Annotated in this window: 104 protein-coding genes (1 of these 104 running past the window's edge); 63 read left to right on the top strand and 41 right to left on the bottom strand. The window is 35.0% G+C overall.

From position 1 onward, the window contains the following. From AB9K26_RS03695 to AB9K26_RS03585, 23 genes are all read left to right on the top strand, one after another. On the top strand, window positions 1–205 hold the 3' end of the coding sequence (locus AB9K26_RS03695) for a GDP-L-fucose synthase family protein (protein WP_369971190.1). Its footprint begins 842 nt before the window's first position; the window shows 205 of its 1047 coding nt (coding positions 843–1047); its start codon lies off the left edge, out of view; the stop codon is at window positions 203–205. A gap of 36 nt (window positions 206–241) precedes the next feature. Further along, window positions 242–1690, top strand: a complete 1449-nt coding sequence (locus AB9K26_RS03690; protein ID WP_369971189.1) for an MBOAT family protein — start codon at window positions 242–244, stop codon at window positions 1688–1690. 6 nt (window positions 1691–1696) lie between these two features. Next, entirely contained in the window at window positions 1697–2554 is an 858-nt protein-coding gene (locus tag AB9K26_RS03685; RefSeq protein WP_369971188.1) for a hypothetical protein, read from the top strand. A gap of 64 nt (window positions 2555–2618) precedes the next feature. Next, window positions 2619–3974 carry a lipopolysaccharide biosynthesis protein gene (locus tag AB9K26_RS03680; RefSeq protein ID WP_369971187.1) on the top strand — a complete coding sequence of 452 codons (1356 nt, stop codon included), beginning with the start codon at window positions 2619–2621 and terminating at the stop codon, window positions 3972–3974. Further along, window positions 3962–4699: a sulfotransferase family 2 domain-containing protein gene (locus tag AB9K26_RS03675; protein WP_369971186.1), complete on the top strand. Its 738-nt coding sequence runs from the start codon at window positions 3962–3964 to the stop codon at window positions 4697–4699. The genes AB9K26_RS03680 and AB9K26_RS03675 overlap by 13 nt, the downstream gene beginning before the upstream one ends. A gap of 26 nt (window positions 4700–4725) precedes the next feature. Then, complete coding sequence (locus AB9K26_RS03670; RefSeq protein WP_369971185.1) at window positions 4726–5973, top strand: glycosyltransferase family 4 protein; 1248 nt, start codon at window positions 4726–4728, stop codon at window positions 5971–5973. 1 nt (window position 5974) lies between these two features. Beyond that, on the top strand, window positions 5975–6568 hold the full coding sequence (locus tag AB9K26_RS03665) for an acyltransferase (RefSeq protein ID WP_369971184.1): 594 nt from the start codon (window positions 5975–5977) through the stop codon (window positions 6566–6568). A gap of 4 nt (window positions 6569–6572) precedes the next feature. Beyond that, window positions 6573–7319, top strand: coding sequence for a glycosyltransferase family 2 protein (locus AB9K26_RS03660; protein WP_369971183.1), 747 nt, complete (start codon window positions 6573–6575; stop codon window positions 7317–7319). Continuing rightward, complete coding sequence (locus tag AB9K26_RS03655; protein ID WP_369971182.1) at window positions 7312–7890, top strand: hypothetical protein; 579 nt, start codon at window positions 7312–7314, stop codon at window positions 7888–7890. The genes AB9K26_RS03660 and AB9K26_RS03655 overlap by 8 nt, the downstream gene beginning before the upstream one ends. A gap of 1 nt (window position 7891) precedes the next feature. Then, window positions 7892–8908 (top strand): glycosyltransferase family 4 protein, encoded by a 1017-nt coding sequence (locus AB9K26_RS03650; RefSeq protein ID WP_369971181.1) that lies wholly within the window; start codon window positions 7892–7894, stop codon window positions 8906–8908. Next, entirely contained in the window at window positions 8898–10604 is a 1707-nt protein-coding gene (locus AB9K26_RS03645) for an asparagine synthase-related protein (protein WP_369971180.1), read from the top strand. The genes AB9K26_RS03650 and AB9K26_RS03645 overlap by 11 nt, the downstream gene beginning before the upstream one ends. 53 nt (window positions 10605–10657) lie before the next feature. After that, window positions 10658–11725 (top strand): glycosyltransferase family 4 protein, encoded by a 1068-nt coding sequence (locus tag AB9K26_RS03640; protein WP_369971179.1) that lies wholly within the window; start codon window positions 10658–10660, stop codon window positions 11723–11725. Continuing rightward, a complete protein-coding gene (locus tag AB9K26_RS03635; RefSeq protein ID WP_369971178.1) occupies window positions 11715–12881 on the top strand; it encodes a glycosyltransferase family 4 protein in 1167 nt (388 codons plus the stop codon). The genes AB9K26_RS03640 and AB9K26_RS03635 overlap by 11 nt, the downstream gene beginning before the upstream one ends. After that, on the top strand, window positions 12878–13336 hold the full coding sequence (locus AB9K26_RS03630) for a DapH/DapD/GlmU-related protein (RefSeq protein WP_369971177.1): 459 nt from the start codon (window positions 12878–12880) through the stop codon (window positions 13334–13336). The genes AB9K26_RS03635 and AB9K26_RS03630 overlap by 4 nt, the downstream gene beginning before the upstream one ends. After that, window positions 13333–14604, top strand: a complete 1272-nt coding sequence (locus AB9K26_RS03625; RefSeq protein WP_369971176.1) for a hypothetical protein — start codon at window positions 13333–13335, stop codon at window positions 14602–14604. The genes AB9K26_RS03630 and AB9K26_RS03625 overlap by 4 nt, the downstream gene beginning before the upstream one ends. A gap of 50 nt (window positions 14605–14654) precedes the next feature. After that, entirely contained in the window at window positions 14655–15611 is a 957-nt protein-coding gene (locus AB9K26_RS03620; protein ID WP_369971175.1) for an acyltransferase family protein, read from the top strand. Window positions 15612–15624: 13 nt separating this feature from the next. Then, complete coding sequence (locus AB9K26_RS03615; protein WP_369971174.1) at window positions 15625–17763, top strand: Gfo/Idh/MocA family oxidoreductase; 2139 nt, start codon at window positions 15625–15627, stop codon at window positions 17761–17763. Then, entirely contained in the window at window positions 17753–18958 is a 1206-nt protein-coding gene (locus AB9K26_RS03610) for a delta-aminolevulinic acid dehydratase (RefSeq protein WP_369971173.1), read from the top strand. The genes AB9K26_RS03615 and AB9K26_RS03610 overlap by 11 nt, the downstream gene beginning before the upstream one ends. After that, entirely contained in the window at window positions 18948–19646 is a 699-nt protein-coding gene (locus AB9K26_RS03605; protein ID WP_369971172.1) for a WecB/TagA/CpsF family glycosyltransferase, read from the top strand. Before AB9K26_RS03610 ends, AB9K26_RS03605 begins: the two co-directional genes overlap by 11 nt. Before the next feature lie 20 nt (window positions 19647–19666). Then, complete coding sequence (gene wecB, locus AB9K26_RS03600) at window positions 19667–20767, top strand: non-hydrolyzing UDP-N-acetylglucosamine 2-epimerase (RefSeq protein WP_369971171.1); 1101 nt, start codon at window positions 19667–19669, stop codon at window positions 20765–20767. A gap of 128 nt (window positions 20768–20895) precedes the next feature. Further along, on the top strand, window positions 20896–22008 hold the full coding sequence (locus AB9K26_RS03595; RefSeq protein WP_369971170.1) for an MraY family glycosyltransferase: 1113 nt from the start codon (window positions 20896–20898) through the stop codon (window positions 22006–22008). 75 nt (window positions 22009–22083) lie between these two features. Then, on the top strand, window positions 22084–22845 hold the full coding sequence (locus AB9K26_RS03590) for a polysaccharide biosynthesis/export family protein (RefSeq protein ID WP_369971169.1): 762 nt from the start codon (window positions 22084–22086) through the stop codon (window positions 22843–22845). A 2-nt stretch (window positions 22846–22847) separates the two neighbouring features. Next, window positions 22848–25202: a GumC family protein gene (locus tag AB9K26_RS03585; protein ID WP_369971168.1), complete on the top strand. Its 2355-nt coding sequence runs from the start codon at window positions 22848–22850 to the stop codon at window positions 25200–25202. 15 nt (window positions 25203–25217) lie between these two features. Here the strand turns inward: AB9K26_RS03585 and rpe are convergent, their stop codons facing one another. The 7 genes from rpe to rpsO form a co-directional block, all read right to left on the bottom strand. Further along, window positions 25218–25880 carry a ribulose-phosphate 3-epimerase gene (gene rpe, locus AB9K26_RS03580; protein ID WP_369971167.1) on the bottom strand — a complete coding sequence of 221 codons (663 nt, stop codon included), beginning with the start codon at window positions 25878–25880 and terminating at the stop codon, window positions 25218–25220. A 155-nt stretch (window positions 25881–26035) separates the two neighbouring features. Next, on the bottom strand, window positions 26036–26899 hold the full coding sequence (locus AB9K26_RS03575; protein WP_040247666.1) for an RNA polymerase sigma factor RpoD/SigA: 864 nt from the start codon (window positions 26897–26899) through the stop codon (window positions 26036–26038). An 89-nt stretch (window positions 26900–26988) separates the two neighbouring features. Further along, complete coding sequence (locus AB9K26_RS03570) at window positions 26989–27363, bottom strand: hypothetical protein (RefSeq protein ID WP_369971166.1); 375 nt, start codon at window positions 27361–27363, stop codon at window positions 26989–26991. Window positions 27364–27459: 96 nt separating this feature from the next. After that, on the bottom strand, window positions 27460–28893 hold the full coding sequence (locus tag AB9K26_RS03565; RefSeq protein ID WP_369971165.1) for a glycosyltransferase family 2 protein: 1434 nt from the start codon (window positions 28891–28893) through the stop codon (window positions 27460–27462). Between the two features lie 198 nt (window positions 28894–29091). Next, the gene (locus tag AB9K26_RS03560) at window positions 29092–30171 is read right to left on the bottom strand and encodes a hypothetical protein (RefSeq protein WP_369971164.1); all 1080 of its coding nucleotides are present in this window, start codon (window positions 30169–30171) and stop codon (window positions 29092–29094) included. Between the two features lie 149 nt (window positions 30172–30320). Then, window positions 30321–32564 carry a polyribonucleotide nucleotidyltransferase gene (locus AB9K26_RS03555; protein ID WP_369971163.1) on the bottom strand — a complete coding sequence of 748 codons (2244 nt, stop codon included), beginning with the start codon at window positions 32562–32564 and terminating at the stop codon, window positions 30321–30323. A 221-nt stretch (window positions 32565–32785) separates the two neighbouring features. Further along, window positions 32786–33055 carry a 30S ribosomal protein S15 gene (gene rpsO, locus AB9K26_RS03550; RefSeq protein ID WP_369971162.1) on the bottom strand — a complete coding sequence of 90 codons (270 nt, stop codon included), beginning with the start codon at window positions 33053–33055 and terminating at the stop codon, window positions 32786–32788. Window positions 33056–33226: 171 nt separating this feature from the next. Here rpsO and AB9K26_RS03545 point away from each other — a divergent pair, with 171 nt between their 5' ends. Beyond that, window positions 33227–34072 carry a hypothetical protein gene (locus tag AB9K26_RS03545; RefSeq protein ID WP_369971161.1) on the top strand — a complete coding sequence of 282 codons (846 nt, stop codon included), beginning with the start codon at window positions 33227–33229 and terminating at the stop codon, window positions 34070–34072. Window positions 34073–34139: 67 nt separating this feature from the next. Here AB9K26_RS03545 and AB9K26_RS03540 read toward each other — a convergent pair whose 3' ends face one another. The 4 genes from AB9K26_RS03540 to AB9K26_RS03525 all read right to left on the bottom strand — a co-directional run bounded on the left by AB9K26_RS03540 (window position 34140) and on the right by AB9K26_RS03525 (window position 39795). After that, a complete protein-coding gene (locus AB9K26_RS03540; RefSeq protein ID WP_369971160.1) occupies window positions 34140–35168 on the bottom strand; it encodes a T9SS type A sorting domain-containing protein in 1029 nt (342 codons plus the stop codon). Window positions 35169–35253: 85 nt separating this feature from the next. Beyond that, window positions 35254–36111 carry an acetyl-CoA carboxylase, carboxyltransferase subunit beta gene (gene accD / locus AB9K26_RS03535; RefSeq protein WP_369971159.1) on the bottom strand — a complete coding sequence of 286 codons (858 nt, stop codon included), beginning with the start codon at window positions 36109–36111 and terminating at the stop codon, window positions 35254–35256. Between the two features lie 36 nt (window positions 36112–36147). Continuing rightward, on the bottom strand, window positions 36148–37215 hold the full coding sequence (gene fbaA, locus AB9K26_RS03530; RefSeq protein WP_369971158.1) for a class II fructose-bisphosphate aldolase: 1068 nt from the start codon (window positions 37213–37215) through the stop codon (window positions 36148–36150). 117 nt (window positions 37216–37332) lie between these two features. Then, complete coding sequence (locus tag AB9K26_RS03525; RefSeq protein WP_369971157.1) at window positions 37333–39795, bottom strand: BamA/TamA family outer membrane protein; 2463 nt, start codon at window positions 39793–39795, stop codon at window positions 37333–37335. A gap of 234 nt (window positions 39796–40029) precedes the next feature. On the opposite strand from AB9K26_RS03525, the gene AB9K26_RS03520 reads away from it, so the two are divergent. Both AB9K26_RS03520 and AB9K26_RS03515 read left to right on the top strand, forming a co-directional pair. Further along, window positions 40030–40707, top strand: a complete 678-nt coding sequence (locus AB9K26_RS03520) for an RNA methyltransferase (protein ID WP_369971156.1) — start codon at window positions 40030–40032, stop codon at window positions 40705–40707. Window positions 40708–40775: 68 nt separating this feature from the next. Then, window positions 40776–42029 (top strand): DUF5103 domain-containing protein, encoded by a 1254-nt coding sequence (locus AB9K26_RS03515; protein WP_369971155.1) that lies wholly within the window; start codon window positions 40776–40778, stop codon window positions 42027–42029. Here AB9K26_RS03515 and AB9K26_RS03510 read toward each other — a convergent pair. After that, window positions 42026–42565, bottom strand: coding sequence for a cysteine dioxygenase family protein (locus AB9K26_RS03510; protein ID WP_369971154.1), 540 nt, complete (start codon window positions 42563–42565; stop codon window positions 42026–42028). The genes AB9K26_RS03515 and AB9K26_RS03510 overlap by 4 nt on opposite strands. A gap of 87 nt (window positions 42566–42652) precedes the next feature. Here AB9K26_RS03510 and AB9K26_RS03505 point away from each other — a divergent pair, with 87 nt between their 5' ends. Together AB9K26_RS03505 and apaG are read left to right on the top strand one after the other, a co-directional pair. After that, window positions 42653–44014, top strand: a complete 1362-nt coding sequence (locus AB9K26_RS03505) for an aspartate aminotransferase family protein (RefSeq protein ID WP_369971153.1) — start codon at window positions 42653–42655, stop codon at window positions 44012–44014. Between the two features lie 107 nt (window positions 44015–44121). Continuing rightward, on the top strand, window positions 44122–44508 hold the full coding sequence (apaG, locus tag AB9K26_RS03500) for a Co2+/Mg2+ efflux protein ApaG (RefSeq protein ID WP_369971152.1): 387 nt from the start codon (window positions 44122–44124) through the stop codon (window positions 44506–44508). On the opposite strand, the gene AB9K26_RS03495 is transcribed toward apaG, so the two are convergent. Continuing rightward, complete coding sequence (locus tag AB9K26_RS03495) at window positions 44505–45506, bottom strand: DUF6695 family protein (protein WP_369971151.1); 1002 nt, start codon at window positions 45504–45506, stop codon at window positions 44505–44507. The two genes, apaG and AB9K26_RS03495, sit on opposite strands and share 4 nt — an antisense overlap. A gap of 140 nt (window positions 45507–45646) precedes the next feature. Between AB9K26_RS03495 and pruA the strand changes: the two genes are divergently transcribed. Next, complete coding sequence (gene pruA, locus AB9K26_RS03490; RefSeq protein WP_369971150.1) at window positions 45647–47272, top strand: L-glutamate gamma-semialdehyde dehydrogenase; 1626 nt, start codon at window positions 45647–45649, stop codon at window positions 47270–47272. A 55-nt stretch (window positions 47273–47327) separates the two neighbouring features. Here pruA and AB9K26_RS03485 read toward each other — a convergent pair whose 3' ends face one another. Continuing rightward, window positions 47328–48629, bottom strand: coding sequence for an Omp28-related outer membrane protein (locus AB9K26_RS03485; protein WP_369971149.1), 1302 nt, complete (start codon window positions 48627–48629; stop codon window positions 47328–47330). Between the two features lie 180 nt (window positions 48630–48809). Here AB9K26_RS03485 and AB9K26_RS03480 point away from each other — a divergent pair, with 180 nt between their 5' ends. From AB9K26_RS03480 to AB9K26_RS03470, 3 genes are all read left to right on the top strand, one after another. Continuing rightward, window positions 48810–49295 (top strand): TlpA family protein disulfide reductase, encoded by a 486-nt coding sequence (locus AB9K26_RS03480; protein ID WP_369971148.1) that lies wholly within the window; start codon window positions 48810–48812, stop codon window positions 49293–49295. Between the two features lie 35 nt (window positions 49296–49330). After that, a complete protein-coding gene (locus tag AB9K26_RS03475) occupies window positions 49331–51007 on the top strand; it encodes a DUF6029 family protein (RefSeq protein WP_369971147.1) in 1677 nt (558 codons plus the stop codon). 101 nt (window positions 51008–51108) lie between these two features. After that, entirely contained in the window at window positions 51109–53472 is a 2364-nt protein-coding gene (locus AB9K26_RS03470; RefSeq protein ID WP_369971146.1) for a T9SS type A sorting domain-containing protein, read from the top strand. A gap of 10 nt (window positions 53473–53482) precedes the next feature. Here the strand turns inward: AB9K26_RS03470 and rsmG are convergent, their stop codons facing one another. Next, on the bottom strand, window positions 53483–54112 hold the full coding sequence (rsmG, locus tag AB9K26_RS03465; protein WP_369971145.1) for a 16S rRNA (guanine(527)-N(7))-methyltransferase RsmG: 630 nt from the start codon (window positions 54110–54112) through the stop codon (window positions 53483–53485). Window positions 54113–54249: 137 nt separating this feature from the next. Here rsmG and AB9K26_RS03460 point away from each other — a divergent pair, with 137 nt between their 5' ends. Together AB9K26_RS03460 and AB9K26_RS03455 are read left to right on the top strand one after the other, a co-directional pair. Then, entirely contained in the window at window positions 54250–55350 is a 1101-nt protein-coding gene (locus AB9K26_RS03460; RefSeq protein WP_369971144.1) for a fatty acid desaturase, read from the top strand. A gap of 13 nt (window positions 55351–55363) precedes the next feature. Next, window positions 55364–56548: a pyridoxal phosphate-dependent aminotransferase gene (locus AB9K26_RS03455; RefSeq protein ID WP_369971143.1), complete on the top strand. Its 1185-nt coding sequence runs from the start codon at window positions 55364–55366 to the stop codon at window positions 56546–56548. Here AB9K26_RS03455 and AB9K26_RS03450 read toward each other — a convergent pair. The 4 genes from AB9K26_RS03450 to trkA form a co-directional block, all read right to left on the bottom strand. Beyond that, window positions 56529–56819, bottom strand: coding sequence for a hypothetical protein (locus AB9K26_RS03450; RefSeq protein WP_369971142.1), 291 nt, complete (start codon window positions 56817–56819; stop codon window positions 56529–56531). The two genes, AB9K26_RS03455 and AB9K26_RS03450, sit on opposite strands and share 20 nt — an antisense overlap. Window positions 56820–56985: 166 nt before the next feature. Beyond that, entirely contained in the window at window positions 56986–57237 is a 252-nt protein-coding gene (locus AB9K26_RS03445) for a hypothetical protein (RefSeq protein ID WP_369971141.1), read from the bottom strand. A gap of 162 nt (window positions 57238–57399) precedes the next feature. Next, window positions 57400–58893, bottom strand: coding sequence for a TrkH family potassium uptake protein (locus AB9K26_RS03440; protein ID WP_369971140.1), 1494 nt, complete (start codon window positions 58891–58893; stop codon window positions 57400–57402). Window positions 58894–58922: 29 nt separating this feature from the next. Beyond that, the gene (gene trkA, locus AB9K26_RS03435; protein WP_369971139.1) at window positions 58923–60275 is read right to left on the bottom strand and encodes a Trk system potassium transporter TrkA; all 1353 of its coding nucleotides are present in this window, start codon (window positions 60273–60275) and stop codon (window positions 58923–58925) included. 137 nt (window positions 60276–60412) lie between these two features. On the opposite strand from trkA, the gene ubiE reads away from it, so the two are divergent. The 8 genes from ubiE (at window position 60413) to nqrF (ending at window position 68133) form a co-directional block, all read left to right on the top strand. Beyond that, window positions 60413–61141, top strand: a complete 729-nt coding sequence (gene ubiE, locus AB9K26_RS03430; protein WP_369971138.1) for a bifunctional demethylmenaquinone methyltransferase/2-methoxy-6-polyprenyl-1,4-benzoquinol methylase UbiE — start codon at window positions 60413–60415, stop codon at window positions 61139–61141. A gap of 33 nt (window positions 61142–61174) precedes the next feature. Next, the gene (locus AB9K26_RS03425) at window positions 61175–61888 is read left to right on the top strand and encodes a porin family protein (protein WP_369971137.1); all 714 of its coding nucleotides are present in this window, start codon (window positions 61175–61177) and stop codon (window positions 61886–61888) included. 146 nt (window positions 61889–62034) lie between these two features. After that, on the top strand, window positions 62035–63384 hold the full coding sequence (locus AB9K26_RS03420; RefSeq protein WP_369971136.1) for a Na(+)-translocating NADH-quinone reductase subunit A: 1350 nt from the start codon (window positions 62035–62037) through the stop codon (window positions 63382–63384). Further along, window positions 63384–64607 carry an NADH:ubiquinone reductase (Na(+)-transporting) subunit B gene (locus AB9K26_RS03415; RefSeq protein WP_369971135.1) on the top strand — a complete coding sequence of 408 codons (1224 nt, stop codon included), beginning with the start codon at window positions 63384–63386 and terminating at the stop codon, window positions 64605–64607. The genes AB9K26_RS03420 and AB9K26_RS03415 overlap by 1 nt, the downstream gene beginning before the upstream one ends. A 2-nt stretch (window positions 64608–64609) precedes the next feature. Next, entirely contained in the window at window positions 64610–65404 is a 795-nt protein-coding gene (locus tag AB9K26_RS03410) for a Na(+)-translocating NADH-quinone reductase subunit C (protein ID WP_369971134.1), read from the top strand. A gap of 6 nt (window positions 65405–65410) precedes the next feature. Then, window positions 65411–66055, top strand: a complete 645-nt coding sequence (locus tag AB9K26_RS03405) for an NADH:ubiquinone reductase (Na(+)-transporting) subunit D (RefSeq protein WP_369971133.1) — start codon at window positions 65411–65413, stop codon at window positions 66053–66055. Between the two features lie 52 nt (window positions 66056–66107). Then, on the top strand, window positions 66108–66821 hold the full coding sequence (gene nqrE, locus AB9K26_RS03400; protein ID WP_369971132.1) for an NADH:ubiquinone reductase (Na(+)-transporting) subunit E: 714 nt from the start codon (window positions 66108–66110) through the stop codon (window positions 66819–66821). Window position 66822: 1 nt separating this feature from the next. Next, entirely contained in the window at window positions 66823–68133 is a 1311-nt protein-coding gene (gene nqrF / locus AB9K26_RS03395) for an NADH:ubiquinone reductase (Na(+)-transporting) subunit F (RefSeq protein ID WP_369971131.1), read from the top strand. Between the two features lie 86 nt (window positions 68134–68219). On the opposite strand, the gene AB9K26_RS03390 is transcribed toward nqrF, so the two are convergent. Continuing rightward, entirely contained in the window at window positions 68220–68672 is a 453-nt protein-coding gene (locus AB9K26_RS03390) for a Na(+)-translocating NADH-quinone reductase subunit F (RefSeq protein WP_369971130.1), read from the bottom strand. 74 nt (window positions 68673–68746) lie between these two features. Between AB9K26_RS03390 and AB9K26_RS03385 the strand changes: the two genes are divergently transcribed. From AB9K26_RS03385 to AB9K26_RS03370, 4 genes are read left to right on the top strand one after another with little or no spacing between them, the layout of a single operon-like run. After that, window positions 68747–69616, top strand: coding sequence for a DUF4846 domain-containing protein (locus AB9K26_RS03385; protein ID WP_369971129.1), 870 nt, complete (start codon window positions 68747–68749; stop codon window positions 69614–69616). Window positions 69617–69636: 20 nt separating this feature from the next. After that, window positions 69637–70014: a Na(+)-translocating NADH-quinone reductase subunit F gene (locus tag AB9K26_RS03380; protein WP_369971128.1), complete on the top strand. Its 378-nt coding sequence runs from the start codon at window positions 69637–69639 to the stop codon at window positions 70012–70014. A 42-nt stretch (window positions 70015–70056) separates the two neighbouring features. Further along, on the top strand, window positions 70057–71055 hold the full coding sequence (locus AB9K26_RS03375; protein WP_369971127.1) for an FAD:protein FMN transferase: 999 nt from the start codon (window positions 70057–70059) through the stop codon (window positions 71053–71055). 39 nt (window positions 71056–71094) lie between these two features. Next, a complete protein-coding gene (locus AB9K26_RS03370; RefSeq protein WP_369971126.1) occupies window positions 71095–72609 on the top strand; it encodes a T9SS type A sorting domain-containing protein in 1515 nt (504 codons plus the stop codon). Here AB9K26_RS03370 and AB9K26_RS03365 read toward each other — a convergent pair whose 3' ends face one another. Beyond that, window positions 72610–73383 (bottom strand): class I SAM-dependent methyltransferase, encoded by a 774-nt coding sequence (locus tag AB9K26_RS03365; protein WP_369971125.1) that lies wholly within the window; start codon window positions 73381–73383, stop codon window positions 72610–72612. A 1-nt stretch (window position 73384) separates the two neighbouring features. Beyond that, window positions 73385–74203: a type I methionyl aminopeptidase gene (map, locus tag AB9K26_RS03360; RefSeq protein WP_369971124.1), complete on the bottom strand. Its 819-nt coding sequence runs from the start codon at window positions 74201–74203 to the stop codon at window positions 73385–73387. 122 nt (window positions 74204–74325) lie between these two features. Between map and AB9K26_RS03355 the strand changes: the two genes are divergently transcribed. Beyond that, complete coding sequence (locus AB9K26_RS03355; RefSeq protein ID WP_369971123.1) at window positions 74326–75591, top strand: acetyl-CoA hydrolase/transferase family protein; 1266 nt, start codon at window positions 74326–74328, stop codon at window positions 75589–75591. Here the strand turns inward: AB9K26_RS03355 and AB9K26_RS03350 are convergent, their stop codons facing one another. Then, window positions 75592–76017: a BT0820 family HAD-type phosphatase gene (locus AB9K26_RS03350; RefSeq protein ID WP_369971122.1), complete on the bottom strand. Its 426-nt coding sequence runs from the start codon at window positions 76015–76017 to the stop codon at window positions 75592–75594. A 31-nt stretch (window positions 76018–76048) separates the two neighbouring features. After that, a complete protein-coding gene (gpmI, locus tag AB9K26_RS03345; RefSeq protein ID WP_369971121.1) occupies window positions 76049–77572 on the bottom strand; it encodes a 2,3-bisphosphoglycerate-independent phosphoglycerate mutase in 1524 nt (507 codons plus the stop codon). Window positions 77573–77833: 261 nt separating this feature from the next. On the opposite strand from gpmI, the gene AB9K26_RS03340 reads away from it, so the two are divergent. Continuing rightward, window positions 77834–78223: an ankyrin repeat domain-containing protein gene (locus AB9K26_RS03340; RefSeq protein ID WP_369971120.1), complete on the top strand. Its 390-nt coding sequence runs from the start codon at window positions 77834–77836 to the stop codon at window positions 78221–78223. Between the two features lie 61 nt (window positions 78224–78284). Here AB9K26_RS03340 and AB9K26_RS03335 read toward each other — a convergent pair whose 3' ends face one another. The 3 genes from AB9K26_RS03335 to pepE all read right to left on the bottom strand — a co-directional run bounded on the left by AB9K26_RS03335 (window position 78285) and on the right by pepE (window position 80602). Next, entirely contained in the window at window positions 78285–79055 is a 771-nt protein-coding gene (locus tag AB9K26_RS03335) for a M48 family metalloprotease (protein ID WP_369971119.1), read from the bottom strand. Between the two features lie 27 nt (window positions 79056–79082). Beyond that, the gene (locus AB9K26_RS03330) at window positions 79083–79817 is read right to left on the bottom strand and encodes a M15 family metallopeptidase (RefSeq protein WP_369971118.1); all 735 of its coding nucleotides are present in this window, start codon (window positions 79815–79817) and stop codon (window positions 79083–79085) included. 77 nt (window positions 79818–79894) lie between these two features. Further along, window positions 79895–80602: a dipeptidase PepE gene (gene pepE / locus AB9K26_RS03325; RefSeq protein ID WP_369971117.1), complete on the bottom strand. Its 708-nt coding sequence runs from the start codon at window positions 80600–80602 to the stop codon at window positions 79895–79897. 136 nt (window positions 80603–80738) lie between these two features. On the opposite strand from pepE, the gene AB9K26_RS03320 reads away from it, so the two are divergent. From AB9K26_RS03320 to AB9K26_RS03305, 4 genes are all read left to right on the top strand, one after another. Further along, window positions 80739–81551 carry a carboxypeptidase-like regulatory domain-containing protein gene (locus AB9K26_RS03320; protein WP_369971116.1) on the top strand — a complete coding sequence of 271 codons (813 nt, stop codon included), beginning with the start codon at window positions 80739–80741 and terminating at the stop codon, window positions 81549–81551. Beyond that, complete coding sequence (locus tag AB9K26_RS03315; RefSeq protein WP_369971115.1) at window positions 81538–82308, top strand: carboxypeptidase-like regulatory domain-containing protein; 771 nt, start codon at window positions 81538–81540, stop codon at window positions 82306–82308. The genes AB9K26_RS03320 and AB9K26_RS03315 overlap by 14 nt, the downstream gene beginning before the upstream one ends. Then, on the top strand, window positions 82295–83092 hold the full coding sequence (locus tag AB9K26_RS03310) for a carboxypeptidase-like regulatory domain-containing protein (protein ID WP_369971114.1): 798 nt from the start codon (window positions 82295–82297) through the stop codon (window positions 83090–83092). Before AB9K26_RS03315 ends, AB9K26_RS03310 begins: the two co-directional genes overlap by 14 nt. Window positions 83093–83159: 67 nt before the next feature. Further along, window positions 83160–83450 (top strand): twin-arginine translocase TatA/TatE family subunit, encoded by a 291-nt coding sequence (locus tag AB9K26_RS03305; protein ID WP_369971113.1) that lies wholly within the window; start codon window positions 83160–83162, stop codon window positions 83448–83450. Window positions 83451–83472: 22 nt separating this feature from the next. Here AB9K26_RS03305 and AB9K26_RS03300 read toward each other — a convergent pair whose 3' ends face one another. Then, complete coding sequence (locus tag AB9K26_RS03300) at window positions 83473–84117, bottom strand: O-methyltransferase (RefSeq protein WP_369971196.1); 645 nt, start codon at window positions 84115–84117, stop codon at window positions 83473–83475. Window positions 84118–84233: 116 nt separating this feature from the next. On the opposite strand from AB9K26_RS03300, the gene AB9K26_RS03295 reads away from it, so the two are divergent. The 3 genes from AB9K26_RS03295 (at window position 84234) to AB9K26_RS03285 (ending at window position 87314) form a co-directional block, all read left to right on the top strand. Beyond that, entirely contained in the window at window positions 84234–85112 is an 879-nt protein-coding gene (locus AB9K26_RS03295; protein WP_369971112.1) for an alpha/beta hydrolase, read from the top strand. After that, window positions 85072–85896, top strand: a complete 825-nt coding sequence (locus AB9K26_RS03290; RefSeq protein ID WP_369971111.1) for an alpha/beta hydrolase — start codon at window positions 85072–85074, stop codon at window positions 85894–85896. Before AB9K26_RS03295 ends, AB9K26_RS03290 begins: the two co-directional genes overlap by 41 nt. Window positions 85897–86006: 110 nt before the next feature. After that, window positions 86007–87314: a hypothetical protein gene (locus AB9K26_RS03285; protein WP_369971110.1), complete on the top strand. Its 1308-nt coding sequence runs from the start codon at window positions 86007–86009 to the stop codon at window positions 87312–87314. Window positions 87315–87393: 79 nt separating this feature from the next. On the opposite strand, the gene AB9K26_RS03280 is transcribed toward AB9K26_RS03285, so the two are convergent. The 8 genes from AB9K26_RS03280 to AB9K26_RS03245 all read right to left on the bottom strand — a co-directional run bounded on the left by AB9K26_RS03280 (window position 87394) and on the right by AB9K26_RS03245 (window position 98208). Next, window positions 87394–89892, bottom strand: a complete 2499-nt coding sequence (locus AB9K26_RS03280; protein ID WP_369971195.1) for a zinc-dependent metalloprotease — start codon at window positions 89890–89892, stop codon at window positions 87394–87396. Between the two features lie 132 nt (window positions 89893–90024). Then, a complete protein-coding gene (locus tag AB9K26_RS03275) occupies window positions 90025–91557 on the bottom strand; it encodes a fibronectin type III domain-containing protein (RefSeq protein WP_369971109.1) in 1533 nt (510 codons plus the stop codon). A gap of 205 nt (window positions 91558–91762) precedes the next feature. Further along, a complete protein-coding gene (locus AB9K26_RS03270; RefSeq protein ID WP_369971108.1) occupies window positions 91763–92995 on the bottom strand; it encodes a hypothetical protein in 1233 nt (410 codons plus the stop codon). A gap of 5 nt (window positions 92996–93000) precedes the next feature. Continuing rightward, window positions 93001–93822 (bottom strand): toxin-antitoxin system YwqK family antitoxin, encoded by an 822-nt coding sequence (locus AB9K26_RS03265; RefSeq protein WP_369971107.1) that lies wholly within the window; start codon window positions 93820–93822, stop codon window positions 93001–93003. Between the two features lie 97 nt (window positions 93823–93919). Then, on the bottom strand, window positions 93920–95611 hold the full coding sequence (gene lysS / locus AB9K26_RS03260; protein ID WP_369971106.1) for a lysine--tRNA ligase: 1692 nt from the start codon (window positions 95609–95611) through the stop codon (window positions 93920–93922). A 92-nt stretch (window positions 95612–95703) separates the two neighbouring features. After that, window positions 95704–96600 carry a tetratricopeptide repeat protein gene (locus AB9K26_RS03255; RefSeq protein WP_369971105.1) on the bottom strand — a complete coding sequence of 299 codons (897 nt, stop codon included), beginning with the start codon at window positions 96598–96600 and terminating at the stop codon, window positions 95704–95706. Between the two features lie 3 nt (window positions 96601–96603). After that, window positions 96604–97041 (bottom strand): DUF1573 domain-containing protein, encoded by a 438-nt coding sequence (locus tag AB9K26_RS03250; protein ID WP_369971104.1) that lies wholly within the window; start codon window positions 97039–97041, stop codon window positions 96604–96606. A gap of 108 nt (window positions 97042–97149) precedes the next feature. After that, complete coding sequence (locus AB9K26_RS03245; RefSeq protein ID WP_369971103.1) at window positions 97150–98208, bottom strand: LuxR C-terminal-related transcriptional regulator; 1059 nt, start codon at window positions 98206–98208, stop codon at window positions 97150–97152. Between the two features lie 119 nt (window positions 98209–98327). Here AB9K26_RS03245 and AB9K26_RS03240 point away from each other — a divergent pair, with 119 nt between their 5' ends. From AB9K26_RS03240 to lipB, 3 genes are read left to right on the top strand one after another with little or no spacing between them, the layout of a single operon-like run. Continuing rightward, entirely contained in the window at window positions 98328–98486 is a 159-nt protein-coding gene (locus AB9K26_RS03240) for a YqaE/Pmp3 family membrane protein (RefSeq protein ID WP_369971102.1), read from the top strand. 36 nt (window positions 98487–98522) lie between these two features. Continuing rightward, on the top strand, window positions 98523–99308 hold the full coding sequence (locus AB9K26_RS03235) for a lipoprotein (protein ID WP_369971101.1): 786 nt from the start codon (window positions 98523–98525) through the stop codon (window positions 99306–99308). 4 nt (window positions 99309–99312) lie between these two features. Continuing rightward, window positions 99313–100008, top strand: coding sequence for a lipoyl(octanoyl) transferase LipB (lipB, locus tag AB9K26_RS03230; RefSeq protein WP_369971100.1), 696 nt, complete (start codon window positions 99313–99315; stop codon window positions 100006–100008). A 37-nt stretch (window positions 100009–100045) separates the two neighbouring features. On the opposite strand, the gene AB9K26_RS03225 is transcribed toward lipB, so the two are convergent. The 5 genes from AB9K26_RS03225 to AB9K26_RS03205 form a co-directional block, all read right to left on the bottom strand. Next, the gene (locus tag AB9K26_RS03225; RefSeq protein ID WP_369971099.1) at window positions 100046–100549 is read right to left on the bottom strand and encodes a hypothetical protein; all 504 of its coding nucleotides are present in this window, start codon (window positions 100547–100549) and stop codon (window positions 100046–100048) included. Between the two features lie 9 nt (window positions 100550–100558). Then, on the bottom strand, window positions 100559–101608 hold the full coding sequence (locus tag AB9K26_RS03220) for a nucleoid-associated protein (RefSeq protein ID WP_369971098.1): 1050 nt from the start codon (window positions 101606–101608) through the stop codon (window positions 100559–100561). Window positions 101609–101717: 109 nt separating this feature from the next. Then, the gene (locus AB9K26_RS03215) at window positions 101718–103268 is read right to left on the bottom strand and encodes an OmpA family protein (RefSeq protein ID WP_369971097.1); all 1551 of its coding nucleotides are present in this window, start codon (window positions 103266–103268) and stop codon (window positions 101718–101720) included. 107 nt (window positions 103269–103375) lie between these two features. Beyond that, a complete protein-coding gene (locus tag AB9K26_RS03210) occupies window positions 103376–105808 on the bottom strand; it encodes a ribonuclease HII (protein WP_369971096.1) in 2433 nt (810 codons plus the stop codon). A gap of 29 nt (window positions 105809–105837) precedes the next feature. Next, window positions 105838–106440, bottom strand: coding sequence for a ribonuclease HII (locus AB9K26_RS03205; RefSeq protein ID WP_369971095.1), 603 nt, complete (start codon window positions 106438–106440; stop codon window positions 105838–105840). A gap of 203 nt (window positions 106441–106643) precedes the next feature. On the opposite strand from AB9K26_RS03205, the gene AB9K26_RS03200 reads away from it, so the two are divergent. From AB9K26_RS03200 to AB9K26_RS03180, 5 genes are all read left to right on the top strand, one after another. Beyond that, window positions 106644–109691, top strand: a complete 3048-nt coding sequence (locus tag AB9K26_RS03200; RefSeq protein ID WP_369971094.1) for a SusC/RagA family TonB-linked outer membrane protein — start codon at window positions 106644–106646, stop codon at window positions 109689–109691. A 14-nt stretch (window positions 109692–109705) separates the two neighbouring features. Next, window positions 109706–111115, top strand: a complete 1410-nt coding sequence (locus AB9K26_RS03195) for a RagB/SusD family nutrient uptake outer membrane protein (protein WP_369971093.1) — start codon at window positions 109706–109708, stop codon at window positions 111113–111115. A 19-nt stretch (window positions 111116–111134) separates the two neighbouring features. Next, entirely contained in the window at window positions 111135–111899 is a 765-nt protein-coding gene (locus AB9K26_RS03190; RefSeq protein ID WP_369971092.1) for a hypothetical protein, read from the top strand. Window positions 111900–111934: 35 nt separating this feature from the next. Then, complete coding sequence (locus tag AB9K26_RS03185) at window positions 111935–112813, top strand: hypothetical protein (protein WP_369971091.1); 879 nt, start codon at window positions 111935–111937, stop codon at window positions 112811–112813. Between the two features lie 125 nt (window positions 112814–112938). Continuing rightward, a complete protein-coding gene (locus tag AB9K26_RS03180) occupies window positions 112939–114900 on the top strand; it encodes a putative porin (protein ID WP_369971090.1) in 1962 nt (653 codons plus the stop codon). The last annotated feature ends 443 nt before the right edge of the window (window positions 114901–115343 follow it).

The following is a 115343-nucleotide window of genomic DNA, read 5'->3' as shown; positions in this document are numbered from 1 at the left end:
TGAGGATATCTCAATATCTGAATTGGCAGAAACCATCAAGTCCATTATCGGATTTAAAGGAGAATTCGTTTACAATTCTGACAAACCAGATGGCACCTTTAGAAAGTTGACCGATGTTTCAAAGCTTCATGACTTGGGCTGGAAACATAGTATGAGTCTCGAAAATGGTATTCAACAGATGTATGATTGGTATTTGAGTCGCTGATTTTCTACAATGTTAGGATAAAAGAAATAGAATAAAATGCTATTCAACTCAATTGATTTTGCAATTTTCTTACCAATAGTTTTTATACTCTATTGGTTTGTGACTAATAAGAGCTTAAAGTTGCAGAACTTGCTTATTGTTTTGGCAAGTTATGTTTTTTATGGCTGGTGGGATTGGAGGTTTTTATCTTTGATTGTTTTTAGTACGCTTGTCGATTATTCGGTTGGACGTAAACTGAAAGTTGAAGAAAATAAACGCAATCGTAAAATCCTTTTATGGGTTAGTATTTTAGTAAACCTTGGCTTTTTAGGCTTCTTTAAGTATTATAATTTTTTCCTTGATAATTTCGTTACCGCATTTTCGTTTTTTGGAACCGAAATAAAAGCCAGCTCCTTAAATATAATTTTACCTGTTGGTATTAGCTTTTATACGTTTCAAACGTTGAGCTATACCATCGATGTTTATAAGAAAAAACTAGAACCAACAAAAGACATCATCGCTTTTTCAGCTTTTGTTAGTTTTTTTCCTCAATTGGTTGCTGGACCCATAGAACGAGCGACCAATTTACTGCCTCAATTTTACAAGAAAAGAACATTTGATTACTCAAAGGCAGTTGATGGCATGCGACAAATACTTTGGGGTTTGTTTAAAAAAGTGGTCATTGCAGATAACTGTGCTGAGTTTGCTAATCAAATTTTTAATAATTCTTCAGAAATGAATGGTAGTACCTTAGTTTTAGGTGCTATTTTTTTTACATTTCAGATTTATGGTGACTTTTCAGGATATTCAGATATTGCCATAGGAACTTCAAGGCTTTTCGGTTTTAACCTCATGCAAAACTTTGCGTTTCCATACTTTTCAAGAGACATAGCAGAGTTCTGGAGGCGTTGGCACATTTCACTTTCCACTTGGTTTAGAGATTATTTGTACATCCCTTTAGGTGGCAGTCGTGGTGGTACTTTGATGAAAGTTAAAAATACCTTTATTATTTTTATTGTAAGTGGGTTTTGGCATGGAGCAAATTGGACTTTCATTGTTTGGGGAGCATTAAATGCCATTTACTTTTTACCACTTTTGCTAACAAATAATAATAGACGAAATTTGGAAGTGGTATCTCAAGGTAATATACTGCCAAGTGCTAAAGAATTCCTGATGATGTTTGTAACCTTTGTGTTAACCATATTTGCATGGATATTTTTTAGAGCAGAAAATATAGGCCATGCCTTCGATTATATTTCAGGCATTTTATCGAACTCTTTATTTGAATTTCCAAATTTTTCAGGGTTGCATGCAGCTATTTCAACAATTGTTTTAATGGGAATATTCGTTTTAGTTGAATGGAGCGGTAGAGAACATCAATATGCCATTGAAAATTTAGGATTGAAATGGAAGCGACCACTGAGGTATGCCATGTACTATTTGATCATTATTTTGATATTTTGGTTTGGTGGAAAAGAACAGCAGTTCATATATTTTCAATTTTAAAATTAGATGAAAAGATTCATAAGAAAAATAGTGTTATTCCCAATAGGCTTGTTGTTAGCTTATGGGATTTTATATGTTTCTTATGATTCGTATTTAAATCATTCTTTTTCTAACAAAGATTCAATTTTTATTTGGGGAGACTCCCAAGCCTATCAAGGTGTAGATTTAAAAGCTTTGTCTCAAGTTACAAGGAAAAAGGTATACTCTTCTGCACATCATGGAGCAGGTGTGTATGATTTTTTAAATTTTGTTGATCAAGTTCCTGAGGATTCAGAATTAATTATTTCCATTTCAAAACTATCACAAATAAGAAGAAAAGATAAGGACTACAACCGAACGGGTTTATCCTTTTGGGCTTTAAACCAATTGTATGGACATGATTATTCGTTTAATGATGTCTTTTCTATTTTCAAATTAAACATCAAACCTAAGCGCAATATTCTTGAGTCGACTAAATTATACGCTTACTCAGATTCGATGCAAGAAGGTCTTCCCTTATCGCATTTCGAGAGCTATTACGAAGAAATTCCAGAATTTTTAGATGAAAAACAAGACCTATATTTAATTGGTGTTCAGAAATTAATTGATAAGAATTGTAAAATTACTTTTTTGGAACTACCCTTTCAGAAGCAATTGAAGGCTATTGAAAACCGATCTCCTATCAAAGGAGAAACAGAAGCTTTTGTAAATCAAATAAGCAGATTGTTCAAAACATTTGAAAAGGATACGATCAGGCTCGATAAAACTAAAAATATTTTTAATGATTACTCACACTTAAATCTTATTGGTGCTAAGGATTTATCATTAAAACTTGGTGAGAATTTGTTAAAGAATAAAAATACAACGCTGTATATTGCGCAATAGTTTTTTATGATATGAAATCTTTGTTAATGAAATTTCTAAATAGAGCCTAACCAATAGAAACCTTATGTTCAACAAACTAAAAAAGTATCTATTTAAAGGGCATCAGCGCGATAAGCAGATCAAGAAAAACATTCTGTTTTCTTACGGATTCAAAGGTGTTGAGATTGCTCTAGGTTTTCTTTTGGTGCCACTGGTCTTAAGTTACTTAAACGAAGAACAATATGGTGTTTGGTTGTTGTTGTTTTCCCTAACGGCTTATTTTAGTTTTATGGATGTAGGCTTAAGTCATGGTCTGCGTAATAAGTTTGCCGAAGCAAAGGCCAAAAACGAAATAGAGAAACTACGATACTACGTGAGTACGACCTATGCCTTATTGATTATGGTTGGCGTTGGTTTTTTCTTGATTTTTCTCATCTTAAATTCATTTCTGAATTGGGAACGAATATTGAACACAACGGTCATTCAAAATGAGGATTTATCCATTTTAGCACTGTTCGTTTTCGGAGCCTTTTCGTTACAGTTCATTTTCAAGATCATTATCACGATTCTAACAGCAGACCAAAGACCTTCAATTATCAACCTACAAGCTTTTTTGATTAAATGCCTACAAGTGGTTGCTATTCTCCTTTTGTTGCAATTCACTGAAGGATCCTTATTGTTACTTGGAGCGACATTCAGTATGATACCAATTGTTAGTTTGGTTGGCTTGACTGTGTACTATTTCAGTAAAGATTATAGGTATATTATTCCTAAAAGGAGTTATGTTGATTTTTCTTATTTAAAGGATTTGATGAATGTTGGCATTAAGTTCTTTATCATAACCATTGCTGCAATCATTTTATTTTCAACAGATAACTTGATTATTACACAGCTATATGGTCCTGAGCAAGTAACACCATACCAGCTTGCCCATAAGTACTTTGGCATGTCCTTGATGTTGTTTACTATTATTGTTCAACCACTTTGGTCGGCAGTGACTGATGCTTATCATAAAGATGATCTGTCTTGGATTAAAAAGACCATGAAAAAAATGACTAAAATATGGATGTTATTCGCTTTGGGTTCATTACTCATGTTAGCAATCTCTCCATATTTTTTTAAATTGTGGTTGGGAGATAAGGTTGTTATTCCATTTATGTTATCGATCTTTTGGTGTTTGTTTATTGTAATTCAGTCGTATAATTTAATTTACACGTACTTTATAAATGGCGTAGGCAAATTAAAAGTGCAATTGTATATCACAGGGTTTTCAATAATCTTTAATATTCCTGCTTCAATTTTTTTAGCAAAAACGCTTAACATGGGTGTTTCAGGAGTCATTACAGCAACAACCATTTCAATGCTGATAAGTGCAGTGGTAAAAACTATCCAATACAAGAAGATAATCAATCTAAGAGCTACTGGTGTATGGAACAAATAAAGAAAATAGTTGTCGATAAAATCATTTGGAACCTACCTTATGATATGCGCTATAACTATTTTAAAAATAAAAATCCGAAGGGCTTCAATGAAAAACAAGCCTTACGTAAAAAAGAGATTATTGGCGATGAGGTCTCTTTAAAAGGCTTTGACGATTTAAAATGTATCTTTGTGCATATACCAAAAGCTGCTGGAATTTCAATAAATAAAGCACTTTTTGGTAATTTGGGTGGTGCTCATACCAAATTGAAAGCCTATCAGTTGATTTTTAATAAGGAGGAATTTTACAGTTATTACAAGTTCACATTTGTTAGAAACCCTTGGGATCGATTGGTGTCGACCTACTTTTTTTTGAAAAAAGGTGGTTTACATGAAAAAGATAAGCAGTGGTTTGATGATAATTTGGCAAAATTTCAGAATTTTGAAGACTTTGTGGTCAATTGGTTAAATGAAGAGAATATTTATAAATGGATTCACTTCAATCCTCAATTTGAATTCATCACTGTAAACAACAAGGTTTTGGTAGATGATATTTACAAAATGGAAACGATTAATGAAGATATAAAAACATTAGCTTCAAAGCTTAATGTCGCTATCGATTTAAAGCACGAAAACCAAAACCCAAACAGACACCAAAAATACCGCGAATATTATTCGCCTAAAACAAAGGAAATCGTACGTTCAGTATACAAAAAAGATATAGAGCTTTTGGATTATCAATTTTAAAGGCATCAGCAAATTAAGATCGATACATGAAAATACTTTGGTTAACAAATAATCCGAGCTATGCCATTGAAAAGCTGTCTCCCGAAACCCAATCTGGTGGTTGGTTGAAAGCCTTAAATTATCACTTGGCAGAAAACCAAGATATCGAACTGAACGTTTGTTTTTACTGGTCTGTAGCTTTAGAGCCATTTGAATTCCATAACACCATGTATTATCCGGTTACAGAGGTGAAGCCTAAAAGTATGAAAGACAAATTGGTAGCCAAGGTCTCCGGAAGTCAAAACGATCATCTTAGTATTCAGAAAATAAAAGCAATCGTCGATAAAGTAAAGCCTGATCTCATTCATGTGCATGGTACCGAATTGAATCTAGGTTTGATTCAATTTGAAACGTCTGTGCCTGTTGTTATTTCCATACAAGGGATTCTAAGTCCGTATTATGAAAAGTATTTTTCTGGTATTCCTGAAGCAATTTTGAAAAAGACTAAAAAGAGCGGACTAAGCTTCAGCAAAGGAATCAATTCAGCATTTAGATTGAATGCCGTAAGAGAACGAAACATCCTTAAGTCTGCGCAGTTTATTATTGGTAGAACAGATTGGGACAAACGTATGACACGTTTGTTGGCACCAAATAGTCAGTATTTTGTAGGAAATGAGATTCTGCGTGAAGCATTCTACGACACTAAAAATATTTGGAAAAAAACAAGTTTTGAACAACCGTTAAAATTAATCACAACAACTGGAAATGTCGCTTACAAGGGATTTGAGCTGATTGTGAAAACAGCAACATTACTGCGTCAATATGATGTAGAGTTTGAATGGAGTGTTGTGGGCTTGAATGAAAACAATAGTATTCCAAAGGCTGTGGAGAATTGGCTGGAACCTAATTACAAAGAGATTGGAGTTCAATTCTTAGGAATTAAAAATGAAACAGAACTTGTAGCCCTCTTATTACAATCTGATATCTATTGCCAGGTAAGCCATATTGAAAACAGTCCGAATAGCTTATGTGAAGCCATGATGCTTGGGATGCCAATTGCAGCTACCAATGTTGGTGGAACCTCTTCAATGCTTGAAAACAACCATGAAGGTATTTTGGTACAAGAAGGAGAGCCTTATGATTTAGCAGGAGCCATTGTAGCGTTGCAAAATGATTTTGAAAAGGCTAAGGTTTATGGTGAAAATGCTCGAAAAACAGCATTGTTACGTCACGATCCTAAGAAGGTTGTTGATGAAATAACGAAAACCTATTATTCAATTCTAGAAAAATTATAAGATGCGATTTGTTCTAAGGAAAATACATAGTGTTCAAATAAAAGTCCGTCAGTTTTACGATAGCTTAGCAAATAAATTGATGCTTATTCGAGAAGGTGTCGCTATTCAGGAATATAAAATCAACGGAATTCTATTTGTAAAAAATAAAGGAAGCATCAATATCGGAAAAGGCTTTCGAGCAAATTCAGGAGTCGCTTACACGCCAATTGGAGGCGATTCGGTTATTAGATTAATAACTGACAACCATGCAGTTTTGGAAATCGGCAATAATGTAGGGATTTCAAATAGTACGATTTATTGTTCTAAATCCATCCGAATAGGGAATCACGTTCTCATAGGAAATAGCTGTAGAATTTGGGATACCAATTTCCATAGTATCGATCCAGAGGAACGATGCTTCAATGGTGATAATGATATTGTGAGTGCTCCTGTAGTTATTGAAGACAAGGTATTTATTGGAGGAGGAGCTACCATTCTTAAAGGGGTTACTATTGGTGAAAATTCTGTAATTGCAGCTGGAAGCGTGGTAACAAAATCAATTCCTTCAAATCAAATTTGGGGCGGAAATCCTGCCCAGTTCATCCGTAACTTATAAATTTATGACAGAGCCTCTAATATCAATCATTACCATTGTATTCAATAGAGAACGTACTATTGAAAAGGCCTTGCAAAGTGTGGTCAACCAAACCTATAAAAATGTTGAGTTCATTGTTATTGATGGTGCTTCAACAGATGGTTCGGTAGATATCATTAAAAAATACAGTGATCAAATCGATTTCTTTGAATCTAAAAAAGATAATGGCATGTATTACGCCTTAAATAGAGGTGTTGAAGTTGCTACAGGAGATTTGATAGGAATTTGTCATACTGATGATTGGTTGTATGACAACCATGTATTGGAAAAAGTAGCTCAAGCTTACACTGAACAAAAAGCCGATGTGTATTATGGAAGTATGTTCAAATTAGTAAATGATACCTTAACTTCTGAATTGGTCCCTATTATGGAATTGGAAGATAATCTCAAACAATTTTTTCATCCAGCAACCTTTATTACCAAGGAAGCTTACAATCGTTTAGGAGGTTATGATACGCAGTTTAGAAGTGCTTCAGATTATGAGTTGTTGCTCAGACTTAAAGTGAATGGTTGTAAGTTCCACCAATTACAATTTCCAGTTTGTGTCATGACGGTAGGAACCGATGATCGTGTGAGTCATAATTGCTACAGTCATAAGGAAGCTTACAATATCCATAAAATACATAAAACAGGAAATCATTTAAAATATGTTTATAGCTATTATAAATGTAGATTGATTAAGTTAGCTAAGAAAATCCTAAACCATGGCTAATCCTTTGTACAAATTGCGTGTGATTTTTAGAAATCGATTATTTAAATTTAAAGGAGCATTGTTGAAAATGTACTTGAAATTTAGTGGTTGTGAGGTGTCTGGTAGTATAAAGTGTAAGCAGTTTCCAAAGTTTAGAACACTTCCAAAGGGCAATATTAAGTTAGGAAAGAATGTCACCATTGGTTACCGAATTACCTTTGATGTTTCAAATTCTGGGAAGTTATCTATTGGTGATCAAACAACTTTAACCCAAGATATTATTATCAGTTCAAATGATAGTGTTGTCATAGGAAACAATGTGCTTGTCGCAGAACACGTAAGCATTCGTGATTCCGATCATGGAATTGATAAATCGAAACCTATCAACACACAAGAGTTGGTGTCCTTACCAGTTCAAATTAAGGATGATGTGTGGATTGGTGCTGGTGTTCGGATTTTAAAGGGGAGTTGCCTAAACAAAGGCTGTGTTATTGCAGCTAATAGTGTCGTGTTGTCAAAAAATATTACAACCGATTATGAGATTTATGGCGGCATTCCAATAAAAAAAATTGGAGAACGAAAAGTGACTTAACTTGAACAAAAAGCATCTACATATTTGTCATTCACTATCCTTTGGAGGCATTACGACCTTTGTGAAAGCCTTGGCAAACCTAAATACCAATTCGAATGCCAATCACCACATTTTAGTCTGGCAAAAGGAAGCCAAAGGTGAAAATGTTATTGATATCAGTAACGATAATGACCAACCAAAGAAGTTCAGGCAATTGGTTGATGGCTATGATCTTTTGTTTGTGCATTCGCTTAAATTATCTTTTTTACCAACATTGCTCAAACATAAATCCAGAGTGTTTTTATTTCAACACGGAATGACCTTCGGAAGTGGAATAAGGCGTATTTATAAGCAATGTGTTTATTTTTTTGTGATTAATGTTCTTGGGTTTAAAGTGGTTTGTTCTTCTAACTTTGCGAAACAAAAATTGAAAGCTCAAATAGGCGTGTTAAGGGATACGTCGGTAAAGATTATTCCTTTTGGTATTGATGGCGAACACCAGTCAGAAATCACACCAAGTCAAGAAACATTGCATCTCGGATTTGCTGGTCGTTTGGTAGCGCAAAAACGGATTCATCTGTTATTGGAAAGTTTGTCACAAATTAAATGTAAGTCTCTGGTTGTATTAAAGGTTGCAGGAACGGGTCAGTTACTGAATACACTTAAAAAGACAGTACAACAAATAAACAATAAAAATGTTGAGGTCAATTTTTTAGGAGAACTCAACTCCATGTCCGATTTTTATGCTAATATTGATGTTTTTGTTTTGCCATCTATAGGCGAATCTTATGGTTTGGTTGTTTTAGAGGCATTATTTCATAATGTTCCTGTTATTGTGTTTGAAGATACAGGTGCATGTGTTGATTTTGTAGTTCATGGTGAAAACGGCTATGTCGTGAAAAACGAAGCAGAGCTTAGTGAAACCTTATGTGAATTACAATCAGTTGAATTAAGGCAAAAACTGAAACGAAACATACAACAAATGGATTATTCTAAATATCATATTTCATCGACTAAATCTATTTTGGATGAATTATAATAGTACTATTAAGAGTGTACCTGCTTTCGGTGGAATTATTTCAAAAACTAAAAAACAATCTGACGATAATCCTTTGGTCAATCAGATTTATAATAATGAAAGTTTACAGCTTTTCACCTGTAATGCTCCAAAGGAAAATAACTACTATATACTTAATGAAGGCCATTTTCTGTGGTTTGGAGGAACAACAAAAACTTCAGAAATCCATTCTTTTGATATCTTCAAAAATGATGACAAATTCATACAACTGAAGTTCGATAAGGATAAGATCCAATTATTTACTGACCATTATTCTAAAATACCGCTTTTCTATATCCAAAATGATGATAGCTTTGTTTTTTCAAGTTCCCTTGAATTGCTACGTATTCTAAATCCAACAAAAACCTTAGAGTTTAGTGATGATGGACTATTATTTTACTACAATTTCGGATTTGCAGATTATAAAAACTTTTTGGTAAAAGGCGTGAATTCTGCTCCAGGCGGACAAGAATTAACCTACGCCATCCCAACAGGAAAATTAACCCAAATCACCTATCATAATATTTTTGATGTAAAGTCCTATGCCAATAATAGCAATACACTAAAGCAAAATGTAAAGCAAATTGATGAGGTGTTATTGAAAGCTACCAAGAAGACGCTTCAAGGTTTTAACTCGATAGGAATTGCTCTAAGTGGTGGTGTTGATTCTGGGTATTTAGCTCAAAAAATACATGAATGCAATCGAGATTTTAAGGCTTATACCTTAGGATTTAAAGACGACTACAACGAATTTGAACGGATTGATTATTTGTCAAATAAATTAGATTTTAAAGTTCAAAAAATACGTATTTCACCAGAAGATATCATTAACAACTATTTAGATGTTGTTGAGAGATCTAGCTTTCCTGTAGGATTCAATAATTCCATACTCAATATTATTTACAAAGAGGCAAATTCTGATGGAATTGAACTTATGTTTGATGGTGATGGTGCAGATCGTTTGTTTCTAGGAATGAACAAGTATGTGCAATTGCAAAAGATTCTACAGTTGTACAAGCGTTCAAAAAAGACAGGAATGCATAAGGTTATGGCTGCATTGCTGAATGGTATAGGTCATCCAACAACCAAGAAACTTAGTTTTTACTTTCAGAAATTCAACGAAGGCATCCCATTTTATGGTGAACGAAAATTAGCTAATAATCAGTCGTTCGTAAAAGCATACGAAGCTAAAATCAATGATATGGCTTTGCCAGAAGAATTGAAACTTATGAGTAACCGAATCGATGATTGGTTGTTCTTTTCACTTTTTAGTGTGTATTACACGCCAAGCTTTTTCTTTCATACGCCTTATGAATTACAATTGTGCCATAATATGGTTTCGAATCCTCAGTTTTGGTCTGATGATATGGTTGACTTAGCCTTGAGTATTCCGGTTGATCAAAAACTGCATAAGAAAACCACCAAAAAGGTATTAAGGGAAGCGGCAAAGTTAAAAATTGATGATGGTTATTGGAATTTGTCTAAAATTGGATTGCAAAACTCCTATCATTACATGAGAAATAGTCAAAAGGGAAGTACATTTATAAACGATCATATCTCGTCAATCAAGACCTCAGATATGTATGCTTGTCTGAAAGAACATGTTCCTCAAAAAGATATTGATGCTGAGCGTTTGCTCCCTTTCTACATTTGGAAGAAAACACTTTTTGATACCTGATGAAAAAACCAGAGAAATCAATCGTTATAAAAGTGCTTTGGCTGGCGCCAAATATGAATCATTATAAGCTGAGGTTTTTGAATCATCTTGCTTTAGAACCTGAGGTTGAGCTTACGGTACTATCGGGAACTGGACGTTCAAATATGGGCGACCAAGAGTTAAAAGACAGCACTAATTTTAAGCAAATCAATCTCGATGTACCTAAAAAGGATTTTGGGACTTCTAAATTGGTGAAAGGCAAACTGAAAGAACTGTTCAGTGATTTTGATTGGATCATGATTCCAGTTGAAAAAAAGAATGTGCCTTTGTTTCTTTTTGCCTTAAAACTAAAAAAGCAACACCAATCAGTACAATTGTTTTCGTATAACCATCCGATTCTTAAGTCTAAGCAAGGAAAAGTAACTCTAGTTGATAAATGGTTAACGCGATGGTTTTTTAAAAAGCTGGATCGTGTGGTCTTTTATACAAAACAAAGTCATGAATGGGCCGTTTCAGAACGTCTTATTGCTAAAGAGAAAGCATTTTGGGCCAACAATACTATTGATACTTCCGAAATTCAAAAACATCATACGTATCAATTGCCAAATGCAAATAAAATCAGCATTCTATTTATTGGTAGATTAATAGCGTCAAAACGAATTCCAGAACTGTTGGAGTATTATGCACGTTTGAAACAAGACATTCCGAATCTGGAACTGGATATTATTGGCGATGGACCAGAAAGTTACCTTGTAAAGGAGGCTTCTGAATTGGACACTAACATACATTGGCATGGTACCTTAATTGATGAAGAAAAGATTGCACCAATAATGCAAAGAGCTTCATTGGTATTTATACCAGGACATTCTGGACTTTCAGTTAATCATGCTTTTGCTTATGGAAGACCATATATTACTTTAGAAGGTCCAAGTCATGCTCCAGAAGTCGATTATATCGATCAAGCTGAAAATGGTTTTATGCTTCATGGTACTTTTGATGAAAATATCGAAGTCATAAAACATTTATTATTAGATAAAGATCAACTTAAACAATTTTGTGATTCTGCTAAAGAAAAAGGAAATTACCTCTCTGTAGAAAATTGGGTAAACCAAATGAAGTCAAGTCTATTAGATGAAGGATAAAGCACCAAAAATATTATTTATAGGTCCAACACCACCACCATATTCTGGCCCAGAATTAAGCATGCAGCAATTTTTGGAATCAGAGGTTTTAAATGCAGCTTTTGACATCAAATTCCTCAAAACCAATTTTAGGACAGATAACACCAAAAAGGGTAAATTTGACCTTTCGATGTTCAGCAATTTTTTTGTGTTTTTTTCGAAGCTTTTAAAACTATTGTTGACAAACAAAATACAATGTGTTTACTACCCAATCACACCTACTCAAATTGGATGGTTGGGACGAGATGTTTGGACAATCTTATGGAGTAAGCTGTTTGGTGCCAAAGTTATAATCCATTTAAGAGGCAGTCATTTTAAACTCAATTTTCAGCAATTTCACCCTTTAGCTAAACGCCTTGTTGGTTTTGCCTTAAAAAAAGTAGATACTGCGATTGTTCAAGCTAGATATCTTGATGACCAGTTTGAGCCTTATGTAAAAAAATCCAATATTGAAGTCTTGTATCAAGCCATGGATACTGAAGAGTTTTCAAATATTTATGATACAAGTGTTCAAGAAGGAAAGATTCTTGTCATGGGTCATATGACAAAAGCCAAGGGCTACACTGATATTTTAAAAATAATTCCTGACCTTTGCCAAGATTTTCCTAACGTAAAGTTTTATTTTGCAGGAAATATAAGAAAAGGAGAACGTGGTGTGTTTTTCAACCAATTCACTGGAGAAAAAATTGATTACGAAGATCCTTTTGAAGCTGAAGATGTTATTTTGAAATCAAAATACAATTCGAATTATAAAAACTTGGGAATCATCAGTGGAAAAGATAAAATGGAACAGATGCAGTCAACAGATATCTTTTTAACGGCCTCTTATTCTGAAGGGTTTTCAAGATCCTTGCTAGAAGCTATGGCCTTAGGAAAACCTGTGGTTTATACACCTGTTGGTGCACATCGAGAAGTTTTTGAAGATGGTGTTCACGGATTTTCTTTCATTCCTGGTCAGTTAGAAGATTTAAAAACCGCATTAAAAAAACTATTGTCAGATTCAGCAGTAAGAAAGAGAATTGGTGAAAACAATAGGAATAATGTGGTTGAAAATTTTTCGATTTCTAAAATTGCGAGTGATTTCAAACAGATAATAACCAATACCTTGGCATCATGAAAGTAATCATTAGAAAAATGGTGCATTACCTCGGGAATTTACTTCGGTTTTTCCAAATGTCTTTTTTAAGAGCTTCTGGTGCTAAAATTGGTAAGAATACTATGATTAGTTTAGGTGCTAAGATTGATGTTAGAAGAGGTAAGATTACTATTGGTGACCACTGTTTAATAACGCATGGATGTTATATTTTATCGCATGATGGTGCTGCTCATGTTATTGATCCTTCCGATAATGGAACGGGTTTTGTCACAATAGGAGATCATGTTTTTATTGGTGTTAATTCTGTCGTCATGCGTAATGTAACTATTGGGAATCATGCCATCATTGGTGCAGGTTCTGTAGTTAATAAAGACATCCCTGAAGGTGTTATTGCTGTAGGAAACCCAATCAAAATCATTAAGCAATTGGAGCCTCCTTACAGGCCATTACCAAAAAAACATACAAACGTCTCATGATTGTAATTCCTTTTATCATTTTCTTCGCAATGATCATTGCAAAGCTCCAAAAAGGAATGTTTGCCTGTTTGTTGGTTTTGGTAGCTACTAAATCGATTATCGATGCCTATTGGGAATTCAGAATTGGTCCATTGTCTTTTGTGTCTTTAGGAGGCATTGTAATCCCGTTATTGTTTTATCCCATAATTTACCAAAGAAAGATCATTCCAAAACGTTGGTCAAGAACTGCAAATATTCATACATTGGCGCTTTCTATGGGTATTATTTGGGCGGTTCTGGCAGAACCAATAAATTTTGTGGAATCCTTAATCTTGAATATCAATATTTATCTGGGATTCTTTATTATTCCTTTGTTGTTAACTGATCAGGAAAGATTGCGTCAGTTGTTAATGGCTATTATGATATGTGGTATTTTTCCAATAGCTGTCAGTATTTTTCAACTACAAACAGGTATTATTTTTAGGGAACGTGAAACGGTTGGTTTAATTCGTTATGTTGGATTTTATCACGATGCCTTTCCAGTACGGTTTTATGGTTTGATGACTTTATTGGCAATTTTGATGTACCAAACTATTTTTAAGACCAAAGATATTGTATTGAATGTTTTCATGTTGTTTTTAGCGGCTGGTGCTTTTGTATCAATCTATGCTGTTTTTAGTAAAGCTGCTGTTGCTATTTTTGGGTTGTGGGCTATGGTTTTATTGTTGTTTTCTAAATCAAAGACAAAACAAATTCTATCAATTGCAGTTGGGTTTGTAGGATTATTTTTGGTTTTTGGTGATGCATTGTCTAGTAATATCGAACAATTGTTCAGTAAAGAGGTGAGTTATCAATCGGGTGAGCTTAAGGATGCTAAAAACACATTAGGTGGTCGAGGCTATGTGTGGGAGCAATATTGGGAGTATTTTACATCCAAACAAAGCTTTTTCTTTCAATGGTTTGGCAATGGTTTGAATGTACCAATCCATAATGAATTTTTAAGGGTTTTGATGAAAAGTGGGATCATTGGATTCATATTCTTTATTGTATTTATGATTAAGAGTGTCGGGAACGTGTGGAGAGTTTACAAGAACATTAGAGTGTTTGCTATCATGCTTTTCGGAATGTATTTTATTGATTGTATCGGACTGGAACCTGGTAAGTATTATTATTACAATATCTTGGTTTGGGGTCTTTTCGGAACCCTATTGTTGAAGCCGCAATTATTTGTTGTCCAAAGTACACTTCCTAAATCTGTAATCGCTAAGCCTGCTGACTCAAAACAATAATTACTTCGAAAAAGACAAAATAAAAAGAATCCATAATCGGTTTTTCAAATATGAAAAAGAAGCGACTTTTAGATATTGATATTGCTATTGGACTCTCAATTATATTGGTTGTTTATGGCCATTTGCTATTTGATAGTTCATTTCCAGAATGGTATGTGAAATCTAGAGCGATTGTTTATAAGTTTCATATGCCTTTATTCATGTTTTTTTCAGGGTTTTTAATGGCATTGAGTTACAAACCGATTCATAACAAATCTGAATATTTCTCTTTTGTAAAGAAAAAGGCGGGCAAGTTTATTCCTGCTTATTTGCTCTTTTCAATCCTTTTTTTATTGTTAGAAACCTTGCATTCTGAGTTTTCCATGCAACAGCTCAAAGTCGATCTAAAAGATATATTATTGTCCCCTTCAAAAGCACCTGCTGGCTTTTTGTGGTACATATATATCTTATTGCAATACTATGTGGTTTTGCCTTTCATAATGTGGCTTTTAAATAAGCATTGGTCATTGATTTTAATTTTAGGAGTACTATTTTTCTTTATCGATTTTTCAAGTTTTCTAAATTTAGACTTGTTCTCGTACTACTTGATTTTCATTGTATTTGGTATTTTGGCTTATACCTATTTTGATCAATACTATAAGTTTATTGTCAAGTTTGGCTGGATATTCCTAATCGCATTTTTGGTTCAGATTTTCTTTAATGTAATAGAAGCCTCTAAAGCTATTCTAGGGATGCTATCAATTCCATCGGTTCATTTTGTGGCGATTCAATTAGAAAAAACCAAAATAGCGACGCAGTTAGGAAATATTGGGCGTTATACCTATTACATCTATTTGATGAATACCTTGGTTATGGGAATCATATATGTTGCCTTGAGTTCATTTTTTGAATTAAAGATTAACGTGTTGATAATAATAGTTCTATTTTTGTGCGGTATTTTTGTGCCGATTTACATATACAAATACATCATAAGGAAGGTTCCGATTTTAAATAAAATTATTCCATAAAAAAATACTTATAATGCAACAACTGACTCAAAAACTTGGTTCTGGTGACATGGTTATTCAAGAGGTGCCTTATCCTCAGTTGGGTAAAGGGATGGTGATAGTAAAAAATCATTATTCTATCATTAGTGCTGGTACTGAGGGCTCTACTGTCGTAGCGGCTAGAAAAAGTTTGATTGGTAAAGCAAAAGAACGACCACAACAAGTGAAACAGGTGATTGATACGCTTAAAAAGCAAGGACCTGTTCAGACATACAGAGCTGTAATGAAGAAGTTGGATGCGTATTCTCCTTTGGGATACAGTTGTGCTGGTGAGGTTATTGAGGTTGGTGAAGGTGTTACCGAATTTGAAGTTGGTGATAAAGTGGCTTGCGCTGGTGCTGGTTATGCAAATCACGCTGAAATAGTTGCTGTGCCCATTAACCTATGTGTTAAATTAAATGCAGATTCAAATCTGAAAGATGCTGCCTATAATACTTTAGGTGCTATTTCAATGCAAGGTGTTCGCCAAGCAGATTTACGTTTAGGTGAATCCTGTGTAGTAATTGGTCTAGGTTTGCTCGGACAATTAGCTGCATTGATTTTAAAGGCTTCAGGTGTAAACGTTATTGGCGTTGATGTATCTGATGCTGCTGTGAAACAAGCTATAGATAATCAAGTGGTCGATTTAGGGCTCACGAGATCTGCTGCTGGTATTGATGAGCAAATCTTAAATGCGACTGGTGGTCATGGTGCCGATGCTGTTATTATAGCCGCTGCAACTTCAAGTTTAGATCCAATTAATTTTGCTGGAAGTATCGCGCGTAAAAAAGGAAAAGTTGTCGTTCTTGGTGCTGTTCCTACAGGTTTTGATAGAGATCCGCATTGGTATCGAAAGGAATTGGAATTGAAAATGGCCTGTTCTTATGGTCCAGGACGATATGATTTGAATTATGAGGAAAAAGGAATCGATTATCCTTTACCTTATGTGCGTTGGACTGAAAAACGAAATATGGAAGCATTCCAACATTTGATTGCTTCCAATAAGATAGACATTGGTTATTTAACGACTCACGAATTTGATTTTGAAAATGCTAAGGATGCATTTGATTTGGTAGTTTCCAAATCTGAACCATTCACAGGCATTGCTTTAAAGTACAACTTAAACAATTCGATTACTAAGGAAAAAATTGTCACAGCTGAAGGTTCCAAACTGGGAAAAATAAATATCTCATTTATTGGTGCTGGTAGTTATGCTCAAGGGAATCTTTTGCCAAATATTCCTGAAACCTCAAATATCGGTAGAGTAGGTGTGCTAACCAATACAGGAACAACTTCAAAACGTGTGGCCGAAAAGTTTAAGTTTCAATTTTGCGCAACACAAGAAGAGGATGTTCTAAATGACAATACTAACACCTTATTTGTGGCAACACGTCATGATTCACATGGACCATACGTTTTAAAAGGTTTAGAGAATAATAAGCATGTGTTTGTTGAGAAACCTTTGTGTTTAAAGGAAGAAGAGCTTGACGCGATAATCAATGCCAGATCAGCTGCAAACACTCAGGTAATGGTTGGTTTCAATAGACGTTTTTCACCATTAACTACTAAATTGAAGAAAGCACTTGGTAATAATCCTATGACCATGATCTATAGAATCAATGCAGGAGCAATTCCTAAAGACAATTGGATTCAAGATATGGAAATTGGTGGAGGACGCGTGCTTGGAGAAGTTTGCCATTTTATTGATTACCTAACGTATCTAAATGGAAGTCTACCAACAAAAATCTCTGCATCAGCACTACCTGATGCCAACCAACTTAATGATACGCTTAACATATTGATTCAGTTTGAAAATGGATCATCTGGAGTTATTGGCTATTATGCTAATGGTTCAAAGGCATTAACCAAAGAATATGTTGAGGTCTTTTCCGCAGGAATGTCAGCAACGCTACATGACTTTAAAATGTTGAAAATCTTTGGTAAAGGAAAACCTAAAAAACATAAACTGCTAAATCAGAATAAAGGTCAAAAGGAAATGGTAAATGCTTTTTTAGACGGACTTCTTAAAGAGGGTCAGCTTGCTATACCATTTGAGGATATTGTAGCTGTTACCAAAGCATCCTTTAAAGTTTTAGAATCGATTAAAAGTGGAGGAGCGCAAATTGACATCTAAAATAAAAGATAGTTTTTTAAAGCTCAAAGCCTATTGTGAAGATCAAGACTTTAAGGGTTGGGATCCTTATGACGGATTGAACTCAAAGGTGTTTCAAGCCTTACCATTGAAACATTGGGACTTGGCCAGATTAGCTTGGATACAAGGATTTAAAAGAAGTCCGATAAACTTGAGAAAGGTATTGTTGGTACCGAAAGAACACAATCCCAAAGGAGTTGCTTTATTTCTTTTAGGATATTGTAGATTGTACCAATTGGCTGAACAAGGCAATGAGGATTTTGGCACTAAAGCTGAATTATTACAAAAGATAAAGGAAATTACCAATCTTCTTTTAAGTTTGAGAAGTAAAGGATATGCTGGTTCTGCTTGGGGTTATAATTTTGATTGGCAAGCCAGACGCTTGTTTTTGTTTCCGAAATTTACGCCAACTGTTGTTGCTACCTGTTTTTGTGTTGAAGCTTTAATTGAAAGCTATAACATCACTAAGGACAATGCTGTTCTTAATGAAATCTTATCAGCTGCAGACTTTGTACTAAACGATTTGTCAAGAACACCTCATGGCAATGGAATTATTTTTTCTTACAGTGTAAAAGATGGAAATAATACGGTTATCAACGCTTCACTGCTAGGTGCAAAAATCTTAAGCTATTCTTACAAATACACAAAAAATGAAGCGCATGCCGCATTGGCTAAAAAAGCAATTATTGCCGCTTGTGAATTGCAGGAAGAGGATGGTTCGTGGATTTACGGTTTATTACCTATTCAATCTTGGAAAGACAGTTTTCATACAGGTTTTAACTTAGATGCGATACAGACCTATCAAGATAATACCAATGATTCAAGTTTTCAAGATTGTATTGAAAAGGGCACTAATTATTACATTGATCATTTTTTTGAAGCCAATGGAATGCCGAAATATTACCACAATAAAACCTATCCAATAGATATCCATTGTCCTGCACAGGTAATAGTTACTTTGTCAAAACTCAATAAATTTCAGGAAAATAAAGAGTTGTTGTCTAAGGTTTTGGATTGGACGATAGATCATATGCAAGACAAAAAGGGATATTTTTATTATCAGTTAAAGAAAGGAATCAGTTCCAAAATATCTTATATGCGTTGGAGCAATGCCTTTATGTTTAATGCAATGGCTCATTTTCTGTTAGAGAACAAATCACAGTCTTATGGAAGCTAAGTCTTTAAATGGAGTTACTACCTTTGCTCCAACATCGAGAGAAGAATTGATGCAATATGCTTTTGATCATCAAAAGATATTAGTGGCTGTTAATGCAGAAAAAATCTTACATGCCACAGATGAAAGTCGCTCACTTATCAACAGAAATTTGGGATATCCTGATGGTATTGGAGCTGTTTGGGCACTTAAAAAAAAGGGAATTAAAAATGTGGTCAAGATACCTGGTTGTGAGCTGTGGTTAGATATTGTAGAACGTTACCATAAAACCAAATCATTTTATTTGGTTGGTGGTAAACAAGAAATTATCGAGGCCACTATTCAAAAGCTTAAAAAAGAATTTCAGGACATTCAGATTTGCAATTACAGAAATGGTTACATCAAATCTGAAGTAGAAGAATTAGAATTAATAGAGGATATAAAGGCCAAAAAACCTGATGTGGTCTTTATTGCGATGGGTTCACCTAAACAGGAATTGTTAATGGAGAAACTTCAAAAATCCCATCAAGCAGTTTATCAAGGTTTAGGAGGTAGTTTTGACGTGTATACAGGTAATGTCAAACGTGCTCCAAAATGGTGGGTGAAAAATAATCTAGAATGGGCTTACAGGTTAATCAACCAGCCATCAAGAATTAAACGTCAAATCCACTTAGTAGGTTTTTTTGTTAATTTGCACCTTAATCGTTATTAATTATCACTTAAGAATTTTATATGTATAACATCACAATAATTGCTGGAGCTAGACCAAATTTCATGAAGATAGCACCTATCATCCATGCTATTCAAAATGCTAAGGATGAAGGATTTTCTATTGATTTCCGATTGGTACATACAGGTCAGCACTATGATAAAAACATGTCTGGAAGTTTTTTCGAACAGTTGGAAATTCCTGAGCCACATGTTAACTTAGAGTGTAGTGGTGGCACACATGCCCAACAAACAGCAAATATTATGGTGGCATTTGAACAGGATTTGATGGATCATCCAGCAGATTTAGTGTTGGTCGTAGGAGATGTGACATCAACCATGGCTTGTGCATTGGTAGCTCAAAAATTACATACAAAAGTGGCTCATGTTGAAGGCGGAATTCGTTCTGATGATTGGACCATGCCAGAAGAAATCAACCGTTTGGTAACCGATAGTATCACAAATTACTTTTTTACCACATCTGAAACGGCCAATAAAAATTTAAAGCAAAGTGGCGTTCATGAAAATCAGATATTTTTTGTTGGAAATACTATGATTGATACTTTGCTTAAACAAAGACCAAACTTTATGCAACCTGCAATATGGTTTGAGATCGGACTTTCCAAAAGAAGTTATATCGTAATGACACTTCATAGACCTGCTAATGTAGATGAAGAAACACAATTGAAGGATATGATTGATGAAATCATTTCACATACTCAAGATTTGCCATTGGTATTTCCAGTGCATCCTAGAACAGCCAAAATTTTAGAGCGACTTAATATTTCGCATCCAAGACTTCATACTGTAGCTCCTTTAAGTTATTTAGAATTTAATTATTTGGTAGAACGTGCTAAAGCCGTTATAACAGATTCTGGAGGTATCACCGAAGAAGCCTCTGTTATGAGAGTGCCATGCCTAACCTTGCGAGATAATACCGAACGTCCTGAGACTATTGATTTAGGTACTAATGAATTGGTAGGTACAAACCCTAAAAATATCCAACCGTTTCTAGATAAATTATTTGCCAATCAATGGAAAAAAGGACAGGACATTCCATTGTGGGATGGAAAAACTGCGCTGCGTATTGTTGATAGTCTAAAAGGCGTGTTATCTAAAGGTTAATGGATCAACAATTATCTGTTACCATCTCTTATTTCCTTATTATTTACAATGCTTAATTATAAATTTGTATCTTGCAAAGCTATTAATCTTAATTACATATGATTTAATCATATCCTTATCTAATACTTATGATTAAAACATTACTTGAAAACTTTAATCCTGAAGTCAATCCCTTTATCTGGTTTGTCTGCGCTTTTACATTAGCTTTTCTAATTGCCTTTCAGACTTTTCCAACTATTTTATATGTTGCTAAGGAAAAACATCTTATGGATGAACCTGATAGTAGGAGCATGCACTCCAATAAGATTCCTACCTTAGGAGGTATAGGCATATTTGTGAGTTTGGTAGTTGTTATGACTTTGATTGGAGCTTGGTTGAATACCAAAGTCTTGTTGCTTGTCATGGGTGGACTTACAATTCTCTTTTTTCTCGGTTTAAAAGATGATTTAACAGTCTTATCTGCTCGAAAGAAATTTATTGGCCAGTTGTTGGCTGCGTTGTTATTGATTGTCTTTACAGATACGCGAATTATAGGATTTTCAAAAATATTTGGTATCGATGAATTGCCTTATTGGATATCAGTCGGTTTTACGTTATTTGTTTATATTTTAATCATTAATGCCTATAATCTAATCGACGGTATTGATGGTTTGGCCGGAAGTATTGCTCTTATGCTAGGAGCTGTTTTTACCATTTTGTTTTATCAGTCTGGAGCTTTGAGCTTAGCGACAATTTCTGTGGCTCTAATGGGTGCTTTAATTGCCTTCTTGAGATTGAATTTCTCTTCAAAAAACAAAATTTTTATGGGAGATACAGGTTCGATGATTGTAGGGTTTTTAATTGCATTTTTTACGGTAAGTTTCATTTCGCAATCTCAAACCAATGTTGATTCTCAGTTTTTCAGCGCATCTCCAGCATTGGCGTTTGCTATGTTGTTTTTTCCTTTGATGGATACCTTGAGAATCTTTTTTATTCGTGTGGTCATTTTGAAAAAGAGTCCGTTTAAAGCCGATAAAAACCATATTCACCATAGGTTTGTTCAGGCAGGATATTCGCATATACAAACTACATTTGCAATTGTTTTAATAAATGCAATTATTATCATAATAGCGTTTAATCTACTACACCTAAACTTAAATACCCAAATAGGATTGTTGCTGGTTTTTGGCTCATTGCTTTACTGTTTGCCGTTTGCTGTAAAAAAAGCATTTCGCAAAGTAGGAAAAAGTGTCAAGGTTTAATATTCTCATCATATACTTTCCTTTGTGATTTCCTTAAATAGATTATATTTGTCGATTCAAACCACACTTAAAATAATGAATTCAAAATACTTGTTACTTTTATTGGTTTTGGTGGTGTCTTCTTGTGCTACAAAAAAGGAAGTGCTATACCTACAAGATGCCAATGAAAACAATAGTGCTCAAATCAATTACCAGGAGACGACCATACAGCCTAATGATATTCTAAAAATTGATGTTGAAACCTTAGTGCCTGAAGCCTCTGCACCATATAATCAAGGTCCACAGAATAGTTCTCAATTAGCTAACCTGCAACTCTTACAGCTTAAAGGTTATTTGGTGTCAAATGAAGGAACAATCAGCTTTCCGGTTCTTGGAAAAATTGAAGTGGGTAGTCTAAAAATTGATGAAGCAGAAGACAAGATAAAAGAAGAACTGGTGTCAGGCGGACATCTGAATGATCCTAAGGTTCGTGTGCGTATTGTCAATGCTAAAGTTACTGTTTTGGGTGAAGTGACCAGTCCAGGAACTTTCACCTTTACAGAGCAAAATATAACTATATTACAAGCTTTGGGTTATGCAGGTGATTTAACCATTAATGGAAAACGTGATGACATTATTGTAACTAGAGATGTTGATGGAGTGCGACAAATTACTCATATTGATATTACTAATACAGAATTCATGAATTCTGAGTTTTATTATATCAAACCTAATGATGTTATTATTGTCAATCCAAACAATCCAAAAGTAACCAGCGCAGGTTATATTTCGAATATTCCTACTTTATTGGGTGTTGGTTCTATCGTATTAACTTCTATTATTCTTTTGACTAGATAATCATGAGCAATAACCTAAATACGTTTTCCAGTTTTGAAGACGAAAAAGCGGACTTAAAACAGGAATTTAGAAAATACCTAAGATATTGGCCATGGTTTGTGCTGACTTTAATTGTGGCGCTATTAAGTGCATATATCTATATTAGATATGCACCTCGAATCTATGCAACCTATGCCAAGATTAAAATTTTGGATGAGTCTGAAGGATTGGAACTGCCAACTTCTGCATTTATTTTTAAGCGTTCAAATATCAACTTAGAAAATGAGATTGAAATCTTAAAATCATATCGAATTCTAGAAGAAGTTGCAAGACAGCAAAAATTGAATACTTTATTCTTCGAAGAAGGAACCATACAAACAGCTCGAATAGCTGAATTGCCATTTTATTTTGAGCAATTGATTTCTCAAGATAGTATATCTAATCCGTTGGCATATTCGATTGATGTTGAAGATGATTATTTTGATGTTACAAACCTGAAGACCGAAACATCGGTTCGTATACCAAATCATGATAGTTTTTCAGTCGATCACGATTTTCCTTTTGAAATTAGATTAGATTCTACCTATAATTACAAAAAAAGTGTTGGAAAGCGGTTTTTGGTCAATTTCGATTTTCTGAGCAATGCCGCCTTAAGACTTAAATCAAAAATAACTGCTGAGGTTATTGGAGAGCAAAGTGATTTGTTGAACTTATCTATGAAAGGTGAAAGTAAACTTCTCTCAGAACGTATCTTAAACACGTTGATAGATGTTTTCAATAAGGATGGAATCAAAGACCGACAATTGGTATCACAAAGAACTTTAGAATTTATTGATGATAGGTTTATCTTTTTAGCTGAAGAATTGGATTCCATCGAGATTGACCGAAAGGAATTCAAGCAGCGAAATAATTTAGTGGATTTAACAGCTGATGCGCAGTTAGGTTTAGAATTGCGATCTCGTTCTGATGAAGATCTTTTTCAAGTTGAAAGTCAGATTGCTATTGTGGAAATGTTGAGTGAAGCCCTAGAATCGAATTCTAAAGGTGGATTATTACCAGCAAACATAGGTCTTGACAACAACAACATCAATGCGCTTATTAGTGAATATAACTTAGCGGTACTTGAAGTCGAAAAATTAACTAATAGTGGAGGTGTTAACAATCCGAACGTAAAATTAGCGCAATCAAATATCAATGATTTAAGAGTTAATATTCTACGTTCTTTGAATACTTTCAAACAGCAACTTACCGTTTCGCAACGTCAATTTAGAAGTAGAAACAATCGTTTTGTTGGAAGTGTGTCTCAAATTCCAGAAAAGGAAAAGCTATTAAGAGCAATTGAACGTCAACAAAAGATTAAGGAAAGCCTATATCTTTTACTGTTACAGAAACGTGAGGAAGCTGCAATTAATCTAGCAATTACAGAACCTTCTATAAAAGTTGTAGACTATGCGTTGTCAACTACTAGTCCGATATCACCAAAGAAAAGAGTCGCTTATGCTGTTGCAATTTTAGCAGCCTTGCTAATTCCCTTTGGAATACTTTACATCATTTTTATGTTGGATACAAAAATTCACGGAAAAGATGATATTCTTAAAATTAGCAACTCAATTCCAATTATTGCTGAGATTCCTGATATTGGGAAAAAAGAGAAAGCCTTCTTCGAAGATCCAAATGATAGAACCGTTCTAGCTGAATCTTTTAGAATATTAAGTTCTAACGTAAATTATCTTATGCCTATTACTGAAGATGAAGATAAAGGTAAGGTTATATATTGTACCTCTACTATTAAGGGAGAAGGAAAGACTTTTATCAGTATAAATTTATCATTGGCATTGTCAAGTATGAATAAAAAAGTGCTTTTGATTGGAGCCGATTTAAGGAATCCTCAAATTCATACACATACCAAATACGAAAAGAACACGACAGGTCTTTCAGATTATTTACACGATGGTACATATCATTGGAAGGATAACTTAATCACTGGTTTCAGTAAGCATGAATATCACCATATATTACTTTCAGGTAATATTCCTCCTAACCCAACAAGTCTATTGACAAATGGTCGCTTTGAGGACATGATCAATGAAGCTAAAGAGATTTATGATTATGTTATTGTTGATACCGCTCCAACAGTCTTAGTAACAGACACCATGCTGATTTCTAAGTTTGCTGATGTGACTGTATATATTGCTAGAGCTAATTTTACTGATAAAAAAGTAATGGAGTTCCCACAAGAACTACATCAAACAGGAAAACTTAAGAACATGGCTTATGTTATCAATGGTGTAGGAGCTAGCAAATCTTATGGCTACGGTTATAACTATGGCTATGGCTATGGCTATGGTTATACAGGAACCAATAAAAAGAGAACTTAAGAAAAGGTTTTTTTCTTATTGATTGGCTAAAGCCTTCAAACCTTTTATGGTTTCAAGTGGGTTTTCACTTTTGAACACATAGCTTCCAGCAACGAGAACATCTGCTCCAGCCTCTATAAGCTGTACAGCATTTTTATCGGTTACTCCACCATCGATTTCAATTTTGGTTTTAGCACCCTTTTTGGTTATGAGTGCTTTAAGTTGTTTGATTTTTGAATAGGTGTTTTCAATAAAACTTTGGCCTCCAAATCCGGGATTTACACTCATTAAGCAAATTAAATCAATGTCCTTTATAATGTCTTCCAGTAGATGAATAGGTGTGTGTGGGTTTAATGCTACTCCTGCATTCATCCCTTCGGCTTTTATGGCTTGAATCGTTCTATGAAGATGTGTACAGGCTTCGTAATGTACTGTGAGATTATTGCTGCCCAATTCAGCAAAAGTTTTAATATAACGATCAGGATCTACAATCATGAGATGCACATCTACAAGTTTTTTGGTGTGTTGTGTTATAGCCTTTAAAACAGTCATCCCATATGAAATGTTTGGAACAAACACACCATCCATAATATCAATATGAAACCAATCAGCTTCACTTTGGTTTACCATTTCTATATCGCGTTGGAGGTTTGCAAAGTCTGCAGCTAATAATGAAGGTGCAATGAGTTTTGTAGACATTGATTTGTTTTTTTGCAAAAATAGAATAAAAAAACAAACCCACGGTAATCAGCCGTGGGTTCTTTCATCAATCAAAAAACGAACAGTTATGAGATGCTCAATTGCTTGAGCGTAACTGTTTGTTACTGTTATTAGGTCGTAATTACAACAAATTACTAACCTAAATAAGTCTTTAATATTTTACTTCTAGACGTGTGTTTAAGACGTCTAATTGCTTTTTCCTTAATTTGACGTACACGTTCACGTGTTAAGTCGAACGTTTCTCCAATTTCCTCCAAGGTCATAGGGTGTTGATTTCCTAAACCAAAGTACAAACGAATGACATCTGCTTCACGAGGCGTTAAGGTCTCTAAAGCACGTTCAATCTCAGTTCTTAATGACTCGTGCAATAAATCTTTATCAGGATTTGGAGACTCACCACTTCGCAATACATCATAAAGATTTGAGTCTTCACCTTCAACTAATGGAGCATCCATCGATACATGACGTCCAGAATTCTTCATAGACTCTTTTACGTCATTGATCGTCATATCTAATTCCTTAGCAATTTCCTCAGCACTTGGTGGACGCTCATGACTTTGCTCTAAGAATGCAAAGGTTTTATTGATTTTGTTGATTGAACCAATTTTGTTCAAAGGTAAACGAACAATACGAGACTGTTCAGCCAAAGCTTGAAGAATCGATTGACGAATCCACCAAACGGCATAGGAAATAAATTTAAATCCACGTGTTTCATCAAAACGTTGAGCTGCTTTGATTAAACCTAAGTTTCCTTCGTTTATTAAATCTGGTAACGTTAAACCTTGATTCTGATATTGTTTAGCAACAGAAACAACAAAACGCAAGTTTGCTTTTGTTAGTTTTTCTAATGCAACTTGGTCACCTGCTTTAATTCGTTGAGCCAATTCAACTTCTTCATCGGCTGTGATCAAATCAACCTTGCCTATTTCCTGCAAGTATTTATCCAACGAAGCAGTTTCTCTATTGGTAACCTGCTTCGTAATTTTAAGTTGTCTCATTTAATTTGATGCTTTTTTATTTGGGTTATTCTTGTACAAAGGGTTATACGTAACCAATGCATAAAATGTTACAGGAAAATAAAATTATTTTAAATTTTAATAAGTTTTTTGTTGGTCAGATTAATATCGTCCAACATTTCGTTGGTGAATTTATAATGACCACGTGTAGTAATTAACTTAAAATGATGTGATTTCAGTGCACTTAGTGTATTGAGAAATAACCACTTAGACTTAAGTAATTTAGGCTTTTCACTTTTCAGACTAATGTCAAAATAGTGACGTGCACCATTCTTTTCAGCCACAATATCAGGTGTGATGGTTATTTTGCTTCCTTTTTTGATAAAGGATTTAGGTGTTTCATAACCTTCCGTATCGGCTTTAATGTTCTCAAATCCATGTTGCTCTAAGTATTCAACTGAATCTTTCAATACTTCTTTATATTTTTCTTTGTCCGCTTGTATCATAGCTAATAATATAACAAAATATATGGAAAATCCAAAACCCAGACGGTATTTAACGTTTGTTGTGATGAAATTCCATGGTTAATCATAGTTCTGGAATTACTTTTGGGTTAATCCTCTTGTAAGCCAACCTCTTTTATTTGCTGTTATGATAGCATAAGGTGTAATCCAAAATAAGGCAAACGTGTAAAGGATGCTATAGGTGTAAGCCCAAATGGATTCACTAATTTCATAACGGTATGAATAAAATACGACTGAAAATGATGAGATTACGAGAATACTTAATAAAGTAGACCCTAAAAATAAAAGCGGATGTGTAAGGACAAAAAACAGCATGAAGATTACGAATGGATAACTCATTAGTAATCTTAAAAACTGACTTATAAAAAGTAATCGGCTACCCAATTTACTTCCTTTCCTAAAATTTGTAAATACATATTTAGCCATGGCTATATTTTCTCTCACATTGCTTCTTCCCCAACGAATAAACATCTTGTAAAGGCCTGGATATTTTTCAGGGACATTAGTGTAGGCAACAGCATTTCTTTGGAATAAAACATGCTTTCCTTGCTTTAGTATCATATTGGTCATGGCTCTGTCTTCACCAATATCAGATGGTTGTCCCATAAATGTCTGATGGATCCACTCAGGTAAACATGCCTGTACAGCAGAACTTCTGTAAGCAGCCAAAGCACCTGGTGTACATAAAACAGAATTTAAATGACTTTCTGCCGAACGTACAAATTCAAAACTCATGACAAAACTAACATCTAGCATTTTTGGCAGTATTTCCTTGGTATTATTCAAGACTCTAATATTACCAGCAACAGCTCCACAGTTTTCATCTATTACAAATGGACTTACGAGATTTTTAATAGTGTTTTCTGTCACAATAGAATCACTGTCGATCGTAATAAATATATCACCAGTTCCAAGATGAAATCCTCGGTAAAGCGCATGTCTTTTGCCTTTGTTTTCTTCCTGTTGGAATATGTCAAGACGTTCACCAAGTTCAGATTTTGCCTTTTGCATCCATCTCCATGTATCGTCTAAGCTTCCATCATCAATGGCCAATAACTGTAATTTTTCTGTTGGATAATCGCTTTTGGCAATGCTGATTAAAGTGTCGTAAACCTGTTTACTTTCATTATAAGCAGGAACGATTACAGTACAGGTTGGAAGCTCGTCATTAGAAACAGCTTCTATGGGTTTGTATTTGTAATAGTGATAGGCTGTAAAAAGAAAGAAAAAGGCTTTGTAAATGAAAAGTCCTACAGCTGCATATAAAAATGTCAGTCCAATAAATGACGTCTTCCTATCGGCATTTATTTGTTCGAAATCCGAGTGAAAAACATAAAAAAAGTACAAACCTAAACCAATGATTAGAAAGGTGCTTAAAAGAATAATTCTATTGTGTGGACTTTCAGTTTTTCCTTTTCCGTGGATGATTCCATTTATGAAATTGGAGCTGTTTTTAATAGCTTTTTTTTGGATGGTGTTAATTTTTTTGATTGGCCTTAATTGTTTTGTCATGTGCTTACTTTATTAATTTCATGAGATATTTGTAAAAGAAGTACGTTACATGTGAGCCATTGGATTTTTTTTAATATTTATTTAGGATTAAGGTAACAGCATTTTAACACCTTATAGAGTTGATGTCAATGAAATAAAAAAGTCCAAGTAGTTTTTACCTATTGGACTTAAATACAATGACGTTAATCTCTATCTGATTTAGCAAGCTATAGAGGAGAGGGTTATCAATACAATATATTGTGTCTCATTTTCTTGATCATAAATTTGAACATATATGGTTTGCCCAGGATCAGTGTTTTCATAAATTTCTGCTCCATCCAATGCATTTAGACCAAGAATGGCATCTTCCGCAGTTAGGTGATAGGTTAATTCCAGAGTGCTTTCCAATTCCAAGGTATCAAAGATGCAAGCAGTGTAATCGTTTAAGATAAATTCAGATACGCCAGAGCCTATTTCGGTTTCACAGACTTCAAAAACAAAATCTGTACATACACTAAATTCTGGGTCACAACGCTGGTTTAAAACTAGCTCACGCTCTTCGCTTCTAAGCAGTAAGGAGTTTTCATCTACATATGTTACTTTCCAATCATAATTAAAGAAATCTAGAATTTCGGAATCATCATCGGTACCAGTGTCATCAATTAAATTGATATTTAAATGCAACTCGTTTTCTATCGTAAAAACCGTCCAAGAACCTTCAAAGTTCGATTCTTCAAAATGAAATGAAGTATTGCCATTTGTTCCATTAAAAAAGCCACCAAGAAATGAATTTTCATAATTGTAACTGTAACCTACTTTCCAAACACAGTTTTCTATGAGCTGATAACATTCCTCAATAAGTTCTTCGTTAAGACAAAGATCGATAGCATCTTTAAGTTCCTCTTTGTTTTCAATCGTGAATTCCTCTCCAGTAGCTAAGGTACTGGTAATAGGAAAACTCACACTAATTGAATACGACTCATCAAGACTTTCCAAAAGATTGCTGAATTCGGCATCATTAGGAATTGAATTGGTGGATACATAATCTAAATTATTGTTAAAGACAAATATGGTTAATGGGTAATAAAAATCGATACAAACAATGCTTTGATCTGGTCTCGTTTCGTCTGTGGTTATGTCTTTCAGATTTTTAAATAAGTCTGAATCTGCAGCAATTATTTCTGTAGCTTCTGGATTTGGATTATTGTTAAGGCTAAGATTATCATCCTTATCATAGGCACACGAAGTGATAAGCAAGAGCGATAAGGAAAAAGATAGAAAAGTGTAAAGATGTCTCATTAGGTCGATTGATTTTTTGATGTTAATAGCTTGCGAGCATAGTATCAAAAACAGTGCCATGGGATTGTAAATGATGATTAATTTGAAATATATAGAACAAATAAAAAAGCCCATCTAATTTAGATGGGCTTTTTGAAAACAATTTGATCTTAGTTATCGTTTTTTGGTTTGCGATCATCGCGTCTATTATCACGATTGCGATTATCTCTACCTTTATTATCACGTCCACGATTATTGTTGTTGTCGCGTTTAGGTCTGTCTTGCCAACCTTCTGGCTTAGGCAAAAGTGCCTTACGGGATACTTTATCCTTTTTGGTTCTAGCATCGATTCCGAAGTATTTCACATCAAAAACATCTCCCATATTAACTACGTCAGAAACATTTTCAGTGCGTTCCCAAGCCAATTCACTTACGTGTAATAAGACTTCATTTCCTGGAGCTTCAGTGTATTCAACTACAGCTCCAAAATCTAACATCTTAATAACCTTAACTTCATAAACACTTCCTACTTCAGGTTTGAACATTAAAGCATCTATTTTAGCTTCAACGGCAGCAATACCTTCAGGGCCAACACCTAAAATTTCAACAATACCTTCTTCAGTTACAGGATCTTCATTGATAACGATAGTGGTATTGGTTTCTTTCTGTAATTCCTGAATAACTTTTCCGCCAGGACCAATCAATGCTCCAATAAACTCATTAGGAATACGTCTAGTCACCATTTTAGGAGCATGATCTTTCACATCAGGATTAGGACTTGCAATAGTATCGGTTAGTTTCTCAAGAATGTGTAAACGTCCATCACGAGCTTGCTTCAAGGCTTTGACCAAAACCTCATATGATAGTCCCTTGATTTTGATATCCATTTGGCATGCGGTAATACCATCTTCAGTACCAGTTACTTTAAAGTCCATATCACCTAAGTGATCTTCATCACCTAAGATATCAGAAAGTACAGCATATTTTCCAGTATTTGCGTCAGAGATCAATCCCATAGCAATTCCCGAAACAGGCTTTTTCATTTGAACACCAGCATCCATTAATGCCATTGTTCCAGAACAAACTGTTGCCATAGAAGACGATCCGTTAGATTCTAAAACCTCCGAAACCACACGAACAGTATAAGGGCAATCCTCTGGAACCATGCCTTTTAAAGCACGTTGTGCTAGGTTACCATGTCCAACCTCACGTCTAGACGTTCCACGAATTGGTCTTGCTTCACCCGTTGAAAAAGGAGGGAAGTTGTAATGTAAGTAAAAACGCTCTTCACCTTCAAAAGATGGCATATCGATAACATTGGCTTCTCTAGAAGTTCCTAGTGTAACCGTAGCTAAGGCTTGCGTTTCACCACGTGTAAAGATTGCAGAACCATGTGTAGACGGTAAATAATTCACCTCACACCAAATCGGTCTGATCTCATCCGTTTTACGGCCATCTAATCGTAAACCTTCCTCAAGTGTTAGGTTTCTGATGGCTTCCTTTTGGGCTTTGGCTACATATTTATGAATAAGCTTTCCTAATGCATCTTGTTCTTCTTCAGAAAAAGATTCAAAGACCTCTTCCTTGATGTCGCTAAAGGCAGCACCTCTTTCTTGTTTTGAGGAACCTGCTTTGGCAATAGCGTATGTTTTATCATACACCATGTCGTGAATTTTTTTAGATAAATCCTCATCTTCAGTTTCAGGTTCGTACTCTCGGGTTTCTTTCTTTCCGAAAGCTTCAGCCAACTTCACTTGGGCATCACATTGTACTTTGATAGCTTCATGAGCAAACTTGATGGCTTCAGTCATTTCCTCTTCTGAAATTTCTTTCATCTCACCTTCAACCATCATTACAGAATCAGCTGAGGCACCAATCATCATGTCGATGTCAGATTCTAGTAATTGTGCTTGTGTTGGATTGATGATAAGTTCGCCATTGACACGTCCAACTCTTACTTCAGAGATTGGCGTTTCAAAAGGAATGTCAGATAGTTGAATTGCTGCTGAAGCGGCTAAACCTGCCATAGCATCTGGCATAACGTCGTCATCATGCGACATTAATTGGATCATCACCTGAGTTTCAGAATGATAATCTTTAGGGAATAACGGTCGCAATACACGATCGACCAATCGCATAGTCAATACTTCTCCATCACTAGGTCTGGCTTCTCTTTTGAAGAAACCTCCAGGATAACGACCTGCAGCGGCAAATTTTTCTCTATAATCTACCGTAAGTGGCAAAAAATCAACATCTGCAGCATGGTAATTTGAAACCACAGTACAGAGTAGCATACATTTTCCTGATTGAACAACAACACTTCCGTGTGCTTGTTTTGCTAATTTTCCAGTTTCAATAGAGATCTCTCTACCGTCACCAAGGTCAATGACCTCTTTAAATGTTTTTGGAATCATATAATTTGTATTCTGGCTTTTATTTCATACGAATAAGAGCCTTGTTAAACAATGGTCGTTGTGTTGTTGTAGTTGTTGTTGTGGGACGTGAAGTCCAGACCAATGAAAAACTAGTTATCCCAAATCCATAATGGGATGTTTATGCTATTTTTTTACAAAATTATACTCTTTTGCTTGAGTTGTATATAAAACAAAAAAGAGGCTAAGAAGCCTCTTTAATATTATTTTCTTAATCCTAATTCTTTAACAATAGCACGATATCTCATGATATCTTTCTTTGTTAGGTAATCAAGTAAAGCACGACGTTTACCAACCATTTTTACTAGGGAACGCTCTGAATTAAAATCTTTACGATTCTTTTTTAAATGCTCAGTAAGGTGGTTAATTCTGTGAGTGAACAAAGCAATTTGTCCTTCAGCAGAACCAGTGTCTTTTTCATTTTTGCCATATTTTTTAAAGATGGCTTCTTTTTCTTTTGAATCTAAATACATGCTAATATTATTGTAAATGATTGTTATGTATATTGAAAGTCGTTCTTTCAAGCGGCAAATATAGTAATTTTTAATGATTTACAAGTTTTAGGAAAAATGTTTTTACACAATTAAACCTTTTAAAACTCTTTTGGTCTTAACATCATATTAACTATTAAAGAAAAGGTAATCATGAAACAAAAAAAATTAAGTCGCTATTTATTTGTATTGGGTATAGTGGCATTTGCTTTTACAAGCTGTAGCAAAGAAGACAACAATGAAACTGACACACAAACTTCTGATGTGAATGAACTTAGACGTGCAGCAGAGGTTGATGCCGTTAGTGAGCAATTAAGTGATATCATTATTGATGCTTATGAGGTTGAAGAAAATACAAATTTGGACAGAACTACTAGTAGTGCATCGTCATTTCTGCCACCATGTGTTACAGTAACGGTAGTTGCACAACAAGGCTTTAGAGAAGTTACTTTAGATTTTGGTACTGATGGTTGTGTGGTTAATCAGCATCTTTTAAGAGGACAGATTGTGTTTTCTTATACAAGAGATATAAATGCTCAAGAGATTTTGATTTCCTACAATTTAGTTGATTTTTATTTTGATGCTAAGCAAGTTATAGGAAGTAGAACCATTCTTAGGGAATTATCTAACGATAATGGTAATCCACAATATACACATCAATTGGATTTAACCGTGATATGGCCAAACGGATTACAAGCGAGTAGAGAAGGACTTAAGATAAGAGAATGGGTTGAAGGTTTTGGCAGTGGTGTGTTTAGCGATAATGTGTTTGAGGTTACTGGAAACTGGACAACGACCTTTGTTAACGGTAATGAACATAGCTATGAGGTATTGACACCATTACGAAGAGAAGTAACTTGCAGTTATTTTGTAAGTGGAACGGTAGATGTGCAACGAACAAATTTTGGAGGAACATTTGATTATGGTTCAGGAGATTGCGATAGCAATGCAACGTTCACATTTAATAATGGAAATGTAATTGATATAGTCCTCAATTAGTTGTGTCTTTTAGTTTAGGGATAAAAAAAACCGAGCAATTTTACTCGGTTTTTTTTGATTAAGATGGTTATCTTTTGATAAATCTTTTGGATATCACAGCAGTATCAGTTTGAATCTTTATAGTGTATAATCCAGAATTTAATTGAGATACGTCTATGCTAGAACTCACATTTTTAGCATCCAATATTCTTCTTCCATTCATGTCATACACAGCAATTGCACTAATATTGTTATCGTTAGCTATTTTTATGTTTAGTTGAGATGATACTGGATTTGGAAAAAGTTTCAAATCTGATTCCAATGTAGTATTGGCCAAACTTAAGGTACTTCTATCCAATGCTTCATAAAGCGCTAAGGTCTCGTTGAAAACATTTCCTAAGAAGTCAATATCAAAAGCATTTGTTGAGGTTCTAAATACCAAATTTCCATCACTGTCATCATAGTAGTAATAAGCTGTTTGGGTAACGGTTCCGATATCAAAAATTCCAGCAACGGTCAATGAGATATCTAATACTGTTTTTAACCTAGTGACACTTCCGCTATAAGCTCCTAAACCAAAATCATTAAGGTTAAGTGTGCCATATCCATCAACTTCAGTATTGAAGCTTCCGGTAAACGTACCATTTACATTAGTACCATCAACAGAACCAGCAAACGTACCACTTACAGTATCGGAATTTGAAAAACTATAACTTAATGGGAACGTTCCTAATGTAGCATTGTTTGATAAATTCAAGGTTAAAGCCTCTTGAGTGGCACCAGTGATTGAAATCTCTCCAGCTTGATTTCTGATAAACAACCGACTTTCAGTTGGAGGCATCGCATTAGTAGTGACGACTAAAACTTCGGTTGTTCCAGGGTAATCTGATTGCTCTGCTGGTGTTGGTGCAACGTTTGTATCTGTATTAATTCCTACAGGAGATAATGACATGTAGTTCCATGTTACGGCTGCGCCAGAAGTACTTTCATCAAGTAGTGTTGATGAATCAATAATAGCATAATCCTTTTCAGAAGCATTTGCAAATTGAGCAATAGGAGCTTGAGCAAAAGACAAAGATGAGGCTAGTAAAAAAATGAATAGTAATTGTTGTTTCATGTTTCAAGGGTTTGATTTTTTGTTCTTTACGAATTTAGACAATTAATTTTACTTACAATAAAAAAGACCTCTATGAGGTCTTTTTTTAAGGTCTTAAAGGTTGATTCTTTATCAAATCAATGTAAAGATTGACTTTGTCTTTTAGATCTTTACGATGTGTGATGAAATCTAAAAATCCGTGTTCTAGTAAAAACTCTGAGGTTTGAAAACCTTCAGGTAATTCCTGTCCTGTGGTATCTCTTACGACACGTGGACCAGCAAATCCTATCAAGGCGCCTGGCTCGCTAATGTTGATATCTCCCAACATGGCAAAAGATGCAGTAGTTCCACCTGTAGTAGGATCTGTACACAAAGAAATATAAGGAATTTTAGCTTCAGCCAATTGTGCTAATTTTACAGAAGTTTTAGCCAATTGCATAAGTGACAAAGCAGCTTCCATCATACGTGCACCACCAGATTTGGAGATGATCATGAACGGAATTTTCTTTTTTAAAGCATGATCTGCGGCACGAGCGATTTTTTCTCCAACAACACTTCCCATAGAGCCACCAATAAAACTGAAGTCCATACAAGCAATCACCAAGTCTTCACCTTTAGATTTTCCAACAGCCGTTCTAACGGCATCCTTTAATTTGGTTTTTTCTTGAGCTGCTTTTAAACGATCTGGATATTTTTTGGTGTCTACAAACTTTAATGGATCTTTTGAAGTAAGTTCAGCATCTAATTCTTTGAACTTATTATCATCAAATAGAATTTCAAAGTATTCTTTACTTCCAATTCTTACATGATAACCATCTTCAGGGCTTACATAGTAGTTTTGTTCAAGTTCTTTGGTATCGACAATTTTTCCAGTTGGAGATTTATACCACAACCCTTTGGGCGTGTCTTTTTTCTCTTCGGTAGAAGTTTGGATACCTTTATCTTTTCTCTTAAACCAAGCCATTTAAATAAGATTTGTTAATTAGTTAGCGATGCAAATTTATAAAGTATTTACATTATTAAGGTCTTCAAATGCTTTTTTTAGACGCTCAACAAATGCATTTTCACCTTTACGAAGCCAAACACGTGGATCGTAATATTTTTTATTTGGAACGTCATCTCCCTCAGGATTACCTATTTGTGATTTTAGGTATGCTTCTTTTTCACCCATATAATCTCTTACGCCAGACATAAAAGCATATTGCATATCTGTATCAATATTCATTTTGATCACACCGTAACCAATAGCTTCTCTAATTTCTTCAACTGTGGAACCAGATCCGCCATGAAAAACAAAATCTATATGATTGTGCGGAAGGTTGTGTTTTTTTGAAAGAAACTCTTGAGAGTTTTTAAGAATTTTTGGAGTTAGCTTTACATTACCTGGTTTGTAAACACCGTGTACATTTCCAAAAGCAGCTGCAATCGTGAATTGATCACTTATTTTGCTCAGTTCTTCATAAGCATAAGCAACTTCTTCGGGTTGTGTGTAAAGTTTGGAATCGTCAACATCTGTATTGTCAACACCATCTTCTTCACCACCTGTAATACCTAATTCGATTTCAAGAGTCATGCCCATCTTCTTCATGCGCTCTAGATAGGTTTTACAGATTTCTATATTCTCTTCTAAAGGTTCTTCCGATAAATCAATCATGTGCGAACTGTAAAGAGGTTTTCCTGTTTTTTCGAAATGAGCTTCACTGGCATCTAAAAGTCCATCAATCCAAGGCAACAATTTTTTGGCACAGTGATCCGTATGAAGAATCACAGGAACATCGTAAGCTTCTGCCATAAGATGTACGTGTTGGGCACCTGCAATAGAGCCTGCTATAGCTGCTTTTTGGTCTTCATTACTCAACCCTTTTCCAGCGTTAAATTGAGCGCCACCATTAGAAAATTGAATGATAACAGGCGCATTAAGAGTTTTTGCTGTTTCCAATACACCATTTATGGAATTTGACCCAATCACATTAACTGCTGGTAAGGCAAACCCTTTTTCTTTAGCAAGTTTGAAAATTTCCTGTACTTCTTTTCCAGTAGCAACTCCGCCTTTGATATTATGACTCATTTTTTGTTTTTTTAGTTGAAAATTAAGTTATCAAAAATACATAATTTTTGAATAAATACGGAGTTAATTCTTCCTTATGTGACGCAATAAATTACGATAACGTTATTGTTGAAATGACTAGAAAGGATAATTTATTCCAATATTATAAACCGCATTACTGAAGTTGTAATCCTTAAACCATCTGTTTCCTAAAGAACGGGAAGGGTCGTAAGTTTTAAAGCCCAAATCCAGTCTTAGAACGAAGAAGCTAAAATCATAACGCAAGCCAAAGCCTGAACCAACAGCAATATTCTTAAGGGAATCAAATCCGCTAAAAACAGCCTGCTCATCCTCAACGTCATCTAAAACGTTCCAAATGTTTCCTGCATCTACAAAAATGGCACCATTGAATCTACCCACAAGATTGAAGCGTTGTTCGGCACTAAGAGTGATTTTCATATTAGCTTCATTGAATTCATTGGTTGAAATCGAACTTCCAGGTCCTAGATTATAGGCTGTCCATGCTCTAATATCGTTAGGTCCTCCACCAAAAAAACTTTCTGCAAAAGGGATGTTGTCAGAATTCCCATAAGGAATAGCGATTCCGAAATAGCTTCTTATGGCAAACACTTTTTTCTTTCCTAAATCCCAGTGCTTTACGTAATCAAATTCCGTTTTGATAAACTGTGAAAATGGCACATTGAAAACTTCATACTTTCCGTTACTATTTTTGTTTAGGTCGAAAACTTTTGAAAGATTGCTCAATAGATTTCCAGCAGTTTCAACTCGAAATCTTAAAATGGAAAAGTCATTGTCAAATAAGCTCTCTCTTCGATCTTTCACATAATTAAAACTGGAGGACAGGATAAGGTTGTTTTCTGTTAAACGATCCTTTCGCTGTGCGATATTGCTAACGTCTTGATAGCTTTCATTGGTAGGTGTCAAGGTTGTATTGTTGTTCAGAACATCTTGAATAAAAGTATCGGCTCCATCAGGAATGGAGAGATCATTATTGTTGTTCGTATAGTTTATGTCTTGGGCAATCTGATTGAGTCGATCATATGAATTTTGATAAACTCCAAAATAATTATCTGTATTTAAGTTCCTAACAAATTGAATGTTCAACAAATCAACATCGTTAGTCACTGTTTTAGAAGGATACCAATTGTAATTGATGGCTCCAGTAAGGGTTTGTTTGTCAAGACCAATGTTTCGCTGACTAGTAGCTCCAACGGTCAATCGAGTGCTTGGAGACATGTATTTAGGAATGATTTTCTCAGTATTGAATGGCAAAAACAGTCTTGGAATATTCAAACGCAAGTTTCCGCCAAACTCGGTAATGTCAAAAAATTGATCATTAGAATCAGAGGCATCTCTTGAAGCACCAATAGAACCTAGTCCAGAAATCTCAAGTGTTTCGGCACCTCTAAAAATGTTTCGAATAACCAGTCCTGTACTTATTGAAAAACCAACGGTTTGGATATTACTTTGGGTTACATCAAAATCAAAACCTAAATCGTATTTCTTTTTAGGTGAGAGGTAAATGTTTGCTATTAATGTCGAGTCTTCCTCATTTTCCTGATAAATAATGTTTGGGTAATTAAAAGCTTTTAATTCACTTAAATATCTATAGGTTCGAGTTCTGTCAATATCCCTAAATACTTTTCCTTTACTGATGAAAATAGCATCTGTTAAAGCTTTGGGTCTGTATTTTAGCTTATTGTAGCTGTAAAGGTTGTAATCGCCATATTTTACAGAGTCACTAATGGATAGATTTCTGTTTTCATATTTATTATCAGTAAAAATATTAACCTCTTTTATTTTATAAACTTTAAAGGGCTGCCTAATAATTGAATCTTCGGTACGAATGGCTCTATTTTTAATGACCAATTCTGCATTGACCTTGTTATTAGGTAAAATGGTGTCAATATCAAAACTTATGTAATCCTGTTGAAAATGAAAAAGGCCAGAGTTTCTGAGTTCTGTAGTAAGCCGATTACGTTCCCTTGTGAAATTTTCCGTGTCAAATTGTTGCCCTATTTTGATTAAAGAATTGTGCTTCAGCTTTGAATTGTACATTGAATCGATTAATGGAGTTGCTATCCTTGAAGCAATAGAGTCCAAAAAATATGGATCGCCTCGATTTACCTTGTAAGTTACAGTGGCTCTTTGGTTGCTATCTTTTTGGGTTTCATAGTCTGTTTCAACATCAAACCAACCCTTACTGAAAAAATACTTCTTTAAAGCGGTTGCTGTTTTTTCGGTTTTGGTCTCATTATAAATTACTGGAGCCTCACCAGTATTTCGCCACCAATTATTGATTTTCTTTTTCGACTTAATCAGCGCTTCATATTGTTTTAGGGACAACAGTTTTTTTAGTCCTGGTTTTGGGTTTTCAGGATTTCGGTATTTGGCATCTAAGATGGAGTCAATGTTAGGCCTGGCAATGTTGTATATGTGCAATCGTAAAGGAATCCCTAATAATTTGCCATTCTCTTTCTGGTAAATAAGGTTGTCGACTGTTTCTGAATTATCTTTCTTATCATCAACGATAACTTCGGTCTCTGTAAGTAAATGTTGATTATCGCCAACATTCTTCATGACGTTACAAGAGGTTGTAAATGCAATAATCGCACAAAAATATACTATGTATGTCAGGTTTTTTTTCAACAGAAATCTATAAGAAATACGAGCTCAAACAATTGTAATGGTTTAATGTGCATTAGCATAACAAAAAATAGACCAAAAAAGTATTACTTTGTAAACTGCAATGGCATTAACAAAAGTAACGACATTTTGGGTATAACAAAGAACGAGATAAAATTAATTAAAAGCTTGAGTCAAAAAAAGAACAGGCTTAAAGCTAAATTGTTTGTTGTAGAAGGCATCAAAGGCATTAATGAATTTTTAGATTCCCATTTTGAGTTGCAGCAATTGTTTACGACACAAGACATTTTTGAAGCTGAATGCGAGTTGATTTCAGATAAGGATTTATTACGTATCAGTAACTTGAAATCACCAAATACTGCCATCGCTTTATTCAAAATGCCTGATCCAAAACCTCTAGTAAATAAAGGGTTGATTTTAGTCCTGGATGATGTAAGAGATCCAGGAAATCTAGGAACAATCATTAGATTATGTGATTGGTTTGGCATTTCTCAATTGATTTGTAGCCAGGAAACGGTTGATTGCTATAACCCGAAAGTTGTTCAAGCTACCATGGGATCTTTGACTCGAGTTCAAATCAATTATCTTGATATTGAAGAATATATTGAAAATTCTACTTTACCAAGTTATGGGACCTTTATGGATGGTGCCTCTATTTACAAAACGAAATTACCTTCTGAAGGGCTCATCATTATGGGAAACGAGGCGAATGGAATTTCACCCTCAATTGAAGCACTTGTTGATGTAAGGATTGGTATTCCAAGATTTGGAAATCTCAAAGCTACTGAAAGTTTGAATGTAGCAACTGCAACCGCAATTGTTTTAAGTGCCTTTAAAGGGCGTTAGCGAACTCTTGCTTTGTTCAATTCAAAAAGGTATGGATTTTGATTATCTTTACATCAAAATCATATCTAATGCAAATAAGAGCCCTAACCATTATACTTGTTTTTTGTTTTCCGATACTTTTGTTTTCACAGGTTGAAGAACTCAATCCGCCAAATTATATCAAAACCATAACTTTTAAGAGCGCCAATACACAACAAGGTGAACTCCCAATATTGCAACTGAATGAGCCTTTTTTGTTGGAATTTGATGCCTTGGTAACTACAGAACCCGATTTTTATTACACCATTGAGCATTATAATTACGATTGGACCAAATCCAATCTCGTTAAAATGGAATATATGATTGGGTTTGATGATTATAGAATAGTTGATTACTCAAACTCGTATAATGCTTACCAGTTGTATTCGCATTACAGATTACAGATTCCAAATCAGCAAACAAGAGCACTTACTAAAAGTGGAAATTATCTGATTTCTATTTACAATGATGATAGGGAATTGGTCTTTACGCGAAAATTTATGATTTACGAACAAAAGCTAGGCGTTGGAGTAGAAATTAAAAGATCACGAGATGTAAGGTACATTGCAGGAAAACAAAATGTTGATATCAGAATTAATACTGGAGGCGTCAATGTGAACAATCCTCTTCAAACTATCAATACCCTTATTATTCAGAACAACAACTTGCGGACAGCTATTAAAGAAGTCAAACCTCAGTATACTTTAGGGCAACAATTAGTCTATAGATATACTGATGAAACTGCGTTTTGGGCTGGGAATGAGTTCAGGTTTTTTGAGAATAAGGACGTAAGGGCAGCAAATGTTGGTGTTCAGTTTATTGATTTGAAAGATATTTATCATAACTATTTATTTGTAAATTTTGAAAGAGCAAGTCAGCCATATACGTATAATCCGGATATCAATGGTAATTTTTTGGTTACAGCTCTTAATGTTGAAGACGTCAATATTGAAGCCGATTACACCATGACACATTTTGCTTTGGCTTATCCTGAGCTAACCGATGGCAGTAAAATTTACATTTATGGTAATTTTAATAACTATGCTCTAGAAGATATGAATCGTATGGTTTACAACAGGATTAAAAAGCGATATGAGGCTGCTTTTAAATTAAAGCAAGGATTTTATAACTATAAATATGTGGTTCTAAATCCTGATGGTAAATTAGATGAAGGCAGAATAAGTGGGAATTATTGGCAAACTGAAAACAACTATAAAGTGTTGGTGTATTATCGCGATCTTGGAGCAAGATATGATGAACTTATTGGTTTTGGTGAAGCAACATCAGTAAATATCTCAAATTAATCCACGCTAGTCATCAGTAAATCTTCCTGAACGGTATCGTATTGGAGTTTTTTCCTTACAAATTCATTGGAATGTTCGTCATAAAAGGAACAGTTTTCAATCGGTTTTGCATACAAATGTAGGCTAATGGTCTTGCCATTGTTGGTGTTAGCTAACCGATGAAACCCAATTTGGTCATTCATAAAAGTTTTCTCACCAGGTGTTATCGTCTGGGAATTAGTTTCAAATACATTTCCTTGGTCATCCATGGCGTAGAACATTTCTTGCATTTTCCCTTCAAGAAGGAATACCCAACAATCTTCTCCATCATGTCCGTGAATTGAGGTTTGCTGTCCTTCTTGCCAGCAAAGAAGAAGCAATTCAAACCGTTCATCTCTATAAATACAATTTCTTGTATATTTTTTATCAGACCAACTTTCAAAAGGTTTGAAATTTATCGAATTGAAATCAAACGAATTGAGAATGTAATCATAGTTTGATTTTTCCGACTCAGACAAGGTTTGAATTAATTCTCGAATAAATTTTATAGACTTCAATGTTTTGGAATTATAAAGGTATATTTTAGTAGTCGAGAAAATAGGGATAATTTTACTGAACACCAAAAATTTAAATATCAGCATTGTATGAAAAACGATCTTGAATTGTTTAATGAGCTTACTGAGTTATTGTTATTGGAAGAGTCTGAACATCCTGTCGCAACTCCTATAGAAGCCCATGCGCTATTTGAAAGCATCAATATTGAATTAGGAGAAGAGCCTACTGTAGATGATGAATTTAAATCTATTTTAAAAGATATCGTAAAGCGTACGCCTAAGACAGCTTCCAAGTCATTTTTTAATCAATTGTTTGGAGGTCGAATTTCTAGAGCAGCATTAGGTGATTTATTGGCGGTTTTACTAAATAATAGTATGTATACCTATAAGGTGGCAGGTGTTCAAGTTGGAATTGAAAAGGCAATATTGAATAATGTATGTGGGTTTATTGGTTATCCTAAAGAGAGTGATGGAACGATTGCGCCTGGAGGTTCTATGTGTAATTATATGGCGATGTTAATGGCTAGAGATGCTTTTGATGCCTCAATTAGAAATACAGGCATGAACAAAAAGCTCATTGCATATACGTCAGATACCTCACATTATTCCATTGCCAAAAATGCCTCTTTTGTTGGTATTGGAAGAGATCAGGTGCGATCTATTGAAACCAATGCTAAAGGGGAAATGGAAGTAGAGGTCTTGGCTAGTCAAATCCAGAAAGATTTAAATGAAGGATATCATCCCTTTTTTGTCAATGCCACAGCAGGAACAACGGTTTTAGGTGCTTTTGATAATGTTAGCGATATCAGTAAAGTGTGTAAGGCACACAATTTATGGTTGCATCTGGATGGTGCTTATTGTGGTTCGGTGATATTCAGTAAACGGTATAAGCATCTTGTCAATGGAATTAAAAACACAGACTCCTTTAGTTTCAATGCCCATAAGATGTTGGGAACGCCTTTAGGTTGTTCAATTATTGTTGTAAAGGATAAAAGGTATTTGTACCAATCCCTTTCCAATGATGCAGATTATTTGTATCAAACCGATGATGATGCTTACAACTTAGGAAAAACCTCTCTACAGTGTGGTAGACGAAATGATGCCTTAAAATTATGGACCCTATGGAAGTCGGTCGGAAGCAAAGGGCTAGAACAAATTGTAGATCATCAATTTTATTTAGCTGATGTTGCTCGCGATTACATTAAAAATAATAAGGACTATCAGTTGTACAGTTTTGATGATTCGATTTCCGTTTGTTTCAATTACAAAGGGATTTCTGCAAAAAAACTATGTACCAAACTTTATGAGCATTCTGAATTAATGGTAGGTTATGGGACTTTTAGAGCGGATACGTTCATTCGATTGGTAACCGTAAATTCACAATTGAAAAAAGACGATATCTTGACCTTTTTTAAAACCTTGGAAGCATTTGTTGCTGAAGAAAGTTTTTAACAGAATGGTATTTTATCGGTTTTCTTGTTAAAAATTTGCTTAATTTTAGAAAATAGCTGAATTTAAGCTGAAATTAGCTATTTTTACAAACTTAATTTTTACTGAAAATGGTACAACAGGTTACATGTGGGATTAAAATTTCTGTAGAAACGACTTTCGAAGGCACATTTTACAAAAATTACAAAGTGCATTTTGCATTTGGGTACAAGGTAACTATTGAAAACCAGAGTAAAGATTCTGTTCAGCTTAATTCAAGATATTGGAAAATTTTAGATGCCTTAAACAATGTTGATATTGTTGAAGGCGAAGGTGTTATTGGGAAAAAACCCGTGATTAAGCCTGGAGAATCCCATACCTATAATTCAGGTTGTTTGTTGACCTCTCCTTTCGGTGCTATGCAAGGTCATTATAACATGGTGAATTTTACCAATACCAATAAATTTAAAGTAGCGATTCCTTCCTTTAAGTTAAGTGCGCCATTTGCTCTTAATTAATCATTAAAATTTTTGATATAATCAAAACGATAGGTCATTTCTCCTTGCCGTATTTGAAAAAATCGGCAATTAGAGTAATGAATAAAGTTATGGTCGCTGTTCAAGTCGAATCCTTCCATGTTGATTTGATAGATGCCATCGCAATTGATGTCTCCATAAGGGGAAATCCGTCTAAACCTATACTGAATCGTGCTGCCAATATCATGGATTTCAAACCAAGCGCCAGCGGCAATACCTCCAAGCCATTGAGCATGGTCGCTCTTTTCTGAATTGTGTTTAGGTTCCAATTTACCTGACCAATCAGATTCGTGATGCTTGAGTCGATCTAAGAAATATTTTCTGTTTTCTCTTTTTATATTCGACTTAAATTCTGAAATGTTTCCGTTTTCCGAAACCACATAAACATCATTTTCAGTATCAGCTAAGATCACATTTCCAATTGTACTAGGTGTAAACCACTTTGATTTTTTGAGTTGGGATAAAATCATTTCATCGGTTACAGAAGCAATGAGAGTATCTGCTACAAATCGTGCACAGTTACTAGCATCTTTAATAAATGCGGCATATCTAATCAAGCCTTTATGCTGCATAGCATCAATAAACGATCTGGCCTTTTGGTAATCAATAGCGTTACATACCGAAGCATACAATTTGCCATCGCCATGGGTTAATTCTGGTATGGATGCAAAATATTTCAGAATGTCTTTTGTATTGGTAATTTTATTATTCTGGATGGTTGCCTTTATTGGAAAATTGAGTTCAAAATCGGTTTCCTTTCCTCTCACGCGACCATAAGGTGATGCGGTAATGTAGCGTCCAAAATCATGATATTCCAAAACGCCTGTGGCTTTGTCAATTAAGATAAGTGCAGCATGACCAGCTCGAACGTAATTTTTGTTTCCAATCGAGACATACTTCAATAATGGAGAGTACCATTCCTCAGCATGGGAGACAATGGTTTCTGGATAAGCAAGGGTTAGAATAATACCGTCGTTCATATTCATTTTTGATGTAGCAACTTACAAAAAATAAGCAATATTTTTAACGTCCATTTAATACTTCAACAAAAACATTAGTCGTTAAAAAACCGTAACTTTGCAACTTCAAAACAATACACACTATTTAAATCAAATTTAAGATGGGAAAAGGATTTTTCAATGTACCAATAGCAGTTAATGAACCTGTAAAATCGTATGCTCCAGGCAGTCCTGAGAGAGCGGCTGTTTTAGAGGCTTACAATGAGATGTGGAACAGTAAAATTGAGGTTCCATTATACATAAATGGAAAAGATGTTAAGACAGGAAATACAAAAACCATGTCTGCACCTCATGATCATCAACATATAGTGGGCACATATCATCTTGCAGAAAAATCAAATGTTCAAGAAGCTATCGATACGGCTTTAAAGGCTCGTGAAAAATGGGCTAACCTTACTTGGGAGCAACGTGCTGGTATATTCTTGAAAGCGGCTGAACTCATTGCAGGTCCTTACCGTGCAAAGATCAATGCTGCAACTATGATAGCTCAATCTAAAACCGTTCATCAAGCTGAGATTGATTCTGCATGTGAACTGATAGATTTCTTGAGGTTCAATGTTCAATACATGACCGATATTTATCATGACCAGCCAGAAAGCACAAGTGGTGCATGGAACCGAATTGAATATCGTCCTTTGGAAGGATTTACTTATGCTGTAACGCCTTTTAATTTTACAGCTATTGCTGGAAACTTACCTTCTTGTATGGCGATGATGGGAAATGTTGTTGTTTGGAAACCTAGCGATAGCCAAATTTACTCTGCGAAAGTGATTATGGACGTCTTTAAGGAAGCAGGTGTTCCTGACGGTGTGATCAATGTCGTATTTGGAGATCCAGTGATGATTACCGATACAGTTATGGCCAGCCCAGATTTTTCAGGATTACATTTTACAGGATCGACTTTTGTATTTAAGGAACTTTGGAAAAAAATTGGTAACAATATCCATGACTACAAAACCTATCCTAGAATCGTTGGTGAAACAGGAGGAAAGGATTTTATAATTGCACACAAAACCGCAGTTCCAAAACAAGTGGCAACGGCTATTTCAAGAGGTGCATTTGAATTTCAAGGACAGAAGTGTAGTGCTGCTTCAAGAGCCTATGTGCCTTCCAACTTATGGGATGAGGTAAAGAATCTTGTTATTGAAGATGTTAAATCATTTAAAATGGGATCTCCAGCAGATTTGGAAAACTTTATTACTGCTGTAATTCATGAAGGCTCATTCGATAAGTTAGCCAAATATATTGATCAAGCAAAAGCAGATAATGATGCCGAAATCATTGTAGGAGGAAACTACGATAAAAGCAAAGGCTATTTTATTGAGCCTACTGTTATTGTCACTTCAAATCCGAAATATACAACTATGTGTACAGAGCTTTTTGGACCTGTCATTACCATTTATGTTTATGATGAGGACCAATATTCTGAAACCTTAAAGTTGGTTGATGGAACCAGTGAATATGCTTTAACAGGAGCTGTTTTGGCTACCGACCGTTATGCGATTGACGAAGCTACTAAAGCACTTCAAAATTGCGCTGGAAACTTTTATATCAATGATAAACCAACAGGTGCTGTTGTAGGTCAACAACCATTTGGAGGTGCAAGAGCTTCTGGTACCAATGACAAAGCAGGAAGTGCCTTGAATTTATTACGTTGGGTATCGCCAAGAATGATTAAGGAAACTTTTGTGACACCAACAGATTACCGTTATCCATTCTTAGGATAAAAAATAAAAAAGCCAGATTTAAAATCTGGCTTTTTTATTGAAACTATATTAAAATTTAGAATCCAATATTTTGTCCAACATTAACCTTATTAACATTCAGTACTTGATTGTTAGAATTGACAATCATTGCAACTATTTCTAATGCATTGGCATTAAGATTTGTTGGGATAACATAGTCAAAATATTGTCTGTAAGTATTATTGGCTTGAGTTTCGTTTCCTGGAATAGCATTTCCAAGAACATTTGTGAACGAATGACGCAGTACATGATTGTGCTCAAAATTTACAATAGGATCAGCACCACCATAATATTCTGGGTAATAATTTGTTTGATCTCTTCTCAGACCGTTTTCTAAAAGTAAGACAACCAACTTTGCACCGTTTTGGTTTTGACCAAAACCAGCACTAACCATAAATGATAGATTGTTGTCTTTAGAGGCTGAAATAATAGCTAAACCATTATTGGTTGTTCCTGTTGCTAAATTAGTAACTTGGCTAACGTTACTAGGCTCAGGAAAATTCCATTCATCGGCTCTGTTAATATAAGCTGTTGGTAATCCAGTGACATTGAAGGCATTTGCCAATTGTACGCCAAAACTATTTTGGTAAGGATCACCATTGTATAGATGTGCAGCAACAACAACAACTTTATCTAAAGGATCATTGTCTTTAACTAAATCTATCGCATGGGAAACACGGGTGCAATATCCACACCAATCTCCTGTATAGTCTTCAATTAATGCTTTTCTTGTGTAGGTCATTGGTGTTGAAGCGTTATCTTCAACTGTTACGGTTTTAGTGTTACTTGTAAATTCTTCAAAAGTAGCATAGGCATCAAAGCTACCCGTAGTATTAGTGATAATTCTAGCTCCTGTAAGAGATTCAGCTCCATTCACAAACACCTTAGAACCAGAAGTTATATTTATTGTGTTCCCATTATTATCGGAAGCAATCACTTGGAAATCTATGCGCTCACCTATATTATAGGTGTCTTCAGATTGTATGTCAATGGATACAATAACAGGTAAAACAGTGACGCTTACACCGCTACTAGTTAAGTTACGATATTCAGCAGTAATGGTGTATTCACCGGTTGCTGATGCAGTAAATGAGTTTCCTTCAATACTTTGATTGTTAACCAAAATAGTCGCTTCAGAAGTAACATCTGTATTCTGATTTGTTTTAACAGTAAAACTAACTGTATTTCCAAAATCGACATATTCTGCACTAGGAGTAACTGTTATTGAAGTTGGTCCTCCGTTGTTCCCACCATTATCCTCATCACTAGAGGAACTACATGAAAACACAGCTGCTGACAAGATAAAAAGGAAAATCTTGGAGAGATTTTTGACTTTCATAAGACTTTTGAGTTTTAGTTAAAAAATAGAGATAGCGAATATATGATATTTTTATTTGTTTTTTTACATCTTTGGTTTGTCTATTGAAATAATTGATATAAAAATTGTAAGGATCCTGTTAAAATTATGGTGTTACTAAAAAAAAATTAACTTTGCTTCGTTAAAAATTAAATCTCTATCATGAAGACCCTATCTATTACCTTACTGGTTTTGTTTTGCTCAATATTTTCTTTCGCGCAAGATGTACTTCCCAATATGCAGCTGGAAACATTGGATGGAAAACATATCAATCTTGAAGATATTTCTAAGGACGATCAACTTGTTGTAATTTCACTTTGGGCTACTTGGTGTGTGCCTTGTAAAAAGGAATTAGATGCCATTAACGATGTCTATAGCGATTGGGTTGATGAAACCAATGTGAAGCTTTATGCTATTTCCGTTGACGATGCCAGAACCGTTAAGAGAGTGAAACCATTAGTGAGTGGTAAGCAATGGGAGTATGAGATTTTGTTAGATACAAATAGCGAGCTTAAACGTCGATTAAATGCGCCCACAATTCCATTGACTTTGATTGTCAAAAACAATAAAATACTATATAGACATTCTGGTTATACACCTGGAAGCGAAGATGAACTTTATGAGAAGTTATTGGAGTTTTCAGAATAATTTTTATCCAACTAATAACCTTCAACCCTAACTCAATGAATCGTTTTATCACAATAGTAGTTCTACTATTTATTCCTATCATTACTATAGCCCAAGAAGAAGACAAAAAAGATTACGGTACACTTAGTGGAGGTATTGAATCCAATTCCCAATATTATGTTGATGACCCAAAAACTGGAGACTTTCTTGAGGAAGATAACTTCAGATCAAATAATTACTTGAGGTTAAACTATGATTATAAAAATTTCTTTGCCCATGTGCAAGTGGAATCTTATGAACCCAATGCCATTCTAAATTTTTATCCAAAATATATGGGCACAGATATAGGAACTTTTGCAGTTGGTTATAGAAGTCAAAAATTTGAGGCGACTTTAGGTCATTTTTATGAACAATTTGGTAGCGGACTTATTTTAAGGTCTTGGGAAGATCGGCAATTGGGTATTAATAATTCCCTTAGAGGTGCAAATGTTAAATATAGGCCAATTGATGCATTGGAGTTTTCTGCGTTGTATGGAAGACAACGTGACGGATTTGAAGTTTCCGATGGATCTATTTATGGATTCAATGCTGAAATAGATTTGTCTTCATTGTTCAAATTTGAGTCTACCGGATTAGATCTAGGGCTAAGTTATGTTGGTCGCGATGAGGATTTGGATATCGACAATCCTGATTTCGAATCTCTTACCAACTCTTATTCTTTTCGTTTAGGTTTTTCTGAAGGGAGTGTATATTCTTCATTAGAATATATTATTAAGGGTGAAGATGTGTATGTGGAAATGGATGATCCTATTGAAGATAAATACTTTGATGGTAGTGCTGTACTATTTAATATCGGATTTGCAAAATCAGGTTTGGGTGTTGATGCAACATTTAGGCGTATGGAAAATATGGCGTTTTTCTCTCAACGTGACCAATCGGCTAATATTTTTAACCAAAACTTTATCAATTTTATTCCTGGATTGACCAAACAACATGATTATGGTGTTACAAATATCTATGTATATCAAGCACAACCAAGACTAACTTTTAATCCTCTGTTTAAATCTGGTGAAATTGGAGGTCAAATCGATATATTCTACAACATTAAAAAAGGGTCTGCTTTAGGTGGTAAATATGGAACAAAATTGGCGTTTAATTTTGCTTCTTGGTCTGGACTAAAAGGCGATTTTGACATCGCTGAAAGAACTTATGAGGATACTGATTTCTTTGCTTTTGGTGAGAAATATTTTGAAGAGGTAAGTTTGGATATTAAGAAAAAATGGTCTCCTAAATGGTCATCAATAGTTTCTATTGTCAACACTTTCTATAATGCACGTTTTGTTGAAGATAGAAGAGGAGAAATTAATGCAACAGCTTTGGTAGGTGAGGTCACGCGAAAGTTTGGTAAAGGAAGATCGGCAAGATTAGAACTTTCCCATTTGTTTTCTGATGATGAGCTTTCTGAAAGAGCCAAAAACTGGGCTGGCGGAACCTTGGAATATAATTTTAATAGTAGGTTGAGTGTCTTTGCCAATGATTTGTGGAATTATGGCAATCCAGATGAAGATAAACAAGTACATTACTATACAGTTGGTGGTAGCTTTACCAAAGGTGCTACACGAGTAATGGCAAGTTATGGTAGACAACGTGGCGGATTGGTTTGTGTTGGCGGTGTTTGCCGCTTTGTTCCTGAAAACACAGGGTTTTCTTTAAGTTTATCTACATCATTTTAATTTCTAATTACAAGTAAAACTATAGAAAGAGCCCAAAACTTTAAGTTTTGGGTTTTTCATTTTATGATTTTTGTATATTTATGAAAATCAACAATCCTAATATGAAGATCATGTATTTCATATTGGCATGCCTACTGTCAATTTCAGTATTTCCCCAAAAACAAAAAAACCCATTTCAAAATTTCGATACCTCTAAAATGGAAACGACTGTTTTAGTGCAAAAGTCTCCAGTTGTAGATATACAATCCTATAATGACAAGGTTAATAATAAATATGCTTTTTATCAAGCCTACAAGGCGATTGCGCAAGGTGATTTTCAAAAGCATTTATTGCCTTTAGAACATATTAAGGAATTAAGTAGACAGAGCCATAAAACACAAGTGGTTCCTTTGGTGATTTTACATTCAAATTACGAAATAATTACAGATCAATCATTTCAAAACAATTCGGTTTTTGTTAATTCGGAAGGTTACGTGATTAATGATGGTTCAGCAGAATTTGAATTGGAAAAACTAACGATTGCTTCAGCATTAAGAACTCGGCATAAAGGATTGGAAACCACCTTCAATTTATCCGAAGCTCATATTTTTAATACGACAGATCAATCTGTTGTTTCCATTGAAATTGATTTTGATGATGGTAATGGTTTTAGAAACATTGTTCTTGACCAAAACATTGCCATTAGCTATTCTGAAGAAGGAGAAAAAAACCTTGTATATAAAATTAAATGGGATTCTGGAGAGGTTGTTTCAAGACAGTCGACCTTAGATATCGAATATTCTAATGCCGATTTATTAGCGAGATCTACAAATGCCATAACGACATTTACTTCAAGTATAACGCCAGATTTATCTGTTTATGGAGAAGCTACTTCTTATCCTGGAACAGGTGAATATGAACTCTTTTTAAGTGCCGATAACATTCTTGATAAGCCTATCATATTGGTAGATGGTTTTGATCCTGATGATGGACGCTCAATTTCAGGAATCTACGATTTATTGAACTTTAATGATGGAAATTCAACTTCTAATCTTGGCGATATTGTAAGAGCAGAAGGATTTGATATTGTGATTTTAAATTTTCCAACCTACTTAAGAGCACAGGACAATATTTTGGTTGATGGTGGAGCCGATTATATTGAACGTAATGCGATGTTATTGGTCGATCTTATTGCTATGATCAATGCTAATAAAGAGGGAATTGAGCAAAATGTAGTTATTGGTCCAAGTATGGGCGGACTTATTTCTCGATATGCATTGAATTATATGGAAAACCAAAATTTAAATCACGACACCAGATTATGGATTTCCTTTGATTCACCTCATCAAGGAGCTAATGTGCCGATAGGTTTTCAGCATCAATTTAATTTTTTGGCTTTTGGCTTGGATGATTTTTGGATTTTAGGCGATCAAAATGTAGAGGAATTACAGCCCATCATAAACGGAATGCTCAAATCTCCTGCAGCAAGGCAAATGCTAACCGATCAATTTGAATCGCATATCACTAATAGTGATGGGGTAACATTCAATGGTAGTTTGTCATTGCCTCAACCACATTTTTTTAAAGGTATTTTTGATAATAGGCTTAATAATTTAACGGCATCAGGTTTTCCAGAAATCACGAGAAATGTCTCAATTATAAACGGAAGTGGTGTAAATAACCGTTTTCAGAGCAATACTAATCCGCCTAGTGATTTATGGCCAGGAAGCCAGATTTTAGATGCAGATATCAATATCATGACTGGTGCAGATTTGTTGGTAGAAACCTATTTTACGCCTTATGCTGGAACAGAAATCCAAACCAGTAAGGTGCATTTGGATTTTGCATGGTGGTTTCCTTTAGCCAATGATAGAATTAATAATGCTAGTTCAGCAGCACCAAGTTTTTCAAACGGTGTTGATTCTGGCTCAGGAGGTCTATTTGATATTTTAAGTTTGACTGCCGATTTAGATACTGGTGGATTGGTTGGTGAGTTTTTGGGTGCCTTGAGTACAGATTATTTCAATTTTATTCCGAGTGTAAGCGCTATGGCTTATGAACCTGTAAATAATAATATTAACTGGTTTCAATCTCTTGCAGGAATTACGTCGAATGACACACCTTTTGTGAATTGGTACATGCCTAACGCTAACGAGCCTCATGTGACGCTCACACAAGCTAATGTCACTTTTGCCTTAAATGAAATCATTCAGGAAACTTTATCTAGTTCAGTTGTTGAAAGTTCTTTTCAACTTAAAGTAGAACGAAATCCGATTGATCAAAACTTGGTGATCTTAAGTAATTCTTCAATTGAAGATGTTAACCTCACCTTAATGGATATCACTGGCAAAATTGTGTTTTCCGAACATGTTGGTTTATTAGGACAAAGAGCAGAATTTTCTCTAAATTTAGGTTCAGGGTTATACATTCTTGATATTGAAACAGGCCAAGGCTTAAAGTACAGGGAAAAAATTATCAAAAGATAAAATTTGAATATCAGCCTTTGTATTTTAAAGGAAGGTGAACCACTTTCTTGGTTTCAAAAAAATCTTCTTTAAAATAATCACTGAGATTATAAATTTTTGCTGTTTGGTAGACTTGTAATTCTTCAGTAAGATCACCACCCTTTAAATAAAGGATGCCATTTTTTAAGTCATGGTTTTGGGTTTTGGCTACTTTGTTTTTTATCCACTTTACAAATACAGGCATTTGTGTAACGGCTCGGCTAACAATAAAATCAAAAGTATCGTCAATATTTTCAACTCTATCATGAGATGTTTTTACATTGGTCAACCCTAAAGCTTTTGAAACTTCATCAACCACCTTTATTTTCTTGGCAATACTATCAACTAAGTGAAATTGGGTTTCAGGGAATAAAATAGCTAGAGGTATTCCGGGAAAACCACCTCCTGTACCGACATCCATGACTTTGGTGTTGGGTTCAAAGTTGATCACTTTTGCAATGCCTAGGGAATGTAAAACATGACGAAGATATAGTTCGTCTATATCTTTTCTGGATACCACATTGATTTTTTGATTCCACTCCTTATAAAGTGGTCCAAGCTGTTCGAATTGTTGCTGTTGGGTCTCGTTTAGCTCAGGAAAATAAGTTGTAATCAACTGCATATTTGGAGTTTTTAACAAAAATATGCAAATTTATGTGCACATTTTAATAATTATAAGTAGAACGTGGCGTTGTTTATTTTATATATTTGCCTCTATTACTTAGATGCGATTTTATATTGTACCTAAATCCCTAAGATATGACAAAGCAAACACTTTCTTTTTCAAGAACAGACTCTGCAAAGTTTTTTAGAACACTCAACAAACGAGTTAACAACTATTTCAAGGAAAATAACATCAAGCGTACCGGAAATTGGAAAATCTGGGTAAAAACCGTTGTGATGTTTACCTTATTTTTATTGCCTTACTTTTTAATCTTAACATTGGATATTCCTGGCTGGCTCCAATTATTGATGACCATAATTATGGGAGTTGGTATGGCAGGAGTCGGGATGAATGTGATGCACGATGGAAATCATGGTTCTTATTCTAATAAAGAATGGATCAATCGTTTGATGGGTAGTAGTATCTATATCTTGGCTGGAAATGTCTATAACTGGAAAGTGCAGCACAATGTGTTACACCATACATATACCAATATCCATGGCCATGATGAGGATTTGGAAGCGGGTCGCATCCTCCGATTTTCAAAGCATGCCAAATGGCGTAAGTATCATAAATTCCAACATTATTATTCTATCTTACTTTATGGTCTATTGACGATCAATTGGGCCATCACTACAGATTGGCAGCAAATGAAGCGCTACATGAAGCGTCAATTGTCTTATGGAAAAATGCCTAATCCAGTGGTGAATTGGAGTAAGTTGGTGATTTCTAAAATCATATATGTGGCAATTTGGATTGTGGTTCCAATGTTGGTTTTAGATATTGCTTGGTGGAAAATCTTATTAGGATTTTTTATCATGCATTATGTGGCTGGACTTATTTTAAGTGTGATTTTCCAGTTGGCTCACGTTATGGATGAAGCTGAAATGCCGCTTCCTGAAGAAAATGGTACCATGAAAAATTCTTGGGCAATCCATCAATTAAAAACAACTGTAAATTTTGGAGCTAAAAGTAAATTGATCAATTGGTATACTGGTGGATTAAATCATCAAGTTGAACACCATATTTTTCCACATATAAGTCATGTTCACTACGGAAAGATCTCTAAGATTGTTAGGGAAACGGCTAAAGAGTTTAATTTACCTTATAAAGAATACGAAACTACAAGAAAAGCAATCATTGCTCATTTCAGATTTTTAAGGGATATGGGTAAAAATCCAGCACTTCAAGCCTAATAGGTTAATACATATGAGTTTACTTTCAAATCGCGTTTTGAATATGTCAACTTCTGCAACTTTAGCAATGGCAGCTAAAGCCAGAGAGTTGAGAGCTGAAGGAAAAGATATCATTGGTTTAAGTTTAGGGGAACCTGACTTCAATACTCCAGATTTTATTAAGGAAGCAGCAAAACAAGCTATTGACGATAATTATAATTCCTATACACCAGTTGATGGTTATGTAGAATTAAAGGAAGCTATTATCACTAAATTTAAACGCGATAATAATTTAGATTATGGCTTACAACAAATTGTGGTTTCCACAGGTGCTAAGCAATCATTAGCCAATGTAGCTGCTGTTATGTTGGATAAAGGTGATGAGGTTATTTTACCGTGTCCATATTGGGTAAGTTATAGTGATATTGTAAAAGTATATGAAGGTATTCCAGTTGAGGTGAAAACATCCATAGAAAACGATTTCAAATTAACACCTGAACAGTTGGAAGCGGCGATTACGCCTAAAACTAAAATGATTTGGTATAGTTCGCCTTGTAATCCTAGTGGTTCGGTTTACAGTAAAGAAGAATTGAGAGCCTTGGCTGACGTCTTGCAAAATTACCCTAACATCGTAGTGGTTTCCGATGAAATATATGAGCATATTAATTTTGTTGGAGAGCATGCAAGTATGGCACAATTTGAAGATATGTATGATCGTACTGTAACAGTCAATGGTGTGTCAAAAGCCTTTGCTATGACAGGTTGGAGAATCGGTTATATTGGTGCGCCAACCGACATTGCTCGAGCTTGTAATAAAATGCAAGGCCAGATGACCAGTGGTGCAAATTGCATAGCCCAACGAGCTGTAATCACAGCTTTAAATGAACCGCCTTCTCGAGTGCAATACATGATTGACGAGTTTAAGGTGAGACGCGAACTAATATTAGATTTATTAAATACGATTCCTGGTTTTGTAACCAATGAGCCAGAAGGAGCTTTCTATGTCTTTCCAAATATCTCAGAATATTTTGGAAAAAGCATCAAAGGCGTTAAGATAGAAAACGCTTCAGATTTTTCTATGTTTCTGCTTGAGCATGCTAATGTTGCTACTGTTACAGGTGAAGCGTTTGGAAATCCAGATTGTATTCGAATTTCCTATGCCGCTTCACAAGAACAAATTATTGAGGCTGTAAAAAGAATTAAAGAAGTTCTAGCCTAGTAAGAGATTTATAAACCAAAATCATTACTATTACTAGTAGGGTAACTAGAGCAATAAGTATTTTTTTAATCAATAGCTTTTTGTTCTCTTTTCTTACGCGTCTTCTGATGCGTCTCAAAACATGAGGTTGTACTTTAGGTAAAACATAAGGTTTGTAACCCACAATATTTTTTCCACCACCATTCATTTTACTGAATGGTTTGTGCTTATTCTTTCTTAAGAGTTTTCTATTGTTCTTTAAAGTTACGTTCATTGAAGACATCGATCCCATAATACTATCTTTTGTTTCTGAGTATATTCAGAAGTTCTTGTTTTAAAATTATTGTATATAGCGATTTCGATGTAGCGGTTTACATCGAAATATGCTATTTAATTTCGTAAAAGATAGTTTTGAGATGATTCTCAATCGTACCAGTTAAAGGTGCAGAAGATACGTTTTAGAGTATAAACGCCAGAGCAATAACAAAAACTGAAACTTTAAGAAGTGTGTCTATACTAGACGTATAGTTGTATTGTTTGCTTTTTAAACGTTGTTTGATGCCAAAAATTGAATTTGATTTTGAATGTTTAAGATTGCATTTCGCAATACTTTTATAGTTTGAATTCAATAGGCCTTCAGGGCGTACAAAATTGTGCTCTAAGTTGCGTATGGGCAACGGTTCTAAATCTCTTGTAATTGATAATTCCATGATGGTTGATTTTTTAGTTGATTACACCAATATGACGTATAACATGAAAAAATGTTACAAGAATATAATTTGTAAACCTCTAAAAATGAGGGTCTATATTTCTGAAATATCAGTAAATACAAATATTTTCAGAAAATGGAATAATTGAAAAAAAATTCTAAACTATCGGTTTCTCCAGAAGAAAGGTGTGAGTAAAATCAACACTGTGAAGAGTTCCAATCGACCTATCAACATTAAAAAAGCAGACCACCATTTTCCTAATGCTGGCAAAGCGGCATAATTGTTTACTGGTCCGAAATTTCCCAAAGCGGGTCCAACGTTTCCTAAACTTGAAGCTGAGAGTCCGACAGAAGATTCAAAATCGATTTGAAACATTGAAAATACTAAGGCTCCAACAATAAAGGATAGCATATACAAGATAAAGAATCCTAGGATGTTAAATACAATATCACCTGTTACGGCTTTTTTATTGTATCGAACTGGTAGAACAGCATTTGGATGTAAAGCTCTTTTAAATTCTAAGAACCCATTTTTTATCATGATCATATGTCGTACTACTTTGACACCTCCAGAAGTACTTCCAGCTGATCCACCCAAAAACATAAGTCCGAAGAAAAATACAACTAAGAAAGGCGTCCATAAGGTAAAATCTGCCGTTACAAAACCAGTTGTGGTTACGATAGCAATAACCTGAAATAAGGCGTGGCGTATTGAGGCTTCAGCTTTTCCATAAACCATGGGGTGCTCAACTGAAGATATTGAGAAATCTGCTCTGAAATAGATAATCAGTGCTGCAATGATCGTAAAGAACATCAAGAACTTAAAATACAATCGAAACTCTTCATCCTTAATGGCTTTTTGAACGCGACCTTTGAATGCGAAATAACTCAATACGAAATTTGTTCCGGCAAGGAACATAAAAAGAATAATGATGTATTGAATCATTGGCTGTCCATTCCAATAAGCAATACTGGCATTTTTGGTAGAAAAACCACCTGTAGATAAGGTACAAAGAGAATGGTTTATAGCATCAAAAAAGGTCATTCCAGCGACCTGCAATAAAATGGTTTCCGCAGCAGTGTAACCAAAATATATGAGCCACAATCGTTTAGCTGTATCTGTAATTCTTGGATGTAATTTATCGGCATTAGGACCTGGCGCTTCAGCAGCAAATAACTGCATACCACCAATTCCCAATAAAGGTAGAATAGCAATAGCAAGAACAATAATACCCATACCGCCAATCCAATGCGTTAGACTTCTCCAAAATAAAACACCTTTAGGAACCGCTTCAATATCACTTAAAATGGTCGCGCCTGTTGTTGTATAACCAGACATGGTTTCAAAAAAAGCATTTGTAAAGGATGGAATCGCTCCGGTAAAAATATAAGGTAAAGTTCCTGATAAGGCCATGACGATCCAACCAAAAGCAACTACGAGATACCCTTCACGCTTATTGAGTTCCTTTTTATGGTTTTTGGTAACAACCATCAAAATGCCACCAACCAAAACGACTAGTATTCCAGAGAGAAAAATCTGTTGGGTAACACCATCTTTGTATAAAAGGCTCATTAAAGATGCCAAAAACATGAAACCTCCATTGAATAAAAAAAGTAATCCGAAAAAATGAAAGATGATTTTATAATTGAGTTTCATAAGCTTTCTTTAAAAGCATTAACATCTGTTTAGAAGAAAAAGGATTCTACTTTGGTAATCGATCGAGGCAAACAACAAACCACAACCTTATCGCCTTCTTGAATTTGAAAATCCCCTAAAGGAATAATGCCTTTTTCATTTCTAACTACACCACCTATGATGGCAGATCTTGGAAAATCTAAATCCTTGATTGGTTTTTGAGTGATTTTTGAATCTGACGATTTTACCTTAAACTCCAACAACTCAGCATTCATATTGTTGAGCTTGGTCATAGCCAAAACCTCTCCCTTTCTAATGTATCTAAAAATATTGTTGGCAGCCAAAAGCTTTTTGTTGATAAGGGTATCAATACCAATAGATTGTGATAATTGATAATAATCCATATTCTCAACTAACGCAATGGTTTTTCTAACACCTCTTGATTTAGCAACCAAACAGGACATGATATTGGTTTCAGAATTGCCCGTCACAGAAATAAAAGCATCCATTTCACCAATATTCTCTTCCTCCAGCAATTCTACATTGCGACCATCACCATTAATGACTAATGCATTTGGAAGTTCATCGGCAAGTTCGAAAGCGATGTTTTTATCTTTTTCTATGATTTTAACATTGAATTTATTGGCACAAAGGTCTTGGGTAGATTTTTTTCCGATATTACTTCCGCCAAGAATCATGACATTTTTGACTTCAGTACGAACGCGTCCCGAAAGTTCAAAAAGCTCATCGTCACCACCTTTAGAGGAAATAAAAACGACTTTGTCGCCCTCCTTGAATTGCGTGTCACCTCTTGGGATGATCGTGTATTGAGTGCCAAATCGTTGAACAGCAATCGGCATAAAGTGTAACTCTGAAAATGCCTGAGCAGCTTCTTTGATGGTTTTATCTACAAACGAGGCGGTTCTTGATAAACGCAGACTTAACATGGTTAAAGCGCCATCTTCAAATTCATAAGTGTCGTTAAATCCGTATTGGTTCAATAACAGTTCAATTTCAGCGGCCGCTAAGCTTTCTGGCGAAATCAATTCATCGATACCAAATTTGGTGAAACCTACATCATCTTTATTGTCGATAAATTCTGAATTGGATATTCTCGCTATGGTGCGCTTAGCTCCTAGTTGTTTCGCTAAAACACAAGCTGTAATATTTGTGGTTTCTGAAGATGTAACGGCAATAAATAATTCTGACGTATTGACTCGAGCTTCCTTTAAAATTGAAATGGAGGTAGAATCGCCTTTTATGACTCTAATGTCAAGATGATCCTTCGCATAAGACAAACTGTCTTTATTGATATCTATTAGTGTTATCTCTTGGGATTCATACGACAATAATTTTGCCAAGTGAAATCCAACCTCTCCAGCACCAGCAATTATGATTTTCATCTATTGATTTATATTGAAAAAACATACAAATATACTACAATATTATCTCAATTAAAGTATTTATTTAGGGATTACAATTCCTTTGTAAATTCTTATTTCCTAATTGATAGTTATATATATTTGCAAAAAAATAGCGTGTGTCAAAAGTAAAACCCTATAAAGATAGTGGCTTAGGAAAAAAGCAGCAAGTCACCAAGATGTTTGATAACATATCGAAGGAATACGATGGATTAAACCGAGTAATATCGTTCGGAATTGATGTTAAATGGCGTAAGAGAGTGGTTGCTATCGTTGCAAAATCAAATCCTGAAATGGTTCTTGATATTGCAACAGGCACAGGTGATTTGGCCATTAACCTAGCGAATACCAACGCCAAAAAAATTGTAGGATTGGATATTAGTGATGGTATGTTGGAGGTTGGTAGACAGAAAATCAACGCCAAAAATTTAGATGATAAAATCACTATGGTTTTAGGCGATTCTGAAAACCTACCATTTGAAGACAATACCTTTGATGCCATTACGGTTGCTTTTGGTGTTCGAAATTTCGAGACTCTCGAAAAAGGCTTGGCAGAGATTTTTAGAGTATTGAAACCAGGTGGTGTTTTTGTGATTTTGGAAACCTCTGTACCAACGAAGACACCTTTTAAACAAGGCTATCGTTTTTATACTAAATTTATTTTGCCTACTATTGGTAAATTGTTTTCAAAAGATCGATCAGCTTATTCCTATTTAAGTGAATCGGCTTCGGTTTTTCCATTTGGTGAGGCACTAAACAATATTTTGCGAAAAATCGGGTTTATTAACGTGATAGATCAACCTCAAACCTATGGTGTAGCTACTATTTATTCGGCTACAAAAGCTTAACAACAGCATGATGTTGATGTCATAATGTAACTTATGAAGAAACTATTTGTACTCTTAGTTGTATTGATCTTCTCGCAAGCTGCGAGTGCCCAACTATTCAGTAAGGAGAAAATTAAGAATAACGAAAATTTCGATAAAGACCTTTTGTCCTGGGGTTTTTACTTAGGGTTAAACAATTATGATTACCAGTTTAACTATGAAACGGACATGAAGGATATTTTGGTGCAAACCAATGTTGGATTTAGTGTTGGACTCATTTCCAATTTGCGTATCACTGATTATTTTGATTTAAGGTTTGAACCAGGATTGTTTATCACACAAAGAAATCTTATTTACGACCCAAGTTATTTTGATGGGATGGAATTTACCGATTCCGATTTGATGCGAGAGGTAAAATCCACCTACGTGCACTTTCCGTTATTGCTCAAGGTATCCACAAAACGAATCAATAATTTTAAACCGTTTATTATTGGAGGTTTGTCTGTAGCACTCAATCTTTCAAGTAATGAAGAAAATCCCGATGATAATAGTGTAGGGCAATTTCGTACCAAGAAGAATGTCATGTTTTATGAATTGGGCTTTGGGATAGATTTCTATAACAAATGGTTTAAGTTTTCGCCTTCCATACGTGGTGTTTTTGCTATGAATGACGAGCTGGTAAGGGATGTTGATCCTAATAGTCCATGGACCAGTAATGTTACAACTATGAAAACACGAGGTATTTTCCTCAACTTTACGTTCCAGTAATTTAAATTTTAAGTTATTTTCTACTGTTTTTTGCTATTTATTTAGAATGGTTAAAAATAACAAACTTCGTTAATTAGTTCTTTTTTTACTCAATAAATTCGTATTTTTGCACGGATTTTTAGACAACTAATTTCAATATATAGCGTATGTCAAAAGACATTAAGATTAAAAAAGGTCTAGATATAAAACTTGTTGGCGAAGCTGAAAAAACAGTAGAACAAGCCATCATTAGTAATTTCTGCACGATTAGACCTGAAGATTTTCACGGCGTTACTCCAAAATTGATTTCTAAAGAAAATGCAGTCCTTAAGGCTGGAGACGTTATTTTTTATGATAAGAATAACGAAGAGATCAAATTTGTATCCCCTGTTTCAGGAACAGTCGTAGAAGTGCAAAGAGGACCAAAGCGACGTATTGATGCCATTAAGATTCAGGCAGATAAAGAGCAGTCTTATAAGGATTTTGGAAAGTTTGATTTAAATGCTGATGCTGAAGCTGTCAAAGCACATTTGATGGCATCTGGATGTTGGACTTTTATCAAACAGAGACCTTATGATGTGATAGCAAAGCCGAATAGAACTCCGAAAGCGATTTTTATTTCAGGTTATAGCACGGCACCTTTGGCTGCGGATTTGGATTTTGTACTAAAAGGTAAAGAAGCCGAGCTACAAGCTGCCGTTTCTGCCTTAGCAAAATTAACCGAAGGGCAAGTGCATATTGGAGTTGGTTCTAACAATTCGCCTTTAGCAGGTTTGAACAATGCCGTAATTCACAATGTGTCTGGTCCGCATCCTGCAGGAAATGTTGGAACGCTTATCAATAAGATTGATCCTGTTAACAAAGGAGAAACAGTTTGGACTGTTAATGCACAAGACTTAGTTGTCATTGGAGAGTTGTTGTTAACTGGTAAATTCAATGCAGAACGTGTTGTCGCCTTAGTAGGATCATCAGTGAAAAAGCCAAGATATTTCAAAACTAAGATTGGAAGCGAAGTTGCTACAATGATTTATGATAATGGTGTTGAAAAAGATGGAAACGACCGTATCATTTCTGGAAATGTCTTAACAGGTAAGCAAATCAAACCAGATGGAGCCTTGGGATACTATGATAATTCGATTACGGTTATTCCTGAAGGTGACGACTATGAATTCTTCGGATGGAACAAGCCTATTTTTAATAAAATTTCAACCTCTAGAGCCTTGACATTCTCTTGGTTGAGTCCAAATAAAAAATACGATTTAAATACCAATACCAATGGTGAGCATAGAGCTTTTGTAACAACGGGAACATACGAAAAAGTGTTTCCTTTGGATATTTATCCATTACAAATTTTAAAAGCTTGTATGTATGAGGATTTAGATGAAATGGAAGCTTTGGGAATGTACGAGGTTGCGCCTGAAGATTTCGCGCTTACGGAATTTGTTTGCGTTTCCAAACAACCACACCAGAGTATTATTAGAAAAGGCTTAGACTTAATGCTTAAAGAGATAGGATAATGAGCTTAAAAAACACATTACACAATTTAAAAGAGAAGTATAAAGGCAAGAAAATGGCGCCTGCTTTCAACGCGCTACACACCTTTTTATACTTACCTAATGAAACGACTCATAACGGAACGCACATCAAAGCTGCAGACGACTTGAAACGAACTATGAACACGGTCATTATGGCCTTGATTCCATGTTTGATCTTTGGTATGTTCAATGCTGGTTACCAACATCACGTCGCTTTAGGAGAGATAGAAAGAACCCAAGGATTTTTAGCATCTACGTTCTGGACATGGGATAACTTAGTGGTCGGTTTATGGCAAGTATTACCACTAGTAATCGTTTCTTACGGTGTTGGTTTAGCTGTTGAATTTTTATTTGCAGTATTAAAAGGTCACGAAGTTGAGGAAGGCTATCTGGTTACAGGTATGTTAGTACCTTTAATTGTTCCAGTTGATATTCCATTATGGATGTTAGCCGTTGCTGTCGTTTTTGGTGTTGTCATCGGAAAAGAAGTATTTGGTGGCACGGGAATGAATATTCTTAACCCTGCACTTACCATAAGAGCATTTTTATTCTTTGCATATCCAACTTGGATGTCAGGAGATAAGGTTTGGGTACATGGCGCTGTTGAGCGTGACCAAATGATTGCTGCAGGGCAAAATCTGGATGCTATTTCTGGAGAAACTATATTAGGAGCTTATGCGCAAAACAATTCAGTGGTTTATGATTATTGGGATATGTTTTGGGGATTGATTCCTGGCTCTGTTGGTGAAACTTCTAAATTCTTAATCATTATTGGTGCTTTATTCTTAATCTTCACTAAAGTTGGAAGTTGGAGAATCATATTATCAACACTCATTGGTGCTCTGGTTATGGGCTTGATATTCAATGGTGTTGTTGATGCAGGATGGATTGGCGAAACAAGTAAATTCTACGGATTGATGAGTGTACCGTTCTGGCAACACTTAATTATAGGAAGTATCTTATTTGGTGCTGTTTATATGGCAACCGATCCTGTTACAGCGTCTCAAACCAATAAAGGTAAATGGATCTACGGATTTTTGATCGGATTTATTTCTATTATGATTCGTGTGTTTAATCCAGCGTATCCAGAAGGTGTATTCTTAGCAATCTTATTAATGAATGTATTCGCTCCAACAATTGACCATTATGTGGTTCAAGCTAATGTGAAGCGTCGAATGAAACGTTTAAAAGTTAAAACGGCTTAATAATGGAAAAGAGAACAGATAAAAATATCTATACCGTCATTTTTGCCATTGTAATGGTGGTTATTGTTGGATCTATATTGGCGTATTTAGCATCGTCTTTAAAACCGACAATCAGTGAAAACCAAAGGTTGGAAAAACAACAAAACATTTTGTATGCTATGGGAATCAATGATAATGAAGGTTCCAGCGCTGTATTTATTTCAACTGATAAAGCACCGCAAGCATTCACTGAAAATGTTAAGGATCAAATTGTGATTACAATTGGTGCCGATGGAAAGATTATCAAAACCCAAACGCGTGACGAGTATGTGAATGAGACCAACCAAGAACCTTACCTAATTGATGTTAAGAAACAAAAAGACTTGGCTAAAAAAGGTGAGCCTAGAAAATTACCACTGTTTGTTGGTGAAAATAAGGATGGGACAACAGTTTATGTTGCGCCTATCTATGGGAAAGGTCTTTGGGATGCCATTTGGGGTTATGTCGCTATGGATGAAGATATGGTTGTTAGAGGTGTATATTTTGACCACAAAGGTGAAACACCTGGACTAGGAGCCAACATCAAGCAACGTTATTTTATGGACGATTTCTATGGAGAACATTTATTGTCTGAAAATGGACGTTTCAAAGGAATTGAGGTTGCCAAAGGAAATGCCGATCCTAAAAATGAAGACAAAACAGATAATGAAGTTGATGCCATTGCTGGTGCTACCATTACAGGTAATGGTGTTTCAGCGATGATTAAAAACGACTTGAAGCTTTATAAGCCTTATTTTGATAATTTAAAAACTAAGTAAGACAATATGGGACTACTTTCAAAAAAAGACGCAAAATTAATAACCGATCCATTAGCGGATAACAACCCAATTACCATTCAGGTACTTGGTATTTGTTCGGCTTTGGCAATTACAGCTGAATTGGAAGCTTCTATCGTGATGTCCATCTCAGTATTGTTTGTACTTGGTGTAGGAAATGTGGTGATTTCTTTAATGCGAAACATTATTCCTTCCAAAATTAGAATTATCGTGCAACTTATTGTGGTTGCTGCGCTAGTTATTATTGTTGACTTGGTACTTAAGGCGTTTGCTTATGAGTTGAGTAAAACCTTGTCGGTTTTCGTAGGGTTAATCATCACCAACTGTATTATCATGGGACGTTTTGAAGCTTTTGCTTTAGGAAATGGTCCATGGCGATCATTTTTAGATGGTATTGGAAATGCCTTAGGTTATGCAGTCATTCTTATTATTGTTGGATTTTTTAGAGAATTATTGGGATCAGGTACCTTATTGGGAATTCCAGTATTAGGAGATCCAATTGAGAAAACAGGATTGTACGCTATTGGTTATGAAAATAACGGATTTATGCTATTGTCACCAATGGCATTGATTGTTGTTGGTATCATCATTTGGGTACAACGAACAAGAAATAAAGACTTAGTAGAAGATTAAAAGAATAAGTGGGTTTGTGAATTTCAATTCAGAAGCTCAAAACTGAAGACATATGGAACATATAGAATTATTTTTTAAATCAATTTTTATAGATAACATGGTATTTGCCACATTCTTAGGAATGTGTTCATACCTTGCTGTATCTAAAAAAGTATCAACAGCTGTTGGTCTTGGTGCAGCAGTCATCTTTGTATTGGCTATCACAGTACCTTTAAACTGGTTGTTAGATCAGTACATTCTCCAACCAGGAGCATTGACGTGGTTAGGACCTGAGTATGCAGATTATGATCTAAGTTTCCTTTCCTTTATTATGTTTATTGCAACTATTGCAACCATGGTACAGCTGGTGGAGATTGTCGTTGAAAAGTTTTCACCTTCCTTGTACAATTCCTTAGGGATTTTCTTACCGCTTATTGCTGTAAACTGTGCTATTTTGGGTGGTTCCTTATTTATGCAATCTAGAGAAATTGCTTCTCTTGGCTTGGCATTTAACTATGGTGTTGGTTCAGGTATCGGATGGTTCTTGGCAATTTTAGCCATTGCAGCAATACGAGAAAAAATCAGATATTCAAATGTACCACCTGCATTAAGAGGTCTTGGTATTACATTTATCATTACAGGATTAATGGCTATCGGATTCATGAGTTTTGGAGGTATGTTGACAGGAGGTGATGATGAAGCCAAAGAGGAAACAACAGTTCAGCTTGAAACCGACAAGCAAATTAACGATACAGATTTAGCTAACAACACTAAAATAGAAGAGTAGTATGATTCTAGAAGCAGGTACAACAGGAACAGTTATTGCCACAGTAGCCGCCTTTTTATTGGTGATTTTATTATTGGTTGCTTTACTTTTGTTTGTTAAGCAAAAATTATCGCCGTCTGGTCCTGTAACAATTAAGATCAATGGTGAAAAAGAAATTCAAGTGGCTTCTGGTGGAACGTTATTATCTACCTTAGGAAGTGAAAAGATCTTCTTACCATCCGCTTGTGGTGGTGGTGGAACTTGTATTCAATGTGAATGTCATGTCCTTTCCGGTGGAGGTGAAGCACTTCCTACAGAAACACCACATTTTAGTAGAAAAGAATTACAAGCTGGTGCACGTTTATCTTGCCAGGTAAAAGTAAAGCAGGATATGGAAATTACCATTCCTGAGGAAGTCTTTGGAATCAAGAAATGGGAAGCTGTTGTAGTTCGTAACTACAATGTAGCTTCGTTCATTAAGGAGTTTGTTGTTGAAATTCCTGAAGACATGAATTATAAAGCAGGTGGTTATATTCAAATTGAAATTCCGCCATGCGAAATCAAGTATTCTGATATCGATATTACAGCGCATCCAGAAGAGCATGAAACTCCAGATAAGTTTCAAGCAGAATGGGATAAATTCAACCTATGGCCATTGGTCATGAAAAATGATGAAACGGTTGAGAGAGCTTATTCTATGGCTTCTTATCCTGCCGAAGGTCGTGAGATCATGTTAAATGTTCGTATTGCAACACCACCATGGGATCGTGCTAAAAACGGTTGGATGGATGTAAATCCAGGTGTGGCATCATCGTACATCTTTGCTCAAAAGCCAGGTGACAAGGTTATCATTTCTGGTCCTTATGGTGAATTCTTTATCAATGAGTCTGAAGCCGAAATGTTATATGTTGGTGGTGGAGCAGGAATGGCACCTATGCGTTCGCATTTGTACCACTTATTCAAAACCTTAAAGACAGGAAGAAAAGTGACCTATTGGTATGGTGGACGTTCAAAACGTGAGTTGTTCTACATTGAGCACTTTAGAGCTTTAGAAAGAGATTTTCCAAACTTTAAATTCTATATGGCGCTTTCTGAACCATTGGAAGAAGATAACTGGAAAGTTAAAAAAGATATCAATGATGAAGCTGGAGATGGTTTTGTCGGATTTATCCATAACTGTGTTATAGATAACTATTTGAACCATCACGATGCGCCTGAAGACATTGAATTGTATTTCTGTGGTCCACCATTAATGAACCAAGCCGTTCAAAAAATGGGTGAAGACTTCGGAATTCCTGATGAGAACATCAGATTCGATGATTTCGGAGGTTAACATTCAAACTTATATTTAATATCATTCTGAACCTATTTCAGAATTTTATACCAATAAAAAAAACCAACTCATCTGGAGTTGGTTTTTTATTTTATGTATTCATATTTAGGCTGATCGTTTTCTACTTCAAATAATTTGGTATAATCCATAACATTTGGAATGCCATCCAACTCGCATAAGAATCCAACCACTTCACAAAGGCCATCAAACAAAATCGACTTATCTTTTGGGTCTTCTGGCTTAAAGTGACCATGACGTAATGGAAGTTGATAATTACATGCCCTTAAAAACCTAGATTCTATTTGTAATAATTCATAAGGTGTATAGCCATTGAATCTTCTTCCCAAGCGTTGATGAACCTGACCAACATAATTCAGTTTTGTTGAGCCATGATCGTCCGATAAATGTTTCCAAGCATCTGAATGGTCAAGGATATTTCCAACAGCACATTGTTTGCAACATTCAGGATGCAATTCATCATTGTGAAAGGCACGATATAATTTTTTTATGGCAGACTCAAAGCGTTGACTCGTTTTCATGGCATTAATTTTTTAAAAAGATACAAATTCTAAGCCTTCATACGAAATGGTATTTCTTTAACGTTGACTTTAGTATGAGGAAACGTCTTATATTTATTCTTGTTTTAGCTGTTATTACTGTTGTGGTTTATCAGTTTAAACCTGTTAAACGAGCTGCCAATACAGTTTTGGCTTCAGTAAAAACCCCAAGTTTAATTTACAAGGATAGTGTTACGATTGCCTCTCGAGTGAAAGTACCAGACGGTTATAAACGTGTCACTTATCCGAAAGGTTCTTTTCAAGAGTATCTCAGAAATTATAAACTCAAACCTTATGGAAGCAAAATCATAAACTATGATGATTCCCATTATTTCTGGCAAGGTGGTCATATAGGAATCTTGGATGTTCCTGTTCCGAATAACGGACTCCAGCAATGTGCCGACGCTTTGATTCGTATACGAAGTGAATATCTTTGGAACCAAAATAGAAAGGATGAGATTGGTTTTAATTTTACTTCAGGTCACTACTGCTCTTGGAAATCTTACGCTGAAGGCTACAGGCCCAAAATTAATGGTAATAAGGTATCTTTTCAGAAGACAGCAAAAGTAGATCACTCAAAAGCTAATTTTTATAAGTATCTGAATCTTATTTTTACCTATTCTGGCACATTATCCCTTTATAATGAATTGCCGTCCATAAACAATGCGAAACGTCTTCAAATAGGAGATATGTTGATTAAAGGTGGAACACCAGGACATATCGTGATGATATGTGATGAGGTGGTTGATGCTAACGGGAATAAGCTCTTTTTGTTGTTTCAAGGCAATACACCAGCCCAAAGTGTGCATTTGGTAAAGAATCTTCAAGATTTGAATAGATCACCTTGGTACCAACTGGAAAAAGATCAAGAGATATCAGTGTCAAATTATACCTTCGATAGTTCAAAATTTGTAAGGTTTAAATAGCAAGTTTGTATCTTTGCACTATGAGTAAAGCACTTACCAAACAAGAACTTCACAATTTGGCAATGAATCATGTTGGAAAAGATTTAGAACAACGTGGTTTCGAATTTATTGCTGTCAATAGTCAATTGAAAAAGCATCCACAGTTTGTATGTATCGATAAAAACAAGCAATACTTTTTTGTTATTGTTCGAGCTGTCATGCTTCCTGAAAACCCAAATAATTATGATGTGGTTTGGATGGAATCATTTAAAAAGCACGCTTCGGAAAAGGATGCTAAAGTACTCTATGCTGGCGTCGGATTGGGAAATCCTCAAGGTGAACATTTGCCAGTATATCTCAATGAAGATTACTTAATGGAATACAATGGTATTCAAGTGGTAGAAACCAATCTGAATTAGATTAAGATGCTATATACTCTCAAACAATCAAACTCACTACAAATGGTTAAAACCATTTTAAAGAAAAGATATGTTGTTCTAGTCTGTCTTTTGTCACTCTTGTTTTTTTCCTGTGGGAAAGAAACTAAAAACATCAAAATCACAGGTCGCGTTTTTGGTACTTCATTTTCGATTATTTATGAAGGAGAAGTCGATTATGCAAAACAAATTGATAGTCTTTTCAATGTGGTCAATCAATCGATGTCAACCTATCTACCAGATTCAGATATTTCTAAACTGAATAGAAATGAACCTGTTGAAATAGACCAACATTTCAAAAATGTCTTTTCAGTATCAAAAGAAATTTATAAAGCGACAAATGGTGTGTTTGACCCAACTATTGGCGATGTCGTCAATGCATGGAGCTTTGGAGCTGATAAGAACAAGTTTTTAACCGATAGCACTACTATAGATAGCTTGATGCGTTTTGTAGGTTTTGATAAAGTTAAATTGGAAGGCAATTCGATTGTAAAACAATCGGGAACTTATATTGAGTTTAATGCTATTGCCAAAGGTTATGGTGTGGATGTGATTGCCGATTTTCTTGAAGCTCAAAATTGTAACAACTATTTGGTTGAAATAGGAGGAGAGATTAGAGCTAAAGGTATTAACAAAGAAAAAAATAGCCCTTGGCGTGTCGGATTGGACGAACCGCGTTTTGATGGTGAACAATCTGTTTTGAAAGGAATTACTATTGGTAATGTTGGCATGGCAACCTCAGGAACTTACAGGAAGTTTAAGACTGATGCCAATGGAAATCGCTATGCCCATATTATCAATACTAAAACAGGATATCCTAGCAAGACGAATATTTTGAGTGTTTCTGTAATTGCCAAAGATTGTATGACTGCTGATGCCTATGCCACTGCATTTCAAGCGATGGGAATGGAAAAGGTTAAGGAATTTCTTCAAGAGCATCCAGAGCTTAAAGTCTTTTTGATTTTTGAAAATGATACTAAAGAATTGGAAACACTAAGTTTAAATGGCTTTCCTTCAGAATAGAAGACATTAATTTACTATATTTAGAGTAAATATCTAAGTATGAATAAATTACTACTCCTATCATTATTATTTCCTATATTTTGTTTTAGCCAGTGTCCGCCAACAGGAGGCACGTTTACTTCCCAAGCTCAAATAGATGCTTTGGCAACCAATTATCCAGATTGCACAGAAGTGAATGCGTTTGTGATTTCTGGTGATGATATTTCTGATCTTAGCGGACTTTATCAAATAAACTCATGTACGAGTTTTTCAATTAGTAATAACCTTATACTTGAAAATACCATAGGATTGAATCCTAATATCATCATTCGATATGTTGAAGGAACAGGGACTTCTTTTGCAATTAGCAACAATGCATCTTTATTAACTGTTGATGGATTAGATAATTTTACAAGTCAATCAGGTTTTGAAAGCTCTTTCGTGATTTCAAACAATCCTATGTTGTTGAGTGTCGAAGGTGTACCAAATTATTTTCAACCATTGACATATTTTGGTATTCTAAACAATGCATCATTGATTAATTTAAATGGATTGGAAAATTATGGTGCTTGGGAATCTACCTCAATTTCCAACAATGATAGTCTTGTTGATTTAACAGGTCTGGATGAAATTTACGGTGAGATAGTTACTATTTCTAATAATGACAATCTACAGTCACTTAATGGTCTTATTTATAGTGGTTTTGAAGACTACTTATACATTGAAAATAATCAAAATTTAACAGATATTAGTGCCATTTACGCTGGAAATTGGTTGGTTTTAGATTTAGTTGTTAGAAACAATCCTAGCTTATCGATGTGTAGTTCAGAAAACGTTTGCAATTTTTTTGATAGTAATATTGAGGAACAAGAAATGTTGCGAGGTACGTTCGAAAACAATGCGGCTGGATGCGATAGTGTTTTTGAAGCTGAATATGGTTGTGGTGTGAATTCTAATGATGAACCTGGCTATACGCCAAATCTTTTGGTTTTTGGAGAAACGATAACTGCCAATAATGAATTTGCTACAACATCTCCTCAAACTCCAAGTTGTAATGATTTTATTGGAAGAAAAGACGTTTGGTTTGGTTTTGATTCTGAAGATAGCACTACTATTGATGTATTCATAAATGCAGGTTTTTATATGCAACTTTGGGAAGGCTACTATTTTGATGGGCTAACATTAGTTGATAATGCTTGTGGCACTGAACTTGTTGATATTCCTGTAATGCCAGACACGCCATATTATATTCAAGTTTGGAATGATGATGTTTTAAATAGAGGAGGTTCGACATGGTTTGATTTAACGGTTGAAGATAGCACACTATCGACTTCGGAGTTTGCACAAGAACAGATCAAAATTTTTCCTAACCCAGTAAAAAATATTTTATCGATTGAATCAAATAGAGTAATCGATAGTATTGAGGTTTATAACTTACTTGGGCAAAACGTAATGACACCTGTTACAAATTCAAGTTTGAATTCAATAGATGTTTCTAGTTTGAGTAGAGGTATGTATTTGGTTCAAATCACTTCTGAAGGGAATCAATCTACGTATAAAATCCTAAAAGAGTAATTACTTGTAAACCACAGGAATGATTTCACCTTTGGCCAATCGGAATGTGTCAATTTCTTCTTCGGAAAGCTGAGAGGTATAGTCTACTTCGTCAACTTTAAAGCCAATAGAACGTAGCTTGTCAAAATAATCACGACCATATACACGAACATGGTCATACTGCCCAAAGATTTCAGCTCGTGCTTTTCGGTCGGTAATGGAATTATCTTCAAACGTCTGTTCTCTTGTCAGATCTTGTGGTATTTGAAAAATCCCAAAACCTCCAGGTTTCAAGACACGATATAACTCTTGCATGGCTTTGGTATCGTCAGGGATGTGTTCCAAAACATGGTTGCAAAAAATCACATCATAACTATTATCACTAAAAGGAAGATTGCAAATGTCTGCTTTTACATCAGCAATAGGCGAATTCAAATCGGTTGTGGTATAATCAATATGATCTAAGGCCTTAAATCGTTTTAAAAAACACTGTTCAGGTGCAAAGTGCAGTACTTTTCTACACTGCTTTGTGTTTGTAAAAAAATCCGTCTCCCGTTTTAAATATAACCACAACAGTCGATGACGTTCCAAAGATAAGGTAGAAGGTGAAAGTACATTAGGTCTTTGCTGACCGTATCCATAAGACAAAAAGCTTTTGAATTGTTTACCATCAATAGGATCGGTGTACTTTTTTCCTTTCAAGAAAAACACCAAAACAGGTTTTGCAATATAGCTTAGCCTTATCAGTAGAGGTCTTGGAATGGTGTTTAATATCAGTTTGAATAGCTGCTTCATTTTAGAGCACTAGGGCTTCTTTTCTAAAGGCGTCTTCTTCATCGCTTTGTATTCCTAGAGCTTCGTGAACATATGCAAAAGTTGAAAGTATTTCAGGTTTGCCATCAACTAAAGCAACATCATGCTCGAAGTGTACACTAGGTTGTCCATCTTTAGTCACAATAGTCCAACCATCCTTAAGTTGTTTAACACGATGGGTACCACCATTAATCATAGGCTCAATGGCAACAACCATACCTTCAATGAATTTTTTTCCTCTACCACGTCTTCCATAGTTCGGCATTTCTGGGTCTTCATGCATTTTACGACCGATACCATGACCAACCAACTCCCTAACTACACCATAGCCATAAGACTCGCAATAGTTTTGAATGGCATATCCAACATCACCAACACGATTTCCAATTTTAAATTCCTTGATACCTAAGTAAAGCGATTCCTTGGTAACTTGTATTAATTTTTTAGTTTCTGGAGCTACCTCACCGATTTCAAAGGTATACGCATGATCGCCATAGAAACCATTCATCAAGGCACCACAATCAATAGAAACGATATCGCCATTTTCTAAAGGTCTATCCGTAGGTAAACCATGTACTACTGCATCATTGACACTGCATAACAAAGTTGACGGACAATCATAAAGGCCTAAAAAACCTGGTACGGCACCTTGCGCTCTAATGTAGTCTTCAGCTAATTTATCCAATTGATTCGTGGTAACACCAGCTTTAACTTCTTTAGCCAGCATACCCAAGGTTTTTGAAACCACTAAAGCGCTTTGACGCATTAGTTCAATTTCTTCTTTGGTCTTAACTATTATCATGGTTTTAAAATATGTGCAAAGATACTTAAATTTAAATCTTTTAACCTAAATATGATATTTGACAGTTTTTAAATTTAAGCTGTCCCTTACCTTTGTAGTATCAAATAAATAAGACCGTAACTATGTATAAAGCCGTAAGTGCTGAAGAGGCATTAAAAGTTGTAAAGTCAAACGATAAAATATATTTACATGCAGCTGCTGCTGCACCAACCGTTCTTATAAAAGCGTTGTCTGAACGTCACGAGGAATTGCGAAATGTTGAAATTTGTCAGCTCCATACCGAAGGAGAAGCGCCTTATGCCAATCCGGAATATGCTGAAAGCTTTCATGTCAATTCCTTTTTCATAGGACGAAATGTACGACATACTTTAGCTGCAGGAAATGGATCGTATACTCCAGTGTTCTTGAGTGAAGTGCCTAATCTATTCAAAAGAAATATTGTCGATATACAAGTTGCCTTAATTCACGTTTCAGTGCCTGATCAACATGGTTATTGTTCTTTGGGCGTTTCGGTAGAAGCAACTTTGGCTGCAATCGATAATGCCGATTATGTCATTGCACAAGTGAACAAGCAAATGCCTCGAACTTTTGGAGATGGTATTATTCATTATTCTGAAATTGATGCTTTTGTTGAGGTTGACGAGCCATTACCTTCTCATCCAGCAACAGAACCAACTGAAATTGAAGCCAGGATAGGCGATTATGTTGCAGAGCTTATTGAAGATAGAAGTACGCTTCAAATGGGTATAGGAAATATCCCAAATGCCGTACTGTCGCGACTGCATAATCATAAAGACTTAGGATTGCATACTGAAATGTTCTCAGATGGTGTTATTGATTTAATTCTGAAAGATGTAATTAATGGCAATTACAAAGGCATTAATCCAGGTCGTGCAATGGCAACTTTTTTAATGGGTTCCAAACGTTTGTATGATTATGTGGATAACAATCCGTTTGTTGAAATGCGATCTTCAGATTTCGTGAATGATGTTTCCATTATCAAACAAAATCCTCGAATGGTAGCGATCAATTCAGCTATTGAAGTGGATGTTACAGGACAAGTTTGTGCAGATTCCATAGGCACAAAAATGTATTCAGGTGTTGGTGGTCAAATGGATTTTATAAGAGGTGCCTCCTTAAGTGAAGGTGGAAAAGCGATTATCGCATTACCTTCAGTGACCAAAAAAGGATTGAGTCGCATTGTGCCAACCTTAAAAGCTGGAGCAGGTGTTGTAACAACAAGAGCACACATCCACTATGTAGTGACAGAATTTGGTGTTGCCAATCTCTATGGAAAAACCATACAACAACGCGTTAAGGCCTTGGTAGATGTAGCACATCCAGATCACAGGGAAGCTTTAGATAAAGCCTATTTTGAAATGCTTTAATTACTTTTTGAATAAGCCTAAAAAACCTGATTTTCGTTTTTGAGGTTTGATGTCTGGTTTTTCGTTGGTAATAATTTGGTAGACTTCACCCCAACCAAGAATACCACCAATGTTTCGGTCATCAATATAGATGTCTGCATAAATTTTTCTACTAACGGAATCATCATATTGCTCTTCAGGAAAGCTCTGGTTTACAGCATAAAAAGTAATGCCGTGATCTTTACAAAACTGAACTGCTTCCGCAAGTTTACTACCACTTCTGTAGGTCCATAATATTAAGCGATGTCCATCTTTTTGAAGTCGCTTCAATGTTTCAAAGGCAAAGATACGAGGCTTTCCAATTTTAGGATAGGCATCTTCAACAATTGTTCCATCGAAATCAATTGCGATCACTAATTTGTCTAAAAAATTTATAGAATGGCTCATGGCGCAAAATTACAATAATTATCGATTCCTACTAAAGTGTTACTAAGGACTTTTGTGTCATGGCTTCTGGTTGTTCGATACCCATAAGATTTAAAATCGTTGGCGCGATATCTCCCAAAATACCATCCTTAACCGTTGTTTTGTCATTATTGATAAGAATGATAGGAACGGGATTCGTAGTATGAGCCGTATGAGGCGTGCCGTCAGGATTAATCATCGTTTCACAGTTGCCGTGGTCTGCTATCAGAATTGTAGTATAATCCTTTTCCAAAGCTGCTGTTACAACATCTTTAACACAAACGTCAACGGCTTCACATGCTTTAATGGCTGCGTCCATAACACCAGTGTGACCAACCATATCTCCATTTGCAAAATTGAGGCATACAAAATCGACCTCTCCTTTTTGGATTTCAGGAACCAAAGCATCGCGAAGTTCATAAGCACTCATTTCTGGTTTTAAATCATAAGTGGCGACTTTTGGAGAATTTTTTAAAATACGAGTTTCACCCTTAAATTCTTTTTCATTTCCACCAGAAAAGAAAAAGGTAACATGAGGGTATTTTTCAGTTTCTGCAATCCTGATTTGCGTTTTATGGTGTTTCTCAAGAACTTCACCTAAGGTATCCTTGAGGTTGTCCTTGCTGAAAATGACATGAACGTTTTCAAACGTTTCATCATAATTGGTCATGGTTACGTAATGCAAGTTCAGTTTGTGCATATTCTGCTCATGAAAATCCCGTTGCGATAAGGCTTCCGTCAGTTGTCGACCTCTATCGGTTCTAAAATTGAAAAATACAACCACATCTCCATCTTTAATGGTTCCAATAGGTTGATTATCTTTATCAACCATAACTATTGGTTTAATAAATTCATCAGTCACATTGTGGTCGTAACTATTTTGAATCGATTCGGTAGCATTTTTTGAGTGCTCACCTTTACCATGAACAAGGGCATCGTAAGCAATTTTAACACGTTCCCAACGTTTATCCCTGTCCATAGCATAATAACGACCAGTAACAGAAGCCAATTGCGAGTTAGTGTCTTTGATATGACTTTCCAATGACATGATAAATCCAAAACCTGATTTAGGGTCTACATCACGACCATCTGTAAAAGCATGGATAAAGGATTGCTCTATTCCATAAGATTGTGCAGCATCAACCAAACCAAAAAGGTGTTTGATATGAGAGTGCACACCACCATCACTTACTAATCCTAAAAAATGTATAGGTTTATGATTGTTTTTAGCATATTCAAAAGCTTCTACAAGAGCCTTTTCATCTTTTAAGGTGTTATTTTCAACAGCTAGATTGATTTTAACAAGATCTTGATATACGATACGACCTGCACCAAGATTCATGTGACCAACTTCACTATTTCCCATTTGTCCTTCTGGAAGACCAACATGCAATCCGTCAGTCCTTAAAGAAGCGTTTGAGTATTTTTTATAAAGCGAATCTATAAATGGTGTGTAGGCATTATCTATAGCAGAGACCTTAGGGTCTGGAGATTTACCCCAACCATCGAGTATCATTAGAATTACTTTCTTATTCATCTCAGATTTATTTACTTCAAAGATAAAAGTTTAAATACCTAAATGATAAAAATTACTCTACAAAATATGACATTTTAAACTTTGATTAATTAATGATTGGAATAGAGTTACTTAGGGTTTTAAAATTGTGATGCTCTTAACAGATTTGTTTCCAAAGAGTTAAAAAAATGTTATTTGTGTTTTTATAGTGTAACACTTTGGAAATAATATCGTCTTTTTAGTATAATCAAAAAACAAATCAATTAATTTAAATCTTTCATCATGAAAAAATCAGTAGTTATCGTTGCAATCGCAATGGCATTTTCAGTAAGTACTTTAAATGCGAAAAATGTAATTAGTAATTCGTCTTCAACTGTAGAAGTCGTATCTAAGAAATCAACTGTTAGTCCGTTTTGCATGTCTATCGTTAAAGGGGATGTTGAAACAGTAAAAAAATTAATCGATTTAGGAGTTAGTGTAAACAAAACTTCTAATGGTCTTACACCTGCTATGTATGCAGCAAAATACAACCGTTTGGAAATTCTTAAAATCTTAGTCGAAAATGGAGCTAAGCTTGATGTTAAAACGGATAAAGGAGAAACAGCCGAGAATTTTGCTAAAGCGTCTAACGCTGTAGATACTTTAGCTTATATCAGAGGTCTGGACTCTTAAAAAAAATGTCATTAAAAAAATGACAATTATTTGAGTTAGTTAGTTAGTAAAAAGACGCTTTTTAAAGCGTCTTTTTGTATTTAGAAATAGATTCTCGAATTTTCTCTATCCGGTTTTCAGGATCGGGATGGGTGCTTTGAAATTCAGGTACACGATTTGGACCTGCAGCTGCTTTTAAAATCTCCATAACACCAATCATTTCTTCTGGATTATAGCCAGCTCTCATCATAAATTTAACCCCTAAATCATCACTTTCCAGCTCATCATCCCTTCCGTTGGTTAATAATGTTTGTTGTCCAATACCACTAACCAATCCTCCTATATCACCTCCAACAGATCCAGCAGTTGCCAAACCTTGCCAATATTCACTTTCAGCAATGCGTTCGGCACTATGACGACCAAGTACATGACCAATTTCATGACCTAAGACACCAGCAAGTTGATCTTCGTTTTCAAGTTTTGAGAACAAGGCATAGGTAATAAATATTTGTCCACCAGGTAAGGCAAATGCATTGATGGTATTCGGGTCAGAAAGCAAATGGAACTCATATTGGTATGGTGTTTTATTTGCAATACTACTGCTTACTAATTTATTTCCAACGTCATCTACTAATGCTTGATACTGTGTGTTTGGATGTAAACCACCATGTTGTTGTGCCATACCAGGAGCACTTGCCAATCCGATTTGGATTTCACGATCTGGTGTCATTGATATGGTTTGAACGCGACCAGTATATGGGTTTTCCTCTCTTTGAGCGCAACGCTTTACTACAAAAAACAACGCAATGGCTAAACCGATAAGTAATCTGATTTTAAAATTTTTACCTCTCATGATAAAGTGATTTATGAATACCTAAATTTACAAAAGTTCAGGATTTATATCTAAAATGTTTTGATTTAAATATTTTGAAATGAATTGTTTAGAAAAATACTGGTGACCCAAAAGCTTTTCTTCCGATATAATGGTTTCAATATCTAATTTTAGATACTGTTTCAAATAGTTTTGGGAGATGGGCTTGAAACTATAATGCCAAGGTTCATACTTAAATCCCTTGCGATCTGGGTTGTTTGTGTAAACAAGATGAAATCCAAAGTTTTTTGAGTTGTCATCCATCCATGATTTTAACTTATGAAAACAACCGCCTTTTTCAAAGTGTCTAGGCTGAAGTACAGAATTTGGTTGTTCAACATTGGTGTCAATAATATCAATATCGGTTCCCCAATGATGTCTTGAGGTTCCTGGAATTGTAGAATATTCAATAATTTTTTCAATACTTTGAATTGGTGAGAGACCATTGTTGGTAAATCGCTTGAATTTTCGTTCCCAAATTCTGTTTTGATGAGCGTAATTCCGGTAGCTAGATACGACTTGTATGTGAATACCTTCTTTTAGGGCAGCTGATTTTAGCTCTGAAAAACTATCATATGCATCTTTCTGTAATTTATAGCCATCACCAAAAAGGATAGGATTGCCTTTACCAATCAAATGGTCATAGGATATAGATGATGTTTGTTCCTGAAAAGCAAAATGAGGAATTACTGATAAGGCTATACCTGAAGCTAAAGTTGTTTTTATGAATTGTCGTCGTTTCAAATTACAATTCGTTTTGAAATAAAGTTTGTTTTAACATTTATAACAACAAACGGACCAAAATAAGATCTTGATACATTTTACTTTAGATGACTTAGGTCAGTATTAGAATCAACTTCGTATGGTTGTTTTTGATATTGAAATATCCGAGCTTGTAATGAACCTTTAAGAATTATTTTATCTCCTTGTACTTCTAACCAACTTCCTTCTCTTAGCCCTACAACAGGTTGCGTATTGAATGCATGGAATTCCTTAATTCGGGTTTCTCGTGTTTCACCTTTATGAGTGCTTTTCGGATCAGGATCTAAGTAATGCGGATTGATATTAAAAGGCACGAAACCAAATGTTTTAAAACTTGGTGGATACACAATTGGCATATCATTGGTCGTGTTTACTGTAAGTCCGCAAATATTACTTCCCGCACTGGTTCCCAAATAAGGTGTTCCTGAATAAACAGCCTCTTTAATAGTTTCAATTAAATCGTTCTTGTATAACTGATTCACCAATACAAATGTATTTCCACCACCTGTAAATAGTGCCTTAGCTTCAGAAATGGCTTTTTTAGGATCGTCAAACTCATGAATTCCTATGGCATTTTTTCCTATTTGAGAAAAAGCTTTATTGACGTTTGCCGTGTATTCATCATGTGTAATACCTCCTGGCCTAGCATACGGGATGAACAAGATTTCAGAAGTATGTTCAAAAAATTTGGAAAGCTCCTCTAAAATGTATTCCAATGGACCGCTGCCATGTATGGTTGATGTACTGGCAATAATAAGTTTTTTCATAAGTTGAAAGTTAAAGGTCTATAGCAATTCCTTTATTTGTTGTAAATTTAAGTAAACCCTTAATTTAACAAAAGTTTAGAAGCACTTATGTTGAAATAATATGAAATAGAGGTTATTTTTAAAAAAATATCACACCATGAAAAAACTATTATCTATTATTCTTATTTGTATGTCATTTTCAAGTTTTTCCCAAGACATTACACGTGTAGTGGTTGAGGGTAAAATTATTGTTGAAGGAAACGATATTGAAGGTATTACCATTTTCAATGCTTCATCAAATAAGGGTGTTGTAACTGATGAAAATGGAGAGTTCAGTATTGCTGTAGCACTAAACGATCTTATAGAAATTAGGGCATTACAATATCAAAATATTGATTTTAGAGTTCATGAAGGTATTTTGGAGTCAAGACGAATGAGTATTATGTTGTTTGAGGAGATTTATAAACTTGATGAAATATTAATCATGACCAAAGGATTAACGGGCGATTTAAATACTGACGTAGAAAATGTTAAAACTTATAATCCGAGATTAGATGCTTTGTATTTTGGAATCAAACGCAGTGATGAATATGAGTTTTCTGATGATAACAGAAGTGAAATCAATAACATTGCCATGCATTCACAATCTCAAACCATGGTTAATGGTTTGAATGTGATTAGTGTTGTAGATCAATTGTTATTGCCTTTGTTTCGTTCGAAAGTAAAAAATAAAAAAGCTGCTGGTATCAATGAAGTTCCAGTTACAGTAGTCAAACATTATTTTGCGTCTACTTTTTTAGTAGATAATTTTGATATCCCTGAACATCGAGTTGACGAATTTATTCGATTTGTTGAAGACGATGAAACTTTTGATTATACCTTACTCAATATGGGACGGGAACTGGAGTTCTTGGAGGTCTTAAATCAGAAAAGTAAGGTGTTTCTAAAAATCCCAGATGAAGAGGATTAAAGCAAATCTGGTTGTGATCTTTTGTTTATTTCAGGTTTTTTATGGTGCGTCACAAACCATTGAAATTTCTGGTCGTGTCATAGCACCTTCTGATATGGATAGGATCCATATTATCAACAAAACCAAAAATCGATTTACCATCACAAATGATGAAGGCGAATTTAGAATTCCAGCTCAAGTAAACGATACAATTTTGTTTTCTGCCATTCAATATGAACCCAAAGAGGTTGTTGTAACGCCTGAAATTATTCAGACCAAATTTATAACCGTAAATATGTCTGATAAAATTAACGAGCTAGATGAAGTTGTTGTTGGTAGGATCTTGACAGGAGACCTTATGTCTGATATTGAAAACAGCCAAGTCAAACGACAAATCAATTTTTATGATCTTGGTATTCCCGGTTATACAGGAAAGCCTATTGCACAATCTCAGCGTCGCCTCCACGAAGCCACTACTGGAGGTGGTATTGTACCACTAAATCCGATATTGAATTGGATCTCTGGACGTACAAAAGAATTAAAAGGACAAATTGAAAGAGAAAAAAAGGATATGGCTATGAATAAAGTCATTTCAGAATTCTCCGATTTATTGTTTGAAATTGAAGATCTTGAAGCCTCTAAGCGCACACAATATTTCTATTTTGTAACTGACGATCCTGAATTTTTGCCTTTGAGCCATCTTCAAAATGACCTCAGGATGTTTGAGTTTTTGAAACAAAAACTAGCGCAATTCAAAGAACGAATTGAAGAAGATTAATAACATACTATGGATTGCTATCTTATTGTATGCTTTTGATGTACAATCGCAAATAATAACTCTTAGAGGTGAAGTAGAAGCAAGTTCTGAGATTGAGGGTATCCATGTTTTGAATTTGTCTGCTGAAGTCTATACAGTTACAGATTCCAAAGGGAAATTCACTATCAAAGTTTCCGAAAATGATTCCGTTTTAATATCTAGTGTTCAGTATGTACCAAAAACCATCATCATCTCAAAGACTCATATAGAAACAAAAACCATAACGATTGCACTTGAAGATAGAGTGAATGAATTGGATGAGGTCGTCGTTGGAAAAGTACTCACAGGAGATTTAAATGCCGATATCAAGAATAGTGATGCCAAGCGGGATATTAATTTTTATGATGTTGGTATTCCAGGCTATACTGGGAAACCTAAAACATTAAAGGAAAAACGTCTTCTGGAAGCAGATGGAGGAAAGTTTGTGTATTACTATGGCTTGATTGCTACGATTAATATCCATAAAATTCTGAACAGAATCTCAGGACGTACGAAAAAATTGCAACAATTGGTTCGACTTGAACAACAAGATGAGTGCATGAAAAAAGCAATGTCAGATCTATCTGATGAGTTGTTTGGGCATATCGAGCTTGATGAAGCTTTGAAAGTAGACTTCTTTTATTATGCTTCTGAAGATTCTATGTTTTTAGAAGTTTGCCAGCAGAATAGTGAATTGAAAATGTATGAATTTTTAGTCCAAAAATTGTTAAGCTATAGCGACGATATTGAAGCTGAAGAGGATTAGGAGCAATTTATGAAATAATTCATAGTTCTATTTACATTCAAAACAAACAACTTAGTATATTTGCAACGTGATACAGTTAGCTACATTTTTATTTATTGGGACCACAGAGGTCATGTTCATCCTATTCATTGTAGTGATGGTTTTTGGTGCCGATAAAATTCCTGAAATCGCAAGAGGTTTGGGTAAAGGTATGCGTAGTCTAAGAGATGCCTCTAACGATATCAAATCTGAAATTAAAAAGTCTTCGGAACAACCTCCAATTGATACCAATGCTGCAAAAGATATCTCTAATGAAATCAATAAGGTTAAGGATGATATCGAAAATTTTTCTGGTTCAGTAAGCAGAGGAAAAAAATAAGATTTATAAAATCAGTTTTCTTTTAAGGATGTTTCCTGCTAATGGTTAAGCCATCACGAATGGGCAGCACAACGGTTTCAACCCGAGCGTCGTTTTTAAGTAGTGTATTGAACTCTAAAACAGCTTTTGTGCTTTTGTCCTTTTCATTGAGTGGTTCAACAACCTTTCCGTGCCATAGAACATTGTCGGCTAAAATAATTCCTTCAGGATTGACCTTATCGATAATCAATTCAAAATAATTGGAGTAGTTGGGTTTGTCGGCATCAATAAAAATCAAATCATAAGTAGCATCAAGCTTCGGAATGATATCTAAGGCATTTCCCAAGTGTTGGTGTATTTGCGATTTGTATTCAGATTTGTCAAAATACATTCTCTGGAAATCATACAGTTCCTCATTGCAATCTATGGTGTCAATCTTTCCGTTGGGAGCTAAACCTTCAGCAAGGCATAAAGTCGCATAACCTGTAAAAGTTCCTATTTCCAGAATGGTTTTTGGACGTTTCAATTTTGAAATCATACTCAAGACTCTTCCTTGATAAGGTCCGCTTAACATAATTGGTTGCAAAACTTTTTGATAAGTCTCCCGTGTCAATTCTTGAAGCAGCTTAGGTTCTTGTACCGAATGTTCAACAACGTATTGATCTAGTTTTTCAGGTAAAAAGTGCATAAGGTTTTGTATCTGATGCAAAGTAAAGGATTTTTCTGTTAGAATATGTCGCCTCTAAGTTTTGTAAGCAAGAGTTTAATTTATTTAGTATCTTGATGAGGTTCAACTTAGTTTGTATGCCATATTGGTTATCCATAGTGCTTGTTGTTTTTGTGATTTATGTAGCCATAAGTGTGGCATTGTATTATCTTCAAGATTACATGCTTTTTAAACCAGAAAAGCTGCCTGCCGATTTTCAATTTGATTATGAAAACCAGATTACGATGGAATATAATTTAGAAACTAGAGATGGCGCAGTTATCAATGGCTTGCGTTTTTTTCCGAAAGGGGAAAGTAAAGGTGTTGTGATTTACCTTAAAGGAAACTCAAAAAGTATTAAGGGATGGGGAAAATTTGCAGTCGATTTTACGAGACATGATTACAATGTGCTTATGGTTGATTACAGGGGTTTTGGAAAAAGTACTGGAAGACGCTCGCAAAAAGCCATCCAAAGAGATCTCCAAGAGGTTTATAATAAGGTTAAGGAAATGACCACTGAAAATCGAATCATTCTTTACGGAAGATCTTTAGGTTCTGGTTTTGCAGCAAAATTGGCGTCTATCAATGATCCGAAACTATTGATATTGGATGCACCTTATTACAGCTTAACTAAAGTCACAGCTCGCTATGCGCCTTTTATGCCACTCTCACTTTTGATGAAATATCCTTTGCCAACCTATAAATGGTTGCGTTATGTGAGATGCCCAATTCATATTATTCATGGCACTCATGATAAACTCATTCCATATAAAACCAGTATTAAGTTGTCTCAGGTCAATCCAAAACAGACTACTCTTCATACTGTTATTGGAGGTGGTCATAAAAATCTAAACAATTTTGAATCATATCATCTCATGCTCGATGATATTTTGAATAGTGAACCCAAAACAATTGACTTACAAAACACCAGTATTAATGTCATCCATTCCTCAAAACCGACTAAGAAGGCGACTTAAACGCATTTTAAAAATACTTCTCATTCTATATGTTATGATTACGGCGTCTTTGTATTTCCTACAGGAAAAATTATTGTTTTTACCAACTTCATTAGATCAAGAGTATGAATATTCCTTTAAGTATCCTTTTGAAGAAGTGTTTTTAAAACCTTCTGATAAGGTCTCACTAAATGCCATTCATTTTAAATCTGAAAGCCCTAAAGGTGTCATTCTTTATTTTCATGGAAACGCTGGTGATTTGAGTCGTTGGGGAATTGTAGCCGAATATTTTGTCGCCAAGGAATACGATGTGTTCATTATGGATTATAGAACGTATGGAAAAAGTAAAGGTAAATTGAGTGAACAAGGGTTTTACGATGATGCGCAGTATTGTTACGATTATTTGTTAAAACAATATGATGAAAAAGATATGATTGTGTTCGGACGATCTTTAGGAACAGGACTTGCCTCTTATGTCGCTTCAGAAAACCATCCAAAACAACTCATTTTGGAAACGCCTTTTTATAGCCTTTTAGATGTGGCCAAGCGACGATTTCCTATTTTTCCTGTGTCATCCTTATTGCGATATAAATTCCCATCGCATAAGTTTATTTCTTCAGTTGAATGTCCTATAACCATAGTGCATGGAACGGAAGATTATGTTGTGCCTTACGATTCGGCACAACGCCTGTTTGAAGTAGCTCCAAAAACGAATATAACATTTGTAACGATAGAAGGTGGAGGTCATAATAACCTCATTAGTTTTAATCGTTATCGTGATACGATGGATGCGCTTTTGCAATAGACTGCCTTTTTTGAAAGTGTATTTCACGAACTGCCAAACTCGATACACTCATTCCTGCTTTTTTCTGTTTGAAATTCCATCTAGTTTTATTTTAATTAAAAATAGTACAGATGAAAACAAAAGCAAAAATTTTATTCGTAATAGCAGTAATGACTCTAGTGACTGTGAGTGTGTTCCGATGGAACAATCGTATTGATGAAGATCAGCAAATTGCTGAAGTAAGAGAAAAAGGGTGTGTATTTATGACAACGTTTGGAGAAGAATCTTCAGAGGGTTATGCCAAACACAAAATCAATAAAAAAGTGCAACCTATTATAGAAGATGGTTTGTCATGGTTGGCACAAGCACAACTTAAAAATGGTGGTTATGGTGCTGGAAGTCACAGTAGGCAAGGAGAGATGAATCCTCATGCGGTTAATGCCGATCCTGCTACCACGTCTATGGTAGCTATGGCTATTTTGAGAAGTGGTAGCAATTTAAAGGGAGGAATGTATAAACAGCAGTTGAATAAAGCTTTGAAGTATTTATTGGAAACTGTTGAGGCGGTTTCAAAAGATGATACTTATATTACTTCTGAGAAAGGTACGCAAATTCAAACCAAATTAGGGAATAATATTGATGCGGTTTTGACAGCTCAATTTTTTTCAAATCTTTTGAAGGGTGACTTAGATGCAGCTACTAAAAAACGTGTTGAACGTTGTTTAGATATTTGTGTGGATAAAATTCAGAGAGCTACAGGACAAGACGGAAAAGTAAAAGGTGCTGGCTGGGCAGGCGTTCTCCAGTCTGGGTTAGCAGCTAGCGCATTAGAATCTGCAGGTTCGGTAGGAGCAACTCTTGATGAGGTGGTTGTTACCAGTCAGAAAACATATTTAAAAGAAAATTACGATGAGAAATCGGCGTCTGTTAAAACTGCTGATGGGGCAGGAATCATTTTGTATTCAGTTAGTAATTCTGCAAGAGGTGCTGCAAAAGATGCACGAAAGGCTAGAGAATTGATCGATAAAGCCAAAAAGGAAGGGAAGTTAAAACAAGATGATAAAGTAACGGTTGCTAACCTACAAGATATAGGTGTTTCAGAAGAAGAAGCCATTAGTTATGCATCATCATATAATATTTACAATGCTTCAAAGCAAAAGGCACAGCAAAATGATGTGATGTCTGGTTTTGGTAACAATGGAGGAGAGGAGTTCTTGAGTTTTCTACAAACCGGAGAATCCATGGTTGTAAATGATGATGCAGAATGGACTACTTGGTATGATAATATTTCGGGACGATTGATGAAAATTCAAAATGAAGATGGTAGCTGGAATGGACACCATTGCATCACAAGTCCTGTTTTTTGTACGGCAACGAGCCTGTTGATTTTATCTATTGAAAATGATATTGATAACTTAAAGTTGACTGGTGAAGGATGAATTAAACTTTAAGATCAATATGAAAAAAAGCTCCAGAACAGTCTGGAGCTTTTTAATTATATTCTTCTATCAGAAACTATTATCCATTCGGGTTTAAAATAGCGTCTATACGTTCTAAGGCATCACGTAAGTGAATGTTAGTCATATTGTCACCAGTTCGGTTCAATCCAGCTCTGATAGAACGTTGTAAGGCTACTAATTCAGCTCTAACTACTGCTCTAATGTCTGACTGACTTGTATTCACGGCAGTAGCTTTAAAATAACGGCTGTTTGTTCTTCCACTTTGGTTTTCAGCAGTCATTAAATAAGCCAAACGATCAATGTGTGCACGTTGGAGGTTACGTCTGTAAGTATCAATTCTTTGACCTCTTCTCACCTCACTCCAAATACCTTGGCGTAAGTCTTTCATCATATCAGCAAGTGCATAAGCGTTTCTACCATTATAGGTTTCAGCCTCAGTAAGACGCTGCATTTTACCTAGACTTAGGATGTTGTTGAGTGTACGCACTTGTATGGCTCTGATACGATCAACAGAACCAGAATACTCAATACGATCGAAGATGTTTTTGTCTATTAACCAATCAGGTGTGTCAAAAAGATTTTTCTGAAGAAATGCCATAGCACGTTCTTGATGGTCTTTTGCAACAGGTGTGTAAACTACTCCTGGATCATCGGCTACTTTATAGTGCTCATAAACTCCACCAATATTGTTGGAAACATGACCCATATATCGGTTAAACTGCGATACAACGTGGCCATACATTTCGCCTAAATCATCATAATCTTCTCCAGCTTCGGTAGTCCAATCAATTAATTTAGGAACGATACGCTTTAAATTTTTAATACCGTATTCACTAGCAAGCATTGCATCATCACCTAAATCTTCAGTTTGAGAACTCGGATCGTGAACATCACCAACTTGTTGATGACCAAATCTGTACATTGGATCGCCAGCATGTGCTTTTATCCATTGATTAAGGATTGGTTTTTCTTCTTCAGCAGTCTTATCTAAGATTGGTCTGTAACCCCATTCAATAGCGTATTTGTCATACACACCAATATTTGGCATTAAAGCAACGCCTTCATCTCCAGGTTGTGCTACGTAGTTGAAACGTGCATAATCCATAATTGAAGGTGCAGTACCATATTGTTGTGTAAATGCAGCATCACGTAATTTTTCAACAGGATAAGCAACACTGCTTCCCATGTTATGAGGTAGTCCTAATGTATGACCAACTTCATGAGCAGACACAAAACGAATAAGTCTTCCCATAACTTCATCCTTGAATTGAGGACCTTGAGCATCCGGATTAATTGCCGCAGTTTGAACAAAGAACCAGCCACGCAATAAGGACATTACGTTGTGATACCAATTGATATCGCTTTCAAGAATTTCACCAGTTCTTGGATCACTAACGTGAGGTCCATTGGCATTTGGTATTGGTGACGCTAAATAACGTACCACAGAATAGCGAACATCCTCAGGAGTCCATTCTGGATCTTCCTCTACCGATGGTGGATCTTTAGCAATAATAGCCTCTTTGAAACCTGCAGCTTCGAACGCTACTTGCCAATCTTCAATACCTTGTTTGATGTATTTTCTCCATTTTTCTGGTGTTGCTCTATCAATGTAGTACACAATTTGTTTTTTAGGTACCACGAGTTCACCACGCTTGAATTTTTCAATATCTTCATCTCTTACTTCAAGTCTCCAGCGGTCTAAATATTCAATGGTTTTGCTCTTCTGCTCTTCTGATCCATAATCGGTTTGGGTACTTGTAAACCAACCAACACGTTCGTCAAAATAACGACGTTTCATAGGGTTGTCGGGTAACAAAATCATGGAGTTATTGATTTCTATTGAAATAGAACCTGTACTGGAATTTGAAGGAGGAGATCCTGCTGCGTAAGTTTTTACGTGTCGAGCTTCAATGTTTCTTGGGTAACTTTTTATGCTTTCAATAAAAGATTTATCGCCTTCCATTCTAGTGACTTTGTATGGTCTTCTTCTAAAAATAGGTAGCCCTAGAGTTTTTACGTCTTTTTCAAATAGAGGTGTCGCTTCAATGACAGTACTTGTGGTGTCTTTACCAAAAGCTTTGATTGGGAAAGTGAATAATACAGGTTCGAAGTTTGAATTTTCTACAGCTTCGCTAACAGGAAGGGAATCTTCTGCCACTACGTTGTATGATACAACACGTAAGATGACTTTTTTATCTTTCTTTTCCCAACGTAATACTTGTTCGTTTTGCTTTCCGCCACCAAAACCTAATCCACTTGCGGTCTTAGATATTCTAGTGACCATGAGCATTTCACGATCAAATAACGAATCTGGAATTTCATAAAAATATTTGTCGTCAAGAGTATGGACTGTAAATAAACCAGCATCACTTTTAGCGTCTTTAGTTATAACTTTACTAAAAGGTTGAATGTCATTTTTGCCTGGTTTTTTGGCTGGTGCTTTGGCAGCTGTTGTAGCGCCTTTTTTTGATTTGCTGGCTTCTTTGGTTGAGGAACAAGAAACCAAAAAGAAAACGGTTGCTACGAAAAGTAGCTTATAGGAAAGATGTTTCAAAATGATTGGAATTTAAAAATTAGTACGTGAAAATAAGAAATACTCAAAGAGTAAGCCTTTCAAATATAACTTTTTTAATACTTTTTTAACGAAAAAAAGCCGCAAAAAGCGGCTCTTAGATATTCGTTTTTTTTCTTATTCTAAAGAATTAATGTAATCAATCATCAATTGAACGCCTTCATCGTGTAGTATTGTTGTACCAATGTAAGGCATTCCGTATTCAGGAATGGTATTTTGAATTCTAGCTAAAATACTATTACTGCTTTCAGTTATGTTGGATTCACCAAAAGGAGTTTCATACGAGAGTCTAAGATTAGATTGGTTTTCACAAAACCCTCCAGGGATATGACAATGTGCACAATTGATATCCATATATGCTCTCGCACGTCTATCAAGTGGTAAAGAGGTGTCTTCCCAATCAGGTAAAGCATCTACTGATGATGGATCTGATAGGCCTGCTAAAAGCCCATGATCTATCATAGTTTGTAGTTGGTTTTCGCCATTAACATTGAAGTTGAGCGTTCTCAATTTAGGTCCTATCGGTGTTTTTTCGGAGTTGTTATTATGGCAAATAAAGCACTGATTGCTGTTAGGGATTTCATAATCGATACTTTGGGATTCCCCTTGTCCATTAACCCATGTTACAGGAACAATACCACCATCTGTATCAATAACAGCATCCGTTTGAGCTTCATTCCATTTATAGTTTCCTAATTCCCAAGAGCCATCAATTTTTATAAGAACTCTAGTTTCTATGATGTTTTTTCCTTGAGATAAATCGGTTTCATCATTATTGTAATAAAATGTTTTTGAAATCACAGTGTTATCTGGGAATAATGGAAACCCGTCACCATTGTATGTCATCGAAGTGCCTTCAGGTAATGCGATAAGTCGTTGTTTGTGGGCATAATCAGTAAATAATGGTGTGACTAAATCGTATTCAAAAGCTAAACTACTTGGTGATAAGTTGCCTAAGTTTCCTAAGTATAAATTCAATTCTGAAAGTGTTGGTCTGAATTCAGGAACAATAGGACTGTCAGATGTCGTAAAACTAACGACATTGGAATTAGAGCTTTCATTACCTGGAGCACAAATTACCTTAATGTAAACATCATAATCGGTACTTGATTCTAAACCAGTAATCTCAACTGAGGTGTTGGTTTCTGTAATTGTAGTACCAGATCCGATACTAAAGCCAGAAGCTCCATATTCAATACTATAAGTTGCAGATTGGTTCGCAGTATCTTCCCAAGAGATCATCACAGAGGTGTCCGAAATCATACTCATTGACACATTGGTAACAGGTTCACAAGGTGTGATTGAGGTTGTGAAATTAAAAATATCAGAGTACATGCTTTTATTCTCAGCACCACAAACAACACGAATGTAAACATCATACGTAGTTTCAGAACTAAGATTTAGTAAGTCTACGTTTGTTTCGGTTAGATTTAAAGTGGTACCACTTCCTAAAGCAAAACCCGAAATACCATATTCAACAACATAAGAGCCAGCATTGTTCGGGTCATTCCAATTTAAAGTTGCAGAATTATCAGTGACGTTAGATACTTGTATATCTTTTGCTTTTCTACATACATCTACCGTGTCATCATCATTATTACATGCAAAAACCGTAAAAACAAGGATGAATAAAAGGTTTAATTTTCTCATAGTTTGGGCCAAAATTTCTGATTTATAGCGGATTGCTAATGTAACAAAAATCTTTTTTTAAGAAAACAATAATTCGTTGTGAAGTTTATTTATAGGGACAAAATATCTAAATATGAAATGAGTCTAAATAAAAAAGCATACTTATAAGGTATTTATACTTTTAAGTGGTTTAGGTATCCGTTGCATTTCAATTTCAAAAAGTAATCTAATCACTTGGTAAAAGTGTTTTTCTTTTTTCATTGATAATTTGAAAACTTTGATAGTAATCCCAATCATCTTCGGAAGAAGAAATCGTAACTTGAATACGGTCATTGTAGTACACTATATTCACCTGACCTAATTCTAGGTATTTAGGGTTTTTCTTAGATATTTTCTCGTATTTTTTGAGGACTGTTCTGTTAAAGCCTGTATTTACTTTGTACATTTTTTTATCTCTATTGTCGATGTCAAATTTTATAAACAATCTTGGGACATTGTCAATGGCAAATTTAAAGTCAGCTACTTGATGTATTGGGATTTTTACAAAACCGCTTCCATCAGAAATAACTTCTTTGGTGTCTTTATTTACAAGTTCAAGTATGTCATTCGAAAATTTCAGATAACCAGCATCTTCAAAAGCAATTTTAAGATTATAGCTCAATTCTTCATTAATAAACGGAATGAATTGTTCATTGGTAAAGCTTCCGTAAAAATTATTCAAAGCTTCTTCAGTTTCGCTAGGATTATCTTTTTGTATAAAAGTGAGATAAATAAGTAATAATATCTGTCGTTCGTTGTATTGGTCTTGAAGTGCCTTAATTAAATTATTGAATTCATTATTCTTGTCATCGCTAGGAATTTTAATTTCCTCCAAATCTTTGTGTTTATTTATTTCTTTAATAAACAAATTAACAGCTGATTCGTCTTTTTTATAATCATAGTCAACACAGGTATTAATAGTATGCGCAATGATTTGTCTGATATTAAGTTTTAGTCTGTAGGCTCCAATTTCAAAATAGGACTTGTATTTGAAATCAAATGAGTTAATGTAATTTTCATTACAATAGCTGAGGATAGAAAGTTCACACTCTGTTTTTATACTGTATCTGTTTCTATTGGCTCTTTTGGAGCTTGGCGTTGGAGAAAATACAATTTTATCATCATAAATAGGAATGTGAATACCCTTACGATCATCATAAACACCTAAGGACATAAATCCAGATTCATTTCTTGAAGAAATACTATAGGGTCCAAAACCAAAAAATAAAGAATCAAGGGTTGTGTTTACCCATTCGGTAATATTGGAAAAATCTTCTACATTCTCATTTTGTAAAACATCTACCGAACAGAAATCATGAAGAATATCTTTGGCATATTTATAACTCTGTTGGGCATAAGTATTTGAGCTGAAAATGAAAATTAACAACACAAAGGTTTTAAAGGGTTTAGATTGTTTCATGATCATTAATTTCTTCTATATTTTTTCACACCATCAACCACATCAAAAGTTCTTCGAATATTACCCTTGTCATCGTATTCATGATATATACCATTGCCATCTTTAAGCGTGCCTTTATCTAAAGGATTTCCATTAATATCATTAAGTTCAATAACGTTTAGTAATTTACCTAATCCGTATTTGGAATCTGAGTCTCCATATTCAAGAACATACTTAACTATACCATTCTTATAGTAATGTTTACATAAGCCCTTAAGTATGCCTTTATTATAGTTTAATTCTTCCTTCTTGGTTTTACCATCAGGATAGTATTCAATATTCAAACCATCTTGTTTGCCTTCCTTGTAATTGTGAATTTTCCAAGGATTACCATCTTTGTTTAAAAAGATTGATTTACCGTGTTTTTTATTGTCTTTGTAGTGCTCTTCTCTTGAGATATTCCCAGTATTAGAATAGAAATAAGTTAGCTTTCCCTCTTTTTTATAGCCTACAAATTTTTCAATGCTTCTTTTTGTGCCACTTGTATTGAATGTGGTTTCAGTTCTACGGGTTCCTTTTTTTGAATACTTAATTATTTTGTTGATTTTTCCATTTCTGTAATAAACGGTTACTGTACCAACCTTATAATTATCTTTGTATTGTTCTTTGTAATGCAGTTGCTTATTGTCAAAAAAATAAGAGGCTTCATTAACTTGATTACCGTTTTCATCAAAATATTCTATGCTCTTCGGATTTCCATTCTCATGGAATAATTCCAGTTTATCTTGACTGAATAGGGAAGGGGAAACTAAAAAAAGACCTATAAAGAGCAGTGATTTCAATGTCATGATGTTTTCTTATAAATTCGATAAAAAAAGGGTCACTTTAAGCAACCCTTAAATATTTTTTTATACTGAAAGTCTTGTAGTTCCAGTCTAGTTCAATTTAAAGCGTTTCAACAAACAAGCCATCATCATTTTTGGTGACTTTAGCTACTTTCTTTCCAGTTAAGCCTTTAATAGTTTTGTCCCACTTTTTGTTGCTCAATCCAGACTGCGATTTCAATGCATTCAAATCAATTGGAGAATTAGATTTCAGTATTTCGAAAACTGCTTTTTCCTCTTCAGTCATTTCAACTTGCTTTTTTTCTGGTCGCATTTGCGGGAAGAACAACACTTCTTGGATCGATTGGTTGTTGGTTAAGAACATAATTAATCGATCCATGCCAATTCCCATTCCGGAAGTAGGAGGCATGCCGTATTCTAGAGCTCTTAAAAAGTCGAAATCAATAAATTCAGTCGCTTCATCGTCACCTTTAGCTGCAAGCTTCAATTGATGCTCAAAGCGCTCACGTTGATCGATAGGATCGTTCAATTCTGAATACGCATTGGCAATTTCTTTTCCGCAGACCATCAATTCAAAACGCTCGGTCAGTTCTGGGTTTTCACGATGTTCTTTACACAACGGACTCATTTCTTTTGGATAGTCTGTAATGAAGGTTGGTTGAATGTAGTTGCCTTCACATTTTTCGCCAAAAATTTCATCTATCAGTTTACCTTTACCCATGGTCTCATCAACATCAACACCCATGTCTTTTGCGGCTTGACGAATTTCAGATTCGGTTTTTCCAGTAATATCAAAGCCTGTAAATTCCTTGATAGCATCTGTCATAGTGACTCTCGGGTAAGGCGCTTTAAAATCAATTTTGTGTTCTCCAAAAGTTGCTTCAGAGGTTCCATTAACAGCAATGGCACAGAATTCCAACAAACGCTCACAGAAATCCATCATCCAATTGTAATCCTTGTAAGCCACATAAATTTCCATAGCAGTAAACTCAGGATTATGGGTTCTGTCCATACCTTCATTTCTAAAGTTCTTAGAAAACTCATAGACACCATCAAAGCCACCAACAATCAAACGCTTTAAGTATAATTCGTTGGCAATTCGCATATACAGTGGAATGTCTAAACTATTGTGATGCGTTACAAAAGGTCTGGCCGCAGCTCCACCTGGAATAGGCTGAAGGATCGGAGTTTCAACCTCAAAATAGCCAGCATCATTGAAAAACTCACGCATAGCATTAAACAGTTTGGTGCGTTTTACAAAGACGTCCTTGACCTTTGGGTTCACTACCAAATCAGCATAACGCTGTCTGTAACGTTGTTCAGGATCGGTAAAGGCATCATGAACTTTTCCTTCACTATCTACACGTGGTTGAGGTAAGGGTTTTAAGGCTTTGCTTAATAAGGTAAAGTCCTTAACCATGACGGTTTTTTCACCAACCTTGGTTGTAAAAAGTTCACCTTCAATGCCGATAAAATCACCAATATCTAATAACTTTTTGTAAACCGTATTGTATTTACTCTTATCCTCTCCAGTACAAATCTCATCTCTATTGAAGTAGACTTGAATTCTTCCTGAACTGTCTTGAAGTTCGGCAAAACTTGCATTACCTTGAATACGACGCGACATTAAACGACCAGCAATAGTAACCGATTTTCCCTCTTTGAAGGTTTCTTTGATTTGTTTGGAAGTATGGTCAACAGGAAAAAGATCTGCTGGATACGGATTGATATCTAGTTCTCTTAATTTTGCGAGTTTGTCTCGTCTTACCAATTCTTGTTCTGAAAGCTGCATTCTTATGTGATTTGAGGTGCAAAATTACATTATTTGCAAGAATTAATGCAAAAAACCATCAAGATTTAATGTCTTGATGGTCTGTATTGTAATCATTGTGTTTCCCGAGTTTTTATGGCATTGAGATTTTCTACTAGATCCTTATTATCGGGAAAACGTTGTATTGCTTTTTCCATGACTTCAATCGCTTGGTCTTTGTATTCGTTAACACCAAGAGTATTGGCCAAACTCATGTAGGTTCTGGGCTCATTTGGAAACAATGAGTTGTTAAGTTTGAAAACTTCAATAGACTCATCATTTCTATTGGTTGAGTAAAGGATCTTTCCATAAGTATTGAGTTCGTACATACTTGACACTTTACTGTCAAATTGCTTTACCAGTTTTTTATGTGCTCTTTTTAAGCCATTCAATCCGTCATTTTTGAGAATATTATCAATTTGTGACACAATTTGATAATTGGATTGATAGCTATTCTCTGTGACGATGTTCAACAAATCCTTTTCTAAGGATACAACGGGTTCTTCTACAATTCTGTTGATCTCCCTTCTACCTTTGTGTATTATAAAGGTTGGCACGCGATGTATATTGAGTCCAGCTTCATAATGGTTCGGACTCTGTTTGTACATATATGGCATTTTACTCAACGCAATAACCGTTAGTTGATCTTCAGGAAACCCACAGGCATCAAGAATTTTGTAAAATCGAGGAACTTCACGCTTGCTATCACCACACCATGTTCCCATGAACAAGGTAATTTGAAAATTTTTCAGATTTCTTTTCAATTTCTCAATGGTGTTTTCATCCAAATCGTAGGCTTCATAATTTTTGGAGAACCAATCATTATAGGGTTCAGCAGTCAATCCATTTTTGTCAATTCTACCTAAAAGAAAAGGTGTTTCGCTTTCGGTTGTAATTTCTTTATTGAGTTCTTGTGCATTTGTAATAACCGACAAAATAAACACCATCAAAAGTAAAGTATAGGTTTTCATAGCTTATAGTCTATTAGGTTTATTGATAACAGTTCCTTTGATGCGAAGTTTTTTCTGAGGTTCATCTGCGTTTGAAAATACAGTTATAGTCTTGGAAAAAGCACCGATTCGGTTTGTTGCGTACTTGATATCAATAGAGGCGGTTTCTCCAGGTAAAATAGCTTGTTTTGGATAGGTCGGAACAGTACAACCACAAGAGGTTTTAACTTTTGATATCACGATTGGTGCACGACCTCTGTTTGTGAATGTAAAAGTTCTAACGCCATCGTCGTTTTGGGCGATGGTTCCATAATCAATAACTTCTTCTTCAAAATGGAAGACACCAAGATCTTTGTCTTGACTGAAACTGCAACTACTTATCAAGAGTAAAATCACTAATGATAATCCCGTTTTAAATGTGACATTTTTAAATTTTTCAATCGAAAATTCATAAGTTTTCATAAGGTTTGATTTTTTGATTCATACCTTACAAACTTCAAGGATTGATTTAAAAATGTAGGACTATTAAGGGTTGGAAAAAAGGACTAGTACTAGGGTTGAATTTTGTAACTAACTGTTAAACAGCGATTTTAGCTCGTCTCTAGAATTGACATTCAGTTTTTTGTATACATTGTTAACATGCGTTTTAACTGTACTAACACTTACAAAAAGGCTTTCAGCAATGGCTTTATTGCTTTTGTTCTGAAGTAAAAGTTCCAAAACATTTTGCTCTTGTTTGGTTAGCTGTTCCTTGGCTTCAGAATATTGCCTATGTTGTTTTTGTTTCGATTTCCATACCAACCAAATATTAAGTGCTATGGAAACTAATAATAGTCCTAAAACGAGGTAAATCCAATTAAAACTTGATTTTTCAGTCGTCTTTGTAATGATAAATCGATCAGAGGTAATTTCAGATTTGTATTGGTTTGAGTAATTCGAATTAGGATAGTTATCCTCTAATCTTTTGAGTAATTTATCATAATAGGAATTGTCCTTCAAATCTTCTAAATAATAATCATGAAACGGATTGCCACGATCTGATAGAAAAGCAAAAATGTACAATTCTGCCAAAGGTTCATCTAATTGCTCACCAAACTGTTGAAGGGTTTTGAACCATTTTTTGTTATTGAGTTTCCGATTGGCCTTACTTCTAAATTCAGCATAGGAAAGCTTCATTTGTTCCTTAATGGAATCTATTCGAATAAAAGCTGAGGTTTTAGGATTGTTGGACTCAATATCACAAAACATTTGTGCTTCGAATGACAAAGGAAAACTTATGGTATCCTTGTTTTTTGCAATGAACAAAATGGCTCTACTATCTTCACAATGACCATCAAAGTGATTACTGCTCTGGTTATACGAATTACAGTTGTCTACGTGAAGTTTGTAAATTTTTTGCTGACTTTCCAATTGATCACCTTCAAATCTGAAATATCCAGAACTATCAGCAGAAACTTTAGTTATGATTTGCTCATCGTTGATACCATCAATGGTTCTGTAGTCTTCAATAATTGAAAGATACACATCATTATGCCATCGGTCATTGTCAATAAATCCGTCAAAAACGTGTTGCGCAAAAGACAATTGCCCAAAGAGGAATAGGATAATGAAGAATTTATAAATTCGCATGCCACTAAACTACTATAATTTCTTTGAATTGAAAACATTGGTAGAACAAGACGCTTTACTGTAACAATGTCTTTGAGTTGGCGTCATACATGTAGTATTTCATCATCAAAAAATATCATATGAGTTTTTGGAGAGTTGTTCTCGCAATCATTTGTCCGCCACTTTCTGTTATAGGAAAGGGATGTGGCTCTATTTTAATCGTTTTTTTATTGTGGCTTTGCGGATGGGTTCCAGGTGTTATTGCCGCATTGATCATTCTTAATAATCCTGAAAGATAAATCGTATCTTTGCGTTTTAATTTTAAATCTTTTTAAATGAAACGCTTAATTTTTGGATTGTTCTCACTTCTTATTTTGTCAAGTTGCAATTTTACTGAAGAAATTACTTTTAATGAAGATGGTTCTGGTGAATTCGTTATGAGTTATGATATGGGTGAGGTTATGAAAGCTGTTGAAGGTATGACAGAGCAAGAATCTAAGGAAAAAAAGGAAAAAGTAAAGCTTGACAGTGTGGTTTACTTTAAGGATCTCCTTGTTGAAAAAGCCGATAGTATTGCCCAACTCCCAGTTGAAGAACAAGAACAATTGAAAGCTTTAGAAGATATTGTCATGAAGATGAATATGGATGAAGCTAATGGTGTTATGAAGTTTGGTTTTGGAGCTTCATTTACGAGTTTAGCTGATTTGCCAAATGCTTTAGACAAAATTGATCAAGCCAAAAAAATGAATTCAAGGGAAAATCCGCAATACTCTCAAATGGATAACAGTGCCGTAACCAAAGCCTCTGAAAATATGTTGGAGTATGTTGATTATAATTATGATGGCAAAACCTTTTCGAGATTTCTAAAAAAAGATTTTAAGCAGTCTGAAGAAGATCTTGAAGCTCTGAATAACGAAATAGCCGAAATGGGTGAAGCTGAAGCCATGTTTGAGGCGATGTCTTACACCTTGCTATATCATTTTCCAAAACCGATTAAATCTGTGAGCAATAAGAATGCTCAAATTAGTGACGATGGAAAATCGGTTTCCGTTACCATCAAATTTTTGGATATGGTTAGACATCCTGAAAATACGATTTTAGATGTGACCTTAGAAGATTAATACCTTGAATAAATCCGTCATTTTAGAAGATTTAGGTAACAAGGATTATAAAGCCACTTGGGATTACCAGGAAACCTTGTTCAAGTCTATTTTAGATACCAAAATCAAAAACCGCAGAGAAAACCTGAGCTTACCGACATCAAATCATTTTTTGTTTGTTGAGCATCCTCATGTGTATACTTTGGGAAAAAGTGGAGACATGTCAAATCTTTTACTTAATGAGGAACAGCTCAAGGAAAAAGATGCCACTTTCTATAAAATCAATAGAGGAGGAGACATTACGTATCATGGACCTGGGCAAATTGTAGGTTATCCTATTTTGGACTTGGATAATTTCTTTACCGATATCCATAAGTACTTGCGTTTTTTAGAGGAAATGATCATTCTTACACTTGCTGAATATGGTATTCAATCTGAACGTAGTCCTGGCGAAACAGGTGTTTGGTTGGATGTTGGTACACCATTTGCACGAAAAATCTGTGCGATGGGAGTTCGCGCCAGCCGTTGGGTAACGATGCATGGTTTTGCTTTAAATGTCAACGCCGATTTGGGCTATTTTGACAATATTATTCCTTGTGGTATACGTGGAAAAGCTGTGACCTCTCTCAATGTGGAATTAGGTATGGATAAAGTTGATGAAGCTGAGGTTAAATCTAAGCTAATAAAGCACTTTAAAACACTCTTTGAAGCAGAATTATAGCAATTGGGTAATTCAATCGTTTTTAATTCTAAATGACTTACCAATGAAAATCCCTGTCTTTAACAGTTGTATCCTCAGGTACCATTATGTCTACAATTGTGGTAGCTTTTGAAGCATATTGTTTGTGTTTGAATTCTAGGATGAGTAGCGTGTCATTTAGATTCAATATTTTAAAGAACTTATAATCATTCTCTAAACCCAAAAGCTCTTTTAATTTTTCACCTTTAAGCTTTATGTACGGATAATTGTCCTTACTGTGGTAAAGTGACCAACTTGCTCTTAGAGTTTCTCCACAATCCTCTTGTTCACCATTATTATCATACATTGTATGATTGTTGACATAGGTTACTCGATACGACAAAAAACAGTCGCCCATGTTCATCCTTGTATTGTTGTTAAAACGTTTTGCCAACTTCCAGGTTTTTGAAGAATCACCAGCAATAAGGTTTTCAGCATTTTCGGTTAGTTGAAAAGGAGGTTTCTTGTCTGTGCTGCATGCTAAACAAAGAAATACAAATATATATAACAGAGGATTTTTCATAGGTGTAAGTTAACCTTCCTCATTAAAAAATACTTTGTAATAGTGCATTTTTTTAATCTCGTCATAGCCACGTTCCAAGTATTCTGCTGAAGCATCTGGAGCATCAACATCTAATTTAATCTGGATGTTAGTGTCTAATTTTATTTCGGTTTTGATTTTTTGCTTTTGCTTCTTTAAAACCACTTCAGATACATCAAACTGGTTTCGAATCACTATGTTATGATCAGCTTCGTAAGTTTTTTTGAAATCTTCAAAAAGTTCCAAAGCATCATCTTTTTCAAAAACCTCTTCCTTAAAAGTCTCAATATTAGCGATTTCATGCTCTTTGAAGAAGTCTACTGTTTTCGCCAAAAAATTACTTTGTTCTTGTCCGCCAAACTGAGGCTGCATCACTTCCTTTGAGAATTCACGGCACATTTCTATGTAGTTCTTGGTATGTTCGTTGGAATCATCGGGATATGTAACATTCAAAAAATGTTTGGTCCAGTATTGTGTATCATAATTGTTGTGATCAACACTCAAAATGATTTTTCCTTCAGCATCTGAAGCATTTAAAATTAAACAACCCTTATCTACTTTTTTGGTCGAAATTCCTTTTTGGGTGATCAAATCGTAACTGCCGTTTTCTAAAAAGGTTTGAAAGAAATGCGATTTATTTTCAATTTTGAAAATTCCAACAGCATCTGTGGAATAATCTTCATACTGGATATCATGAAACAGGCATACCAAGACATCACCTGTTTTGATTTGTGCCGAATTGGATTGTTCAAACAAATGGTTGACGATGTGTTTTGAAATCTCTATAAAATTGGAATCATCATTGAGCAATTCTGAAGCATAACTATTGATTTCGTTTAATTCGATATTGGAATGGTGATTAAACCTGTAAGTTTCAGAAAGATTCCCGAACGGACGCAATAAATAAGGCAAAATAAGATCATAACTCATTTCGTCAAACTCAAGTTCCTGTTCAGAAAACGCATTTCTTGTGCTATTGAATTTATTGCCAACTTTATGAAGAATGCACTTTGAAATGGATGCTTTTGTTCGTTTGATCATGATATCGATTTTGAGATGCAATACTACTCAAATAGACTGAAAATGTAAAGAAAAACACCAAAGAAAAACTTTGGTGTTTTAAGGTTTGGGGACTTGAGATTTGGTTGCCTTATTGCCGTATGAATTCGACGCGTCGGTTTTGTGATTTCCCTTCGTTGGATGAGTTGTCTGCTACAGGTTCAGCTTCACCTTTGCCATCTGTGGTAAGACGGTCTCCATTGATTTTGTAAACATCAACTAGGGCTTGTTTAACTGAGTTGGCACGTGCTTGAGACAATTTTAAATTACTGGAATCATCTCCATCTGAGTCGGTATGGCCAACAATTTTTAAAGCCATACTTTCATCTTGCATCAACACCTGGGAAATCTGTCTTATAATGCCATAAGACTGTTTCTTTATTTTTGCAGAACCAGAATCGAATAGTATTCCGTTAGTTGAAATCTTGCCATCTGCCATAAGCTTTCGTCTGAGATCGACTCCGCCTTCAGCCACTTTTAAATTCTTGATAAAAAGACGCTCTTCGCCATCTTTAAAATTATTGATATGGAACTTGATATGGTTCAGAACCTTATCTTCTTGAATAAACCTAGGAATGTCTAGATATTTCACTTCATTCACCCAAAGTCTATAGCGCTTTTTAGTAACTGAGATAGAAATATGAGGTTGGTTGAGAACTTCATCTCTTATGTCTGCTTTAACTTGGGAATTGATGTCACCAGCACCACCATTAAAAAAGTTATAGGCTCTAATATTAAATACACCGTATTGACCAAAAGGGAGAGAAACTTGCGCATAATGTTCCTGGCCTTCATCAAACTTGAGATTGTCACTTAAAATAACGTGTAATCTTGCTGTTGACGATGTGTTTTTGCCCACACCTTGTGTTAAAATATCAAATTCAATGCTGTAATCTTCAGGTAAATCCTTAACATCTGGAATGAAAAATATACCATAGCCAGGCTTCAGCTCAAACCAGTTTTCGCCATTGACTTTTACGACTTCACCAGAAGCATTTGTGTTCCATTTAGATGGAAAGTCACCAACAAAATCTCTTGAAAAATCGTCAAAAAACAACAATTTATCACCTGGAACAAAATCAAACTTGCTAAGAACTTCTAGGTTGTCAGAAACATTTGAAACTTGTTCTGGCGTCGTAGAGGTTTTATTGTCATCTTTTTTGTCTGTTGATTCATTATTGTTTGAGTTTCCTTCATTAGCATCTGATTCATCATCCTTTTTGTTTTGATGCTCTCTTTCGCCTAATAATAATTCCTTGGCCGTTTTTGTACTGTAAGCCAATGCTTTTTTTGCTTTGTTGATTTGAAGTGTTGCTTTCCCTTGCTTAAGAACTCCTACACCATCCAAATCGGAAACAATATTTGGTGCATTTTCACTTAAAGCAGTTAGCTCAACAAGTGCATCCTCTAGTACATCGATGTCATTGTCATCTAATGGTGTTCCAGCTGCAGCATAACCATCGTATTTATACACTTTATCATAAAGGTCAAAAGATTCCCGTACAAAATTATCGACACTAGAAACTCCAACCGAACTTTTTGGTCGTTTTAAACGTTTGGTCTGTGCTTCGAGATTAAAAGAGATAAATAAAATCAAGCACAAAGTGCTTATTGTAGAGCATAAGGAGATTTTATACGACATGTTATAATAGATTGATTAATAGCGGTTTTAAAGGTAGCTATTAAATAAAATAAATGCAAAGAAGATGTATGGATAGATGAAATAAATGTATGATTGGTAGGTGTTTTTTAATTCATTTCATAGATTATAATACTCTTGTCTTCTCCTTTGACAAGCACCTCCAAAGCACTGTCGTTGTCTATGTTTTCCATTTCAATTGCTGTAGTACCGTAGACAGGGAAATTTTTTATGGATTTTGCCTGACTGTCAAAAAGGTATACTTTTTTGGCTTGTCTATCAGTGGTGCTAACATAAATTTTGTCATTGATATAGAAGATTTTTGGAGTGGTATAATCGCCAAAATCCAAATCGATGGTCTTGCTTTTAATCGTCAGTTTATTTTCTGATAGTGTGACCAAGGTTTTGCTGGTTGTGGTTACAAAATGCTTTTCATTTAAGCTTAGATTTTTGTGGCTTACCTGGCCATTTTGATTGACTTCTAAAAGTTCTCCTGAACGGTTTGTGGTGGTGAAATGGTTTCTGTACAAATAAATTTCATTTTCAGAAAAATCGATTTGTTCTTTTACATCAATACGTCTTTTGCCAACACGACTCAAAACTTCCATTTTATTTCCATCGGCAAAAACAATGTAGTCCTTTCTTCCTATTCGGAAGTGTTTAGGTTGTGTGTTGATATTCTTGTTTGCTTTTTCGTATTTAAATCCATTAACAACCTGTCCTTTTTGATCATACATGAAGACATTTTTCCCCTGGGTAACCATTAATCGATAATCACGTTTGTTATCATAATCAAAAACAGATAATGGTTGGGTGATGTCATCATTAAATACTTTAGGAAATGGAGCCACATCTTTGCCATTCCTATCAATAACATATAATTTTTTGGATGTAGCGAAAGCCAATTGTAATCGTCCGTTTTTAAACATATCAATCTGCTCAATATTTCCAATGACTTTACTATCGAGTTGTTTCTTCCAAAAGATTTTTCCTTGATTTGAAATAAGGTATAGATTGTTATTTAGATCTTGAACAATGATGTCTTTTTGGTTGTTTGTGTGATTGTCTACCAGTTGTATGTTGGTCAGAATGGTTTCGTCCATAGTGATGTTAATGTCTTCTGACACAGAACTGTTTGTAGATTTAGTCTTGTAGGTTTTTAATGCTGCATTGACATGAGCGTAATCTGTATCGTAAACGAATTGAATGGCAGAAGATTGGTAGTTTTTAAGATTTAAGTTTTTATCGTCATTAAAATTGAGATTCATGATTGAGTTTAAGGCTGATGGATTGGCGTAAACAAACATTGAGGATTCATCGCTCAAATGCTCCATGATTTCTTGAAATTTTACACTTTCATACAATGTAGTGCTGTTTAGGTAGTTTGATATAATAGTTTCCAAAATATCGGTATTTTCAGAAAAAATGAAGAAATCATCAATTGACGTGTAATAATTGACATTGGCAGTCGCAAAAAACGGATTGAAGTAAGATTTGAACAATTCGACGTTATCCAAATTGTAAATATCAAACGAACGAAAACTTGAGTATGCGTTTTGAGGGAGATTGCTTCGAGTGGTTTCACCATCAATGGATTTTATAATGAAGGCATCTCTACCGTCTATTTCGACCAGTCCAGCTTCGGTAATAGTTTCAAAAACTAACTTTCCATCTTGAATTGAATCAGTGCCATTAAATTTTGAAAGCTGTTCACTAAAAACCTTGACATCATTAAAGGTTAAGCTCAAAAAATAATCAGCATCATTGGGAACGATGGTTGGAATCTTATTTTCTTGTGGAACGGTATTTTTGAATACATTGATTAGGCTTTTTGAAGAGTCTGTAGCCTTAGTAATTCCGTTGAAGAAAATATCGTTTTGTTTGATATCGATGTCAAGCATCAACATGTTTGAAAACGAAAGGTCTTCAGTGAAATCATACTTGTAAAATAGTGGATTAAATTGATTTTTTTTCAAATCCATTAATACGGAAGCTGATTTAGTGTCTTTTGAAATCTCCAAAAGGTTTTCCCATTGCGAAGGTTCAGTGCCTCTATCGAAAGCAGATTCAACTAATTTTAATCGATTTGATAGCACAAACACACTGTCGATGGTTGAGGTATAGTAAATGTTTTTATTAAAATCAAGCTTTGTGATTGATTTGGCTCCTTTGGTAAATGTTTCTGAAATTAAATTCGGAATCGAGTCTACATCAAATAATCCAATATGTTGCTTAGTTATAAAAGTCACCTCGAGACTGTCGTTTAAGTCTTTCGATATGGTTATAAGAAGATCTTCTTGGGGTTTGATCAGCTTAACAGGCGCAATGTTGGTTTTAAAATGATTGAGTTGGGAATAAGTTAATAGCTCTTTCAATAATTGGTTTTGGGATGTAGCGCTTTCTAAACTTTCAAGCGAATTGGCTTTTAGGATGATGGAGGCGTTTTCTGGAATGAAACTGTAAATGTTTGATGAAGATTGATGACGCCTCTCGCAGCTTGACAAAGTCAGTAATAACAAGGGAATTAGCCAAAAGTATCTCATTAAGTAAGTTTTTTTACAAATATAAAAACTTAGAACTCTAATTTTAGTTGTTCTGGCAATAATCTAAAAGATTTTCGATGGTATTTTGTAACGCCGTATTTTTTTATGGCTTCTCGGTGCTCTTTAGTAGGATACCCTTTGTTTTGTAGCCAATTATACATCGGGAATTCTTCATGGATTTTGGCCATGTAATGGTCTCTCGAGGTCTTTGCCAAAATTGAAGCAGCAGCAATTGAAAGATATTTGCTATCACCTTTAACGATGGTTTGGTGTGGTGTTTTCTTGTAAGGTTTAAACCGATTGCCGTCAACAATAATGAATTCTGGTTCAGGGTTTAATTTTGCAATGGATTCGTGCATAGCCAATATAGACGCATTGAGAATGTTGATCTTGTCTATGGTGTGCTCATGAATGTGACTTACTGAGAAAGATAGAGCTTCAGATTCGATGAGCGGTTTTAAATAAAGTCTTTTGTCTTCGGAAAGCTGTTTGGAATCTTTAATGATTTCATTCTCGAAATCTTTAGCAAATACTACTGCAGCTGCGGTTACAGGACCTGCAAGGCAGCCCCTTCCGGCTTCATCGGTTCCGCATTCCAAATCAAAATCAGAAAAGTTAAGTATTAGAGCCAAAAATGTTAAAGTTTGAACAAAGTTAAAATTTTAACGCAACCTTTTAGAAAGTATGTCATCTAAAGGGCAGTAAAAGCATCAATTGTGCAGTTATTTAATGAACAATTTTAGCGTCAAGATGTTAACATTTTTTTGGCAAAAATACTTGTTTATTTAATATATTATTAAGATGTTTGCGCTAGACTAACTCAAATAATTGTTTTATGAAATTAAAGTTAACATGGTTAATGACGCTTTTTATGGCGTTTGTGATGCAATTTTCTTTTGCACAAGAGAAAACAATCACAGGAACAGTTACAGGAGAAGGTGATGGATTACCGTTGCCTGGCGTGAATGTAATTGTAAAGGGAACTTCTAGAGGAGTTCAAACAGATTTTGATGGAAACTATTCCATTAAAGCTAGTGAAGGAGAAGTTTTGGTATTCTCTTTTGTTAGTATGAAAAAAGTTGAACGTAAAGTTGGCGCAAGCAGTACTATAGATGTTGCTATGGCTGAAGATGTTGCGGCTTTAGATGAAGTAGTAGTTGTTGCATATGGTACTGAAAAAGCATCAAACGTAACATCGGCTATTGAAACTGTAAAGTCTGAAGATATAGAGCAAGTGCCAAATGCTTCTCTTGATCAAGTTCTTCAAGGACAAGCTGCAGGTTTGAACATTCAAACAAGTTCAGGTCAACCTGGTGCCAGTGGTACAGTAATCTTAAGGGGTAGAAACTCTATTAACGGTAACGTTGAGCCATTATTTATTATTGATGGTGTGCCTGTTAATGAAGACAACTTTAGAAGTTTAAACTCAAATGACATTGAGAACGTATCTGTATTAAAAGATGCTTCTGCTTCTGCTCTTTATGGAAACAGAGGTGCAGGTGGTGTAATCATTGTGACAACCAAAACTGGTAAAAGAGGTGATGGTGTTAAAGTTGCTTATCGTGCACAGTACGGTAAATCTACTTACAATGATCCAGGCTTTGAAGTAATGAACTCTTTACAGATGTTAAACTTCCAAAAGCGAAATGGAATTGGTTTAGGAGGTTCTATTTCAGATGCTGAGATTGCTGCGACAGCTGCTCAAGCAAATACTGACTGGAGAGAGATTTTCTTCAGAAAAGGAACAACAAACTCACACGAAATAAATGTGACTACTGGTAGTGAAAGTACTACATCATTTAACTCTATTGGTTATTTCGAGCAAGAAGGTATTACTCAGAGATCTGCTATCCAAAGATTCACATTCAGATCGAATGTTAACACTAGTTTAAATGATAGATTAGATGTTACTTCTAACGTAACAATCAACTACAGTAAAAACGACTTTGCTGAAAACGAAGGAACAGGTCAGTTGGATAATCCATTCTTGGCACCTTATTTAGCAATGCCTTTTATTTCGCCATACAATCCTGATGGTTCATTAAACATCACAGGTACGGCTTATTCTACTCAGAATTTCACTAACATCAATGGTTTCTTAAATACACCGTTCATCACATTGAACACAAATGCATTGAACGAGATCAGTAATGATGAGATGAAAATCGTTGGTAGAGTTGGTGCTAACCTTGAAGCTGTTAAGAATGTAACGGTTGGAGGTTCTATTGGTATTGATTACGAACATTTAGAGTTCAAGAGTATCACTACTCCTGAAAGTATTAGAGGTGATATTACTCCTGATCCTAACTCTGAGCAAAAAGGTAGCCATTTCCAAGGATTCCAAAGAAATGCTCAAATCATTGCCAATGCAAATGTTAACTATAACAATACGTTTAATGACAAGCATTATTTTGACTTGACATTAGGTACTGAATACAATAAGACACACTTTATTTCTTCTAGCTTCCAAGGATTTGGTTTAAATCCAAAGTTAGTAGGTTCAGGTAGTGCTATCACTGATGGTTCTGTTGCTGAAGGTGCAGATGAAACACAATACTATATTCCAATTTTATCTGCTACAAGTTTTAACGACGGATTATTCTCTTACTACGCTGTTGGTAAATATGATTTTGATGATCGTTACGGTTTACAAGCGTCTATCAGACGTGATGCTGCTGCAAGATTCTCAGATACTAACAAATGGGGTACTTTCTGGTCTGTTTCTGGAAAGTGGAACATCCACAATGAGTCTTGGTTCAACAGAAACGGTTTCGCTAACGAGTTGAAGTTAAGAGCTAGTTATGGTGTAGCTGGTAACCAAAGAGTAGGTGGTGCATTCAACGCATTTAGTTTATATACTTCAGGTGTTTCGTACAACGGAGGTCTTGGATTTGCTTTAGGGCAAATCGATAACCCAGACTTGAAATGGGAGGAAACTGCACAGTTCAACGTTGGTTTAGACTTCTCGTTACTAGATTATAAATTGACAGGTTCTGTTGATGTTTACAAAAAAGAGACTACAGACTTATTTATCGCTAAACCACTCTCATTATTGTCATCTGCCACTAGTATCAATGCTAACTTAGGTGCTCTTGAAAACAGAGGTGTTGAACTTAGTATGAACTATCAAATTTTAGATGGTGACTTCAAATGGAGTGTAAATGGTAACATTGCTTACAACCAGAATGAGATTACTAATCTTGGAGACGATTATGATCCTGAAAACCCTATCTTAAATGGTGGTGGTACTGCACTTGCTGAAGGGCATGCTATTGGTACTTTCTACAGAGTTAGATGGGCTGGTGTTAATCCTGCAGACGGAACACCACTTTGGTTAGATAAAGATGGTAACTTAACAGGTACTTTCTCAACAGCTAACAGAGTATTGTTAGACAAAACTCAAGATCCAAAGTATGTTGGTGGTTTTGGTACTAACTTGTCTTACAAAGGATTTGCTTTGAATGCTTTGTTTACTTATGCTGCTGACCAATGGCGTCTTAACGGTAGTTATGCTATCGTAGAGGATACGTCTTTAGCTGGATTTGCTAACATGTCTACTGCTATGTTGCGTATGTGGCAACAACCAGGAGATGTTACTGATATTCCTGCATTCAACTCAGTTACTAGAGCTCAAGCTGGTACAAGATATTTAGAAGATGCTTCTTTCTTAAGATTGAGAAACATCTCATTATCTTACAGCTTAAACAAGGAATTCCTTGAAAAGACTAAATTGTTTACTAATGTAAGAGTTTATGTTCAAGGTCAGAACCTTTTAACTTGGACTAAGTGGAGAGGTTTCGATCCAGAATCTAACATTTCAAGTACGTTCTTCGAGTATCCGACTCCTAAGACAGTTACTCTTGGATTTGACATAGAATTTTAAAAAAAAAAATAAAGATGAAAAAAGTAATAATTATAGCAATACTGTCTATGTTCTTCGCTACTTCATGTAACGATGCACTAGATATCTTACCGGAAGATTCGATTCCGGCAGAAAATGCCTTTACCAATGTTGCGGATTTACAAAATGGATTAAATGCGATCTATTTCCAGTACAATCCTCAAAACATGATCGATTATAGTTCAAACTATACAGATGATACTAAAATCGGTGCTGATAACGGTGGGCAAAAAGTTGGTTTTCACCAATGGGTACTTCAAGCAAACTCTGCTGAGTCTCAAAACATGTGGTTAAATTGTTATGCTACTATCAACTCTATCAACAGGGTATTGGAAGCGGCTTCAACAATTGCTCCTGCAAATGCTGCTGAGGCAGAGCAATACGATAAAATTTTAGGTGATTGTTATGCATTAAGAGCATATCTTCATTTAGAAGTATTGGCTCATTACGGAGTTGGATATGGAGATAGTGACGCAGGTGTGCCGATTTCAAACTTTGTGGTTGTTTTCGAACAACTTCCTCGTAGTACTGCAGGTGAGGTTTTTGAATTTATTAATAATGACCTTGACACTGCAATGGGATTAATTGATGCTTCATACACTGATAATGGATATGTCACTCGTGATTTCATTACAGCTGTACGAGCTAGAGCAGCATTATATTCTGGAGCTTCTTCAACTGCTTTAACTGCTACTCAAGCATTAATGGATAAATATCCTTTAGCTGACCAAGGTCAATACATTAATATGTTCGCTAACGATACAGATAACACTGAAGTTATCTTTAAGCTTTACAGAACTAATGGAAATAATGACCCAAGAGTTGGTGGTGTTTGGTACTTTACTGGAACAGGTGGAGCATTCATGGAAATGTCTAATGGTTTTTACGATGCTGTAACTGCTGACCCATCAGATATTAGAGCTTTTGTTAATATCGATCCTCTTACTGATGATGCAAACAATCTTCACTTCATTGGAAAATATCCTGGAAAAGAAGGTTTTGATTACTTAAACGATGTGAAAGTATTCAGAGTTTCTGAAATGTATTTAATACGTGCTGAAATCTTAGCTAAATCTGGAGATTACAATGGAGCTGCTAGCTTGTTGAAAGATATTAGAGATGCAAGAACAGGTGGCGATACAGCATTGTCTGGATTCAATAACCTTCCAGATGCAATGGATGAAATTTTAGCTGAAAGACGTTTAGAATTAGCTTATGAAGGTTTCAGATTTGTTGATGTTAAGAGAACAAGATCTATTACAAATGATGGTTTTGATAGAAATCCAGCTGATTGTGGTGGAGCTGTACCATGTCAGTTAGCTTCTACTGACTATAGATTTACATTCCCTATACCTGTAGCAGAGTTAAACGGTAATCCGAACATAACTCAGGCTCCTGGTTACTAATTAAAAAAAAAATTAAATTATGAAAAATTTTATAAAAGTTTTAGTTATTGGTTTGTTGATGTCATCTTGTGGTGAATTCGAACCAGTAATTTACGACCCAAGCTCAGACCAAACAGGTATTGGTTTCACAACAGCTGTGACTGATATCGTAGTGCCTCAAGAAGGAACAAGCGTAACGGTTACTGTTCAAGCAACTAATACGTCTAGCAATGCACGTTCTTTTGATGTTGCAGTTGATCAAGATTCATCTACAGGAGCTAGTGCCGATTATACAATTGGTTCTATCACGATTCCTGCTGGTTCATTTGAAGGAACTCTTGAAGTGAGCTTCGGTAATTTTGATAACTTACCAGATTTAGTTACTAATGTGTTAGTGTTAAATCTTGATTTGCCATCTGGTGTAGCGGTTGTTGGATCTGATTCAACTACATTCCGTTATGTGAAAGAGGTTGTATGTAACGATATGACGCTTACTTTGGTTGAGGATAACTGGGCAGAAGAAAGAGATTGGAATATAACCGATAGCTCTGGAGCTATTGTGGTTCAGTGTTCTGATTTTGGCGATTGTCCTACTGGAATCACAGTAGATCCTGCAACTTACACTTGGAACTTTACATTACCTGATGGTTGTTATACCTTTACTATCACTGATTCATATGGTGATGGTCAGTCAGACGGTACAATCGTTGGTAATTACCAGTTAAGTTGTTCAATCATTGTGCATGCTGCCAATGAAGGTAATTGGGGATCAGAAGATGTAACAGATTTCTGTCTTAACCAATAATTAATAACTATAATAATTTATTTAATTCGATGAGTATGAAAAATATAATTAAAATAATACCAATATTATTGTTAGTCTTTGTTGTTGGTTGTGATCAAAGTGATAGTCGTTTTAGAGATGATCCAACTTCAGGATGGGTAGAGTTCTTTACTGCTGCTACAACTACTGGACAGACAGCTTCAAGTGTAACAATCCCAGTTGAGATTAATGTACCTGTTTATGAAAACGGATTGAACATTACTTATACTATAACAGCTGTTGAAGGAGACTTTACTCAATTTGTATCGTCTTCAGGAGGAACACTTTTTGTTGACCCAACTGTTATCAACAGATCAGCATCTATCACTATTCCATTAATGAATATGGATTTAGGTAGAAACTTTGTAACGTCATTCGACGTTACTATCACAGATGTAAATGTGAATACTGTTGGTATAGGTGTTGATGATTCTAGTGTTACAGCACATAGAGTTACAATTCCATGTTCTAACCCAGATGTATTACCTGCTGATTATTTTGTAGGTGACTATATGATTGCTGACGTAGCTGCTACTATTGGACCTGGAAACGGGACTTCAAATATGGCTCCTGGAACAGTAACTTTAACTGTAGACCCTAACAATCCAAATGTGAGATTATTCTCTTCTCCAATGGTTCCTGCCTTTACAGGTGGAACTCCATTTTCAGCATCATTAAGCTTTTCTGAAGATGATTATGTTACTTTAGGTGGATACATTGGATTAGGAATTTCTTGTAATGGTGCAGACGAATATGGATTTACTGGTGCAGCTGCTGCAGATAGTGGACCATGGGATGTTTGTAATGATCAAACAATTACTATTCAATATACTGAGGATCCAAACGGATCTTGTGGAGGACCTTTCCCTTCATCATTTAGTTTGACAAGATTATAGTAGTATATTTAAATGTTATAAAAAAAGCCTGTGTAAGTACACAGGCTTTTTTATATCTAAATACTTCGTAATATTGCAATTTACTTAACGTTTTAAATGGTTACTTTTGTGTAATTTTAATTTGAATGAAGACTAAGGCTTTTACCATTTTTATTTTTTTCATTGTATTTGCTCAACATCACTACTCACAAGTTTTGATGAAACCGAAATTAAAGCAGACTCAAATTGAAAATGACACTTTGAATACTTCTTCAAGAAGAAGTAGTGCTAATATTATCAAAAATGAGGATGCTAAAATTGAACAGTATCTAATAATATCTTCAAGTCGTGATACAACGTATGTTGACACAACCTTATCAATAAAGAAGGAGTATAAGTTTAATTATCTTCGTAGAGATAACTTTGGCTTAATCCCTTTTTCCAATATTGGGCAAACTTATAATGCACTCATTAAACCTTTAGATAAACAATCAACTCTTCCAATTTTTGGTTCAAGGGCACGTCACTTCAATTATATGGAAATTGATGATATTGATTATTACCATGTACCCACACCCTTAACAGAACTGTTTTATAAAACAGCGTTTCAACAAGGTCAAGTATTGGATGCTTTTTTTACGGTTAATACATCGCCACAGTTTAATTTTTCAATAGCTTATAAAGGATTACGATCTTTAGGAAATTATCAGCATATTTTAACAAGTACAGGTAATTTTAGGGTCACTGCAAACTACCATACTAAAAATAGACGATATAACATTAGAGCTCATGTGGTCACTCAAGACTTATTGAATGAAGAAAATGGAGGAATTACTGATGAAGATGTTATAAATTTTCAATCAGGAGATGAAGACTTTATTGATAGAGCTGTGTTTGATCCTCAATTTCAGAATGCTGAAAGCATCCTCAAAGGAAAAAGGGTTTATTTAGATCATGAATATCTAATTTCAAAACCTGAAGATTCAATTCAAAACAAACTAGCTATTGGTCATATTTTATCATTTGAAGATAAATACTATCAATTTGATCAGACTCAAGCAGATGATTTTTTTGGAGAAGCCTTTGTAAGAAAAATTGTTGATAGAACAACTCTTGAAAATTTTTACAATAGGATGTACGTAATGTATAATTCTAATACTATTGGAAATTTTCAGATGAATTTAGATTATTCAAATTACAATTACGGTTACGATAATGTTACTGTTTTAGAATCTCAAATCATACCAAATAGAATTAAGGATAACACAATTGCCATAGGAGCTAATTATAAAAACACCTTTGGAGAGTTTTTGTTGTCTGGAGAAGTTCTAGCAAACATAAGTGGACTTTTTGAAGGCAGTTCTGTTAAGGCAGGATTAGGATATTCATTTAATGACGATATCGATGCGAAAGCTACAATCACTTTAAATTCGTCTGCTCCAAATTATAATTATTTACTTTATACAAGCGATTACATTAATTATAATTGGTACAATTTAGAGTCCTTTGATAATGTAAATACCAATAACTTTAAATTTGAACTTAACTCCTCAAAGTTGGCTAACGTAACATTTGATTATTATAATATTGAAAATTACACCTATTTTAAGAGACTAGTAGAAACAGAAAGTGTTAAACCTTTTCAAAGTTCAAATCCAATAAATTATTATAAGCTTAATATTAATAAGGAAATCACTTTTGGGAAATTTGCTTTAGATAATACCTTAATGTACCAAGATGTTATCGAGGGTGAAGGAGATATTAATATTCCTCAATTCATTACTAGAAACACTTTTTACTATTCTAACAGTTTTTTTAAAGATGCATTATTTCTTCAAACAGGAATTATTTTTAATTATTTTACTGAATATTATATGGATGGATATGATCCTCTCTTAGCTGAATTTTATGTTCAGGATAAAACTATGGTCGGAGATTTCCCTAGATTGGATTTTTTCTTGAATGCAAAAATAAGACAGACAAGAATTTTCTTCAAAGCAGAACATTTTAACTCAGCTTTTACGGGTTATAATTATTTCTCTGCTCCAAATTACCCTTATAGAGATTTTACAATCCGTTTTGGATTAGTATGGAACTTCTTTTTATAATCCAAGTTTTAATTCTAATCACCTGTTATATAGAGTTGTGAACTTAAGGATTATTTTTTTTGGAAAAAAAAGTTTTGAAAAGTTTGGATAAGATGTTTTAATGGTTCTATATTTGCACCCTCGAAAAAAGCGGAAGCGTTTTTTTTGGTTGCTTGAAAAAAAGCGAAAAAAAAGTGTTTGAAGTTTTGCGGGAAAGAAAAAAGGGTTTTATATTTGCACCCGCTTAAGTACGGAGGTACTATTACAGAGCGAATAACAAAGTTCATTAACATATTGAATTGACAGCGTAGAGGAGAGTCCTATAGGGGCTTTTCCGAGAAACAAGAATAGACCATTTTGAGTACCGAACCGAACGATTCGATCGTGTCGTTTAACGACATTTAAGATTTAACGATGAAGAGTTTGATCCTGGCTCAGGATGAACGCTAGCGGCAGGCCTAACA

It is taken from the genome of Psychroserpens sp. XS_ASV72 (assembly GCF_041224425.1).
Classification (GTDB): domain Bacteria; phylum Bacteroidota; class Bacteroidia; order Flavobacteriales; family Flavobacteriaceae; genus Psychroserpens.
This window is presented reverse-complemented; position numbering and strand designations above follow the sequence as displayed.

Excerpts from the sequence above, each read along its gene's own strand:
- AB9K26_RS03690 (WP_369971189.1), top strand. The coding sequence starts at position 242 with ATGCTATTCAACTCAATTGATTTTGCAATTTTCTTACCAATAGTTTTT.
- AB9K26_RS03685 (WP_369971188.1), top strand. The coding sequence starts at position 1,697 with ATGAAAAGATTCATAAGAAAAATAGTGTTATTCCCAATAGGCTTGTTG.
- AB9K26_RS03680 (WP_369971187.1), top strand. The coding sequence starts at position 2,619 with ATGTTCAACAAACTAAAAAAGTATCTATTTAAAGGGCATCAGCGCGAT.
- AB9K26_RS03675 (WP_369971186.1), top strand. The coding sequence starts at position 3,962 with ATGGAACAAATAAAGAAAATAGTTGTCGATAAAATCATTTGGAACCTA.
- AB9K26_RS03670 (WP_369971185.1), top strand. The coding sequence starts at position 4,726 with ATGAAAATACTTTGGTTAACAAATAATCCGAGCTATGCCATTGAAAAG.
- AB9K26_RS03665 (WP_369971184.1), top strand. The coding sequence starts at position 5,975 with ATGCGATTTGTTCTAAGGAAAATACATAGTGTTCAAATAAAAGTCCGT.
- AB9K26_RS03660 (WP_369971183.1), top strand. The coding sequence starts at position 6,573 with ATGACAGAGCCTCTAATATCAATCATTACCATTGTATTCAATAGAGAA.
- AB9K26_RS03655 (WP_369971182.1), top strand. The coding sequence starts at position 7,312 with ATGGCTAATCCTTTGTACAAATTGCGTGTGATTTTTAGAAATCGATTA.
- AB9K26_RS03645 (WP_369971180.1), top strand. The coding sequence starts at position 8,898 with ATGAATTATAATAGTACTATTAAGAGTGTACCTGCTTTCGGTGGAATT.
- AB9K26_RS03640 (WP_369971179.1), top strand. The coding sequence starts at position 10,658 with ATGAATCATTATAAGCTGAGGTTTTTGAATCATCTTGCTTTAGAACCT.
- AB9K26_RS03635 (WP_369971178.1), top strand. The coding sequence starts at position 11,715 with ATGAAGGATAAAGCACCAAAAATATTATTTATAGGTCCAACACCACCA.
- AB9K26_RS03630 (WP_369971177.1), top strand. The coding sequence starts at position 12,878 with ATGAAAGTAATCATTAGAAAAATGGTGCATTACCTCGGGAATTTACTT.
- AB9K26_RS03625 (WP_369971176.1), top strand. The coding sequence starts at position 13,333 with ATGATTGTAATTCCTTTTATCATTTTCTTCGCAATGATCATTGCAAAG.
- AB9K26_RS03620 (WP_369971175.1), top strand. The coding sequence starts at position 14,655 with ATGAAAAAGAAGCGACTTTTAGATATTGATATTGCTATTGGACTCTCA.
- AB9K26_RS03615 (WP_369971174.1), top strand. The coding sequence starts at position 15,625 with ATGCAACAACTGACTCAAAAACTTGGTTCTGGTGACATGGTTATTCAA.
- AB9K26_RS03605 (WP_369971172.1), top strand. The coding sequence starts at position 18,948 with ATGGAAGCTAAGTCTTTAAATGGAGTTACTACCTTTGCTCCAACATCG.
- wecB (WP_369971171.1), top strand. The coding sequence starts at position 19,667 with ATGTATAACATCACAATAATTGCTGGAGCTAGACCAAATTTCATGAAG.
- AB9K26_RS03595 (WP_369971170.1), top strand. The coding sequence starts at position 20,896 with ATGATTAAAACATTACTTGAAAACTTTAATCCTGAAGTCAATCCCTTT.
- AB9K26_RS03590 (WP_369971169.1), top strand. The coding sequence starts at position 22,084 with ATGAATTCAAAATACTTGTTACTTTTATTGGTTTTGGTGGTGTCTTCT.
- AB9K26_RS03585 (WP_369971168.1), top strand. The coding sequence starts at position 22,848 with ATGAGCAATAACCTAAATACGTTTTCCAGTTTTGAAGACGAAAAAGCG.
- rpe (WP_369971167.1), bottom strand. The coding sequence starts at position 25,880 with ATGTCTACAAAACTCATTGCACCTTCATTATTAGCTGCAGACTTTGCA.
- AB9K26_RS03575 (WP_040247666.1), bottom strand. The coding sequence starts at position 26,899 with ATGAGACAACTTAAAATTACGAAGCAGGTTACCAATAGAGAAACTGCT.
- AB9K26_RS03570 (WP_369971166.1), bottom strand. The coding sequence starts at position 27,363 with ATGATACAAGCGGACAAAGAAAAATATAAAGAAGTATTGAAAGATTCA.
- AB9K26_RS03565 (WP_369971165.1), bottom strand. The coding sequence starts at position 28,893 with ATGACAAAACAATTAAGGCCAATCAAAAAAATTAACACCATCCAAAAA.
- AB9K26_RS03560 (WP_369971164.1), bottom strand. The coding sequence starts at position 30,171 with ATGAGACATCTTTACACTTTTCTATCTTTTTCCTTATCGCTCTTGCTT.
- AB9K26_RS03555 (WP_369971163.1), bottom strand. The coding sequence starts at position 32,564 with ATGATTCCAAAAACATTTAAAGAGGTCATTGACCTTGGTGACGGTAGA.
- rpsO (WP_369971162.1), bottom strand. The coding sequence starts at position 33,055 with ATGTATTTAGATTCAAAAGAAAAAGAAGCCATCTTTAAAAAATATGGC.
- AB9K26_RS03545 (WP_369971161.1), top strand. The coding sequence starts at position 33,227 with ATGAAACAAAAAAAATTAAGTCGCTATTTATTTGTATTGGGTATAGTG.
- AB9K26_RS03540 (WP_369971160.1), bottom strand. The coding sequence starts at position 35,168 with ATGAAACAACAATTACTATTCATTTTTTTACTAGCCTCATCTTTGTCT.
- accD (WP_369971159.1), bottom strand. The coding sequence starts at position 36,111 with ATGGCTTGGTTTAAGAGAAAAGATAAAGGTATCCAAACTTCTACCGAA.
- fbaA (WP_369971158.1), bottom strand. The coding sequence starts at position 37,215 with ATGAGTCATAATATCAAAGGCGGAGTTGCTACTGGAAAAGAAGTACAG.
- AB9K26_RS03525 (WP_369971157.1), bottom strand. The coding sequence starts at position 39,795 with ATGAAGAATGTTGGCGATAATCAACATTTACTTACAGAGACCGAAGTT.
- AB9K26_RS03515 (WP_369971155.1), top strand. The coding sequence starts at position 40,776 with ATGCAAATAAGAGCCCTAACCATTATACTTGTTTTTTGTTTTCCGATA.
- AB9K26_RS03505 (WP_369971153.1), top strand. The coding sequence starts at position 42,653 with ATGAAAAACGATCTTGAATTGTTTAATGAGCTTACTGAGTTATTGTTA.
- apaG (WP_369971152.1), top strand. The coding sequence starts at position 44,122 with ATGGTACAACAGGTTACATGTGGGATTAAAATTTCTGTAGAAACGACT.
- AB9K26_RS03495 (WP_369971151.1), bottom strand. The coding sequence starts at position 45,506 with ATGAACGACGGTATTATTCTAACCCTTGCTTATCCAGAAACCATTGTC.
- pruA (WP_369971150.1), top strand. The coding sequence starts at position 45,647 with ATGGGAAAAGGATTTTTCAATGTACCAATAGCAGTTAATGAACCTGTA.
- AB9K26_RS03485 (WP_369971149.1), bottom strand. The coding sequence starts at position 48,629 with ATGAAAGTCAAAAATCTCTCCAAGATTTTCCTTTTTATCTTGTCAGCA.
- AB9K26_RS03480 (WP_369971148.1), top strand. The coding sequence starts at position 48,810 with ATGAAGACCCTATCTATTACCTTACTGGTTTTGTTTTGCTCAATATTT.
- AB9K26_RS03475 (WP_369971147.1), top strand. The coding sequence starts at position 49,331 with ATGAATCGTTTTATCACAATAGTAGTTCTACTATTTATTCCTATCATT.
- AB9K26_RS03470 (WP_369971146.1), top strand. The coding sequence starts at position 51,109 with ATGAAGATCATGTATTTCATATTGGCATGCCTACTGTCAATTTCAGTA.
- rsmG (WP_369971145.1), bottom strand. The coding sequence starts at position 54,112 with ATGCAGTTGATTACAACTTATTTTCCTGAGCTAAACGAGACCCAACAG.
- AB9K26_RS03460 (WP_369971144.1), top strand. The coding sequence starts at position 54,250 with ATGACAAAGCAAACACTTTCTTTTTCAAGAACAGACTCTGCAAAGTTT.
- AB9K26_RS03455 (WP_369971143.1), top strand. The coding sequence starts at position 55,364 with ATGAGTTTACTTTCAAATCGCGTTTTGAATATGTCAACTTCTGCAACT.
- AB9K26_RS03450 (WP_369971142.1), bottom strand. The coding sequence starts at position 56,819 with ATGGGATCGATGTCTTCAATGAACGTAACTTTAAAGAACAATAGAAAA.
- AB9K26_RS03445 (WP_369971141.1), bottom strand. The coding sequence starts at position 57,237 with ATGGAATTATCAATTACAAGAGATTTAGAACCGTTGCCCATACGCAAC.
- AB9K26_RS03440 (WP_369971140.1), bottom strand. The coding sequence starts at position 58,893 with ATGAAACTCAATTATAAAATCATCTTTCATTTTTTCGGATTACTTTTT.
- trkA (WP_369971139.1), bottom strand. The coding sequence starts at position 60,275 with ATGAAAATCATAATTGCTGGTGCTGGAGAGGTTGGATTTCACTTGGCA.
- AB9K26_RS03425 (WP_369971137.1), top strand. The coding sequence starts at position 61,175 with ATGAAGAAACTATTTGTACTCTTAGTTGTATTGATCTTCTCGCAAGCT.
- AB9K26_RS03420 (WP_369971136.1), top strand. The coding sequence starts at position 62,035 with ATGTCAAAAGACATTAAGATTAAAAAAGGTCTAGATATAAAACTTGTT.
- AB9K26_RS03415 (WP_369971135.1), top strand. The coding sequence starts at position 63,384 with ATGAGCTTAAAAAACACATTACACAATTTAAAAGAGAAGTATAAAGGC.
- AB9K26_RS03410 (WP_369971134.1), top strand. The coding sequence starts at position 64,610 with ATGGAAAAGAGAACAGATAAAAATATCTATACCGTCATTTTTGCCATT.
- AB9K26_RS03405 (WP_369971133.1), top strand. The coding sequence starts at position 65,411 with ATGGGACTACTTTCAAAAAAAGACGCAAAATTAATAACCGATCCATTA.
- nqrE (WP_369971132.1), top strand. The coding sequence starts at position 66,108 with ATGGAACATATAGAATTATTTTTTAAATCAATTTTTATAGATAACATG.
- nqrF (WP_369971131.1), top strand. The coding sequence starts at position 66,823 with ATGATTCTAGAAGCAGGTACAACAGGAACAGTTATTGCCACAGTAGCC.
- AB9K26_RS03390 (WP_369971130.1), bottom strand. The coding sequence starts at position 68,672 with ATGAAAACGAGTCAACGCTTTGAGTCTGCCATAAAAAAATTATATCGT.
- AB9K26_RS03385 (WP_369971129.1), top strand. The coding sequence starts at position 68,747 with ATGAGGAAACGTCTTATATTTATTCTTGTTTTAGCTGTTATTACTGTT.
- AB9K26_RS03380 (WP_369971128.1), top strand. The coding sequence starts at position 69,637 with ATGAGTAAAGCACTTACCAAACAAGAACTTCACAATTTGGCAATGAAT.
- AB9K26_RS03375 (WP_369971127.1), top strand. The coding sequence starts at position 70,057 with ATGGTTAAAACCATTTTAAAGAAAAGATATGTTGTTCTAGTCTGTCTT.
- AB9K26_RS03370 (WP_369971126.1), top strand. The coding sequence starts at position 71,095 with ATGAATAAATTACTACTCCTATCATTATTATTTCCTATATTTTGTTTT.
- AB9K26_RS03365 (WP_369971125.1), bottom strand. The coding sequence starts at position 73,383 with ATGAAGCAGCTATTCAAACTGATATTAAACACCATTCCAAGACCTCTA.
- map (WP_369971124.1), bottom strand. The coding sequence starts at position 74,203 with ATGATAATAGTTAAGACCAAAGAAGAAATTGAACTAATGCGTCAAAGC.
- AB9K26_RS03355 (WP_369971123.1), top strand. The coding sequence starts at position 74,326 with ATGTATAAAGCCGTAAGTGCTGAAGAGGCATTAAAAGTTGTAAAGTCA.
- AB9K26_RS03350 (WP_369971122.1), bottom strand. The coding sequence starts at position 76,017 with ATGAGCCATTCTATAAATTTTTTAGACAAATTAGTGATCGCAATTGAT.
- gpmI (WP_369971121.1), bottom strand. The coding sequence starts at position 77,572 with ATGAATAAGAAAGTAATTCTAATGATACTCGATGGTTGGGGTAAATCT.
- AB9K26_RS03340 (WP_369971120.1), top strand. The coding sequence starts at position 77,834 with ATGAAAAAATCAGTAGTTATCGTTGCAATCGCAATGGCATTTTCAGTA.
- AB9K26_RS03335 (WP_369971119.1), bottom strand. The coding sequence starts at position 79,055 with ATGAGAGGTAAAAATTTTAAAATCAGATTACTTATCGGTTTAGCCATT.
- pepE (WP_369971117.1), bottom strand. The coding sequence starts at position 80,602 with ATGAAAAAACTTATTATTGCCAGTACATCAACCATACATGGCAGCGGT.
- AB9K26_RS03320 (WP_369971116.1), top strand. The coding sequence starts at position 80,739 with ATGAAAAAACTATTATCTATTATTCTTATTTGTATGTCATTTTCAAGT.
- AB9K26_RS03315 (WP_369971115.1), top strand. The coding sequence starts at position 81,538 with ATGAAGAGGATTAAAGCAAATCTGGTTGTGATCTTTTGTTTATTTCAG.
- AB9K26_RS03300 (WP_369971196.1), bottom strand. The coding sequence starts at position 84,117 with ATGCACTTTTTACCTGAAAAACTAGATCAATACGTTGTTGAACATTCG.
- AB9K26_RS03295 (WP_369971112.1), top strand. The coding sequence starts at position 84,234 with ATGCCATATTGGTTATCCATAGTGCTTGTTGTTTTTGTGATTTATGTA.
- AB9K26_RS03290 (WP_369971111.1), top strand. The coding sequence starts at position 85,072 with ATGTCATCCATTCCTCAAAACCGACTAAGAAGGCGACTTAAACGCATT.
- AB9K26_RS03285 (WP_369971110.1), top strand. The coding sequence starts at position 86,007 with ATGAAAACAAAAGCAAAAATTTTATTCGTAATAGCAGTAATGACTCTA.
- AB9K26_RS03275 (WP_369971109.1), bottom strand. The coding sequence starts at position 91,557 with ATGAGAAAATTAAACCTTTTATTCATCCTTGTTTTTACGGTTTTTGCA.
- AB9K26_RS03270 (WP_369971108.1), bottom strand. The coding sequence starts at position 92,995 with ATGAAACAATCTAAACCCTTTAAAACCTTTGTGTTGTTAATTTTCATT.
- AB9K26_RS03265 (WP_369971107.1), bottom strand. The coding sequence starts at position 93,822 with ATGACATTGAAATCACTGCTCTTTATAGGTCTTTTTTTAGTTTCCCCT.
- lysS (WP_369971106.1), bottom strand. The coding sequence starts at position 95,611 with ATGCAGCTTTCAGAACAAGAATTGGTAAGACGAGACAAACTCGCAAAA.
- AB9K26_RS03255 (WP_369971105.1), bottom strand. The coding sequence starts at position 96,600 with ATGAAAACCTATACTTTACTTTTGATGGTGTTTATTTTGTCGGTTATT.
- AB9K26_RS03250 (WP_369971104.1), bottom strand. The coding sequence starts at position 97,041 with ATGAAAACTTATGAATTTTCGATTGAAAAATTTAAAAATGTCACATTT.
- AB9K26_RS03245 (WP_369971103.1), bottom strand. The coding sequence starts at position 98,208 with ATGCGAATTTATAAATTCTTCATTATCCTATTCCTCTTTGGGCAATTG.
- AB9K26_RS03240 (WP_369971102.1), top strand. The coding sequence starts at position 98,328 with ATGAGTTTTTGGAGAGTTGTTCTCGCAATCATTTGTCCGCCACTTTCT.
- AB9K26_RS03235 (WP_369971101.1), top strand. The coding sequence starts at position 98,523 with ATGAAACGCTTAATTTTTGGATTGTTCTCACTTCTTATTTTGTCAAGT.
- AB9K26_RS03225 (WP_369971099.1), bottom strand. The coding sequence starts at position 100,549 with ATGAAAAATCCTCTGTTATATATATTTGTATTTCTTTGTTTAGCATGC.
- AB9K26_RS03220 (WP_369971098.1), bottom strand. The coding sequence starts at position 101,608 with ATGATCAAACGAACAAAAGCATCCATTTCAAAGTGCATTCTTCATAAA.
- AB9K26_RS03215 (WP_369971097.1), bottom strand. The coding sequence starts at position 103,268 with ATGTCGTATAAAATCTCCTTATGCTCTACAATAAGCACTTTGTGCTTG.
- AB9K26_RS03210 (WP_369971096.1), bottom strand. The coding sequence starts at position 105,808 with ATGAGATACTTTTGGCTAATTCCCTTGTTATTACTGACTTTGTCAAGC.
- AB9K26_RS03200 (WP_369971094.1), top strand. The coding sequence starts at position 106,644 with ATGAAATTAAAGTTAACATGGTTAATGACGCTTTTTATGGCGTTTGTG.
- AB9K26_RS03195 (WP_369971093.1), top strand. The coding sequence starts at position 109,706 with ATGAAAAAAGTAATAATTATAGCAATACTGTCTATGTTCTTCGCTACT.
- AB9K26_RS03190 (WP_369971092.1), top strand. The coding sequence starts at position 111,135 with ATGAAAAATTTTATAAAAGTTTTAGTTATTGGTTTGTTGATGTCATCT.
- AB9K26_RS03185 (WP_369971091.1), top strand. The coding sequence starts at position 111,935 with ATGAAAAATATAATTAAAATAATACCAATATTATTGTTAGTCTTTGTT.
- AB9K26_RS03180 (WP_369971090.1), top strand. The coding sequence starts at position 112,939 with ATGAAGACTAAGGCTTTTACCATTTTTATTTTTTTCATTGTATTTGCT.